Annotated in this window: 100 protein-coding genes, 1 rRNA gene and 1 pseudogene; 46 read left to right on the forward strand and 56 right to left on the reverse strand. The window is 55.4% G+C overall.

Translation table 11 applies throughout. The annotated features are described in order from the left end of the window. Both Q0O33_RS04605 and Q0O33_RS04610 read right to left on the reverse strand, forming a co-directional pair. A 16S ribosomal RNA gene (locus tag Q0O33_RS04605) occupies positions 1 to 403 on the reverse strand; the annotation flags it as partial. A gap of 637 nt (positions 404 to 1040) precedes the next feature. Continuing rightward, positions 1041 to 1973: a 2OG-Fe(II) oxygenase family protein gene (locus Q0O33_RS04610; RefSeq protein ID WP_295496682.1), complete on the reverse strand. Its 933-nt coding sequence runs from the start codon at positions 1971 to 1973 to the stop codon at positions 1041 to 1043. 53 nt (positions 1974 to 2026) lie between these two features. On the opposite strand from Q0O33_RS04610, the gene Q0O33_RS04615 reads away from it, so the two are divergent. The 3 genes from Q0O33_RS04615 (at position 2027) to Q0O33_RS04625 (ending at position 3579) form a co-directional block, all read left to right on the forward strand. Beyond that, positions 2027 to 2440 (forward strand): EVE domain-containing protein, encoded by a 414-nt coding sequence (locus Q0O33_RS04615; protein WP_295496684.1) that lies wholly within the window; start codon positions 2027 to 2029, stop codon positions 2438 to 2440. Continuing rightward, positions 2437 to 3297 (forward strand): hypothetical protein, encoded by an 861-nt coding sequence (locus Q0O33_RS04620; protein ID WP_295496687.1) that lies wholly within the window; start codon positions 2437 to 2439, stop codon positions 3295 to 3297. The genes Q0O33_RS04615 and Q0O33_RS04620 overlap by 4 nt, the downstream gene beginning before the upstream one ends. 99 nt (positions 3298 to 3396) lie before the next feature. Then, positions 3397 to 3579: a CsbD family protein gene (locus Q0O33_RS04625; protein WP_295496688.1), complete on the forward strand. Its 183-nt coding sequence runs from the start codon at positions 3397 to 3399 to the stop codon at positions 3577 to 3579. 61 nt (positions 3580 to 3640) lie between these two features. Here Q0O33_RS04625 and Q0O33_RS04630 read toward each other — a convergent pair whose 3' ends face one another. Genes Q0O33_RS04630 through Q0O33_RS04670 form a run of 9 tightly spaced genes read right to left on the reverse strand, consistent with a single transcriptional unit; the run spans position 3641 to position 10244 of the window. Continuing rightward, a complete protein-coding gene (locus Q0O33_RS04630; RefSeq protein ID WP_295496690.1) occupies positions 3641 to 4327 on the reverse strand; it encodes a glutathione S-transferase family protein in 687 nt (228 codons plus the stop codon). Positions 4328 to 4377: 50 nt separating this feature from the next. Then, positions 4378 to 5598 carry a serine hydrolase domain-containing protein gene (locus tag Q0O33_RS04635; protein ID WP_295496692.1) on the reverse strand — a complete coding sequence of 407 codons (1221 nt, stop codon included), beginning with the start codon at positions 5596 to 5598 and terminating at the stop codon, positions 4378 to 4380. An 8-nt stretch (positions 5599 to 5606) separates the two neighbouring features. Then, positions 5607 to 6248 carry a CoA transferase subunit B gene (locus Q0O33_RS04640; protein ID WP_295496694.1) on the reverse strand — a complete coding sequence of 214 codons (642 nt, stop codon included), beginning with the start codon at positions 6246 to 6248 and terminating at the stop codon, positions 5607 to 5609. Further along, a complete protein-coding gene (locus Q0O33_RS04645) occupies positions 6245 to 6571 on the reverse strand; it encodes a DUF5076 domain-containing protein (protein WP_295496696.1) in 327 nt (108 codons plus the stop codon). The genes Q0O33_RS04640 and Q0O33_RS04645 overlap by 4 nt, the downstream gene beginning before the upstream one ends. Beyond that, positions 6571 to 7281 (reverse strand): CoA transferase subunit A, encoded by a 711-nt coding sequence (locus Q0O33_RS04650; RefSeq protein WP_295496697.1) that lies wholly within the window; start codon positions 7279 to 7281, stop codon positions 6571 to 6573. The genes Q0O33_RS04645 and Q0O33_RS04650 overlap by 1 nt, the downstream gene beginning before the upstream one ends. A 41-nt stretch (positions 7282 to 7322) precedes the next feature. Further along, positions 7323 to 7982, reverse strand: a complete 660-nt coding sequence (locus Q0O33_RS04655; RefSeq protein WP_295496699.1) for an HAD-IA family hydrolase — start codon at positions 7980 to 7982, stop codon at positions 7323 to 7325. Between the two features lie 8 nt (positions 7983 to 7990). After that, complete coding sequence (locus Q0O33_RS04660; protein WP_295496701.1) at positions 7991 to 8686, reverse strand: VIT family protein; 696 nt, start codon at positions 8684 to 8686, stop codon at positions 7991 to 7993. A gap of 29 nt (positions 8687 to 8715) precedes the next feature. Further along, on the reverse strand, positions 8716 to 9636 hold the full coding sequence (locus Q0O33_RS04665; RefSeq protein ID WP_295496703.1) for an SMP-30/gluconolactonase/LRE family protein: 921 nt from the start codon (positions 9634 to 9636) through the stop codon (positions 8716 to 8718). Between the two features lie 50 nt (positions 9637 to 9686). After that, complete coding sequence (locus tag Q0O33_RS04670; RefSeq protein ID WP_295496704.1) at positions 9687 to 10244, reverse strand: GNAT family N-acetyltransferase; 558 nt, start codon at positions 10242 to 10244, stop codon at positions 9687 to 9689. Between the two features lie 142 nt (positions 10245 to 10386). Between Q0O33_RS04670 and Q0O33_RS04675 the strand changes: the two genes are divergently transcribed. The 4 genes from Q0O33_RS04675 to Q0O33_RS04690 all read left to right on the forward strand — a co-directional run bounded on the left by Q0O33_RS04675 (position 10387) and on the right by Q0O33_RS04690 (position 14405). Then, positions 10387 to 11190 (forward strand): universal stress protein, encoded by an 804-nt coding sequence (locus Q0O33_RS04675; RefSeq protein ID WP_295496705.1) that lies wholly within the window; start codon positions 10387 to 10389, stop codon positions 11188 to 11190. A 72-nt stretch (positions 11191 to 11262) separates the two neighbouring features. Next, a complete protein-coding gene (locus Q0O33_RS04680) occupies positions 11263 to 12585 on the forward strand; it encodes an amino acid permease (RefSeq protein WP_295496707.1) in 1323 nt (440 codons plus the stop codon). Positions 12586 to 12624: 39 nt separating this feature from the next. Continuing rightward, positions 12625 to 14052, forward strand: a complete 1428-nt coding sequence (locus Q0O33_RS04685; protein ID WP_295496709.1) for an NAD-dependent succinate-semialdehyde dehydrogenase — start codon at positions 12625 to 12627, stop codon at positions 14050 to 14052. After that, the gene (locus tag Q0O33_RS04690) at positions 14052 to 14405 is read left to right on the forward strand and encodes a YbaN family protein (protein WP_295496917.1); all 354 of its coding nucleotides are present in this window, start codon (positions 14052 to 14054) and stop codon (positions 14403 to 14405) included. The genes Q0O33_RS04685 and Q0O33_RS04690 overlap by 1 nt, the downstream gene beginning before the upstream one ends. Here Q0O33_RS04690 and Q0O33_RS04695 read toward each other — a convergent pair. Continuing rightward, entirely contained in the window at positions 14402 to 14917 is a 516-nt protein-coding gene (locus Q0O33_RS04695) for a sterol desaturase family protein (protein ID WP_295496711.1), read from the reverse strand. The two genes, Q0O33_RS04690 and Q0O33_RS04695, sit on opposite strands and share 4 nt — an antisense overlap. Before the next feature lie 94 nt (positions 14918 to 15011). Here Q0O33_RS04695 and leuC point away from each other — a divergent pair, with 94 nt between their 5' ends. The 7 genes from leuC to grxD all read left to right on the forward strand — a co-directional run bounded on the left by leuC (position 15012) and on the right by grxD (position 19344). Then, positions 15012 to 16442, forward strand: coding sequence for a 3-isopropylmalate dehydratase large subunit (leuC, locus tag Q0O33_RS04700; protein WP_295496713.1), 1431 nt, complete (start codon positions 15012 to 15014; stop codon positions 16440 to 16442). Positions 16443 to 16560: 118 nt separating this feature from the next. After that, positions 16561 to 16767, forward strand: coding sequence for a hypothetical protein (locus Q0O33_RS04705; protein WP_295496716.1), 207 nt, complete (start codon positions 16561 to 16563; stop codon positions 16765 to 16767). Positions 16768 to 16771: 4 nt separating this feature from the next. After that, positions 16772 to 17365 carry a 3-isopropylmalate dehydratase small subunit gene (gene leuD / locus Q0O33_RS04710; protein WP_295496718.1) on the forward strand — a complete coding sequence of 198 codons (594 nt, stop codon included), beginning with the start codon at positions 16772 to 16774 and terminating at the stop codon, positions 17363 to 17365. A gap of 9 nt (positions 17366 to 17374) precedes the next feature. Further along, positions 17375 to 18370, forward strand: coding sequence for an NADPH:quinone oxidoreductase family protein (locus Q0O33_RS04715; RefSeq protein WP_295496721.1), 996 nt, complete (start codon positions 17375 to 17377; stop codon positions 18368 to 18370). A gap of 68 nt (positions 18371 to 18438) precedes the next feature. Further along, complete coding sequence (locus Q0O33_RS04720) at positions 18439 to 18762, forward strand: DUF1476 domain-containing protein (protein ID WP_295496724.1); 324 nt, start codon at positions 18439 to 18441, stop codon at positions 18760 to 18762. Then, entirely contained in the window at positions 18762 to 18998 is a 237-nt protein-coding gene (locus tag Q0O33_RS04725) for a BolA family transcriptional regulator (RefSeq protein WP_125229451.1), read from the forward strand. The genes Q0O33_RS04720 and Q0O33_RS04725 overlap by 1 nt, the downstream gene beginning before the upstream one ends. Positions 18999 to 19017: 19 nt before the next feature. Further along, positions 19018 to 19344 (forward strand): Grx4 family monothiol glutaredoxin, encoded by a 327-nt coding sequence (gene grxD / locus Q0O33_RS04730; RefSeq protein ID WP_295496728.1) that lies wholly within the window; start codon positions 19018 to 19020, stop codon positions 19342 to 19344. Between the two features lie 67 nt (positions 19345 to 19411). Here grxD and Q0O33_RS04735 read toward each other — a convergent pair whose 3' ends face one another. After that, complete coding sequence (locus Q0O33_RS04735) at positions 19412 to 20659, reverse strand: MFS transporter (protein ID WP_295496731.1); 1248 nt, start codon at positions 20657 to 20659, stop codon at positions 19412 to 19414. 95 nt (positions 20660 to 20754) lie between these two features. On the opposite strand from Q0O33_RS04735, the gene Q0O33_RS04740 reads away from it, so the two are divergent. From Q0O33_RS04740 to Q0O33_RS04780, 9 genes are all read left to right on the forward strand, one after another. Then, positions 20755 to 21828 carry a putative sulfate exporter family transporter gene (locus tag Q0O33_RS04740; protein WP_295496734.1) on the forward strand — a complete coding sequence of 358 codons (1074 nt, stop codon included), beginning with the start codon at positions 20755 to 20757 and terminating at the stop codon, positions 21826 to 21828. Next, positions 21825 to 23360 carry a glycerol-3-phosphate dehydrogenase gene (locus tag Q0O33_RS04745; RefSeq protein WP_295496737.1) on the forward strand — a complete coding sequence of 512 codons (1536 nt, stop codon included), beginning with the start codon at positions 21825 to 21827 and terminating at the stop codon, positions 23358 to 23360. The genes Q0O33_RS04740 and Q0O33_RS04745 overlap by 4 nt, the downstream gene beginning before the upstream one ends. A 65-nt stretch (positions 23361 to 23425) precedes the next feature. Continuing rightward, a complete protein-coding gene (locus Q0O33_RS04750; RefSeq protein WP_295496740.1) occupies positions 23426 to 23839 on the forward strand; it encodes an SUF system Fe-S cluster assembly regulator in 414 nt (137 codons plus the stop codon). Beyond that, entirely contained in the window at positions 23836 to 25338 is a 1503-nt protein-coding gene (sufB, locus tag Q0O33_RS04755) for a Fe-S cluster assembly protein SufB (RefSeq protein WP_295496742.1), read from the forward strand. Before Q0O33_RS04750 ends, sufB begins: the two co-directional genes overlap by 4 nt. Before the next feature lie 52 nt (positions 25339 to 25390). Beyond that, positions 25391 to 26134, forward strand: coding sequence for a Fe-S cluster assembly ATPase SufC (gene sufC / locus Q0O33_RS04760; RefSeq protein WP_295496746.1), 744 nt, complete (start codon positions 25391 to 25393; stop codon positions 26132 to 26134). A 127-nt stretch (positions 26135 to 26261) separates the two neighbouring features. Then, positions 26262 to 26990, forward strand: a complete 729-nt coding sequence (locus Q0O33_RS04765; RefSeq protein ID WP_295496749.1) for a SufD family Fe-S cluster assembly protein — start codon at positions 26262 to 26264, stop codon at positions 26988 to 26990. A 14-nt stretch (positions 26991 to 27004) separates the two neighbouring features. Further along, on the forward strand, positions 27005 to 28213 hold the full coding sequence (locus tag Q0O33_RS04770) for a cysteine desulfurase (protein ID WP_295496920.1): 1209 nt from the start codon (positions 27005 to 27007) through the stop codon (positions 28211 to 28213). Beyond that, entirely contained in the window at positions 28210 to 28665 is a 456-nt protein-coding gene (locus Q0O33_RS04775; RefSeq protein ID WP_295496752.1) for an SUF system Fe-S cluster assembly protein, read from the forward strand. Before Q0O33_RS04770 ends, Q0O33_RS04775 begins: the two co-directional genes overlap by 4 nt. Beyond that, positions 28662 to 29018 (forward strand): iron-sulfur cluster assembly accessory protein, encoded by a 357-nt coding sequence (locus Q0O33_RS04780; RefSeq protein WP_295496755.1) that lies wholly within the window; start codon positions 28662 to 28664, stop codon positions 29016 to 29018. The genes Q0O33_RS04775 and Q0O33_RS04780 overlap by 4 nt, the downstream gene beginning before the upstream one ends. Here the strand turns inward: Q0O33_RS04780 and Q0O33_RS04785 are convergent. Then, complete coding sequence (locus Q0O33_RS04785) at positions 29015 to 31396, reverse strand: S8 family serine peptidase (protein WP_295496758.1); 2382 nt, start codon at positions 31394 to 31396, stop codon at positions 29015 to 29017. The genes Q0O33_RS04780 and Q0O33_RS04785 overlap by 4 nt on opposite strands. Positions 31397 to 31500: 104 nt before the next feature. On the opposite strand from Q0O33_RS04785, the gene Q0O33_RS04790 reads away from it, so the two are divergent. The 4 genes from Q0O33_RS04790 to Q0O33_RS04805 all read left to right on the forward strand — a co-directional run bounded on the left by Q0O33_RS04790 (position 31501) and on the right by Q0O33_RS04805 (position 34504). After that, the gene (locus Q0O33_RS04790; protein WP_295496760.1) at positions 31501 to 32175 is read left to right on the forward strand and encodes a pyrimidine 5'-nucleotidase; all 675 of its coding nucleotides are present in this window, start codon (positions 31501 to 31503) and stop codon (positions 32173 to 32175) included. Then, positions 32172 to 33011, forward strand: a complete 840-nt coding sequence (gene dapD / locus Q0O33_RS04795) for a 2,3,4,5-tetrahydropyridine-2,6-dicarboxylate N-succinyltransferase (RefSeq protein ID WP_295496763.1) — start codon at positions 32172 to 32174, stop codon at positions 33009 to 33011. The genes Q0O33_RS04790 and dapD overlap by 4 nt, the downstream gene beginning before the upstream one ends. A gap of 259 nt (positions 33012 to 33270) precedes the next feature. Further along, the gene (locus Q0O33_RS04800) at positions 33271 to 33441 is read left to right on the forward strand and encodes a DUF465 domain-containing protein (RefSeq protein ID WP_295496923.1); all 171 of its coding nucleotides are present in this window, start codon (positions 33271 to 33273) and stop codon (positions 33439 to 33441) included. 73 nt (positions 33442 to 33514) lie between these two features. After that, positions 33515 to 34504 carry a TerC family protein gene (locus Q0O33_RS04805; RefSeq protein WP_295496766.1) on the forward strand — a complete coding sequence of 330 codons (990 nt, stop codon included), beginning with the start codon at positions 33515 to 33517 and terminating at the stop codon, positions 34502 to 34504. A gap of 30 nt (positions 34505 to 34534) precedes the next feature. Here the strand turns inward: Q0O33_RS04805 and Q0O33_RS04810 are convergent, their stop codons facing one another. Genes Q0O33_RS04810 through Q0O33_RS04825 form a run of 4 tightly spaced genes read right to left on the reverse strand, consistent with a single transcriptional unit; the run spans position 34535 to position 37983 of the window. Next, positions 34535 to 34855 (reverse strand): HNH endonuclease, encoded by a 321-nt coding sequence (locus Q0O33_RS04810; protein ID WP_295496769.1) that lies wholly within the window; start codon positions 34853 to 34855, stop codon positions 34535 to 34537. A 33-nt stretch (positions 34856 to 34888) separates the two neighbouring features. Next, a complete protein-coding gene (locus Q0O33_RS04815) occupies positions 34889 to 36223 on the reverse strand; it encodes an amidohydrolase (RefSeq protein ID WP_295496772.1) in 1335 nt (444 codons plus the stop codon). 48 nt (positions 36224 to 36271) lie between these two features. Then, complete coding sequence (locus Q0O33_RS04820) at positions 36272 to 37429, reverse strand: serine hydrolase (protein WP_295496775.1); 1158 nt, start codon at positions 37427 to 37429, stop codon at positions 36272 to 36274. After that, a complete protein-coding gene (locus Q0O33_RS04825; protein WP_295496778.1) occupies positions 37426 to 37983 on the reverse strand; it encodes a DUF3617 domain-containing protein in 558 nt (185 codons plus the stop codon). The genes Q0O33_RS04820 and Q0O33_RS04825 overlap by 4 nt, the downstream gene beginning before the upstream one ends. Positions 37984 to 38148: 165 nt before the next feature. Here Q0O33_RS04825 and uvrB point away from each other — a divergent pair, with 165 nt between their 5' ends. Further along, positions 38149 to 40335 carry an excinuclease ABC subunit UvrB gene (gene uvrB / locus Q0O33_RS04830; protein ID WP_295496781.1) on the forward strand — a complete coding sequence of 729 codons (2187 nt, stop codon included), beginning with the start codon at positions 38149 to 38151 and terminating at the stop codon, positions 40333 to 40335. 3 nt (positions 40336 to 40338) lie between these two features. Here uvrB and Q0O33_RS04835 read toward each other — a convergent pair whose 3' ends face one another. From Q0O33_RS04835 to Q0O33_RS04855, 5 genes are all read right to left on the reverse strand, one after another. Then, a complete protein-coding gene (locus tag Q0O33_RS04835; RefSeq protein ID WP_295496784.1) occupies positions 40339 to 41052 on the reverse strand; it encodes a sulfite exporter TauE/SafE family protein in 714 nt (237 codons plus the stop codon). Positions 41053 to 41090: 38 nt separating this feature from the next. Further along, on the reverse strand, positions 41091 to 41507 hold the full coding sequence (locus Q0O33_RS04840) for a DUF305 domain-containing protein (RefSeq protein ID WP_295496787.1): 417 nt from the start codon (positions 41505 to 41507) through the stop codon (positions 41091 to 41093). Positions 41508 to 41529: 22 nt separating this feature from the next. After that, a complete protein-coding gene (thrS, locus tag Q0O33_RS04845) occupies positions 41530 to 43527 on the reverse strand; it encodes a threonine--tRNA ligase (RefSeq protein WP_295496790.1) in 1998 nt (665 codons plus the stop codon). Positions 43528 to 43641: 114 nt separating this feature from the next. After that, on the reverse strand, positions 43642 to 44067 hold the full coding sequence (locus tag Q0O33_RS04850) for a hypothetical protein (RefSeq protein WP_295496793.1): 426 nt from the start codon (positions 44065 to 44067) through the stop codon (positions 43642 to 43644). Positions 44068 to 44124: 57 nt separating this feature from the next. Further along, a complete protein-coding gene (locus tag Q0O33_RS04855) occupies positions 44125 to 45618 on the reverse strand; it encodes a hypothetical protein (protein WP_295496796.1) in 1494 nt (497 codons plus the stop codon). A 76-nt stretch (positions 45619 to 45694) separates the two neighbouring features. Here Q0O33_RS04855 and Q0O33_RS04860 point away from each other — a divergent pair, with 76 nt between their 5' ends. Next, positions 45695 to 46939, forward strand: a complete 1245-nt coding sequence (locus Q0O33_RS04860; protein ID WP_295496798.1) for a CoA transferase — start codon at positions 45695 to 45697, stop codon at positions 46937 to 46939. Here Q0O33_RS04860 and Q0O33_RS04865 read toward each other — a convergent pair. The 13 genes from Q0O33_RS04865 to rpmG form a co-directional block, all read right to left on the reverse strand. Then, positions 46917 to 47555, reverse strand: coding sequence for a TetR family transcriptional regulator (locus Q0O33_RS04865; RefSeq protein ID WP_295496801.1), 639 nt, complete (start codon positions 47553 to 47555; stop codon positions 46917 to 46919). The genes Q0O33_RS04860 and Q0O33_RS04865 overlap by 23 nt on opposite strands. 27 nt (positions 47556 to 47582) lie before the next feature. Next, complete coding sequence (locus tag Q0O33_RS04870) at positions 47583 to 48455, reverse strand: crotonase/enoyl-CoA hydratase family protein (RefSeq protein WP_295496803.1); 873 nt, start codon at positions 48453 to 48455, stop codon at positions 47583 to 47585. Between the two features lie 115 nt (positions 48456 to 48570). Then, positions 48571 to 49353 (reverse strand): SDR family NAD(P)-dependent oxidoreductase, encoded by a 783-nt coding sequence (locus Q0O33_RS04875; protein ID WP_295496805.1) that lies wholly within the window; start codon positions 49351 to 49353, stop codon positions 48571 to 48573. A 130-nt stretch (positions 49354 to 49483) separates the two neighbouring features. Then, a complete protein-coding gene (locus tag Q0O33_RS04880) occupies positions 49484 to 50653 on the reverse strand; it encodes an acetyl-CoA C-acetyltransferase (RefSeq protein ID WP_295496807.1) in 1170 nt (389 codons plus the stop codon). Between the two features lie 134 nt (positions 50654 to 50787). Further along, positions 50788 to 52209, reverse strand: a complete 1422-nt coding sequence (locus Q0O33_RS04885; protein WP_295496809.1) for an aldehyde dehydrogenase family protein — start codon at positions 52207 to 52209, stop codon at positions 50788 to 50790. A 35-nt stretch (positions 52210 to 52244) separates the two neighbouring features. Continuing rightward, positions 52245 to 53780 (reverse strand): acyl-CoA synthetase, encoded by a 1536-nt coding sequence (locus Q0O33_RS04890; protein ID WP_295496811.1) that lies wholly within the window; start codon positions 53778 to 53780, stop codon positions 52245 to 52247. A 1-nt stretch (position 53781) separates the two neighbouring features. Next, positions 53782 to 54540: a crotonase/enoyl-CoA hydratase family protein gene (locus Q0O33_RS04895; RefSeq protein ID WP_295496814.1), complete on the reverse strand. Its 759-nt coding sequence runs from the start codon at positions 54538 to 54540 to the stop codon at positions 53782 to 53784. Between the two features lie 121 nt (positions 54541 to 54661). Beyond that, entirely contained in the window at positions 54662 to 55873 is a 1212-nt protein-coding gene (locus Q0O33_RS04900) for an acyl-CoA dehydrogenase family protein (protein ID WP_295496817.1), read from the reverse strand. A 68-nt stretch (positions 55874 to 55941) separates the two neighbouring features. Then, on the reverse strand, positions 55942 to 57075 hold the full coding sequence (locus Q0O33_RS04905) for a GNAT family N-acetyltransferase (protein WP_295496820.1): 1134 nt from the start codon (positions 57073 to 57075) through the stop codon (positions 55942 to 55944). After that, positions 57075 to 57539 carry a RidA family protein gene (locus Q0O33_RS04910; protein ID WP_295496823.1) on the reverse strand — a complete coding sequence of 155 codons (465 nt, stop codon included), beginning with the start codon at positions 57537 to 57539 and terminating at the stop codon, positions 57075 to 57077. Before Q0O33_RS04910 ends, Q0O33_RS04905 begins: the two co-directional genes overlap by 1 nt. After that, positions 57536 to 58192, reverse strand: a complete 657-nt coding sequence (locus tag Q0O33_RS04915; RefSeq protein ID WP_295496826.1) for an HAD family hydrolase — start codon at positions 58190 to 58192, stop codon at positions 57536 to 57538. The genes Q0O33_RS04910 and Q0O33_RS04915 overlap by 4 nt, the downstream gene beginning before the upstream one ends. After that, positions 58189 to 58458, reverse strand: a complete 270-nt coding sequence (locus Q0O33_RS04920; RefSeq protein ID WP_295496829.1) for a DUF3572 family protein — start codon at positions 58456 to 58458, stop codon at positions 58189 to 58191. The genes Q0O33_RS04915 and Q0O33_RS04920 overlap by 4 nt, the downstream gene beginning before the upstream one ends. Positions 58459 to 58648: 190 nt before the next feature. Next, on the reverse strand, positions 58649 to 58816 hold the full coding sequence (gene rpmG, locus Q0O33_RS04925; protein WP_125229418.1) for a 50S ribosomal protein L33: 168 nt from the start codon (positions 58814 to 58816) through the stop codon (positions 58649 to 58651). A 373-nt stretch (positions 58817 to 59189) separates the two neighbouring features. Here rpmG and Q0O33_RS04930 point away from each other — a divergent pair, with 373 nt between their 5' ends. Continuing rightward, positions 59190 to 59654 carry a DNA starvation/stationary phase protection protein gene (locus Q0O33_RS04930; RefSeq protein WP_295496831.1) on the forward strand — a complete coding sequence of 155 codons (465 nt, stop codon included), beginning with the start codon at positions 59190 to 59192 and terminating at the stop codon, positions 59652 to 59654. 68 nt (positions 59655 to 59722) lie between these two features. On the opposite strand, the gene Q0O33_RS04935 is transcribed toward Q0O33_RS04930, so the two are convergent. Then, positions 59723 to 60517: a cold-shock protein gene (locus Q0O33_RS04935; protein ID WP_295496833.1), complete on the reverse strand. Its 795-nt coding sequence runs from the start codon at positions 60515 to 60517 to the stop codon at positions 59723 to 59725. Between the two features lie 215 nt (positions 60518 to 60732). On the opposite strand from Q0O33_RS04935, the gene Q0O33_RS04940 reads away from it, so the two are divergent. The 5 genes from Q0O33_RS04940 to rpoN all read left to right on the forward strand — a co-directional run bounded on the left by Q0O33_RS04940 (position 60733) and on the right by rpoN (position 65206). Continuing rightward, positions 60733 to 61350 (forward strand): ribonuclease D, encoded by a 618-nt coding sequence (locus Q0O33_RS04940; protein WP_295496836.1) that lies wholly within the window; start codon positions 60733 to 60735, stop codon positions 61348 to 61350. 25 nt (positions 61351 to 61375) lie between these two features. Continuing rightward, positions 61376 to 62011, forward strand: a complete 636-nt coding sequence (lptC, locus tag Q0O33_RS04945; RefSeq protein ID WP_295496838.1) for an LPS export ABC transporter periplasmic protein LptC — start codon at positions 61376 to 61378, stop codon at positions 62009 to 62011. A 55-nt stretch (positions 62012 to 62066) separates the two neighbouring features. Then, positions 62067 to 62549 (forward strand): LptA/OstA family protein, encoded by a 483-nt coding sequence (locus Q0O33_RS04950; protein ID WP_295496926.1) that lies wholly within the window; start codon positions 62067 to 62069, stop codon positions 62547 to 62549. 173 nt (positions 62550 to 62722) lie between these two features. Continuing rightward, positions 62723 to 63448, forward strand: a complete 726-nt coding sequence (lptB, locus tag Q0O33_RS04955; RefSeq protein ID WP_295496929.1) for an LPS export ABC transporter ATP-binding protein — start codon at positions 62723 to 62725, stop codon at positions 63446 to 63448. 264 nt (positions 63449 to 63712) lie between these two features. After that, positions 63713 to 65206, forward strand: coding sequence for an RNA polymerase factor sigma-54 (gene rpoN, locus Q0O33_RS04960; RefSeq protein WP_295496841.1), 1494 nt, complete (start codon positions 63713 to 63715; stop codon positions 65204 to 65206). Here rpoN and Q0O33_RS04965 read toward each other — a convergent pair whose 3' ends face one another. Beyond that, positions 65207 to 66001 (reverse strand): nucleotidyltransferase family protein, encoded by a 795-nt coding sequence (locus Q0O33_RS04965; protein WP_295496844.1) that lies wholly within the window; start codon positions 65999 to 66001, stop codon positions 65207 to 65209. It lies immediately after the preceding gene. A gap of 82 nt (positions 66002 to 66083) precedes the next feature. On the opposite strand from Q0O33_RS04965, the gene Q0O33_RS04970 reads away from it, so the two are divergent. The 4 genes from Q0O33_RS04970 to Q0O33_RS04985 are packed head-to-tail and all read left to right on the forward strand — an operon-like array spanning position 66084 to position 70055. Next, a complete protein-coding gene (locus Q0O33_RS04970; protein ID WP_295496848.1) occupies positions 66084 to 66767 on the forward strand; it encodes an HAD-IB family phosphatase in 684 nt (227 codons plus the stop codon). A 5-nt stretch (positions 66768 to 66772) separates the two neighbouring features. Then, complete coding sequence (locus Q0O33_RS04975) at positions 66773 to 67933, forward strand: hypothetical protein (RefSeq protein WP_295496850.1); 1161 nt, start codon at positions 66773 to 66775, stop codon at positions 67931 to 67933. After that, positions 67926 to 69260 (forward strand): lipopolysaccharide biosynthesis protein, encoded by a 1335-nt coding sequence (locus Q0O33_RS04980; protein WP_295496853.1) that lies wholly within the window; start codon positions 67926 to 67928, stop codon positions 69258 to 69260. Before Q0O33_RS04975 ends, Q0O33_RS04980 begins: the two co-directional genes overlap by 8 nt. A 33-nt stretch (positions 69261 to 69293) precedes the next feature. Beyond that, entirely contained in the window at positions 69294 to 70055 is a 762-nt protein-coding gene (locus tag Q0O33_RS04985) for an FkbM family methyltransferase (protein WP_295496855.1), read from the forward strand. Between the two features lie 24 nt (positions 70056 to 70079). Here Q0O33_RS04985 and Q0O33_RS04990 read toward each other — a convergent pair whose 3' ends face one another. From Q0O33_RS04990 to Q0O33_RS05005, 4 genes are all read right to left on the reverse strand, one after another. After that, positions 70080 to 70961, reverse strand: a complete 882-nt coding sequence (locus tag Q0O33_RS04990) for an alpha/beta hydrolase (RefSeq protein WP_295496858.1) — start codon at positions 70959 to 70961, stop codon at positions 70080 to 70082. 109 nt (positions 70962 to 71070) lie between these two features. Further along, entirely contained in the window at positions 71071 to 71562 is a 492-nt protein-coding gene (gene rpsI / locus Q0O33_RS04995) for a 30S ribosomal protein S9 (RefSeq protein WP_295496862.1), read from the reverse strand. Further along, positions 71562 to 72041, reverse strand: a complete 480-nt coding sequence (gene rplM / locus Q0O33_RS05000; protein WP_125229402.1) for a 50S ribosomal protein L13 — start codon at positions 72039 to 72041, stop codon at positions 71562 to 71564. Before rplM ends, rpsI begins: the two co-directional genes overlap by 1 nt. A gap of 141 nt (positions 72042 to 72182) precedes the next feature. Continuing rightward, positions 72183 to 73241 carry a COX15/CtaA family protein gene (locus Q0O33_RS05005; RefSeq protein ID WP_295496866.1) on the reverse strand — a complete coding sequence of 353 codons (1059 nt, stop codon included), beginning with the start codon at positions 73239 to 73241 and terminating at the stop codon, positions 72183 to 72185. A 124-nt stretch (positions 73242 to 73365) separates the two neighbouring features. On the opposite strand from Q0O33_RS05005, the gene Q0O33_RS05010 reads away from it, so the two are divergent. From Q0O33_RS05010 to dxs, 3 genes are read left to right on the forward strand one after another with little or no spacing between them, the layout of a single operon-like run. Further along, positions 73366 to 73749, forward strand: coding sequence for a MerC domain-containing protein (locus Q0O33_RS05010; RefSeq protein ID WP_295496869.1), 384 nt, complete (start codon positions 73366 to 73368; stop codon positions 73747 to 73749). Positions 73750 to 73784: 35 nt separating this feature from the next. Then, positions 73785 to 74243, forward strand: a complete 459-nt coding sequence (locus Q0O33_RS05015; RefSeq protein WP_295496933.1) for a transcriptional repressor — start codon at positions 73785 to 73787, stop codon at positions 74241 to 74243. Between the two features lie 54 nt (positions 74244 to 74297). Then, a complete protein-coding gene (gene dxs / locus Q0O33_RS05020; protein ID WP_295496871.1) occupies positions 74298 to 76229 on the forward strand; it encodes a 1-deoxy-D-xylulose-5-phosphate synthase in 1932 nt (643 codons plus the stop codon). 18 nt (positions 76230 to 76247) lie between these two features. Here the strand turns inward: dxs and Q0O33_RS05025 are convergent, their stop codons facing one another. From Q0O33_RS05025 to Q0O33_RS05090, 14 genes are all read right to left on the reverse strand, one after another. Beyond that, positions 76248 to 76664, reverse strand: coding sequence for a DUF3035 domain-containing protein (locus Q0O33_RS05025; protein ID WP_295496874.1), 417 nt, complete (start codon positions 76662 to 76664; stop codon positions 76248 to 76250). A gap of 23 nt (positions 76665 to 76687) precedes the next feature. Continuing rightward, the gene (locus tag Q0O33_RS05030; protein ID WP_295496876.1) at positions 76688 to 76945 is read right to left on the reverse strand and encodes a DUF3035 domain-containing protein; all 258 of its coding nucleotides are present in this window, start codon (positions 76943 to 76945) and stop codon (positions 76688 to 76690) included. Next, positions 76942 to 77490, reverse strand: coding sequence for a signal peptidase II (lspA, locus tag Q0O33_RS05035; protein WP_295496879.1), 549 nt, complete (start codon positions 77488 to 77490; stop codon positions 76942 to 76944). The genes Q0O33_RS05030 and lspA overlap by 4 nt, the downstream gene beginning before the upstream one ends. Positions 77491 to 77652: 162 nt before the next feature. After that, a complete protein-coding gene (gene ileS, locus Q0O33_RS05040) occupies positions 77653 to 80418 on the reverse strand; it encodes an isoleucine--tRNA ligase (protein WP_295496882.1) in 2766 nt (921 codons plus the stop codon). Positions 80419 to 80509: 91 nt separating this feature from the next. Beyond that, entirely contained in the window at positions 80510 to 81439 is a 930-nt protein-coding gene (locus tag Q0O33_RS05045) for a bifunctional riboflavin kinase/FAD synthetase (RefSeq protein WP_295496884.1), read from the reverse strand. Next, the gene (locus Q0O33_RS05050) at positions 81436 to 82614 is read right to left on the reverse strand and encodes a dipeptidase (RefSeq protein WP_295496887.1); all 1179 of its coding nucleotides are present in this window, start codon (positions 82612 to 82614) and stop codon (positions 81436 to 81438) included. Before Q0O33_RS05050 ends, Q0O33_RS05045 begins: the two co-directional genes overlap by 4 nt. A gap of 23 nt (positions 82615 to 82637) precedes the next feature. Beyond that, on the reverse strand, positions 82638 to 83135 hold the full coding sequence (locus tag Q0O33_RS05055) for a dihydrofolate reductase (RefSeq protein WP_295496890.1): 498 nt from the start codon (positions 83133 to 83135) through the stop codon (positions 82638 to 82640). 24 nt (positions 83136 to 83159) lie between these two features. Then, complete coding sequence (locus Q0O33_RS05060) at positions 83160 to 84230, reverse strand: 5-(carboxyamino)imidazole ribonucleotide synthase (protein ID WP_295496893.1); 1071 nt, start codon at positions 84228 to 84230, stop codon at positions 83160 to 83162. Between the two features lie 9 nt (positions 84231 to 84239). Beyond that, positions 84240 to 84728, reverse strand: a complete 489-nt coding sequence (gene purE, locus Q0O33_RS05065) for a 5-(carboxyamino)imidazole ribonucleotide mutase (RefSeq protein WP_295496895.1) — start codon at positions 84726 to 84728, stop codon at positions 84240 to 84242. A gap of 103 nt (positions 84729 to 84831) precedes the next feature. Continuing rightward, positions 84832 to 85515, reverse strand: coding sequence for a 2,3-diphosphoglycerate-dependent phosphoglycerate mutase (gene gpmA / locus Q0O33_RS05070; protein WP_295496898.1), 684 nt, complete (start codon positions 85513 to 85515; stop codon positions 84832 to 84834). Positions 85516 to 85557: 42 nt separating this feature from the next. After that, entirely contained in the window at positions 85558 to 86013 is a 456-nt protein-coding gene (locus Q0O33_RS05075) for a GNAT family N-acetyltransferase (protein WP_295496901.1), read from the reverse strand. 9 nt (positions 86014 to 86022) lie between these two features. Further along, a complete protein-coding gene (locus Q0O33_RS05080; RefSeq protein WP_295496904.1) occupies positions 86023 to 87159 on the reverse strand; it encodes a M14-type cytosolic carboxypeptidase in 1137 nt (378 codons plus the stop codon). A gap of 25 nt (positions 87160 to 87184) precedes the next feature. Continuing rightward, positions 87185 to 87433: a hypothetical protein gene (locus tag Q0O33_RS05085; protein WP_295496907.1), complete on the reverse strand. Its 249-nt coding sequence runs from the start codon at positions 87431 to 87433 to the stop codon at positions 87185 to 87187. Beyond that, positions 87411 to 87779 carry a hypothetical protein gene (locus tag Q0O33_RS05090; RefSeq protein WP_295496910.1) on the reverse strand — a complete coding sequence of 123 codons (369 nt, stop codon included), beginning with the start codon at positions 87777 to 87779 and terminating at the stop codon, positions 87411 to 87413. Before Q0O33_RS05090 ends, Q0O33_RS05085 begins: the two co-directional genes overlap by 23 nt. A 154-nt stretch (positions 87780 to 87933) precedes the next feature. On the opposite strand from Q0O33_RS05090, the gene ykgO reads away from it, so the two are divergent. From ykgO to Q0O33_RS05110, 4 genes and pseudogenes are all read left to right on the forward strand, one after another. Next, a complete protein-coding gene (gene ykgO / locus Q0O33_RS05095) occupies positions 87934 to 88059 on the forward strand; it encodes a type B 50S ribosomal protein L36 (RefSeq protein WP_125229386.1) in 126 nt (41 codons plus the stop codon). Positions 88060 to 88182: 123 nt separating this feature from the next. Then, on the forward strand, positions 88183 to 88794 hold the full coding sequence (locus Q0O33_RS05100) for an HAD family phosphatase (RefSeq protein WP_295496912.1): 612 nt from the start codon (positions 88183 to 88185) through the stop codon (positions 88792 to 88794). 166 nt (positions 88795 to 88960) lie between these two features. Beyond that, positions 88961 to 90169, forward strand: coding sequence for an ADP-forming succinate--CoA ligase subunit beta (gene sucC / locus Q0O33_RS05105; RefSeq protein ID WP_125229384.1), 1209 nt, complete (start codon positions 88961 to 88963; stop codon positions 90167 to 90169). Between the two features lie 167 nt (positions 90170 to 90336). Continuing rightward, a pseudogene (locus Q0O33_RS05110) lies at positions 90337 to 90572 on the forward strand (electron transfer flavoprotein subunit beta/FixA family protein); the annotation flags it as partial.

The following is a 90572-nucleotide window of genomic DNA, read 5'->3' on the forward strand; positions in this document are numbered from 1 at the left end:
AGCTTTACAACCCTAAGGCCTTCATCACTCACGCGGCATTGCTGGATCAGGCTTTCGCCCATTGTCCAATATTCCCCACTGCTGCCTCCCGTAGGAGTCTGGGCCGTGTCTCAGTCCCAGTGTGGCTGATCATCCTCTCAGACCAGCTAAAGATCGTCGCCTTGGTGAGCTTTTACCTCACCAACAAGCTAATCTTACGCGGGCTCATCCTTAGGCGATAAATCTTTGGTCTTTCGACATCATACGGTATTAGCACAAATTTCTCTGAGTTATTCCGTACCTAAGGGCAGATTCCCACGCGTTACGCACCCGTGCGCCACTAGACCCGAAGGTCTCGTTCGACTTGCATGTGTTAAGCATGCCGCCAGCGTTCGTTCTGAGCCAGGATCAAACTCTCAAGTTTGATTCAAAAACCAGACTGGCACGGATAAATCCGCAAACCAGCAAGGCTCGAACTTTCAGGCGTTGTTCCTGCACAAATTACTATACATGGTGTATAGGACATATGTGCTGAACGACGTAATTTTTTAACCAAGCACCCGGGGCCTAAAAACCCCCGGACCTGGCGCCGTCGCCCACATGTCCCTTCATCTAAATATCACAATGTCAAAGAGCCGAACCGGTTTGACCCGATTACCACCGACAAAAAAGCGGACACCTAGCAATCCCTGATATTACTACCAGAGGAGTAGGTGACCTGATTGTTAGCGACCGAACCGCAGAAACGCTTGCTTCCCGTCCGGTGAGAGGCCCTCTAAAGTGACTTCAGGATTCGGTCAACCGCCATTTGCAATTTTATTACAAAAAAAATGCACTTCTGTCGTAAATCGACGGTTTTCTGGGGTTTTCAGTCAATTGGCCCCCCATGGTTTTAACGGTATGAGACAACGACTCTCACGGGCGGAAGTTCCATATTCGGGAAGAATTGGCCGTTTTTGACTGTTTCGGGGCTCTGATTCTGACTTCTCACGACATTTGGGGTGCGATTCTCCCGGCTGTCCCAAATCTGTGATGCCAATGAACCGCGCTTGGTTCGAATATCATGCCTTTAACAAACCAATCTCGATCAACCGTTCGCGCAGATAATCGTCCGCGAGAATTGGCTCGGGGTACAGATTGGGATGGTCCACGTTCACACATTGCGGCAAAGTCGCAATTGGAAAGTCGGACCGCAAATGCAGAAAATAGGGCATGGAGTAACGACTAAACTGCGACCGTTCGCCTGTCGGGTTCACCACGCGGTGCGTGGTCGATGGCAGCCTATGGTTGGTTAACCGCTGCAACATGTCGCCTACATTGACCGCCAGGCCGCCCTGTGGCGGAGAGACGTCCATCCAGCTACCATCGGGACGCAATATCTGCAGGCCTGCCTCCTCTGCCCCCAGCAGCAAGGTGATGAGGTTAATGTCCTCATGTGCGCCTGCCCGGATGCAGCCATCGGCATTCCCTGCGATGGGGGGATAATGCAAAAGGCGCAAAATAGAGTTCCCGTCCGCAATCGCCGGATCGAACCAGTGCGCGGGCAAATCCAGATAACGGGCGATGGAAGACAATATCCGTGCGCCAACCTTGTCCATCTCTGTAAAGAGCAACTGGAACGTCTCTTTAAACTCCGGAACATCCGGCCAGATGTTAGCCAGCATCGATCCCGCAAGCGGGCTATCGGGCGCCACGTCACGACCGACATGCCAAAATTCCTTCAGGTCATGAAAGTCCGCGCCCTTGGCAATTTCGGTTTTGAAGGGCGTATACCCACGCTGGCCAGCGATAGCGGCGTCAAAGCCCGCACGCTTTTGCGATTCAGATTGTTCGAAAAGTATCTTTGTCAGCGTCCATGCCTTTGCCACCAAGGCGGGATCAAGGCCATGATCAATGACGGTCGCAAAGCCATAGGTCTGAAATGAATTGCCAAGCTGCTGACCAAGAGCATCGGCATCGCCGCTGTTCAGTGAGATTATGGGCATAACTGTCATGGACAGCGCAATATAGCCTGCCTTAAAGGCTTGCTAGCGAAAAGGAGTGACAGGTGGCAAAACAATTTTGGCTAATGAAGTCGGAACCGGACGTTTATAGCTATGACGATCTGGTGGCTGAGGGCGAGGGCACATGGGACGGCGTGCGTAACTACAGCGCCGCGAATAACTTGCGGACGATGAAGGTCGGCGATGAAGCCTTTTTCTATCACAGCAATATCGGGCTGGAGATTGTGGCCATCATCACAATCAGCCAAGAACATTTCATTGACCCCACCGATGAAAAAGCCCGCTTCGTTGCAGTGAAGGTCAAACCTTCGCACAGATTACAGCAGCCCGTCACGTTGAAGGCGATTAAAGCGAACCCGAAGCTGGCGGAGATGGAAATGCTGCGGCAGTCCCGCCTGTCCGTCGCCCCAGTCCGCCCAGCCGAGTGGAAAGAAATATTGAAGATGGCGGGCGAATGAGCGGTCTTCGAATCGCGATATTATGCCCGACGCCGGAATATGAAGAAGATTGGTCGCATATACAGGCCGATTATACGCAATTGTTAGGCGCCAACGCTGTTTTCATCGATTGGACCAAGGCAGACGACTTTAGCAGCTTTGACCTTGTCACTCCCTTATTGGCCTGGGGCTATCCGCGCGATTGCCAGCGCTGGTTTGGCTTGCTCGACCAATTAGAGGCCGAAAATGTGCCGGTGCGGAACCCGGTCAGCATATTGAGATGGAACAGCGACAAAGCCTATCTGGCTGAATTAGACGCCGCCGGCATTCCTTCCGTGCCGACAATATTGTGTCCGCTACTCGACAGGGTCGCACTTGAAGACGCGCGGAAAACCTTCAATGTCGAAACGCTAATCGTCAAGCCACCGATTTCGGGCGGAGCAGACGGGACGTTTCGCTTGAACCCCAGCGATATTGTGCCGGAGTCCGTCGCTGGCCAGCGCATGATGATCCAGCCCTATCTGCCCAATATTGCCGAAGAGGGCGAATATTCGCTCTTCTATTTCGCAGGGGTCTTCAGCCATTCCATCCTCAAACGCCCCGCCAAAGGCGACTTTCGCGTTCAAGAACAATATGGCGGTCGGGAGGAGGGCATCATTGCCCCCCAAGGCGCGCTGATGCTCGCCCAACGCGCCTTGGCCGCGACAGCCGAGATTACCAAGACCGGCACGCTGCCTTATGCGCGGGTCGACATATTGCGCGATGGTGATGGCGTTTTCCGGCTGATGGAACTGGAACTGATAGAGCCGTCTTTGTTCTTACGCTTTGCGCCCGATGCAGGCGCGGCATTTGCCCAAGCGTTGGTTTCAAGCGTTTAACCGCCGGACACGCTGGAACCAACGGCCACCCGCGGGGTTCCCTTCTCGTACCGTCCCGCAATTCACGCGCGGCCGGATGACACAGAAAGGACGTGCATTATGGGCGAACTTAAGGACAAGGCCAAAGGCATCGGCAATGAAATCGTAGGAAACCTGAAGCAAGCTGCAGGTAAGATCTCTGGGGATCATCGCCTACAAGCCGAAGGCATTGCGCAAGAACGCAAAGGCGAGGGCCAGAATCTTAAGGGCAAAGTAAAGGGCGCGATCGGCGACAAAGTCTAGGTACCGTTCGTTCCCAAGAAAAGGCCGCCTATAAGGCGGCCTTTTTCATGTCCGGCCTGCTTCAGCCCTGACGATAATCGGCGGTTATCACGCCACAGTCCCGCAGTTCCGCCTCATGGCCTGCTTCGCGCCAGCTCTCCGTCAAAGCGTCTTTTTCCCAAGCCAGCATCGGTGCAAGCCCAAGCATATGCTGCACCCATTCTTTGCCCGCATGGCCCACATCCAATCCATAAGTGCGTACCCGAAACGCCACCGGCGCGAAAAAGGCATCCACCGCGGTAAATTGGGGCCCGGCTAGAAATGGACCGCCAAAACTATCTAACCCTCGCGCCCACAATTCGGTTAAACGCGCGACGTCGCGCACCAACGCCGCAGACATCGGCTTAGGCTGAACTCTGACCCCGACATTCATTGTGCAGTCGTTTCGCAAAGCGGCAAAACCGCCATGCATTTCCGTAACCGCACATTGCGCCCACGTCCGTGCAGCGGGATCCGACGGCCAGACGCCTTCGTGCCGGTCTGCCAGATATAAAGTGATACCCAGCGAATCCCATATCGTCCGCGCGCCGTCCAACAGCACGGGCACTTGGCCAGTCGGTGAAAATGCCCGAAATGCATCATAGTTGCTAGCCGCAGCAAAGGGCTCCAAGCGATCCTCAAACGGGATACCGAGCATCGTCATCAGCACCCAAGGCCGCAAGCTCCAGCTCGAATAATTGCGATTCGCGGTAATCAGCGTGTAGCCCATGTCAGTCTTCCTTTTGGATTCTGAAGCAAAACAGATGCTTAGCAGATCTGTCAGTCCAATTCCAACCAGCGCGAGTCCGTCCGTTTATGGTAACTGTCAAACACGGCAAATGGAATGCGGAAGGGTGTGCCCCAGTTGCTGTTCCACATCGCGACAACACCGACACGACTGGCTGGATCAAAAATCATAGTTGCACGGTAGCCGTCAACCGCGCCGGAGTGCCCCAATAACAAATGGCCGTCATATTTAAAGCTGCGCCAACCAAGGCCATAATGTGCCTCCGAATTCGCCTGCCGCAATTCGCCGCCATAAATCGGCGCCGTATTCACGCGCGGCGATTGCGCAATCCGCAGCGTCGATTGGGCTAACACATCGGGACGATCGCCCATTGTCGCCTGCATCCAACGGGCAAAATCAACGATATTGCTTTCAACACCCGCAGCCGCCGGGACCCGCCAATAGGTTTCTTTCACGGTGCGGACCATGCGGCCATTATGCGGCCGCGCCCAATCTTTCGCATTGGTAAGGCCAGCCATGCCAAAATTGGCGCTGTTCATACCCAAGGGCAAAAAGAAGCGCTCGCTCACGGCATCGGGATATGACCGCTGCGCTACCTGCTCCAATATCTCAGTCGCGGCGTCAAAGGCGATATTCTGATAAGTGTGGCACGAACCCGGCGGACACTGCAACGGCGCGCTGGCCAGACTGGTGCGCAGCACACGCGGATCTTGGCCATCCTCCAACCGTTCGTCAAAAGCGTTTTTGGTGAGGCCGGTTTGCTGGGAAAGCAATTGTTGGAAACTCACCCGCGTCTCGGCACCTTCGGGCAAGCGCAGCGTTGTATCATAACGCGCGACTGGGCTGTCCAAATCCACCAGCCCCTCGTTGGCCAAAGTTGCTGCCAATGTCCCAGCAACGGTCTTAGACACAGAAGCCCAGCGAAAAACCGTATTCAGCGTCACTGGCGCATTCGTATCCCTATCAATCACGCCATATGTGCGGACAAAACGCAGTTCGCCATCTTCAACAATAGCAATGGCAAGCCCTGCCATTTCAGACCTTTGCGCCATGGCCGCAAATTGTTGATCCAGTTGGGCATAATGGATCCGACCGCGCCATTCGTCCGGCTGGTCCGGCAAATTCGTATGGGGCTTGGTAAATTTACGCAATATTACAGCAACCTGATTATTTTCAGGCGCGGCACGCATGGTATAGATGCCAGTCAGTCCCAACACAGAAGCCGCAATCAAGGTCAACAATATCCGCCGCATGTTCCTGCTCAGATCGCAACCTCAAAATACGCCGTCGTCTTTGCCCGCACATCGTCAACGCCGACGCCGGGGGCGACCTCAATCAGCTTAAACGCCGATGCTTTGTCCGCCCGCTGAAACACCGCAAGATCGGTTATGATCATGTCGACGACGTTTTTGCCCGTCAGCGGTAGCGTGCAAGCCGGAATGAATTTGGGCGATCCATCCTTGGCAACATGCTCCATCACTACGATGATTTTTTTGACGCCCGCGACAAGGTCCATTGCGCCGCCCATGCCCTTGATCATCTTGCCGGGGATCATCCAATTAGCGATATCGCCATTCTCCGCCACTTCCATCGCGCCTAAGACAGTCAGGTCGATATGACCACCACGGATCATGGCAAAGCTGGCGGCGCTATCGAAATAGGCTGTCTGCGGAAGCTCGCTAATCGTCTGCTTGCCCGCGTTGATTAAGTCGGCGTCTTCTTCGCCCGCAAAGGGAAATGGCCCGATACCCAAAATGCCGTTTTCCGATTGCAGGGTTACTTCGACGCCTTGCGGAATGTGGTTCGCAACCAAAGTCGGAATGCCGATGCCAAGGTTCACATAATATCCGTCGCGCAGTTCCTTCGCTGCGCGGGCGGCCATGTCATCACGGGTCCAGCTCAATGTATCAATCCATCTTCATCGGTGATTGGGTGCTCGGTTGGCAAATCGGTCGGGTTGGCACGCTCCGCATCCACCCCTTCCCAAATGCGCTTTAGGGCGTCGGTTTCGGACGCCCCTGTCGCGCGCGCCCATGTCCTGGCACCATGGCGAATACAATCGACCAAGGCGATGCCATAGCCCATCGGATCGCCACCAACCGGAACAGGGTTGATGAAGCAAGTCACAGGTCCACCTTCCTTCGCCCAAACGCGCAGAAACTCGCGAGAGTCACCCAGCATGTCGGCATAAGGGACAAGGTCGATAGGAACGGGTTTGTCAGCCATTACGCATCCTCCCGTTCGCGCACAGTGCGGAACTCAATCTTTTTGTCATAAGGCGCGCCGACTATCATGCGCTGGACATAAACGCCGGGCAAATGGATGCAGTCGGGGTCAAGGCTGCCGACGGGCACCAATTCTTCAACCTCAACCACACAAATTTTGCCGCACGTCGCTGCGGGCAAATTGAAATTGCGCGCAGTCTTGCGGAAAACCAGATTACCGCTTTCATCGGCCTTCCAAGCTTTAATGATGGAAAGGTCAGCGAATATCCCATGCTCGAGGATATATTCCTCACCGCCAAAGTCTTTCACTTCCTTGCCCTCGGCGACCAAGGTGCCAACGCCGGTTTTGGTGTAAAAACCCGGAATGCCAGCGCCGCCAGCGCGCATGCGTTCGGCCAAAGTGCCTTGCGGGCAGAATTCAACTTCCAATTCACCCGCCAAATATTGGCGTTCAAATTCTTTATTTTCGCCCACATAAGACGAAATCATTTTTTTGACTTGCTTCGTCCGCAGCAGCTTGCCGATGCCTTCATTGTCGATGCCAGCATTATTCGACACAAAGGTCAAACCCGTGACCCCGCTGTCGCGCACGGCATCCAACAAACGTTCGGGAAGGCCGCAAAGACCAAAGCCGCCGCTCGCAATCAACATATCGTTTTTCAGTACGCCTTCGAGCGCCGATTTTGCATCGGGGAAGAATTTCTTCGCCATGAAATGCTCCAGTTAATGGGAGAGACGGAACAGCCTTCCGCCTAGACCCCCAGGGGCGTGAAGGTCAACGCCAATAGCACGCCTAAATCGTGCAAAGCTTGATCACCGCTTGTAACTTTTATGGCGGCCATCCCCATCGCGGCAGCCGGTTTGCAGTTGATGCCAAGGTCGTCCAGATAGATGCATTGCGAAGGTGCCACTGCCAAAGCGGCGCACATCATCGCATAAATACGTGGATCGGGCTTGCGTACCCCGACTTTGCTCGATTCAATGATATGGTCGAACCGTTCCATGACCGCAGCAATCGCCGCCGCTTTCTCATCACTGCCTGCCATACCAGCACCTTTGCCAGTCGGCACATTGTTGGTGATGCACCCGAGCGCAAAGCCCTTGGACTTTAACACATCCAATGCCGCCGCCATAGCAGGGCGGATGTCACCCGATAAGCAGGCAATCACCGAAGCGCCGTCAAGTTCCTGCCCCAATGCCCGCGCTTCGGCAGCAAATAACGCGTCAAATTCCGCTGCATCGCACTCCGCTCGTTCAAACTTCGCCCATGCATTATCATCAGGGTTGCGCGCATTCACGCTACGCACGAAATCCTTAGGCAGACCGCGTGTCGCCTCCATGCGGTTGAAGGCCTCAAAAGGCGAAGTCGTAACGACCCCGCCAAAATCGAAGATAACAGTATTGAACGTCATGTTTTTCCTTAGGCAACCGTCGTGCCGAACAACCCGCCAATAGCAGCCGTTGCGGCCATAGCAATCGCCCCCCAAAAGGTAACGCGCATCACAGCCCTACCCATTGGTGCCCCGCCAGCTTTCGCCCCAATAGCACCCAAGACAGCGAGGAATAGCAATGCTGCTATGGATACGGTCCAAGTGAGATACAGCGCTGGGGAAAGCGGCACCATAGCCAAGGGCAATGATGCGCCAACTGCGAAAGATGCTGCCGATGCCAATGCCGCCTGCACCGGTCGTGCGGCAGTGTGTGTGGCCATCCCCAATTCGTCGCGCAAATGCGTCGCCAGCGCGTCGTGCGCCGTAAGCTTATCCGCCACTATCTCTGCGAGCGCGCGATCGAGGCCCCGCGCTTCGTAAATGCCTACCAACTCCTCGCGTTCCTTATCGGGAATGGTCGCCAGCTCATTCTTTTCCCGCATGCGGTCCGCATTTTCCGTATCCGCTTGCGAACTGACCGACACATATTCACCCGCCGCCATCGACATGGCGCCCGCCACCAGTCCCGCAATCCCCGTCAGCAATATGGTCGCAGGCGTTGCTTGCGCCGCAGCAACGCCGACAATCAAGCTTGCAGTCGACACAATGCCATCATTCGCCCCAAGGACCGATGCCCGCAACCAGCCAATGCGGTCGATAAGATGTGCTTCCTTGTGCCGAGGCATATCCTTGTTTCCAGTTCTAGGGTCAGGACCTAATATTGCAGCTTCAGTCCCGGCCGCGCCCATCGGGTTTTAACTAGACGCCCGCTGCCCGAGAGGCAGATATAAGCGTCCATCATATCATCGCCGCCAAAGGCAATGTTGGTTGTAAAAATATCATCGGTTGCAACAAATTCCACCAGCTCGCCCGTCGGTGAAATGACGCTGATCCCGCATTCGCCGATGGTCGCGACACAGATATTGCCATTAGCCTCCATGCCAAGGCTATCAAAGAATTTATATCCCGCCGGGCGGTAAAGCGGAATGCCCGGCCCGCCGGGACCCGCATCGCCAGCAACCTTGCCGGGCGCGGTGATGTTGAACTGCATCAAACGACATGTGTAGGTTTCGGCGGCGTACAGCGTGCTCCCATCGGGGGACAAGCCAACGCCATTGGGGTTGTTTGACGGGAAGATGACTTCTTCCAAATGGCTACCATCGGCCTTTGCATAAAAAATGCCAACGATATCATGACTGCGTTTTGCATAGTCGATCTTGCCATGATCGGTGAACCAAAACCCGCCATTTGCGTCGAACACAATGTCGTTTGGCCCGCGCAGACTGCATCCAAAGTCATCTGATTTATATAATATTTCGACTTCGCCGGTTTCGATATCGATGCGTTCAATCCGGCCACCTGAATAATCCTTGGCAATGCCATGCGGCGCGAGAAAGCCATTGGCTTCCATATAATCAAACCCGCCATTGTTGCAGCAGTACAGCTTGCCATCCGGCCCCAGCGCCAGACCGTTCGGTCCACCGCCGGGCTTGGCGATGACGGATTTGCTGCCATCGGGGCGTACGCGCGTGATTTGGCCTTGCGCGATCTCCACCAATATGACGCTTCCATCGGGCATGACGACGGGGCCTTCAGGGAAGCGAAGTCCATCGGCGACCAATTCAAACTCAGCCATATTTGCTCTCTCCTTTACGTGCGACTCTCGCGCATTCATCCTTTAATCGATTAGGCAGGCTCTCGCGCTGGCGCTGAACGGTCTCCCTCGCCAAGCTCGGCTTGCATGTAGACGGTGTCAAGCCAGCGTCCGAATTTACGGCCAACTTTGCGCATACGTCCGGCATGGGTGAACCCCATTTTACTGTGTAAAGCAACCGAGCCGGGTTCGCCGCCGCCAATGACGGCTATCATCTGACGAAAGCCGCAATCACGTGCTTGTTCCATTAACGCGCGCATCAATTGCACGCCCACGCCCTGTCCCACAAAAGCGGGATCGACATAGATCGAATCTTCGCAGGTATAACCATAAGCTGGCCGGTCGCGAAAAGCGGTCACATAGGCATAGCCGATGATCGTTTCGGCACGCTCCGCCACGATGAACGGCCACCCTTTGGACAATATGTCGCGGATTTTCTCTTCGGTTTGCACCGGTGTGCGCGCAACAGCATCAAAGCTGGCGGTGCCATGCTGCACATGATGCGCATAAATGCGGGCAATGGCTTCCGCATCCGCGGCGTGCGCAGACCGCACCACCAAATTCGTTAATGCCGGACTTCCATCATTCATACGTCATGGCTGACATAATATCCCAGGCTTTGAAAGTTTTTTGCTGTGTTTGATGTCCATCAATGACTTTGCAGCGTTTAGGTTCAGAATGGCTCCTGTGAGACCGGCGCATCACTACCGGCCGTTAGGTAAGGAAATGACGATGAAATCTATCATGGTTCATGCAGGCGGAGATAACGCCTTTGAAAGCAGGCTACAGGCGGGGCTCGACCTTGCACGGCGTTTTCACGGGCATATGTCGCTCATATTGCCGAGACCGACGCAGGATTATGTCGCGTTCGACATGTTCGGCGGCGCGCATTTCGTCGCCGAGGCCTTTGAAGCAGCGGAAAAAGAGCGCGAGAAGCTGTGCACGCGGATCGATGCGCGGTTGCAGGCAGAGGATGTGCCTTGGGACTGGCAAATATTTGATGGCACAACATCAGATGCGCTGATCAACGCTGGGCGATTGGCGGATGTCTTGGTCATGTCACTGAATCCGGCGGGTACGGCGGGCACTGCCCGCGCTTGGATTAGCGATGTTGTGACGGCATCGCGCACCCCTGTTCTGGCCATCCCTGCAAAAGCCGCGCCTCTTTCCTTCGAGCGGGCCATGGTCGCATATGATGGCGGCTTTGAAGCGGCCAATGCATTGCGGGCAGCATTGCCTTTACTTCAAGCCGCATCATTTGTCCGCATTTCGGAAATCGAGATGGTGCCGGAGCAATTCCCGGTCACCGACGCGGCCACTTACTTGTCGCGTCACGGCATCAATGCCGAAATCGCCGTTGCCGCAAAAGGCGATCAGAGCGTCGAGGAGAGGCTTTTGGCAGAGGCGAAGGCGTGGACACCCGACTTCCTTGTTATGGGCGCCTACGGCCATGGGAGATGGCGTGAGACGTTGTTTGGCGGCGTGACGCGGTTCATGCTTGGCGAGCTTGGTATCCCGGTATTGCTCGCGCATTAAGCAGCAACCTAAACAAAGCTTGGCTTTTGCCCCCGTTCCATGCCAGCTTGGCAGATAACGAGGGGAAATGTCGTGAAGCAAGATACAGCCGCAACAGCCCGGCCCATGGGGTTCTGGATGGCGCTCGCTTTGGTCATGGGTAGCATGATCGGGTCGGGCGTGTTCCTGTTGCCCGCAAGCCTTGCGCCCTTGGGTTGGAACTCGGTCATTGGCTGGGTGATTACGGTGTCCGGCGCGCTTTGCGTGGCGGCGGTATTTGGCGCGCTGAGCAAAGCATTGCCAAAGGCCGGCGGGCCTTATGCTTATACAAGGGCTGCATTCGGCGATGGTGCAGGCTTTGCGATTGCTTGGGCCTATTGGATTTCGATGTGGGTGGGCAATGCCGCAATAGCAACAGCAGCGGTTAGCTATCTTAGCCAATTATTCCCTGTCGTCGGCACCCACGGCGTGTCCGCCGCCGTGACCATAGCCATCGTATGGGCTTTCACGCTGATCAACATTCGCGGCACAAAGCTTGCGGGGCAAGTGCAGATCATATGGACGATCGCCAAATTGCTGCCGCTCATCGCGGTTATTGGCCTTGCCGCTTATGTGTTGACGATTCAGGGGACAGGTGTGGTCCGCAGCTTCGAACTGGCCGACATTTCGACAGCAAGCATTTCGACGGCCACCATTTTGACGCTTTGGGCGATGCTTGGCCTTGAACTGGCTACGGTTCCAGCGGACAAGGTGCAAGATCCTGAACGCACCATCAATCGCGCGACATTGTTCGGAACCGCTGGCGCGGGCGGCATTTACATATTGGTCTGCTCAGCCGTGGTCTTAATGTTGCCTGTGGCGATCACCAGCGCCTCTGCTGCGCCATTTGCCGATTTCGTCAGTATTTACGCTGGCACCAATGCTGGCACCGCTATTGCTGCTATTGGCGCAATCAGCGCGCTTGGTGCATTGAACGGGTGGATCATGTGTCAGGCCGAATTACCCGCCGCTTTGGCACGCGATGGCTTGTTCCCGGCATTCATGGGCAAGGCCGCCGCCAATGGTACGCCGCGCAACGCGCATCTGTTTAGTACAAGCCTGTTGATGCTTGTTATCCTGATGAACAGCAGCCGGACGATGGCATCCATGTTTGAATTTTTGATATTGCTCACCACGGCCATCGTTCTGGTCATGTATTTCGGTTGCGCAGCGGCGGCATTCCGGCTCGTCCAGGCGGGTACATTGAAGGTAGGCGCAGGGTTTAAAGTCATCTTAATGCTGGCCGCGCTCTATTCCTGCTGGACGATATATGGCGCAGGCGCCGAAGCCTTGGTCTGGGGCATTGCGTTATTGCTCGCGGGCTTTCCGGTTTTCTGGCTCTTGCGACTTGCAAGGGGTTCCAAAGCCGTCACCTGACGCCTACAAGCAAGGCACATTAGATTTGCAGGAAAACCGATGAGCTATACCACTGATTTTGGTCTATATATTGACGGCAGTTGGCGCACAGGTGAAGGCCGCGACACGCATTCTGTGATCAATCCGGCCACGGGTGAGACGCTAGCAGAATTACCGTTGGCGACGACTGCTGACCTTGATGAAGCACTGGCCGCAACGGCCAAGGGTTTTGCCCAATGGCGCGCGGTAGACGTTAATGCCCGTGCGGCGATATTGCATAAGGTCGCTGACCATATTCGCGAACGCGCCGAAACAATCGCTGTCCTGCTCACCACCGAACAAGGCAAACCAATCGCCGAGGCACGCACCGAAGTGCTGTCCTGCGCCGCACAGTTCGATTATTTCGCAGAGGAAGCCAAACGCAGCTATGGCCGTGTGCTGGTAAGGCCAAAGGGTCAGCGGGCGGTGGTACTGAAGCAACCAGTTGGACCAGTGGCCGCATTTTCACCATGGAACTTCCCGGTCAATCTGATGTGCAAGAAAATGGCGGCTGCGTTGGCGGCAGGATGCTCGATCATCGCAAAGCCGCCGGAAGAAACACCCGCAAGCACGAGCGCAATCATGCAATGCGTTATCGACGGCGGCGTGCCCGGTAATGTGGCGCAATTGGTCTACGGCGTGCCCGATATGGTCAGCCGCCATTTGATCGCGTCTCCCATCATCCGCAAGGTGAGCTTCACAGGCTCCGTGCCCGTTGGCAAACATCTGCTTAAGCTAGCCGCTGACGGCGTGAAACGGACCACTATGGAGCTGGGCGGTCATGCACCGGTGCTGATTTTCGACGATTGCGATCTGGAAAAAGCGATCAGCTTGTCGGCCACAACCAAGTTCCGCAACGCAGGCCAAGTGTGCATTTCACCTACCCGTTTCTATGTGCAAGAGGGCGTATATGACCGCTTCGTCGCTGGCTTTGCTGCGCGAACGAAACAGATTCAGGTCGGCAATGGCCTCGACGCTGGAACGGTCATGGGGCCATTGGCCAACGCGCGGCGACCATCGGCCATCGCGGCCTTGGTCGAAGATGCGACGTCAAAGGGCGCCAATTTGCTCACTGGTGGGTCGCGTGGAAATCATGGCTTTTTCTTTACGCCAACGGTGCTGTCCGATGTGCCGCTTTCGGCCAAGGTCATGGACGACGAACCCTTTGGTCCGGTTGCATTGATGCGGCCTTTCAAGACCCTTGACGAAGCCATTGAACAGGCAAACCGCCTGCCCTTCGGCCTTGCCGCTTATGCCTTCACCGAGAACGCGCGGCAGGCAAATCTGGTCGCCGACGCGCTCGATACAGGGATGGTTGGCCTCAACAGCTTTGTCATCTCGATGCCTGATGCGCCCTTTGGCGGGGTCAAGGAATCGGGATTTGGCAGCGAGGGCGGTCCCGAAGGGCTTGATAGCTATTATGTAACCAAGGCAGTGCATCAATATTGATAAAGCGGCAGCTTTATCTGTGGGCTGGCTTGCTGGCTCTGGCCTTGGGCACAGCGGGCGTTGCCCTGCCCTTACTGCCGACGGTGCCGTTCATGATATTGGCCGCCTTCTGTTTCGCGCGCAGCAGCCCGGCGCTTGAAGCACGGCTGTTGAACCACCCTAAATTTGGGGCGCATCTGATAGCATGGCGGGAAAAGGGCGCGATTAGCAGGCGCGGAAAATGGTCGGCAACGATCGCATTTGGTGTCAGCATCGCCATCGGCTTTACAGCTTTGGGCTTGCCATGGTCGCTTGTGCCCGTGGGTGTTGCGGGGGTTTGCCTGAGCTGGATCTGGCTTAAACCCGAAGGTTAAATGGCGGCATCGCGGACAATCGCGGTGCCAGCCTCGCGTTGCTTTTTAAGATCAGCCTTTAACTTGGCCGGGTCACGCGCGAATACAAAGCCAAAGCTTACGCCGCCTTCCTTGCCAATGGTCGCATGGTGCAATTTATGCGCCTGCACCAGCCGCTTTGCATAGCCACTGCGCGGCACATATTTGAAATAGCGCTGATGCACGAGACCATCATGCACTACAGTGTAAATGATCCCGTAACACATGACGCCAAGACCAATCCATGTCGCGGGCTCCCACGCGTCGTTGCCAAGCACTAAAGGGCTGCCGATGGCGAAAAGCAATATGCTGGTGAATGCGCCGACGATGCCGTACAGATCATTCCTCTCCAACGCATTATCATGCGGCTCATGATGGTCGCGGTGCCAGCCCCAACCCCAGCCATGCATGATATATTTATGGCTGGACCAGGCCACCCATTCCATGACGAAGACTGTCGCAAGCACGATAAGAATGATGCTAATAATGCTCATACTCCACCCTATAGACGCAAAGTTTGTAACTTTGAAGTGCAAGCAGCGCTGCCTCACTTGATTTCGCTGCAATCGCTTCTATGGCATTTTTATTATGTCAGCACCGCAAACACTGTATGAAAAAATCTGGAATGCCCATGTTGTGGAGCAACGCGAGGACGGGACATGCCTGATTTTCATCGATCGCCATTTGGTTCACGAGGTCACTAGCCCGCAGGCTTTCGAAGGCCTGCGCGTCGCCGGACGTCGTGTGCGCAGACCCGACCTGACTTTGGCCGTGCCTGACCACAACCTGCCGACTACGGCGCGTTTGGACGCCAACGGTAACAATATCCCGATTGCCGACCCCGAAAGCGCGCAGCAATTGGAAGCACTGGAGCGTAACGCGCCAGAGTTTGGTATTGCCTATATCGATGCCACCGATGTTAAGCAGGGCATCGTCCATGTCGTCGGACCGGAACAAGGTTTTTCCTTGCCCGGCACGACAATTGTCTGCGGGGATAGCCATACCGCCTGTCATGGCGGGTTGGGCGCTCTGGCCTTTGGCATTGGTACGTCAGAGGTTGAACATGTTTTGGCCACTCAAACACTGCAGCTCAGCCAGTCCAAGTCGATGGAAGTCCGTGTTGAGGGCGAACTTGGCCCTGGCGTTTCTGCCAAAGACGTTGTGCTGCATATCACCGGCGTGCTGGGCGCGTCTGGTGGGACGGGCCATGTCATCGAATATACAGGCTCGGTCATTCGCGCGCTGAGCATTGAGGGCCGCTTGACCATTTCGAATATGGCCATCGAACATGGCGCGCGCGCTGGCTTGGTCGCGCCTGATGATGTGACTTTTGCCTATCTCAAGGGCCGCCCAATGGCTCCCAAGGGCAACCAATGGGACGCAGCTGTCGCTTATTGGCGATCACTCGCAACCGATGCGGGCGCAGTCTATGACAAGGTCGTTCACATAAATGCTGCCGATATCGCGCCAAGCGTCACTTGGGGCACGAGCCCAGAGGACGTGTTGCCGATTACAGGCGTCGTGCCTGATCCGTCGTCCTTTGCCGATCCATCCAAGCAAACAGCCGCCCAAAAATCATTGGACTATATGGGACTTACCCCGGGCACGCTGATGACCGACATATCGGTTGAGAATATCTTCATCGGGAGTTGCACCAACAGCCGGATTGAAGATCTGCGCGCTGCTGCCGCCGTCCTCAAGGGCCGCAAAAAGGCGGATAACGTCAAATGGGCAATCGTTGTACCCGGCAGCGGCCTTGTGAAGCAAATGGCAGAAGCCGAAGGGCTTGACCGCATCTTCATGGAGGCAGGCCTTGAATGGCGTGAACCGGGTTGTTCGGCTTGCTTGGGCATGAACCCGGACAAGGTGCCAGCTGGCGAGCGTTGTGCATCGACGAGCAATCGCAACTTTGTTGGACGGCAAGGGCCCGGCGCGCGCACGCATTTGGTCAGCCCGGCTATGGCGGCGGCCGCAGCGGTCACTGGAAGGCTGACCGATGTCCGCGCATTGATGGACTGATAAATAACGCCGCGATTTGCCATTGCTGTTGCAGGTTAAACCTTGCGCAAAAATAAGCTATTCTCTTTACTTGCAACAGCAGCCGAAGCTAAGGTTGAGTCCATCAAGGAAGAGATACATGACCGATAAAAAATCCGATGGGGCCGACAAATGGTCGACCACAGCAAAAGTTGGCGCAGCTTTAGGATCAGCGGCGTTAGTGGCCGCATTATTATATGCCGGTCGGCGCAGCATGACCCAGAAAAAGGGTAAGCTAGAACCCATGTCCCCGGAACTCGAAGCTCAGCCAATAAGCCAGAATCATCCAAAAACGGAAACGGACTAAACGCATGCAGCCTATAAGCAGCGTTAAAGGCAAAGCCTATCCGCTTGGGCTGAAAAATGTCGACACCGACATTATTATTCCTGCGGCATGGCTGAAAACCATAAGCCGGTCTGGGCTTGGCAAAGGCGCCTTTCAAACCTTACGAAGCTTGCCGGGAAATGTGTTTGATGATCCCGCATATGCAGGCGCGCCAATATTGATTGCCGGTGACAATTTCGGTTGTGGGTCAAGCCGTGAACATGCTGCTTGGGCTATGGCCGATTTGGGCATTTCGGCGGTCATTGCGCCCAGTTTCTCCGACATATTTTCAGGCAATGCCTTCAAAAACGGACTTCTGGCCATCGTGCTGCCGCAAGATGCCATCGACCGCCTGATGGAAGTCGCGAAGACCGATGATATTCATATCGATCTGGAAACGCAGACGGTCACCACGCCGTTTCAGGATCGCTTTGCATTTGAAATTGACCCGTTCCGCAAGCATTGCCTAATCAACGGTGTCGATGAAATCGGCCTGACGCTCAAAAGCAGCGATGCCATTTCTGCCTATGAAAACAAGTTATCGGCGAGCCAGCCCTGGCTGTCGCCCAACCAAGCCTAGGAGAGAGACATGCGCGCCTTGTTATCAACCGCCAGCGGCGGCCCCGAAACGCTCGTTATAGGCGAATTGCCTGAGCCCGTTGCTGGCCCGGGTCAAGTCGTGGTCGCGGTAAAGGCGTGCTCGATCAACTTTCCCGACACGTTGATGATTGTCGACCTGTATCAGTTCAAACCAGAACGCCCCTTTGCGCCAGGCGGCGAAATCGCCGGTGTCGTCGAAGCGATTGGCGATGGCGTCAGCGGATTTGCCATTGGCGACCGCGTGATTGGCCTGTGCGGCAATGGTGGGCTTACCGAAAAGGTCGCCGTCGCAGCATTCAACTGCTTTAAAATGCCAGACGGCATGTCTTTTGACGATGGTGCATCATTGCTCATGACTTATGGTACGTCGATTCATGCGCTGAAGGATCGTGGTCATATGAAGGCTGGGGACAATATCCTTGTCCTTGGTGGTGCTGGCGGTATCGGCATTTCGGCGATTGAGTTGGCAAAGGCCTATGGCGGACGCGTTGTTGCAGGTGTTTCGAGTGAAGCGAAGGCGGACATCGCGCGCGAAGCTGGCGCCGATGAAGTTTTGGTTTACCCGCATCAGCCCTTCGATAAGGACCAATCCAAAGCCGTGGCCGAGATGTTTAAGACCGCCGCTGGCCGCGATGGTTATAACATCATCTATGACACGGTCGGCGGGGACTATAGCGAGCCTGCGGTCCGCGCTATTGCATGGGAAGGCAAGTTTTTGGTCGTTGGCTTCCCCGCTGGTATCGCCAAGCTACCATTGAACCTGACATTGCTTAAAAGCTGCGACGTTTGCGGCGTCTTCTGGGGTGCCTTTGCCGCGCGCACACCGCAAAAGAACCATGCCAATGTTTCCGAACTGTTTGATCTCTATGCCGCGGGCAAGATCAAGCCGCGCATTTCCGAGACGTTCTCGCTGGCCGATGCCGGGACTGCGATTGCACGGCTTGGTGACCGCGCGGCTGTAGGGAAACTAGTGGTACACATTTGACATGCATCAGCCTTGTTGATTGGACGCAAAGCCATTATCTTGGGCAGGCAACAGATAGGAACTGCAACATGACAAGTTTCGACAACCGCGAAACCGCTTTTGAAAACAAGTTTGCGCATGACGCAGAAACGCAGTTCAAGATAACCGCCCGCCGGAACAAGCTGCTGGGGCAGTGGGCCGCCGAAAAAATGGGCCTTACGCCAGAAGAAACCACCGCTTATGCCACTTCTGTGGTGCAAGCAGACTTTGAAGAAGCTGGCGACGAAGACGTGGTGCGCAAGCTGCTAGGTGATTTGACGTCGGCAGGCGTTGAAATTGATGACGCCATGATCCGTAGCGCGCTTGAAGACAAGATGGTCGAAGCGCGCCGCCAGTTTATCGAGCCAGCATAATGGCAATGCAGGCAGATGAAATTGAAGGCATGATTAAGGCCGCCTTGCCCGACGCGTTGGTGGAGATTACCGACCTTGCAGGTGACGGCAACCATTATGCCGCACGCGTAGTGAGCGAGAGCTTTCGCGGACTACCCCGTGTAAAGCAGCATAAGGCAGTTTATGACGCGTTGGGGGGCCGGATGGGCGGCGTTTTGCATGCCTTGCAGCTTACGACAGCCATTCCTCAGAATTAGAATTTTTGGAGTATAAAAGATGAGCGTTCACGAACGGATCGAAGAGATCGTCAAAGGCAATGATGTTGTTCTGTTTATGAAGGGCAGCCCATTATTTCCGCAATGTGGTTTTTCGAGCAAGGCGATAGCCATTCTTGACCATCTCAACGTCGCTTATGAAAGCGTCGATGTGCTGCAAGACATGGAAATCCGTGCTGGCATTAAGGACTATAGCGATTGGCCTACAATCCCGCAGCTTTACGTTAAGGGCGAGTTTTTGGGCGGTTCCGACATTATGATGGAAATGTACGAAGCTGGCGAATTGCAAGAACTCGTCGAAACCGAGGGCCTCGCAAAGCCCGCATAAGCATTAAGATGCATTACATCTTCATGTGGCGCGCTGACGCGTCACATGAAGATTTCATATCTAGCTATCATGCGGCAATTGCTCCGCCTTTCTCAACGCGCCGAATATTTGGCAAAAGCCAATGCAACCAGCCCAAGGCGAGTAAATAAGACGCCGCCGCAAAGATAAACAGCGGTGTGAAACCCAATCCGGCGGCCAAGACAGCGCCCGTCACCAGCTGAATCAAGGCACCCCCCATATTGCCCATAAATGCGCCAAAGGCGGTAACGCGCCCAACCTTGCCGCGCGGCACGACGTCGGTGATAATCGAGAATATCGATAACGAAAAACCCTGATGCCCGGCCATCACAAAACCCATCATGATCGCCACAGGCCAGAACGAGTCCAGCGTGAGAACAAAAGGCAATGGCACCACAATCGCCGCCGACCCGAACATGATCGTCTTACGCACGCGGTTGACGCTCCACCCGGCCTCTAAAAGCCGCGTTGACAACCAGCCTGCAAACAATGCGCCAGCCCCCGACCCGAAAAACGCAATCGCAAGCGGGATCGCAAGCTCGCTTGTCGTCAGACCGAATTCCTTGCGGTAAAAATCTGGCAGCCAGAAATTGATGAGCCACCAAGTCGCGTCGGACAACATTTTGGCGATCACGATTGCCCACGTACGCCGTTCCATCAATATCGGGCCATAAGGCGCACCATCATCGGCAAAGTCTCGACTGGCGTCTTCGGCTTTATCGTCAAACTTCACTCCCCGCGCGCACCACAGCCACAGTGCCAGCGTGATAAAACCGCCGACCCCGCCAAAGATGAGCGCCCCGCGCCATCCCCAAATAGCGGCAATGACGGGGATGAAAAACGGCATGGTGATGGTACCAATACCGGCAATCGCCGTGCCGACACCAAAGGCGAACGAACGCTTGTCCGGGGGGAAAAGGGTTGCAACGGTCTTGATGGTCAGCGGCGTTTGCACGGCTTCGGTCGCGCCAAGGCCAATACGCGCAGCCACAACATGCCAGCCTGCGATTGCCCAGCCATGCGCCATGGCGGCAAGACTCCATGTCGTTACGCCAGCTATCATCGAACGCAGCACGCCGATTCTATCAACAAGCCAACCAGTGAACAGGAAAGACAGCGCTGCTGCAACCTGCGTTACAAAAGCGAGATTGGCAAAATCGGTATCAGTCCAGCCGAGGTCAGTCGAAATATCGGGCTTCAGGATCGCGATAACCGGCCGATCCATGGCATTGAAGATTCCGGCGACACATAGCAGCCCAAATAGCACCCAGCGCAGCGTCGGCGTGATTGGCTTCATATCGCTTGACCCCACTGCATCATTGCCCCCGCTCGGCCGAGAGCGCATCCCGCTTTATGCTGGAACTCCTCGCGCACTCGCCTATAGAAGGCGATATGACACCGCAAGACATAAACGCGAATTACATCGCTGACCTGTACGGCGAAACCTACCTCGCGGAGGATAATCCTGCGCGCGCCAAACGGTTAACAATCAGCGCCTTGTTTCCGGGACTTGCGGTCGTCGGCATTGCCTCCGTCGCCGCAACTTGGTTTTCTGAACATTATGGCATGCCCGTCATCTTGGCGGGTTTGCTGCTTGGCCTGGCACTCAATTTTGTGTCGGCTGAACAAAAGGTGCATCCCGGGCTTGATTTCTGCGGCACGTCCTGCTTGCGCTGGGGCATTGTGTTGTTGGGCACACAAGTCACTGCGATGCAAATTGGCGGGCTCGGTGCGCTCGCATTTTTGGGACTGCTCGGCATCATGTCTTTGGTCATGGGTGCTGGGCTTTTAGGTGCGCGTCTCGGCGGACAAAGCCGCTACGTAGGCTGGTTAGCCGGCGGCGCGACCGCCATTTGCGGCGCATCCGCAGCCTTGGCGATTTACGCCGTTATAGGCCGCGAGCGCCTGAACCAGTCGCAGTTTACGCTCATTCTCGTTGGCGTGGCTTTGGCAAGCGCGGTCGCCATGTCCTTCTACCCGCTCATTGCGGTACAGCTCGATTTCACTGACACACAAGCGGGCTTCTTAATGGGCGCTGCGGTGCATGACGTCGCGCAATCTTTAGGTGGCGGCTATAGCTTCTCACAATCGGCAGGTGAGACGGCGACGATCGTGAAACTGTCCCGCGTCGCGCTCCTTGCACCAGCGGTTGCGCTTGTCGGGCTTGCTATTGGTTCAACCGATGGCCGCTCCACAAGTTTCGTGTCCAAACTGAAGCTGCCATGGTTCATCATCGCCTTCTTTGTTACCGTTGCCTTAAATTCCATCGTTGACGCGCCCGACTGGGTGGCGGAATATGGCCTGGTCGCTTCCAAGGCGATGCTGTTGTTTGCGGTGACGGCCACCGCTATGCGGTCACGGCTTGATCTGTTACTCACCCAAGGGTGGAGAGCACTGCTTCCGGTGATACTGGCGACCTTGACCGCCTTTATAGCGGCAGCGGCATTTGCATGGGCATTTTTATGAATCAGATAATTTATGATTTGGCCGTAATTGGCGGCGGCATAAACGGCGCAGGTATTGCACGGGACGCCGCTGGTCGGGGCGCTAAAGTCATCCTGCTTGAACGCGGGGATTTGGCGCGTGGCACATCGTCCGCCTCGACGAAGCTCATCCATGGGGGGCTTCGCTATCTTGAGCATTATGAATTCGCATTAGTGCGCGAATCCTTGATCGAACGCGAGCGGCTTTGGGCCATCGCCCCGCATATCATCTGGCCGCTACGTTTCATTTTGCCGCATCAAAAAGGGATTCGTCCTGCGTGGCTCGTGCGGCTTGGTTTGTTTCTGTACGACCATATTGGTGGCAGGAAATTGCTGCCCGCGACTCGGACGGTCAATTTAAAAACCGAGCCTGCGGGCAAACCGCTTCGGCCCGAATTTGTGAAGGCATTTGAATATTCGGACTGCTGGGTCGATGACGCGCGCTTGGTCGTTTTGAACGCGATGGACGCCGCGGAACATAAGGCAGATATTCGTACCCGGTCCGAAGTGACGCACCTCGAGCGTCGCGACGGATTGTGGCATATACAAATTGTCGGACAAGAACCCGTCCGTGCCCGCGCGGTTGCCAATGCGGCGGGACCAGCGGTACTCGACTTGCTCGCACGGACAAGTGGGCATGACCGGCCATCAGGCGGTACAATCCGCTTGGTAAGAGGATCGCATATCGTGGTCCGCAAGATGTTCGACACACCGCAAGCTTATTTCTGCCAAAACCCCGACGGCCGCATATTCTTTGCGATACCGTATGAGGATGACTTTACCCTCATCGGGACGACTGATGCCGACCATAAAGGTTCGTTGGAAGACATTCACGCGACGGCAGAAGAGATTGATTACATTTGCGCGTCGGCCGCGGCCTATTTCAAACAAACCATCACAGCTGCGGACGTGCTGTACAGCTTTGCCGGTGTCCGGCCCTTGGTCGATGACGGCTCAGGCAAACCGGAAACAGCATCGCGTGGATATCATTTCGAACTGGATGTAGGTGCAGACGAAACGGCACCTATCCTCTCGGTCTTTGGCGGCAAAATAACCACCTATCGGCACTTAGCCGAGAGTGCGGTCGAACGGCTTTCAAAGCATTTGGCTATACTTAAAGGCGAAAGCTGGACATTGCGTCAGCCATTACCAGGTGGGGATTTCCCAATTGATGGCGCCAATCGCCTCGCCCAAGATATTCAGGGGGAGCATGTTTATTTGCCTGCATCACTTGTTCACCGTTGGGTGCGGAGCTACGGAACAAAGGCGCGTTCCTTCTTATCAAACGCCAGCGCACTTGCCGATTTGGGTACGGATTTCGGGCATGGTCTATATGCGGTTGAGGTCAATTATCTCATCAGCCGCGAATGGGCGCGTTCCGCTGAAGATATATTGTGGCGGCGCAGCAAGCTTGGCCTTCGGTTTGCAGAGGTGGAAACGCGAAAGCTGGAAGATTATGTCAACGCTGTGCTGCACAAAAATAATTTCAGCGACACGGAGTCCTTTCCGGCTTGATTTCCATGTATAAAGGGACCATCTGCCCCCAATCGGAGTAAATTTATCTGATTAGGGGACGCAATATGCGTTTGTCGAATATGGCCGATTATGCAGTGGTGATCATGAGCGCAGCGTCGCGCCACTGCGGTTTTGCGCGCGTGTCGGCCACTGATCTTGCCGCCGAAACTGGCCTGGCCCTGCCGACGACGCAAAAGCTGGTGAGCATATTGACAAAGGCGGGCCTGTTGCGTTCGGCCCGTGGTACAGGCGGCGGCATCATGCTGGCCCGCCCCGCAGCCGCGATCACCATTGCCGATATTATCGAAGCTGTCGAAGGTCCGATTGCGCTGACCATATGTTGCGATTCACACAAACAAGCGATGGGGCAACATTGTGTGAAGGAAGGCAGCTGCCACGTCCAGGCGCACTGGCCAGTGGTCAACAATGCGGTGCGCGGTGCCTTAGCACAAATCAATTTGGCGGGATTAACGCGATGAGCGATGACATGGACATTAAGGACAAGGCCGCTTGGGATGCCGCAGAACGCGTCGCGGATTATGAGCATGGCTGGTCATCAGACATCGAAACCGACTTCGCGCCCAAGGGCCTGACCGAGGATACCGTCCGCTTTATCTCCGCCAAAAAGAATGAGCCCGAATGGATGCTCGAATGGCGGTTGAAGGCGTTCGCAAGTTGGAAAACGATGACGCCGCCCGATTGGGCCAAGCTCAACGTGCCACCCATCGATTATCAGGACGCCTATTATTATGCCGAGCCAAAGGCGAAACCAAAGCTTGGTTCGCTGGACGAGGTTGATCCTGAAATCCTGCGCATTTATGAAAAGCTTGGTATTCCAATTGCCGAGCAGAAGTTGCTCGCGGGTGTAGAAGGCGGCGAAGATGGCGGCTTGCCGCAACCCCGCGTCGCGGTTGATGCCGTGTTTGACAGTGTCTCGGTCGCCACCACTTTTCGCGCCGAACTGGAGCGCGCCGGCGTTATCTTCCGCAGCATATCAGAAGCGATTAAAGAATATCCGGAGCTGGTGAAAAAATGGCTCGGCAAGATTGTGCCGATGCACGACAATTATTTCGCGACATTAAACTGCGCAGTCTTTTCCGACGGGACGTTCGTGTACATCCCCGAAGGTGTGCGTTGCCCGATGGAGCTTAGTACCTATTTCCGGATTAATGCCGAAAACACCGGCCAGTTTGAACGCACGTTGATTATCGCCGACAAGGGCAGTTACGTGTCCTATCTCGAAGGCTGCACCGCGCCGATGCGCGACGAAAACCAATTGCACGCCGCTGTCGTTGAACTCGTCGCGCTCGACGATGCCGAAATCAAATATTCGACGGTGCAAAATTGGTATCCCGGCGACGCCGAGGGTAAAGGCGGCATCTACAATTTCGTAACCAAGCGGGCGCTTTGTCAGGGCCGAAACAGCAAGGTAAGCTGGACTCAGGTCGAAACCGGCAGCGCCGTGACATGGAAATATCCAAGCTGCGTATTGAATGGGGAAAATTCGGTGGGCGAATTTTACTCGGTCGCTGTGACGAACAATTATCAGCAAGCCGACACCGGCACCAAGATGATCCACAATGGCAAAGGCAGCCGCTCGACCATCGTCAGCAAGGGCATCAGCGCCGGACACAGCAACAACACCTATCGCGGCTTGGTCCGCGTTGCGCCGAATGCCGAAGGCGTGCGCAACTTCACCCAGTGCGATTCGCTGCTGCTCGGGTCCTTAAGCGGCGCACACACCGTTCCCTATATCGAAGTCCGCAACCCAAGCGCACAGATTGAACATGAAGCAACGACAAGCAAGATCAGCGATGACCAGATGTTCTACGCAATGGCCCGCGGCTTAAACACGGAAGAAGCGGTGACGTTGATTGTGAATGGCTTTGCCAAGGAAGTATTGCAGCAACTGCCGATGGAATTTGCGGTGGAGGCACAGAAACTGCTGGGAATTAGCTTAGAGGGATCGGTTGGATAAACCAAACAGCGCCCAATGATCGAACCAAGCTTTGATGGATAAAAGAAGTAACATGCTCCAAATTACAAATCTCCACGCCAATGTTGGCGACAAGCCTATTCTTAAAGGCCTCACACTTTCCCTGAACGCAGGCGAAATCCACGCGATCATGGGACCGAATGGTGCGGGCAAATCAACGCTTGGTTATGTGCTGTCCGGCCGACCAGGTTATGAGGTGACGGAGGGTGAGGTGACATTTAACGGCCAAAACCTCCTCGACCTCGAACCGCATGAACGCGCGGCGGCTGGGTGTTTTTTAGGTTTCCAATATCCCGTCGAAATTCCCGGCGTATCAAATGTCCAGTTTTTGCGTGAAGCATTGAATGCGCAGCGCAAGAACCGAAACGAAGCTCCACTATCGGGCGCGGAATTTCTTAAAGTTGCGCGTGAACAAGCGACAGCGCTGGGCATGGATATGGACATGCTCAAGCGCCCTGTAAATGTCGGCTTTTCCGGCGGTGAAAAGAAGCGCAATGAAATGGTCCAAATGGGCATCATTAACCCCGCGCTCGCGATCCTCGATGAAACCGACAGCGGCCTCGACATCGACGCATTGCGCATCGTCGGCGACGGCATCAACCGGATCATGCGGCGCCCCGATAAGGCCGTGTTGCTTATCACCCATTACCAACGCTTACTCGATTATGTGAAGCCGGACTTTGTCCACGTCCTCGCCGATGGGCGCATCACGCGGAGTGGCGGACCTGAGCTCGCGCTGGAACTCGAGCGTGACGGATATAAGGAACTAGCGGCGTGAGTATCTACATTGCCTTTATCCAACACCGTCATGCTGAACTTGTTTCAGCATCTATCGTGACGATCAAGCCAAAGAGTATAGAAGCGAAATGGACCCTGAAACAAGTTCAGGGTGACGGAGTGTGGGAGTGACTGCCTTGCTCCCCACCCGCCACGACGAAGCTTGGCACTACAGCGATATTGCCGCGGTTGCTGCGGCGTGGCCTCTTCCTGCGCCTGAAAACATCATTGTGCCCGCAGGCGGTCATTATGCGCGCACGATTGTTCAAGACACGGGATCCATCCACCAAATTGATGTCGCCATTGGCAAAGATGCGACAGCGGCGGTCCATGTGCTCAATATCGGCGGCGAATATGGCCGCGTTGAATTGAATGTGACCTTGCATGAGGGCGCGGATTTCAAACTCGGCGGCGTGCAAATTGGTGGGAACGCGCAGACGCTCGAAATCATTACGACCGTCACCCATGCCGAACCCAAAGCGACGTCATCACAGATCGTGCGCTCGGTCCTCGCGGATACTGCAACCGGAACTTATTTGGGCAAGATCGCGGTTGCGCGCGATGCGCAGCTGACCGACAGTGAGCAATCGGTGAAGGCCATGCTGCTTGACCGCAGCGCGACAGCCAATGCGAAGCCCGAACTCGAAATCTACGCCGACGACGTCAAATGTGCGCATGGTTGTGCGATTGGTGAATTGGACCCGATGGGGCTATTCTATCTGCAAGCCCGCGGCCTATCGCCAGCGGACGCAAAAAAATTGATGCTGCAGGCCTTTGTCGCGGGTGTGTTTGAAGGCGCGGGGGATGAAGAGATGCTGACCGAAGCGGCGTTGAAGAAATTGGGCGAATTGGTGTGAGCACTGCTACCGCCATGTCTCCCCTTTTGCAGGCAGAGAACATTCGCGACCAATTCCCGGGCCTCGCTAACAACTGGCATTATCTCGACACCGCCGCGACAGCGCAAAAACCCCAGGTCGTGCTCGACGCGATGATGCGGGCTGGTGGCGTAGATTACGCAACGGTGCATCGCGGTGTGTATGCGCGGTCGGCGAATATGACGGTGGCGTTCGAAGCTGCGCGGACCCGTGTGGCGCGGTTTATGGGTGCGGCTTCGGCCGATGAAATTGTGTTTGTTCGGGGTGCAACGGAGGGCATTAATCTTGTCGCGCATAGCTGGGGCACAGCGAACTTGATGGCGGGCGACCGCATCATGCTGAGCCAGCTGGAGCATCACAGCAACATCGTGCCATGGCAAATGGTTGCCGAAAAGGTTGGCGCGTTTATTGATGTGTGTCCGTTGACCGAGGACGGTCAGATCGACCTTGATTGGTTAGAGGCCCATCTAACACCAGCGCACAAGATGGTCGCACTCGTACATGTGTCCAATGTGCTTGGTTCGGTGCTCGACGCAAAACGTGCCGCGCATGCGGCACATGCGGTTGGCGCAAAGTTGCTGCTCGACGGCTGTCAGGCTGCACCCCGAATGCATTTGGACATGGCGGCGTTAGACTGCGACTTTTACGTGATGTCCGGGCATAAATTATACGGTCCGACCGGTGTTGGCGTGTTGTGGGCAAAGGCCGAAACGCTGGATACGATGCCCCCTTATCAAGGCGGCGGCGCGATGATTGACCGGGTGACGTTCGAGAAAACGAGTTATGCGCCCGCGCCATCGCGATTTGAGGCGGGGACACCGATGATCATTGAGGTCATCGGGTTGCATGCCGCCATCGACTTCATCGACAGCTTTGGTCCTGACAAAATTTTCGCACATGAAAGCGCACTTGCCGCACAGACGCGTGATGCGCTGCAGTCGATCAATTCCATCACTTTATACGGCCCTGAACAATCCGCGGGGATTGTCTCCTTCTCCATGGAAGGTGTGCATCCGCATGACATCGGCACGATATTGGACGAAGAAAATGTCGCCATTCGCGCTGGCCACCATTGTGCGCAGCCGTTGATGGACAATTTGGGCGTGTCTGCCACAGCGCGGGCAAGCTTTGGGATTTATAATGACGAAGATGACGTCGCGGCTTTGGTGCGCGGCCTCGAACGGGTGAAGAGGATTTTTGGATGAGCGAGAACATCCGCATAGAAGAAGTCGATAGCGTAGAAAAACCGCCAAAGGCGCGGGTTGATAGCGCAACCGAGAATGTCGAACGCGAAAAGGATTATCTTGAGGGTTTCCTTGCACAAAAACCATCTATGCCCGCGCCAAGCGAACCTGACAGTGATTTGTACGAGGCGGTGATTGCTGCGCTCAAGGAAATATATGACCCCGAAATTCCGGTGAACATTTATGACCTTGGCCTCATTTACAATGTCGAGATTAATGATGGCCATGCGGTCGTTTCCATGACGCTCACGACGCCGCACTGCCCGGTAGCGGAATCGATGCCCGGAGAGGTTGAGCTGCGCGTGGGTGCGGTACCCGGCATTGGCGATGCCGAAGTGAATTTGGTGTGGGAGCCGGCATGGAGCCCAGCCAATATGACCGATGAAGCCCGTTTGGAGCTGGGAATGTTATGACTGATCTTAAAACACGCGCGCGCCCTGCGGCAGTTATGCTTACCGCAGCATCCGAGGCGAGGATTGCCGAACTGATGTCCAAGGCCCCCGAAGGCGCGATTGGCGTCAAGCTGTCCACCCCGCGTCGCGGCTGCTCGGGCCTTGCTTATTCAGTCGATTATGTAACTGAGGCCGTCGCGTTCGATGAAAAGATCGAAACACCGGGTGGTGTTTTGTATATTGATGGCGGCTCTGTGCTATATCTCGTCGGGTCAATCATGGACTGGGTCGAGGATGAATTTGCCGCCGGCTTTGTGTTCACCAACCCCAATGCAACTGGAAGTTGCGGCTGTGGCGAAAGCTTTACCGTTTAAAAGTCAAAGTGCAGGCGGAAGGCAACGCCCACATCATCGGGCGCGTTTTCAAAATGCCCTGGCTCCTGCCGCCAAAACAGGTTCGACGAGAAATGGCCGCCATATATCGGCACGCCCCATGCAAGCTCGCTAGCAATTTCCCGCCCCTTTGGTGCAAGCGAAATCTGGCGGACAGCAAATGTCGTTCCAAGCGTTGCATAATCATAAGCCACCGGCAGATTGAGGGCGAGTCCGCCGTGTGTGACGCGCAAGGGCTGCGCAATCCGGAAGGCAATGCGGTCACCGCGCGTCAACACATGAGCGCCCGACAGGTCCAGCGAAAAGGCGTTGCTGTGCAACAGGCTTTGGCCGGCCAGCGACACGCCAGCATTGGGGGTGGTCCAACCCTGCCGCCAGCTTGCGCCAAGCGTCCACGGCCCAATCAATGTCACATCGCCCCGGCCGTCAACAAATAGACTGCGTGCGCCATTTTGGCCAATGAAGTTGGCGAACCGAGCACCAAGAACGGTTTCGTCTTCACGCATCCAATGTGCGCCAACAGCGAGTCTGGCAGGGCCAATCTGGCGGTCTAGCGACAGGCCGAGGGAGGAATAAGAATAAAGCTTGTTTGCGCTACGCAAATACGCCGCGCCACCGCGCTCGAAGACACGTGCCTGGCCTGCCTCAACGCTTCCTGTCAGACCGACGCGCCCAAGTTGACGGCGCAACGCCAATGACTGTCCCGGTGCGCGATCAAAACCGCCGTCCATTTGCGCATCGGTCGCGGTTAGAAACGCAGCCCGCGACATAGCCTGCAATGCCACGACTTGGCCCGCTGCCGCTTGACGGATGCCAAAACTAAACCGTGTGTTGCGTGCTATCGCGGCACTCACGCGGCCTGCCAAAATACGCGCTTGGCTCTGTTGCCCATAGGACAGAGGCAATGGAAAAAAGCGCGGACCTCCGGCGTCACCGTCGCTGATGGAAAAGGCGAGTTCGGTTGCTCCGCGCGATATGCTGACGGATCGTCCCTGATCCACCAAAGCAGGCGTCAGCCGAAGACGTGGCGCGCTTGGGCTTAGCCCTTCGGCCACATTGATATCATACGCACGGCCATAGCTGTCCAACACCACTGCGTTTATTGACATAGGAGCTGAAGCAGCGTCCCCCATGGACATCGATGTTGTCCCGCCATTGCCGTTCAGCGCAACAGCTGTGTTTGTACCGGCCAGCGATGTTGTTCCCGCAGGTGCAAAGGCGCGCCCAATATCCAATATGCCACGCCCGTAAATCGCATCGGTGTCTGGGGCCCCAGCATCACGCGCCGATGTCAGCAGCAAGTTCACAATCTGTGCGCCGGTCAAATTCGGAAAGGCCTGCGCCAGCAAAGCTGCGGCACCAGCGATCTGTGGCGCAGCATAGGACGTGCCATTATACACCCGAACAGACGTCCCATCATTGGCATTTAAACGGTAAATCGTGTCGTTGCGATATTCGCAGCAAATGTTTTGACCTAGGGCAGATAGCACCGCATTCTGCAGAACCCCTGCCTTGTTGCTGAATTTTGCTATGATGCCATCGTCATCAACGGCAGTGGCAATGATGACAAGCCCGTTGCCATTGGCCAATAATGCTTGCGCAAAGGGGCTTGGACTATTCGGATCAAATGCGGGATCTAATTCATTCCCCTCATTTCCTGCTGACACAACCACCACAACGCCAGCCGATGTCGCACGGTTTATTGCGGTGCGCAGCGCGCTGCTTGCGCCGCCTGCACCACCCAGCGAAATATTAATCACGCGTGCTTTATTGTCCACGGCGCGATCAACGCCAGCGGCAATTGCAGAATCGAAGAACGAACACCCCGCCTCATCCACACCCTGAGCCGTTGGGGCGCAGCTTCCCACTTGATCGGCGCGCAATGCTAATATTGTGGCGTTAAACGCTATACCGTGGACATCGCGATCATTCTTGGCGGCAGCCAAAACGCGCGAAACGCTCGTGCCGTGTCCATCATCATCGCCAAGCAGTCGACCCGCGCCCGTCACATCCGCCGACTGCGCATGGATTCGGCCCGAAAACTCGTGGCTATTTGGGTCAATCCCGGAATCAATTACGCCAACAGTGACCCCGTGCCCGCTGGCGCCCGCTTGATAGGCAGTGATCGCCCGATGAAAACTTGGTCCATCCGAGCGGAGATATTCCGGAGTTGCGAAACTGGTCGTTGGCGGCGGCGGGGGTACAGGGGGCGTTGCGGCAGGCGCCGGCGGCAAGTCTGCTGTAGGAGGAGGCGGCACCGGTGTAGAACGCACCTCACCTCCGCCGCAAGCAGACAGCGCGAGTGCAAAAATGAGCGAACTGCCGATCGCAATTTTACGACCAAAGCGAGGTTCATGCATACAGACACCACTTTCAGCGATTAAATATGCAATTAAGCATGGTTCGTTTTTGCTAATCTTAACGTCCCCGTTGAGTAAAGCTGCTTTTCTGGCTAGGCAGTTGGATGCATTCGCGTTTCGAACATATCGACAGTTGGATTTTTGATCTAGACCTTACCCTTTACGGGCCAGAGGCGAATATAATGGCGCAAGTTCGGGACCGAATTGCGTTATATGTTGAACGGTTTTTCAACATCGATTCCGACGCCGCGCACCAAATTCGGCACGCTTATTGGAAGAAATATGGAACCACGCTGGGCGGATTGATGGCCGAACATGCCGTTGACCCACATGGGTATCTTGATTTCGTCCATGATGTGGACATGACCCTGTTGCAGCCCGCCGCCGATCTGCGTAGCCATATCGAAGCTTTACCGGGACGCAAATTGATTTTTACGAACGCAGATGCGCCTTATGCCCATCGGGTTTTAGCGGCGCGCGGCCTTGATGGCGTGTTTGAGGATATATTCGATATTCACCGGATGCAGCATCTGCCAAAACCTGCATCCGCGAGTTATGACAGACTGTGCATTGAGCTACATATCGATCCGGCCCGCGCACTTTTTGTCGAGGATTCGGCCCATAATCTTGGCCCAGCGAAGGCCTTGGGCATGACAACTATTTGGGTGAATCATGACGTCGAAGCTGATAGCAGCGACGCAGAACCATTCATTGATCATGAGATTGCCGATGTAAGCGCATGGCTTTCCTCACTGCACGCCATTGAAAGAACTATATGACTGACCAACTTGCCACAATCATTGATGCAGCATGGGACGCACGCGACAGCATTTCCAGCTTTACCCAAGGCGAAGTGCGTGACGCGGTGCAGACGGCCTTGGCTGGCCTAGATGACGGGTCGTATCGCGTGGCTGAAAAGCTGACTGGCAGTTGGCAGGTCCACCAGTGGTTGAAAAAAGCTGTGCTTTTGTCGTTCCGCCTGAATGACAATATTCTGGTCGATGGTGGGGCGTCCGGCGCGCCTGCTTATGATAAGGTTCCGTCGAAATTCAGCGGTTGGGATGCCGACCGTTTCCGCGACGCAGGTTTCCGCGTCGTGCCCGGGGCCGTTGCCAGACATGGCAGCTATGTCGGCAAAAACGTCATCCTGATGCCCAGCTTTGTCAACATTGGCGCGCGCGTGGATGATGGGACGATGGTCGATACATGGGCTACCGTCGGCAGTTGCGCCCAAATTGGTAAGAATGTACATTTGTCCGGCGGCGTTGGCATTGGCGGCGTTTTGGAACCACTTCAGGCTGGGCCAGTAATCATTGAAGACAATTGCTTCATTGGTGCGCGGTCGGAGGTTGTCGAAGGCGTAATTGTCGAAGAAGGCGCCGTGCTGTCCATGGGCGTGTTCATCAGTTCCACCAGCAAGATTATCGACCGCACGACAGGCGAAATATTCGTTGGCCGCGTCCCAGCTTACTCGGTCGTCGTGCCAGGCTCGATCCCCGGCAAGGCCTTGCCCGATGGTAGCCCCGGCCCAAATTTGTCCTGTGCCGTCATCGTCAAACGTGTCGATGCGCAGACCCGCGCAAAGACAGCAATCAACGACCTGTTGAGGGATTAACTCGACGAGCCGAGTTTCTTGTGTCGCAATCGCCTTGCAATTCGGACTGAATCGCTCCATAAAAATGAAGCGGATCGGGCCCCTCTGACGCTCGCTTCTTCGGAAGGAACGTGATGTCGGCCGCATCGGATGTTTCCGGTGCAGTGGTCAGGTGGTCTTCAAATACCCCCGAAATACGCTTGGCCATGCCCGGAACATCCGATTGAACTTAAACTATGTTCAAAGAGGATGAGCTATGACATTATCGTCATTTCGATTGATGCAATATCACCAGAAGATTGACCGCGAATTGCGCGCCGAAATCACCCGGCGTTGGCCAGACATTTTTCGCGTTCAAAGGCTGAAGCGGCTTAAACTGGCAATCAAGGATAGGCTCGAGAGTCACACAAAAGCGCCGCTGCGGCGGCCTTTGCGTCTTAACAAAATCTAAATTTTGAAACTTAGCCACCACGCGGATTTTCGTCCGCGTGGTGCACGACATCCGGTAAAACAGGGAATATTTCATGGAATTTTTGACAATGGATTGGTTGGGGACACCAGTCTGGTTTTGGCTCGCTTTTCTGAGCATTGTTGTCGCGCTGACAGCCTTTGATCTTGGTATCCTGCACAAGGAGGACAAGGAAATGGGCATCGCCGAAAGTCTGAAGCTGTCGGCTTTCTATATCAGCATTGCACTGCTGTTTGGCCTATGGGTCTGGTTCCAAAAAGGCGCCGACATGGGCATGAAATATTATACAGGCTTTTTCATCGAAAAGGCACTGTCGATCGACAATGTCTTTGTCATCAGCCTGATTTTCACCTTCTTCGCGATACCACGAAAATATCAATATCGCGCGCTTTTGTGGGGCATTATCGCGGTTATCGTGTTGCGCGGCCTCATGATCGCTGCAGGTGCGGCCATCGTGCAGGAATATGGTTGGACCCTGTATATTTTCGCAGGCTTCCTCATCGCCACTGGCATCAAAATGCTGTTCAGTGGTGACCAGGAAATGGACGTCGCGAAGAATCCGGTCGTCAAATATATCTCAACACATATGCGCGTCACCAAGGAGCTTCATGCCGAGAAGTTCTTCGTCATGGTGCCCGACGAGAAATCTGGCAAGATGGTACGTGCGGCAACGCCCTTGTTCCTTGCGCTGGTGGTCATCAACCTGGCTGATTTGGTGTTTGCAGTAGACTCGGTGCCAGCGATCTTTGCGATCACCACAGACACCTTCATTGTCTACACGTCCAACATCATGGCGGTATTGGGCCTGCGCGCTTTGTATTTTGCGTTGGCTGCGATGGTCCATCGCTTCCATTATTTAAAATATGCGCTCGCGCTGGTCCTTGTCTTCATTGGTTCGAAGATCTTCGTGTCCCACTTCCTCATGGACGGCGACAAGTTCCCGCCGGTGTTAAGCCTTGGCGTGACCTTCGGCCTTATCTTGGGCGGCATCCTGTTTTCCCTCTGGAAGACGAAGGATGATGCGCACGCACAAGCATCCCATTAAGGCGCGCAACTCGCGCCTGCGCCGAACATGCTAACGCCGGTCTTTGGTCGGCGCGTTAAAGTCGGGCGGTTTGTTGGCTATCCAGTCGACAAACCGCCCGATTTCGTCATGCGCCAATAAAGCGTCGACAGTGGCGAAGCGCTTTTCGAGATCGCTGTTGGTGAAATTAGCGTGGATGGTCCGGTGGCAGATTTGGTGCACAGGTTGCCGCTCTTTCCCGCCCCGGCTTTTGGGCACGGGATGATGCCACTCGGTCACATTACCCATCGGGCGGGAGCAGAGCCAGCAGCTTAACTCTGGTTCCGCCGACGCATCATCCGGTTCGTAATGATCGCGAATTTTGCGCGCCATAATGGGCTATCCTATACTCTGCTTGGCCAGCGATCAGTTTTTGCTTGGCCCAAGCAAATCGAGCACCGCAGCGGTCGTTGCCTCAATCCCCAGCCGTACGGATGATTCCGGATCAATTTTGAACAAAGGCGAATGGTGGCCAGCCACTGGCGGCCCGCCATTCTTGGCCGCAGCTATCCATTCAGGTTTCGTCCCGCCAACGGCGAAATAATAACCCGGAATGCCATGTTTCTGATCCACGAAGAAGGCGAAGTCTTCCGCGCCCATTGTCGTCTGACGGAATGGTGTCACCACATCATTACCCAAGGCATCGGCAATAGCCCCGTTCAAGCGGCGGGCAAGCGCGCCGTCATTGACCGTGACAGGTGCGCTTTCGATAACGGTTACCACTGGTAACTTATCTGCGGGCAAGCCATGTGCCGCGCCAATGCCCTTGGCAACGCGCTCGATGGAGGCAATCAGCTGGTCGCGCACGGCCTGATTGTTGGAACGCACTGTGACCTGCAAGTCAGCATATTCGGATATGATATTATGCTTTGTTCCGGCGTGGAAAGCGCCAATGGTAATCACGCCGGGGTCCAATGGACCCTTTTCACGGCTGATGATCGATTGAAGACCGACAACGATCTGCGAGGCAATATAGACTGGATCGCGGCCCAATTGCGGCGCTGCGCCATGGGTGGCGATGCCGGGAACACGGATATCAACGCTGTCCGCTGACGAATATTGAATGCCTTCTGAGGCCGAGATTTTACCGGTCTCAAGCTCTGCTGCGACATGGAAGGCCAATGCATAATCGGGCTTTGGAAAACGGGTGTAAAGTCCATCTGCAATCATCGCTTTTGCGCCGCCAACGCGTTCTTCGGCAGGCTGGACGATGAACAATACCGTCCCTTTCCAGCGATCTTTCATCCGCGCCAACTGACGGGCTGTACCCACCAATGAGGTGATATGCACATCATGGCCGCACGCGTGCATAACAGGCATTTCAAAGCCATCGACCCCGACCTGTTTCACTATGGACGCATTGGCAAGACCGGAGCGTTCTTGCACTGGCAAGCCATCCATATCCGCACGGACAAGAACGACTGGGCCATTACCGTTTTTCAGCATGCCCTCGACGCCGGTGCCGCCAACTTTCTCGGTCACCACCATGCCGGGGACGGCGCGTAGCTCCTGCGCCATACGCGCGGCGGTCTTAAATTCGCGGAATGACAATTCGGGGTTGCGATGGAAATGGTCCCACAGGCTTGCCAGCGACTTATCATAGTCGGCCTTAATCGCGTCTGCGTAATCTGGCTGCGCAGCTGCCGGAGTTACGACCAACGCGCTGGCCAATAAGGCGCCCAAAATAGACCGTTTCATCATCTAAATTCCCCCGTTGCCACAATTTTCCGTTATCTATCGCCCACGCTATCATGGGCAGCGGTCAAAGCAATGCCCGACCGTGGAAAATTCATCAACCATCGTCACATAGCGGTAAAAACCCTTACGTTCGACAGGGTTGATCCAAAAGCCTGCGCGCAGCGAATAGGCCTCCCCCACATGGCCGAACCAGCGATTGCCCTGCGTGTCGGTCAACCAATGCACGCCAAGTCCATAGCCGGTAAAATAGCCTTTATCATCATCTCCATTTTTACCGTCAAAGGTCCAGACAGGGCCAATCATCTGCGCGAAACTTTTGGGCGACAACAAAGGTGCGCCATCGCGCAAAAGCAATTGGCCAATTTTTGCCAGATCGCGCGCCGAAATGCGCAAGCCACCTTGCGGGCTAAAAGCAGACCCGTTGCGACCAAGCACATAAAGCTTATCGACGTCACAACTACCGTCGCTGGCTGGATAAACCGCGCATGGATCAGGCCCGTTCATCGGCGCATCGCGCGCAAGGTCTCCATTGGGTCGCAACAATGTAACCGCCTGCGCGCGCCGCCCGTCGCTGCACCCAGCACCCCAATTATAGCAGGCATCCAACCCAAGCGGCGTCAACACCAGCCGCGCCATAAGTCGGTCAAACCGTTCGCCCGTTGCACCCTCCACCACTGCCGCGATCAAGGGCGAATTGATATTGGCATAAGAAAAATAAGTGCTCGGCGCATGGTTCAGTTCCCATGCCTTTGGGTTGGCAAGGACCGTCTCAAGGATGCCATCCAGCGGCACGATATAATCCACAGAGTCACGCAAGCCACTTTGATGCGATAACAAGGCGCGCAAGGTAATCGGCGCATCGGGAAAGGCTGGATTGCGCACCCGCCAACCCAGATATTCATTCACGTCACGGTCGAGATCAAGCTTGCCTTGCTCCGATAGGCGCATGACGCCGATGGCAACGACCAATTTCGAAATAGAGGCAACCCGCGCCGGATCGTCTATGGTCACGGCCCGCCCAGCAACGCCGGCATCGCCCTCCACTATCGCGGAGGTGATGCTATCCGATGTGAAATCGATTTTGACCATTGCAGGTTGGATATTGGTCTGGTCAGAGAGCGTTTCTGCATGAGCGCTTGTTGCACATCCGGCGGCCATTACCGCCGCCAGCGTTGCGCGGACCAATTTTAAGCGGCGGAGGTTCATCATGACGCGGGACAGGCACCAATATATTTGCCCATCGCATTGCCCTGCATGGCGACCTTACCGACCATCGGCAGGCGGATATCTACCCTGCTGTCATAATTAAAATCCGTTGCGCCCATGACGCCGGTAAGTTCCATATCAACGCTGCCCATGCTTTCCATGCCGCAAGACAGTTTCATACGCACATTTTGTCCAGAAACATCGAACGCCTTGTAAACGCATTTCTCAGCACCATTCCCGCCAAAGAAATCCGCATCTGGTGTAGTCGCCTCCGCTTCGGTCAAGCAGCTCCGGCTGGAGGTGCTTTTCGTTACTTCGTTCATGATCTGCTGCTTTTCGGCTTTACCCAATGTCGGAACATTGATGTCCGTAAAGACGAAATTGGTTTCCCAAAGTCCGGCCTTCATTGGAATAAACGCATCATAATCCATTTCAGCGGTACGCTCTTGGCTATCGATGATGCCATTAGCGCGCTTATCTGCGCCTCCGTCAGCTCCCTTGTCCGAACATGCGGATAATGTGAGCGCGGCGGCACCCAGAAGGAAAAATTTAAGCATCGATACACCACCTCATTTCTCTCGAATATATTTGTGTCGCCGCCGCCGCCAAAAGGCAACAGCGATAAAAAATATCAGCCATGCAGCGAGGTAAATTTGGTGCATCGGCTCGCATTCCCACGTAGCCCTCTTGCCCTTGCAGCGTACAAGGCACATAGAGCGAACATGGCAGAGCTCATCATCCGCCGTGGGCTGGAAGAACCGGACACGGTTGGCACCTTCACCCCGCACCGACCGGAACGCCCGTCCAAGTTGGAGGGCGGCAGGCCGTTTAAGATCGTGTCGGACTACGAACCAGCCGGGGACCAGCCGACCGCGATTCGGGAGCTTGTAGACACCGCTTTAACGGGCGAAAAGAACCAAGTACTGTTGGGCGTCACGGGGTCGGGCAAGACCTTCACCGTTGCCAAGGTCATTGAAGCCTTGCAGCGTCCGGCACTTATCCTTGCGCCAAACAAAATATTGGCGGCGCAGCTTTATGGCGAGTTTAAAAGCTTCTTCCCCGACAATGCCGTCGAATATTTCGTGTCATATTATGATTATTACCAGCCCGAGGCCTATGTCCCGCGCAGCGACACCTACATCGAAAAAGAATCGAGCGTGAACGAGGCCATTGACCGGATGCGCCATTCGGCGACCCGGTCTTTGTTAGAACGCGATGATGTCATCATCGTCGCTTCGGTGTCCTGTATTTACGGTATCGGCTCCGTCGAAACATATTCTGCGATGATCTTCGACCTGAAAAAAGGCGAAAACGTTGATCAGCGGGAATTGATCCGCAAGCTGGTGGCGCTTCAATATAAGCGCAACGACATGGCCTTTGGCCGTGGCAATTTCCGCGTGCGCGGTGATAATCTCGAGATCTTCCCATCGCATTATGAAGATACCGCATGGCGCGTCAGTTTCTTTGGTGACGAGATTGAAGAGATTGCCGAATTCGACCCGTTAACCGGCCATACCGGCGCGAAGCTCAACAGCGTGCGCGTTTATGCCAACAGCCATTATGTGACCCCCGGCCCGACGATGAAACAAGCGAGCGAGGCCATCCGTTTTGAGCTGACCGAGCGATTGAAGGAACTGGTCGCCGAAGGCAAATTGCTGGAGGCGCAACGCCTAGAAGAGCGGACCAATTTCGATCTCGAGATGATTGCCGCAACGGGTTCGTGTGCTGGCATCGAAAATTACTCGCGCTTTCTCACGGGGCGCTTGCCCGGGGAACCGCCGCCGACCTTGTTTGAATATTTGCCAGACAATGCGCTTCTGTTCGTTGACGAAAGCCATCAGACGGTGCCGCAAATCGGCGCAATGGCCAAGGGCGACCACCGGCGTAAGTTGACCTTGGCCGAATATGGTTTCCGCTTGCCCTCTTGCATCGACAACCGGCCACTGCGCTTTAACGAATGGGATATCATGCGCCCACAGACGGTGTGCGTTTCGGCAACGCCCGGCGGGTGGGAGATGGAGCAATCGGGCGGCGTCTTTGCCGAACAGGTCATTCGTCCAACGGGACTGATCGATCCGCCGGTTGAGATAAAACCGGTCGAAGACCAAGTGCAGGATTGCATCAACGAATGCCGGAAAACGGCAGAGGCCGGCTTCCGCACATTGGTCACCACGCTGACGAAACGAATGGCAGAGGACCTGACCGAGTTCATGCATGAAGCTGGGCTGCGCGTGCGTTATATGCACAGCGATGTCGAGACGTTGGAACGCATTGAACTGATCCGCGATTTGCGGCGCGGCGTGTATGATGTGCTGGTGGGTATCAACTTGCTGCGGGAAGGTCTCGATATCCCCGAATGCGGGCTGGTTGCAATATTGGATGCCGACAAGGAAGGCTTCCTACGCAGCGAAACATCCTTAATCCAAACCATTGGTCGCGCGGCGCGTAACGTTGAGGGCAGGGTGATTCTCTATGCCGACCGTATGACTGGAAGCATGGAACGCGCGATCCGCGAAACAGACCGCCGCCGTGAAAAGCAGCATGCTTACAATGTTGAACATGGGATAACCCCCGCCACAATCAAGCGCGATATCCATGACATCGTCGCCGACACGGCAAGCCGCGATTCTGTGCTTGTCGAAATTGACGCCGATGGTGCCAACAACCTCGTCGGGCATAATCTGCGCGCCTATATTGACGAACTGGAAAAGAAGATGCGCGCTGCTGCAGCCGATCTAGAGTTCGAAGAGGCAGGCCGCCTTCGTGACGAAATTCGGTCACTGGAGGCAACCGAGCTTGGCCTACCGCACCAGCAACATGTCGCTGCACCCAAGGGCCGCGCGACGGAGGGCCAACCCGGCACGCGCAAAATGCGTTATGGCAAAACGCAGCGTAAATTCGGGAAATAAGGTTTAATTTAGCAACCGCAAAACGGCAGAAAGCCCAGCAAGGCCAAGAACGCCCGCGACAAAACTGCGCCATAAAGTCGGCGGCACCCTGCCAAAGGATTTCGCGCCAAGCCAGTTGCCCAGCAGCACCGACGGGAACAGCAACAACGACAGCCACAACAGGCGCGCATCTGCCAGCCCCAGCGCATATGCGGATATCGTACCCGCAATCGCGGTGGCGAAAAACACCAGCATCATTGATGCCCGCGCCTCCTTAGGCGGGATGGGCTGGCGCAGGTAAAAAGGCACGACGGGTGGCCCCGGCATCGCAGCAAAACCGGTCAATATGCCCGAGGCGATACCCGTAAGCGCGGTTTCCTTAGGGCCAGGACGTAGCTCCCCACGTTGCGGCAGCAACACGAGCACAAACGCCGCGATAGCGATAAAGGCAATCATCAAACGCGCTACATCTGGGTTGGTCTTCATCAACAGCCAGATACCAAGGGGCGTTGCCAACATGGCAAAGGCCGCAATCATCAACGCGCTTTGCCGGTGCGCGTCGGCGTAAATGACCTTGATCCCCACAGGCCCAATCAAAACCTGAAGTAATATCGCAATAACCACCGCCTCACCCGGCTTCACAATTAACCCGAACAAAGGCACAAGAATGATCGCCATGCCAAATCCGGTCAGCCCGCGAATATAGGCCGCGCCAAAGGTCATGGCCGCCAATAGCAACAGTTGCGCTGTGGTAATTCCAATCAGGTCTTGAATGTTCAGTGCCCCATGGCGGCGTGATCAGCGGCGGTCAGCGGCTTTTCTGCAACCACGCCTTTTTTGTCGAGCCACGCCTGCATCTCCTTTATCTCGGCTTCTTGCGCGGCAATGACCTTTTGCGCAAGCGCGCGCACTTCGGGGTCCTTGCCATGCTCCAGCGCGACCTTCGCCATCTCAACCGCGCCTATGTGGTGCGGGATCATGCCCTGCATGAACGCAATATCGGCGTCGGCATTGATATTACCCATGCCCGAATGCATCTTGTCATTGGCCGCTGCATAGGCCTTTTGTGCGGCGTTGTAGCTGGCGGTCGCATTTGCCGTTGTCTCTGGTGTAGAGGCGCTCTCATCCGCTGCGGGTTGCTGGCACGCGGCCAAGAAAAATACGGCTGCAAGCGTCAATGATAGTGTCTTCATCATTATCTCCTTAAAAATCGTCTCAACGCAAATCGGGCGGCGTTGCTTCATGTTTGAGCAAAGCAATTGCCTCTTCCAGCTTCATAATGCGTTGGCCATCGGAGCCAAGGCTGCGGATTGCGACCTTGCCTTCTTCTGCCTCACGCATGCCGACCACCAACAAATGCGGCACCTTGGCGACGCTATGTTCGCGCACCTTATAGTTGATTTTTTCGTTGCGCGTATCAGCCTCAACGCGAATGCCCGCCGCCTTCAACTTCGCCGTGACATCATGCGCATAGCCATCAGCCTCCGATGTGATCGTCGCGACCACGGCTTGCACAGGCGCAAGCCAAACGGGAAAGCGGCCCGTATAATGTTCAATCAAGATACCGATAAAGCGTTCATAGCTGCCAAAGATCGCACGGTGCAGCATGACGGGGCGATGACGTGCGCCATCCTCTCCAACATAGCTTGCATCCAGCCGTTCGGGTAGCACGCGGTCCGACTGAATGGTGCCAACCTGCCATGTGCGGCCAATCGCATCGGTTAAATGCCATTCCAGCTTTGGCGCGTAGAAGGCACCTTCGCCGCGCAGTTCTTCCCAACCAAATTCGGACGTAGCAAGGCCAGCACGAACCACAGCATCGCGCAGTTCGTTTTCCGCCTTATCCCAATCCGCATCGGACCCGAACCGTTGTTCAGGGCGTAAAGCGAGCTTGATCGAATAGGTAAAACCAAATTCCTTGTAGACCCGATCCGCCAGCGCGCAGAACGCCTGCACCTCTTCGACAATCTGGTCTTCGCGGCAAAATATATGCGCATCATCCTGCGTAAACTGACGCACGCGCATCAGGCCATGCAACGCACCATGCGGTTCATTACGGTGGCAGCAGCCATTTTCGTAAATGCGCAACGGTAGGTCGCGATAGGATTTAATCCCCTGGCGGAAAATCAGAACATGCGCTGGGCAGTTCATGGGCTTCAGCGCCATCCAATCAGCATCGCCCGAAATCACAGGGCCGTCGTCGTCGACATTAGGGACTTCGTCCGGGATCACGAACATATTGGCGCGATATTTGCCCCAATGCCCCGATTGCTCCCATTGACGTGCGTCCATGACTTGCGGCGTTTTGACTTCCTTATAACCAGCGCCGTCAATCGCGCGGCGCATATAGCCCTCAAGTTCGCGCCAGATCAGATAGCCATTGGGATGCCAGAATACCGAACCATGCGCCTCTTGCTGCAGATGGAAAAGGTCCATATCTTGGCCCAAACGGCGATGGTCGCGCTTGGCAGCCTCTTCCAACCGGAGAAGATGTGCGTCCAATTGCTTTTTGTTCAACCAGCCAGTTCCGTAAATCCGGCTTAATTGCGGATTATTCTGGTCGCCGCGCCAATAGGCGCCCGCCACCCGCGTCAGCTTGAACGCCGCAGGATCCAACTTACCCGTCGACGCCAAATGCGGCCCACGGCACATGTCCATCCAGTCATCGCCAGACCAATATACCGACAACTCTTCGCCCTCAGGCAGCTCCGCCGCCCATTCGGCCTTGAAGCTTTCGCCAGCATTTTGCCAACTCGCAATCAAGGCGTCACGCGCCATGACTTCGCGGCGCAGCGGCTTGTCGGCGCGGATGATCGTGCGCATTTGTTCTTCAATCGCGGGCAGATCATCTATTGTGAACGGCCCACGCGCGGCAGGTGCCATCACGTCATAATAAAAACCGTCATCGGTCGATGGGCCAAAAGTGATTTGCGTGCCAGGAAACAGCTTCTGTACCGCTTCTGCCAATATATGCGCAAAATCGTGGCGGGCGAGCTCCAGCGCATCGGCCTCATCACGGGTCGTCACCAACGCGAGCTGCGAATCGGCCTCAATCGGTCGCATGATGTCGCGCAATTCGCCATCCACACGCGCCGCAATCGCCGCCTTGGCTAAACCCGGGCCAATCGCGGCGGCAATGTCCGCAGGGGTAGTGCCACGCGCAACTTCACGGGCAGAGCCATCGGGAAGGGTGACACGGATCATCTCGGACATGGAGTATCTTGCTTTCAACTGCGGTTAGAAGCGCCCCTTTGCCAGCCCAGAGGCGAAGTCGCAAGTGGGCAGCCATTGTCCCTGAACAAGAACCACTGATCGCAGGCAGTCCAACTAGCCTGCTGTCTTTTTCGAACGATAAGGCACAAACTCGCCTAGGCTGCACACGCCGCCAGTCATACCGGTGGTCCGGTCTACCAAGCGGATGATGTCGCCTCGGCATTTTTGGCTGCCAAATTGTTCGGACACAATGATGTCATCGTCGCGCGCCAGTCCGCTGCAAGCAGATCGTAAGTTGTTCTTATACACCAACCGACCCGATACGCGGTAGAGCAGGATATTGTCGCTTACGCGGATGGTATTGGCGCCGTTAAAGTCGCTGATGCAATTGACTGTCTTGCCCGCGACCTTGCCGTTCAGTTCTTTCATCAAGACCGCGCTCTGTTTTTCGGTCAGCGGCTTTGGCGTGCTATCCACCTGGCCGCACGCAGCGAGCAATGTCAAAGGAATGGCCAAGGCGACCAGTTTAAACATATGCATCGATTATCTCCGGTTCCAACGGCTGCATATCATAAGCTTCGAATAATGAACCCTAGATTATCCAACAAGTGTCGCATTATGGCGTTTTTCGCCCGCGGTGACCTGAACGACCGCGTTGCCAAGGTCGGCATCCACCGGACCATCCATCACCGCCATGGCGCGCGCGCCGCCTTCGGTTTCCAGCAATAATGTCGCCGAACCAAAACCGTCTTTGGCCGCTGATCGCACAAAGCTGAGCACCCGCGCCTTGCCTTGGGGCGCATCGTCGAGCGCCACCGGCGTTGGCGCATAGCCCTTCACCGCATCGCCGGACCACGCGACCCGCGGCTGGGTTGCCGAGTAAATCCCGACCGCCTGCTTCGACATCACGCCGCCATTGGCTGTGACCAAAGCGGGCTTAGCGCCATCACGGCGCAGCGCGTCAACCATTGCGGCGATGTTATACACGCCATAGCCATTCCCAGGACCGCCAAAGAAGCTGAGCCCGCCGGTGAGCGTATAGTCGCCAAGCGCTCGGCCTGCATCTTGCATGCTCTCCACCGCCGCAAAGACCGCGCAGGGAAAGCAGCTATAAATGTCCACTGGACCAAGGTCAGCGGCCGCGAGACCGGCTTGATTAAGTGCGGCAGGTATAGCAAAATCCAACGCAGCAGAACGGTGAATGACCGCGCGTTCGGACAAGGGTGGCTCTGCCGCTTCGGCAGCGCCGGCCAACCATACCCATTTATCTTGCGGTACGCCCAATGCGCGAGCCTTGCCTGCACTGGTCAGGATGACCGCGCCGCCCAAGTCGACCGCGTCCTGCGCAACATGCCAGCGACGGTAGATGTCGGTCAGCGGATAATTGGCGTTGTCGCCGCTTTGCAGCGCTTCCGGGGATCGAAAACCGGTGAATTGTGCATGCTCGCGGGTTTCGGCTTTTGCCGAAAAGGCAGACCATAACGCCGCCATCGCGCGAGCATAAGCCGCACCGTCAAGGCCGAGCGTCATCCGCCGAGCATTTTCGATCAGGCTATAGGCCAGCGGCATGGAAATGATGCCGTGGCGGATTTCGGTGCGGCTTAGAATCGGGAAACTGGACAGCCGATTGTCGAACGGGGTGTCAGAAGCCAGACCCCAGTCCAATGATATGCCCGCCTTGCGGGCACGCTTGGCAGTACCCGTGGCCTCTGCTGCAACGAGCACCGCCATATCGCACGTACCGCGCCTTATGTCCTCGGCCAGCTCGTTCAATATCGCCTGCGGGCTTTGCCCGCCGACATCGGCGTAGATCAAGCGCCGGGCGCTGACACCGCCCGCTGCGCCAAAAGCCTCCGGCGTGTTATCGGGCGACCCTGTGCCAAGACTCACCCCGCTATCCTCGAACGTCCGAATAGCAGCGATGGTGTCGATTGCTGCAGAAACGGCCTGAGCTTGCCCTGTGTCGGCAAGCGCAATCTTAATTGCGGCTCCCGCCAGATCACGCGGGGCGGGCCATTCGCCGGCAACGGTCTTACGGCTTGCCTCGCCTACACCAATGATTACTGGCGCGGTCGCGTCAAAATTGCCCATGCTGCTCTCCCGATTATCTCTTAACTGCACGCTTAAATATGCTAGCTATCGATGCAAGGCTTTTGGGAGAGTGGAAATGGCAAAATGGCCGAAATTGACATGGGACACAGAACCAACCGGACCGCTGAAAGGCATTAAGGTCATTGATATGTCTACGGTGGTACTTGGGCCTTATGCCACTTTGCAATTTGCAGACTTGGGCGCCGAAGTTATCAAGATCGAGAATAGCGAAGGTAATACGCCCGGCGATCTGATGCGTCACGGCGGCGATTCACCCACCAAGCAGCATGGGCCGATATTCACTGCGCTCAACCGCAACAAAAAAGCGATCAACCTCAACATCAAAAAGCCTAAGGACAAAGCCGTGCTTGAGGCATTGTTGGAAGATGCCGATGTGTTCATCCACAATGTCCGCATGGCCGGCGTCGAGCGACTTGGCTTTGGCTATGAGGGGGTGAAGGCGATCAACCCTGATATCATTTATGTCCACTGCGCCGGCTTTGGCGCGGGTGGCGCTTATGGTGAACGACAAGCGTATGATGACATCATTCAAGCCGCTTCTGGCTTCGCCGCGTTAAGTGAACAACGTGACGGCAAGCGACCCAATTATGCGCCCAGCCTCGTCGCCGACAAGGTAAGCGGCTTGTTCGCGGCCAACGCCACCATGGCGGCGCTGCTTGCACGCGCGGGCGGACAAGGCGGGCAATTTGTCCAAGTGCCAATGTTCGAATGCTTCACTTGGTTCAACATGGTGGAAAATCTGTGGGGCGAAACCTTCGTCCCCGGCAATGGCCGCATGGGCTACACGCGCTCCGTCAACCCGCGCCGACGGCCATATCCCACGAAGGACAGCTTCATCGCCATTGTGCCCTATAACGACCGGCAATGGGCAAAGTTTTTCGAACTGGGCGGGCGGCCCAATGTCTTCGATGATCCCCGCTTTGCAACATATCAGGATCGCACCAAGCACACAGGCGAGCTTTATGCGTTGATTGAGGAAGTTAGCGGGCTGTACACGACTGCTGAATGGCTTGAGCTGTTGGCACAACATGACATTCCGGCGATGAAATATAACCGCTTGGCAGATGTGCTAGCCGATCCGCATTTGGCCGATGTCGGGTTTTTTGAAGAGTTGGAATCGCCAGATATCGGCAAATATCGTTCGATGAAGCATCCCGTGCATTATGCCGGAACGCCTATAACAAACTATGCACATCCGCCGATGCTGGATGCCGATGGGGATAAGATTAAGGCGGCGTTGGGTATGGAATTCCCTCCGTCATTGGGAGAGGATAAACCTAAACCAACAACCCGCGCATGATCAGGTCAATGGTGTGCTCGCGATAGGCATCGCGCATATTCTCGTCGAAATCGTCCTGATTGTAACAGTGGCGCAGCACCAACCGCGATGAATAGAAACGGTCGGCTGCGCCGGTCACGGTGAAGTAGAAAAATTGCGGGTCGGTTTTACGGAACTTACCGGCCTTTACGCCTTGCGCAATAAGCACTTCGTAGACGTTGGAAATGGGCTTGAGATAAAGTTCCGCAATGCGCGCAGCTTCGGCAGGGGCGCTATCGCGGACCATGCGCATCAGCAGGCGGTTGAGATAGGGGAAGGCATGATAGGTGTCGATAACAGCGCCGATATGGATGCGCAATTTTTCGGCAGGCTGCATGTCTTTGGCCACCAAAGCGCCTAGGCTTTGCACGATATTGCCCATGTCGCGATCAAGCAACGCCAGCATCAGACCGTTTTTATTACCGAAATAATATTTGACCAGAGCACTGTTGAGGCCAGCGCGCAACGACAATTCGGACAGTGACAGGTCAATCGTATCGCCATCGCGCATGATCTGGCTGGCAGCTTCAATCAATTGATCGCGCGCGTTATTGCCATCGGCTGAATCGCTCCCCAGTCTTGGTCCTGTTGTCGCCATTGGTGCTCGTTCCCGCTTTACCTAAGGTTACTTATAAACAGGTTCATCCCACCATGGAAAGAAGTCAGGCAAGTCTGTGGACACTTTGTCGGGGTAAACCGGACTGCGCTTCTCCAGAAAGCTGGTGATGCCCTCTTCTGCATCACCGGACCGCGAACGGCGGTAAATTGCCCGGCTGTCAATGGCATGCGCCGCCATGGGATGATCCGCCGCAGAAAGCCGCCACAGCATGGCGCGGGTAAGGGCAATAGATACTGGCGCCGTATTATCGGCTATCTCACGCGCTAAATTCCGCGCCGCTTCCATCAATTCGGTCGGCGCGTGGACAGAGCGAACAAGGCCGCCGTTTAAGGCCTCACCGGCATCAAACACCCGACCCGTCATGCACCATTCCAACGCCTGTTGCATGCCAACCAAGCGGGGCAGGAACCAGCTAGAGGCCGCCTCTGGTACAATCCCGCGCCGCGCAAAGACAAAACCAAAGCGCGCGGTGTCGCTCGCCAAACGGAAATCCATCGGCAATTGCATCGTTGCACCAATGCCCACCGAGGCGCCATTGATTGCGCCGATAACCGCTTTTTTGCATTGAAAAATTCGTAGCGTCAGCCGACCGCCAGAGTCGCGCACGCGCTCGTCCGAAAGCGATTCTACCTCCGATTGGTTAGCAAACACATCGCCGCCCGCCTCCGGCGTAAGATCCGCGCCCGCACAAAAGGCGCGTTCACCGGACCCAGTAACGATGACCGCTCGCACAGCATCATCAACATCCACCAGATCAAATGCCGCGCACATCTCGCGCATCATAATATTGGTAAATGCATTCATCTTTTCGGGACGATGCATCGTGATTGTGGCGATACCGTCAGCGACGGCATATTGTATCTGAGTGAATTCGGTCATAGCAATTGGCCTCGCAATGAAACCGAAGCCCTAAGCCGCAGTTGCATAGCGGCTGTGGCCTTCGAAGGGCGTCGCGTGAACGCCTCAGGGCTTGGGTTGTTGTTCATAGCTTCTATTACCGGGGGGCCATCCGGATCGCACCATCAACGCGCACATCTTCGCCGTTGAAATACCCACATTCGATCATCGTTATCGCAACTTGCGCAAATTCGTGCGGATGGCCAAGACGCTTCGGGAAGGGCACAGATGCCGCAAGCGCGTCTTTGACGGCTTGCGGTGCACCATTCATCAACGGCGTGTTGAAAATGCCCGGCAATATGGTGTTGATGCGGATGCCTTCGCTCATCAAATCGCGGGCTATAGGCAAGGTCATGCCAACAATGCCGCCCTTGGATGCGGAATAAGCCGCTTGGCCCATCTGACCGTCTTCAGCCGCAACCGACGCGGTGTTGACCATCGCACCACGTTCACCATCTTCCATCGGCTCCAGTGTCAACATGCCCGCGGCCGACTTGGCGATGCAACGGAACGTGCCAACCAGGTTAATCTGAATGATGCGGTCAAAGGCATCGAGCGGGAAATGCTTAATCGAACCGTCTTCCTTCGAACGGCTGGCGGTCTTGGCAGCGTTGCCCGTTCCAGCGCAGTTCACCAAGATACGTTCCTGGCCATGCGCCGCGCGTGCCTTGGCAAAACCGGCGTCAACGCTTTCGTCGCTAGTAACGTTGACATTGCAAAACACGCCGCCAATCTCAGCGGCAACGGCTTCACCCTTATCGGCTTGCAAGTCGAAAATCGCGACCTTCACGCCCTTTGCAGCGAGCGCCCGTGCAGTCACTTCGCCAAGGCCCGATGCGCCGCCAGTAACGACGGCTGCGACTGTTGAGTCCAATTTCATTATTTGCGCTCCGTTTCTAGTTCCGTCATGCTGAACTTGTTTCAGCATCCATCTCTCCACCGAGATTCTCGTTTGTGTGGTACGATGGACCCTGAAACAAGTTCAGGGTGACGGTGGTTGTGGTTGCTGTTTACACCCGCTCAATAATCGTGACGTTGGCCTGACCGCCGCCTTCGCACATCGTCTGCAGGCCATAGCGCCCGCCACGAGCCTCCAGCGCATTCAGTAATGTTGCCATCAACTTCGTCCCCGATGCACCCAATGGATGGCCAAGAGCAATCGCGCCGCCGTTGACATTGATCTTTGACCGGTCACCGCCTGTGTGCTTGAGCCAAGCCAAAGGCACAGGGGCAAAGGCTTCATTTACCTCGTACAAATCGATATCGGACATTTTCATGCCCGAACGCTGGAACGCGCGATCGGTTGCAAACAATGGTTCTTCCAACATGATCACTGGGTCACCCGCCGTCACCGTCAAGTTGACGATCCGTGCGCGCGGGGTCAGACCATGTTCTTTCAACGCCTTTTCCGATACAATCAGAACCGCCGATGCGCCGTCGCAAATCTGGCTGGCGTTGGCGGCGGTAATACTCCCACCTTCCTGAAGCAATTTGACGCCCGACAGGCTTTCAAAGGTCGCGTCAAAGCGGATACCTTCATCGCTGCTATGGACAATCTTGCCTTCTGGCGTATCGACTTCCATGCCGACAATTTCATTTGCAAATGCACCGCTTTGCGTGGCCGCAATTGCCTTTTGGTGTGATTCCAGCGCGAAGCGGTCAAGGTCTTCGCGTGTGAAACCATATTTCTTCACCAGCATTTCAGCACCCATGAACTGGCTGAATGTGATGCCCGGATAAGCTTCTTCCAAACGCGGGCTTTTATTTGTCCCCATGCCTTCTTTTTTGAACAGCATCGATGTCGCGCCCATTGGCACACGTGTCATGCTTTCGATGCCAGCGGCCAGCACGATGTCCTGCGTGCCTGACATGACACCTTGGGCGGCAAACATCATTGACTGCTGTGACGATCCACACTGGCGGTCAATGCTGACCGAGGGGATGGAATTGGGCAAGCGCGAGGCAAGCACAATGTTACGGCCGACGTCGCCAGCTTGTTCGCCACCTTGCGACACGCAGCCCATGATGACATCCTCAATCGCGGCAGGATCAAAATCATTGCGGTCGGCAATCGCGTCCAGCACGGCAGCACCCAAATCCACCGGATGCACGCCAGCAAGCTTACCGCCACGACGGCCACCAGCGGTACGAACCGCATCCACAATATAGGCGTGTGCCATACTCAATCTCCTGTTGTTCAAAATTTAATCAGACGATTAAACCTTGGAAGGGGAGAGTCAAGGGAGAGATTGGTTGTCTATAGTGACGCAGCAGTAAGACCCTCCCCATCTTTAGCGATGGGGAGAGTTTAAATTTAAGCCGCTTCGCGCGCGATCGTAATCACTTGCGGATAGGTAAACTCAAGCAAGCCCTCCTCGCCCAATTCCGTGCCGAAACCAGACTGCTTATGTCCGGCAAATGGCGCGTTGGGGGCGAGGTGCATGGATTCGTTAATCCAGACTGTGCCGGTTTCCAACTGCTCGGCGACTTCGACCGCAGCCTCTGGATTGCTGGTCCAGATGGAGCCGGCAAGTCCATAATCCGACGCGTTGGCGCGGCTAATGACTTCATTGATCGTTGAAAATTTCATCAACGGCATGACTGGGCCAAATTGTTCCTCTGCCACAATCCGCGCGTCTTCAGGCGGGTTATCAAGCACGGTGACAGGCACGAAATAGCCGGGAATCGATGGGTCATGGTCGCCACCAGTGAGGAATTTATAGCCTTTGTCCTTCGCGTCCTGAATAAGCTCCAAAACGCGCTTATATTGTGGTTTGTTCTGAATGGGGCCAATTGCAGTACCCTGCTCAGCGCCATCGCCGACCTTCACCGCCTTGGCATAAGCCGCAATCGCAGCGGACAGTTCGTCATAAATATCTTCATGAATATAGATACGCTTGGCCGCAATGCAGACTTGGCCTGCATTGTAAAAGCTTGCCCAAAACAGCTTTTCCGCGACCTTGCCCACATCGGCATCGGGCAGAACAATCGCGGCGTCATTACCGCCCAATTCAAGCGTAATGCGCTTCAAATCCTTAGACGCGGACTCCATCACGCGCTTGCCGGTGGCAGTCGAACCCGTGAAAGTGATCTTGTTGATGTCGGGGTGCGACGTCAGCAATGGTCCCAGCGCATCGCCACCCGTGATGATGTTGAGCACGCCTGGCGGGAATACGCCCGCCATGAGCTCGGCCAAACGCAAGGTCGCCAGCGGCGTAAACGGCGATGGCTTGAGCACCATTGTGCAGCCGGACAACAACGCAGGCACAATCTTCTGGATTGCCATCAACACCGGGAAATTCCACGGCACGATGCCACCAACGACGCCAACGGGCACGCGGCGTGTGCGGCTCAAACGCTTGTCGCTATCCTCGGTGATTTTCTCTTCCAAATTCAGCATCGGCAAAGCGCGCGTCATGCCCACGCAGCCCGCTATTTCACTGCCCGCCTGCATATGCGGCTTACCCTGTTCAGCGGTCAATAAACGCATCAGCTCGTCGCTGTTCGTCTTGATCACGTCTGCCATTTTGGCGAACAGAGCGCGGCGTTCTTCAACGCTCGTCTTCTTCCATGTCTGGAACGCAGCGCGCGCAGCGGCAACTGCCTTGTCGAGTTCGGCCTGACCGCAATCGGGGACCTGGCCAATGACCTGCTCGGTCGCTGGATTCACAACATCAATCCACTGGCCGTTATCCACCAGCTCGCCGTTGATTAGATTTTTATACTGGATGGTCATTGTCTATCTCCTGATGAGTCTGCGGCATTATAGCCTCAACTTGTCGGCTTGTCCTGCTTTGCCCAATATTCATCGCGCAGCAGGCGCTTATATAATTTTCCGGTATCATGGCGGGGAAGCTCCTCGTGAAAATCGATACGGCGCGGGATTTTGATACCCGATAGCTTCTCACGTGCGTAAGCGATTAGTGCGTCACGCAAATCATCGCCCGCGTCGGCCATATCGAGTGGCTGCACCACGGCGATAACCTCTTCGCCCATTTCGTCATGCGGGCCGCCGATGACCGCAACGTCGCGCACGCGGGGATGGGTTATCAAATGGTTCTCGATCTCTTGCGGATATATGTTCACGCCACCCGAAATGATCATGAAACTTTTACGGTCCGTGAGGTAGAGATAGCCCTCTTCATCCAGCCGCCCGACATCGCCCAATGTGGTCCAGCCATGCTTGTTCGTCGCGCCTTTGGTTTTTTCGGGATCATTATGGTAGCTGAAAGACGCGGCACTTTCGAAGAACACGGTTCCTTCTTGGCCCACGGGCACATCCTCGCCTTCTTCATCGCAAATATGCATCGTCGCATTCAACGCCCGGCCAACAGACCCCTTATGCGTCAGCCATTCCTCGCTGGAGATGAAGGTTATCCCCTGCCCCTCGGTCCCGGCATAATATTCCCGCAATACAGGGCCCCACCAGTCAATCATCGCCTCCTTGATCGGCACAGGACATGGCGCGGCGGCGTGGACGGCGCTCTGCAAGCTAGATACGTCGTAGTTGGAACGCATATCTTCAGGCAGCTTCAGCATGCGCGCAAAATGCGTTGGCACCCATTGGCTGGCGGTAATCTTGTATGTCTCGATAGCCGCAAGCGCCGCTTCAGGATCGAACTTCTCCATCACCACGACCGTGCCGCCAAGGCGGTGCACCGCTGTACACCAGCGTAACGGAGCGGCATGATAAAGCGGGGCGGGGGACAAATAAATACTATCGCCCGAAAATTTGAACGCCATCATAGCAAGGCCAGCAAGCACGTTGGGGGCGGCAATATTGGCGTCTTCGGGCAGCGGGAAGCGAATACCCTTCGGCTGCCCAGTCGTGCCCGAACTATACAACATGTCGGTGCCCGCGCGCTCATCGGCCACCGGCGTGATGGGCATATCGGCGACCGCATCGGCGTAATTTTCCCATCCGGCATGTGCGCCGCCAAGGCTGAAACGCGTAACCGAGCATTCAATCTGGTCCAGCACCGCACCAAGATAAGGCGACGCAAAAAGCGCCTTCGACCCGCTGTCCTTCAAGATATAATCGATTTCGGACGCCGTGAGACGGCAACTGATGGCGACATAGATCAGCCCCGCCCGTTGTGCGCCCCAGGCAAGATCAAAAAATTCGGCACGGTTTTCGAGGCAAATTGCCACCGTATCGCCATGCTGAAGCCCAAGCGCCCGAAACAAATGGGCGCACTGGTTGGAACGTTCATCAAGTTGCTTGTATGATATGGTCTCGCCCGACCCCGCCATGATGACGGCGGGCTTATCAGGATGTGCGGCGGCGTGGACGACGGGATGGCCCATGTTACTCCCCCCGCCAATTTGGTTTGCGCTTTTCGGCAAAGGCCAAAGCGCCTTCACGCGAGTCCTTCGACGCAAAAACAGGCCCGCTAATTTCGCTCTGCTTCTGCCACATTTCGTTGGAATTCCAGTCGGGGCGTTCATTAATGATACGCTTCGTTGCAATCAATGCTAGGGGTCCATTGGCGGCGACCTTGGCAGCAAGCTCAAGCGCAGCATCAATGGCAGCGCCCTCCGTCACGCGGTTCACAAAGCCTATTTCATACGCCCGCTGCGCAGAGATAAAATCACCCGTCAGCGCGAGCTCCATCGCCATGCGTTTACCAATAATCGATGGTAAGGTCAGCAAACCACCAGCGGCCGCGACAAGGCTGCGCTTGACCTCGGGAATACCGAATTGCGCCTTATCATTTGCTACCAAAAGGTCGCAAGCAATAGCAATTTCCATGCCGCCTGCGAGCGCATAGCCTTCGACTGCGCCAATGACCGGCTTAGCTGGCGGCGACTCAATAAAGCCTGCAAAACCCTTGCCCTTGATGCTGGGTAGCTCTCCGCGCAGAAACGCCTTCAGATCCATGCCCGAGCAGAAAGTCCCGCCTGCGCCCGTGACGATCCCCGCATTCAAGCTTTTGTCGTTATCCAACTGCTCCATGGCCGCAGCGATGCCTTGCGCAACAGCCTGGTTGACTGAATTCTTAGCCTCGGGCCGGTTGATGGTGATGATCAGGACACCGTCCTGGGCTTGAGTTAGGACTTCGGACATTCACACTCTCCTAAACAGTAACCATAGCCCTGCGCTCAGTCGAAGGGGCTTGTTAAACAATGACTGCGCCCAGCGGTGATGCGCCCTTAGACACGCTGAGGGCTATCCTTTTAAATATCGCTCACCGCCCCTTGGGAAGGCCAAGCACATGTTCGCCTATGATATTCTTCTGAATCTGGCTCGTGCCGCCGCCAATCGTGGCGGAAAAGCTATTGAGGTAAGACCGATGCCAATAGCCATCATCGACGGCATTTTCGTCACCAACATAATAGCCCGCGCGCGTGCCCTGAAACTGCAATGAAAATTCCGTTAGTTCGCGCACCAATTCGGTGCGCGCCAACTTGTTCATTAACGCCAGCCCCATCGGGCGGTCACTGGTGAGCGGGGCCATGCGGCGGCGTTGGTTGTTGAGGTTCAGCGCCTGAATCTCGATCATATAATCGACCAGCCTATCGCGCATGACGGGATCATCCAACACTGGCTTACCGCCCCGCTTTGCCGAACGCGCCATATCGACAACACCCATCACATCCATTTCCTTGACGAAATAGCCGCCAACCGGGTTTACCTTCGCGCCGCGTTCATATTCTAACGTCTTCATCGCGACCATCCAGCCTTGCCCTTCTTCGCCGACAAGGCCCGATGCCGGGATGCGCGCATCAGTGAAAAAGCATTGGGTGAAGCCATATTCGCCGGTAAGTTTCTTCAACCGACGCGTTTCAACACCGGGAATTTTCATGGGCGCTAAGAAGAACGAAAGCCCAGCATATTTGCTTGGTCCGTCATTCGAAGTGCGCGCGAGCAGGATCATATAATCTGCACGATCACCCAGAGATGTCCAGATTTTGGAGCCATTGATGACATATTCGTCGCCATCACGCACCGCTTTGGTCTGCGCGCTCCCAAGGTCCGAACCATGCTCCGGTTCCGAGAAGCCCTGACACCAAATTTCTTCGGCAGACAGCATAGGCTTGATGAAGCGGCGCTTATCCGCCTCACGGCCAATGTCGAGCAACAAGGGCCCTGTCCAGCCATTGGCAATGGCGTTGAGCATGATCGGCGCATCATGGCTTTTCATTATCCGCGTCGCGATACGCTGATATTCGGGATGCATGCCATAGCCGCCATATTCAGTGGGCCACGACATGCCAAAATAGCCTGCTTCGTAAACTTTGCGTTGCCAATCCCGCAGAAAATCAAACTGCTGATCGGTCGACACTTCCATGAAGGTCAAAGGCAGCATGAAGCCGGGATCGCGCACCGTATTTTCGGAGAACCACGCGTCGCATTGCTTTTCAAAGGCGGCGAGTTCCTGCGGGCTTGGTGTGCTCATGGGCTGATTCCTCTCTACGCATTTAATTGCGCGATTAAATTAAGGATTGCAAGAGCCGTTTGACTAGTTCAGCCCTTCTTGAACGGTGCCATTTCGCCGAGAAATTCGATCTCGCGCTCCATCGCCTGAGTTTCCCGCTTCAGAAAATCGGCCACGGCTGCTCGAAAGCCTTCATTGGCAATATAATGCGCTGAATAGGTAGGCACCGCTTCATAACCGCGCGCCAATTTATGCGCGCCTTGCGCGCCTGCTTCCACGCGGGCGAGGCCGTGGGCGATGGCGTAATCAATCGCCTGATAATAACAGAGTTCAAAATGCAAAAAGGGTACGTCTATTGTGCAGCCCCAATAGCGGCCATATAGGCAATCGGGTCCGACAAAATTGAGCGCACCTGCAATCGGACGGTCATCATCAAAGGCGAGGAAAAGGACGATGCTGTCGCGCATTTTTGTGCCGATAATGTCGAAAAAAGAACGGGTCAGATAAGGCGTGCCCCATTTGCGCGCGCCGGTATCCTGATAGAATATCCAGAACGCATCCCAATGTTCGGGTGTGATATCCGCGCCAGAAATTTGTTCTATGCGGACGGCCTCTTGCGCACCTTTACGTTCCTTGCGGATGGCCTTGCGCTTACGTGACGATAAGGCACCCAGAAAGCCTTCAAAATCGGCATAATCGCGGTTTTGCCAATGAAATTGCGTTCCAACGCGTGTGAGCCAACCTGCCGCGCGAAATAACTCCAGTTCCGCCTCTTCAACAAAAGTGGCATGCGCGGACGACAGGCCATTTTGGTCCACAACCGCTTCGGCGGCGGCCAATATCACTGGCGCAAGAGTGGGGTCGCGCAATAACAATCGCGGCCCCGGAACGGGCGAAAATGGCGCAGCAATCTGCAGCTTGGGATAATATTGCCCGCCCGCTCGGTGAAATGCGTCGGCCCAATGATGGTCGAACACATATTCGCCTTGGCTGTGGGTTTTAAGATAGGTTGGAAGCGCAGCAGCGGGAATGCCGCCTTCATCGCGGATCATGATCGGCGCAGGCGACCAGCCCGTCCCGGGGCCAACGCTACCAGACTCCTCCAACGCAACCAAAAACGCGTGACCGACAAACGGGTTGCCCCGCAGGTTCAGCGCATCCCACTGGTCGGCGGGAATATCGCTAACTTTGTTTAAGAGTTCGGCGGTGACGCCGTCGGTCATTAAACCGCGCGCACCTTTACAACGCAGTCAATCTCGACGGTTGCGTCGCGTGGCAATACAGGAACCGAGACCGCCGCGCGGGCATGCTTGCCTGCGTCGCCGAACACAGCTTCCATCAAATCCGAAGCGCCATTGGCGGCTTCGGGTTGATCCGTGAAATCAGCGGTCGAGGCGACAAATACACCAAGCTTGACGATCCGTTCCACACGGTCGAGGTCGCCACCGAGGGCCGCCTTCATCTGGGCGATGAGCATGACTGCGCACGCTTTAGCCGCAGCCTTTCCGTCTTCAAGACTGCGCGTGTCGCCGACTTTGCCGGTGACAACCTTGCCATCGACAAAGGGCAACTGCCCCGAAATGAACAGCATCCCGTTCGCTTCGACAGCGGGCACATAGGATGCGACCGGCGCAGCAGGTGCCGGAAGAATAACACCCAGTTCGGCCAATTTTGCTTCGATCATCATATTACCTTTTCCAATGCGGGCGCGGGCACATTTGCCACCAGCTTTTCCCTAATCCAACTCTCCGCATCCGCCCAACGATCCAGCCGTGCATGCGCCGATTTTGAGGGCTTTACGCGGTCCCACAGCAACGGCTCACCGACAAAATGCAGACGCCACACATCGGGATGTTGTTCGCCGACCGATTCATGCTGATGCCCCAGATCGTCAACAAAAACCGCTACGCTCGGGCGATATTCTTCGAGAATCCGTCCAAGCGCCTCACCCTTGCCGCCTTGATTACAATAAACAGGTGCGTCGATGCCAACGGCCCGCAATTGCTCTGTCCGCGGCCCTGCGCGATGGTCGAGCAGGTTGGTCAGGATGACGACATCGGCATGTTCACGTAGGCGATTAAGGCCTTCTACGGCACCATCAATTGCCTGTTGCCGGTGCATTTCGGTATCGAAAAATCCGTTGAGCAAATCCCAAACCTGACCGCGTTCGACAATGGTGCCATCATGCTTGTGGCGCAATGCCTCACCCCAGTCGCCATGGACAAGGTCGAAATGGATATGGTGGACGCCATCGAGCCAATCGCGAAAGGGCACGATCATATGCAACAACACTTCGTCGCAATCAGAAATCAGCAATGGCCGGGAACTTGTGACACTCATGATTCTAACTCCTGCCGTGCATTTACCAGCACAACTGGCGACACCCCAATGACCTCTGCGCAAGCAACAAGGTCAGGCTCATACGCCTCCAAAAACGATAATATCGCCGCCTGAGTACTACGCTCCATCACGCTGTCGCGCAGGCCCTCTGGCGTGAGGCCCGTGAGCGACAATAATCGCTCCGCCCGTGATTCTTCCATCAATGCCCAAGCCAATGCCTGGAACGCCATAGCCGATGCGTCTAACGTGTCGTTTCTCTCATGCATGACTTTCGCTTAAGCCAAGGCATAGCCGAACGCAAAGCGGGAAAAGATCCGTATGGATAAAAAGGTGATGGCGTTCTGGGAGGCGGTGCGGGCTATTGTAAAAAAGCAAGCGGCACGGCACTCATGTGGCAGCAATCAAAAAGGGCGCCCGAAGCGCCCTTATCGATTAGCATTCCAAGCAGCGCTAGGCTTACTTGATTTTGGCTTCCTTGAACTCGACATGCTTGCGCACGACGGGGTCATATTTGCGGAACGTCATCTTTTCGGTGATGTTGCGCGGATTTTTCTTGGTCACGTAGAAGAAGCCAGTGTCAGCGGTGCTGAGCAGCTTGATCTTGATCGTGGCTGGCTTCGCCATGGCCCATTCCTTTTGTTCAAAAATTTCGCAAAAAACTGCACACCAAAAAGGCCGCGCCGTTTACAGACGGGGGCTAATGCGGATTCGCGGGGCTAAAGTCAAGCCAATAAGCTGGCACCTGGATTGGAGACCTGCCAAATTCTTGCCGAACTGACATGCTGAACGCATTTCGAGAGCTTACTTTTTCTCCACCCCGGCACACAAGGTCCTGAACCCGGTTCGATATGATGCGTAGGCTGCGCGCGCAAATGTAGCGATTCGTTCATCCTACCAATGTCAAAATATCTGTATCGTGCACTGCCCTGCGGTGCGACAGCTTGGAAATCGGTCCCTTCATACCCATATTAAGGGTCCCCCCTACAGGAGAAATGCAATGGCAGCTGGCGACAATAGCAAAAAGGCATTGGCCGACGCGTTAAATGGCATTCTGGCCGATTATTATGCGTTATATTTGAAAACCAAAAATTTTCACTGGCATGTCACTGGCCCGCATTTCCGCGAATATCATTTGCTGTTTGACGAACAAGCGACAGAGCTGATCGCCACGACTGACCTTGTGGCCGAACGGGTGCGCAAATTGGGTCAGGATACGCTGACCTCAATCGGATCTATCGCGGCAAAGCAGAGGATTATGGATCATGATTCGACGGCAACCGATGCCGCCCAGATGCTGAACGAGCTACACGCAGATAATGAGACGCTGATCAAAGCGTTAAAGGACGCCAAAGACCTGGCCGACGAAGCAGGGGACAATGCGACCGATGGTTTGCTTGACGATTGGACCGACCAAGCCGAGCAACGCGCTTGGTTCTTGGCAGCGACCATCGGCAAGGCGTAAGGTCCAGATACAAAAAAGGCGGGTAAAGCCTATTGCTGCACCCGCCTTTTTGAATGTCAGAAAAGCGCTTATTCGGAAAGCGTGCTCAGGTTTGTTGCCGAATATTTGCCGCGACGATCGATTTCGATGTCGAAGGACAAACGGTCGCCCTGTGTCACTTGACCCATGCCCGAGCGTTCAAGCGCCGAAATGTGCACAAACACATCTTCGCCGCCATCATCACGTTGCACAAAACCAAAACCCTTCATGTCATTGAAGAATTTCACAGTGCCGTTGGCGCGTTCGCCTGTCGATTCGCGCTGTGGACCACGAGGGGCCGAATCGCGATCGCCGCCACGGAAGCCGCCACGATCATCGCCGCGCGGTGCACGGTCACGATCGAAAGCTGGACGGTCAGGACGCGGGGCGCGTTCACTAACGGGCATTGGTTCACCGTCGATGACGAGATCGGTCGCCGACACCTTGCCGCCACGCTCCACAAGTTGAAACTCAAGCGGTTGGCCTTCAGCAAGACCAGCGAGGCCAGCTTGTTCGACAGCGCTGATGTGCACGAATACGTCGTCTGGACGACCATCTACCTGAATGAAGCCAAAACCCTTTTGACCATTGAAAAACTTGACGATTCCCTTGCCTGAGCCAATGACCTGCGCAGGCATTGGTGGGCCACCGGGGCCACGGCGTGGGGCACCAAAGCCACCTCCGCCGCCACTATTGCCGCCGCCGCCATATCCGCTGCCGCCTGTACGGCCGCCACCAAAATCACTTTGATAGGGGGATGGCGCGCGATAGCCATCGTAGCTTTCATCACCAAAACCGTCTCTCTTGTCCCGGCCCTTGCCAGCACGCTTGCGATCAAAACCCATAACTTCTTGCTTGCCTTCTCATCGCCCTAAACCACTATGTTATGCAGTCGAGGGCGACTGTACTGCACGCCACAAGCGCAACCGTCGGTGATCACGCAATTGCCAGCTATATCGTAATAAAATGTGACGCGATAGCAAATATTGTTGCGGAAAATCACTGTGCCTAGGCTGTACTTTCATTTGCCTTGGGCAGCACTGTCGGGCAAAGGGCAAGCATGAGCGTATATTTACATGAAGAAGACCTTCCCGTTGGCGTATTGGCGGAAGGTCCTGTCGCCGTTGACACTGAAACCATGGGGTTGATTACCCCGCGCGACCGACTTTGCCTGTTGCAGATTTCGGATGGCCGCGGCGACGAACATTTGGTCCATTTTGGCCGTGACAGCGACTATAAAGCACCTAATTTGCGGGCGGTTCTTGCCGATCCTGCACGCCTGAAGCTGTTTCATTATGCCCGATTCGATCTGGCCGCGATTTCGCATTATTTGAATGTCGTCGCGACACCATTATTCTGCACGAAAATCGCCTCGCGCCTGACTCGGACCTATACGGATCGCCACGGCTTGAAAGAATTGGTGAAGGAGATGCTCGCAACTGACATTTCCAAACAGCAACAATCCAGCGATTGGGGTGGCCCCGTGCTGTCCGAAGCTCAAAAGGATTATGCCGCAAGCGATGTGCGCTATCTTCACCGCCTGCATGACGAATTTGTCATCCGCCTCGAACGAGAAGGCCGCACGGCAATGGCGCAAGCATGTTTTGACTTTCTACCACACCGCGCGGACCTTGATCTTGCCGGTTGGCCAGAAATAGACATATTCGGGCACAGTTAAGGTTCGATCTGGTTAGACATCTATCATGTCAGCACAAGCCGATCTTGAACGCACACAAAGACAACGCTGGGCCATGCCCGGCGGGCAGCATGACCGCCTAATCCGCGCGCTGCGTTTTGTGTTGCCCATCATCATTGGCCTGTTGGTGGCGCTGCTAGCATTCAGCCCCTTTACCGGCAAACAGGAACTGAGTTTCGTACTGAATAAGGATGAAGTAGACCTGTCACGCGAGCGGCTGCGCGTCGTTGAGGCATTATATCGCGGCGATGACAGTAAAGGCCGTCCTTTTTCCTTACGCGCTGGCAGCGCAGTGCAGAAAACATCTGCCAATCCTGTCTTGGACATGACATCCTTGTCGGGCCGGATAATGTTAAATGACGGACCTGCTTCAATCATCGCGCAGCGCGGGGTTTATGACCTGAATAAAGAAACGATGCGCGTGAACGGTCCCTTGGCTGTTGAATCGACGGGCTATGACATGGTCGCCAGCAATGTAGAACTATCGCTGAAAAATCGTTCGATGCAAAGCTTTGGTCCTGTTAGCGGTCGGACGAAAGTGGGCACATTCCATGCGGGGCGGCTGCGCGCGGATCTCGACACGCGTATTGTGCGTCTGGATGGCGGTGTTCGTTTGCGTATCGACCAGAATGCGATTAAGTGAACGCGCAATGACTATCCGTTCTCTCTACTTTGGCCTGTGCGCAGCTATTGCTGGCATGAGCATGCTGTCCACGGCTTCGACGGCGCAAAGCATTCGCAATCATGATAGCAACGCCCCTGTCGATTTTTCGGCCGCGTCTATGGAGTTGCAGGACCGCGCAGACCGAGTGGTGCTGTCTGGGGGAGTAACAGCGATACAAGCCGGGCTTACGCTGAAGGCAAATCGTGTGACCGCAGCATATTCCAGCAATAACGGCGTTGATGTGAACCGCTTGGATGCCACAGGCGGCGTGATGATAACCAAGGATAACCTGCGCGCAACCAGCAATTCCGCTATATATGATCTCGACTCTAGCCTGATCACGCTGATCGGCAATGTGAACCTCTTGCAAGGCAGTAATCGTCTCACCGGTGGCCGATTGGTCATTGACCTGAACGCTGGCCGCTCGACAATCAACGGTGGCGGCGGGGCGGCCGGCTCAACAAATCTGGGCGGCAGGGTCACTGGCACCTTCAGCGTTCCGCAACGCAAAAATTAGGCTTGAGCCAAAGTTGTAAATTATTCAGTGCAGCATGAACCATGCCAATTGCAAAATGCTTCGCTATTCACTAGCTATCATACAGAAAACAAAAGCATCATTGCAGGCGGATATTGAATATGGAAAGCATAACGGCCACCCCACCTGCTGCTGATGCGACCACTGATGCGGGTATGCAATCGGGGTTGGGCGTTTTGTCAATCGCCAAAAGCTATGACAAGCGCGCCGTTCTGACGGATGTCTCGCTGTCCGTGGCAAAGGGCGAAGTGGTCGGCCTGCTTGGTCCCAATGGCGCGGGCAAGACAACTTGTTTTTACTCGATCATGGGGCTGGTTAAACCCGATAGCGGCCGTATCACGCTCGATGGCGCTGATATTACCAAGCTGCCAATGTATCGCCGCGCCATTTTGGGGCTTGGCTATCTGCCGCAGGAAACGTCTATATTTCGCGGGATGACGGTTGAACAGAATATCAGCGCGGTTCTCGAAATGTCGGAACCCGACGCCGAATCGCGCGATGAGCGGCTGGAAAAACTGCTGGACGAATTTGGCCTGACCCGTTTGCGTAGCGCGCCTGCCATGGCCTTGTCTGGCGGAGAGCGTCGGCGGTGCGAGATCGCCCGCGCACTGGCCGCGAACCCGTCGATCATGCTACTTGACGAACCCTTTGCCGGCATTGATCCAATTTCGATCTCTGACATTCGTGATCTTGTTAAGGAATTGAAGACCCGAGGCATTGGCGTGCTCATCACGGACCATAATGTGCGGGAAACATTGGATATCGTTGACCGTGCCTGCATCATTTACGGCGGTCAGGTTCTATTTGCCGGATCACCAGAGGCGCTGGTCGCCGATCCCAATGTCCGCCGCCTATATCTGGGCGAAAGCTTTTCAATGTGATTTGGAGGATATGACTACACTCTAGGCCGTGGACCCACAAATATCACCTTCGAGGCACCAAAATGGCAAAGATATCGCAGCAAAATGTCCGCCGCAGGCAGTTATTCTGCCTGCAAGGGCATTTTGCTGTGAGATCGAAGCCATTTTGGCGTCCTTCGGATTTAACCCATTTTGTCCATAACTGCGTTGGCAAAGCGCGCCTTGCACTGAACAAAATGGCCTCAAACCTCGAAGGCTATATTTGTGAGTCCACGGCCTAACTTCATGGCATTAGCTCCGCGCCTCGACCTTCGCCAAAGCCAGTCGCTGGTCATGACGCCGCAGTTACAGCAAGCGATTAAGTTATTGGCGCTTTCGTCTCTCGAAATCGAAGCTTTCATCACCGAAGAGATCGAACGCAACCCAGTGCTTGATGCGGGCGGCGGCGATTCCATATCAGACACGCCGCTTGATGAATTGGTGCAAGCTACAATAACAGAGAGCAACGAACGCGGCAGTGACGAGATATTGGGCAATGACAGCCATGCCGCCTCTGACGCGCTTGACGTCGATTTTGGTGCGGAGACCTTCCATCATGATGCGCCATCCGACAGTGTGGGCGGCGCAGACGGGATGCTTGGCCTGTCGGGCAGCGCGATGTCCAGCGGCGGTTTTGAGGGCGACGGCCCAGATTTCGAGAGCTTTGCTGCACGCGATGTAAATTTGCGTGAGCATTTAATGGCGCAGGCGGGTGCAAGCCTTTCGGGGCATCCGCTTTTTCTGGTTCAACAGATTATCGAGCATATTGAACCCACAGGTTATGTGGGTGAAGATTTGCTGGCTATGGCGCAGCGCCTTGGCATACCCCTATCCGAAGCAGAAGCTGCGCTGACCGCGCTTCAGCGCTTTGACCCGACGGGGGTTGGCGCGCGCAATCTTGCCGAGTGCCTTGCGCTTCAGGCCAAAGAAGCGGACCGCTATGACCCATGTATGGCAAGGCTCATCGACAATCTCGATCTGGTGGCCAAGGGCGCTTTTGACCAATTGAAACGCATGTGCCGCGTCGATGACGAAGATTTGCGCGATATGCTGATTGAACTGCGCGGCTATGATCCAAAGCCGGGGTGCCATTTCGAGAGCGAAGACAGCATGGCTGTAACCCCGGATATCTATGTGACACAACGTGGTGATGGCTGGTCGATTGAATTGAACAGCGCTAACTTACCCCGCTTGCTGATCAACCGAAGCTATGTGGCGGAGCTTGGGCAGGACAAGGCTACCAAGGCGTGGCTCAGCGATTGCATGGCCGATGCCAATTGGTTGATCAAGGCCATGGACCAACGGCAACGCACGATCGTCAAAGTCGCGACCGAAATCGTAAAGCAGCAAGATGGCTTTTTCCGGCGCGGTGTTGCGTATTTGCGGCCCTTGACGCTGCGCCAGGTCGCCGATGCTATTGAAATGCATGAATCTACCGTCAGCCGGGTAACGAGTAACAAATATCTGCACTGTGGACGCGGGCTATTTGACCTCAAATATTTCTTTTCGTCCGGTGTTCAGTCGGCCGATGGCGAAGGCGCGTCCGCCGAAGCCGTCAAAAGCCACATCAAATCGCTGATTGAGGCCGAGGGCGATAAAATTCTTTCGGACGATACGTTGGTCGAGCTGCTGACGGCAAAGGGCTTTGACATTGCCCGCCGGACGGTTGCCAAATATCGTGAGGCTATGGGCATTGGTTCTTCGGTGCAGCGGCGTCGGCAAAAGAAAATGGGCCGTTAGTCAAGCTGCGGCGGTATGACCGCCCAGTGCTTCGCGTTCGGTCATGATTTTTTCTGCTTGAATATGATCGCTCAGCTTGTCGACATCGATGGCGGCAACGGGGTCGGACATGGGAACCAGCTTTGCGTCTAAACCAAGCCGCTTCCCGGCCTGCTCCATCGCCTGATGCAAGCCAATGGTGCGGGTCAGCGCACGCACCGCCAAAAGCAGACCAAAATGCAGAAATAGCCGCCACGCCTTTTTTCGATCCTGCTCGGCATCGGCCCATAATTCGAGCGCAAACGATGACTTCTGGGTCATCAGCGCAAACAGATTGGCACCGGACCACGCGCCGTCGGAAAAGCGCAGCCAGGTTCGCTGCGCATCCGGAAACCGCTTTAGCATATTTTGGCGTTCCACCATCCCGACCGCAACATCACCATCCGCATGGCGCACAAATTCGTCGATCATCTCTACGGTCAACATGGGGTGGTCGGCCGTGGTCACCAATAAGGGCGAAGAAAAACCCAAGGTCTCGGCCTGCGCTTTGACACTCAATGAAATGCTGTTCTGGCTTTCTACCAAAATGGCGCCGCCGGCCGCGTCAACGGCGAGGCGCAGATGCTCTATGTCTTGCGACAATATGACAACTTTATCGATGTGCGGTGACAAATGCAGCGTGCGGACGACATGGCCAATCATCGGTTCGCCACAGACCGGAACTAAGGCCTTGTGTTCAAGGCCAAAATGCTGGGCAAGCCTATCAGGGCCGGGCCGCTGTCCGGCAAGGATGATGCAGGTCCATTGCGCTTGCAAGTCGCTTCTCCTAAACGCGAAAAATCAGAAAGGTTCGTCGATTAGTCTGACTGCACCTTGAGGCGGGACTTGGCCATCAAATATGAATATTGCAATATATGATCTCGACAAAACCATCACGCGCAGCCCGACCTTCACCCGCTTTCTGCTGTATTACGCACGGCGGACGGCGCCTCTTCGGCTCGTCGGGCTTCCCATATGGATCATGGCCTTAATCGGATACCGCATGGGCTTTTATGGTCGCAAGCCATTGAAGCAATTTGGTATAAGCATGTTCATGGGACGTAATTTGGATACTGCTAACCTCTCTGAAGTGGTGACAAATTTCGTGTCCGAAGCCGTTTTGACCGACATTCAAGCCGGCGCAGCCAAATCTATTGATAATGACCGAAGCCAAAGCCAGAAACTATTGATAGCAACAGCTGCACCCGCATTTTATGCCAATAAAATTGGTGAGCTGATGGGGTTTGATGCTGTTGTGGCAACACGGCATAGATTGCTTCCCAACGGCAGAACCTGCCACTTCATTGATGGCGAAAATTGCTATGGCCCGGAAAAGTTGAAAATGGTCAGAACATGGTTTGATGCACAGGGTCTAAAACGCGAAGACTGTCATGTTTCAGTGTATTCAGACCATGCCAGTGACGCACCTTTGCTGGATTGGGCAGATGCGGCCTATCTCGTCAACCCATCGGCAAAGATGCGCCAGTTGGCAGCACAAAAAAATTGGCAAGTGCGTGACTTTTCAAGCGCTAAAGGGCATTAAAGCACGTGCAAAAAATCTGTTTCCTGTTCAACCATGATCAAACGCATCAGATTGCGCATAGTCTGCCAATTGCATTGCAGATGGCCAAAAGCGGTGTTGCCGATGTAACGCTGGCCGTTACCAGCATGTTGGTGGAGACCGAAATCCGCAGATTGAGCGGCGCCTCACTAGAGGGCATGAAAATTGTGCCGCTGCAGACCAAATCGACTGTGTCGCAACTGCTTGTCCGGGCATTCGACCATCTGGTGCCGGCGCGGAAACTTCTCGTCTACCGCGACAATCTCGACTTTTTTAGGCAGTTTGACGCGCTGGTGGTGTCGGAAAAATCCAGCCTCATTCTGAAAACGCGTTATGGCTTGAAGGATGTAAAGTTCATCCACACACGCCATGGTGCCGGCGACCGGGCGATTGGGTTCAATGCGGAAAGCGCACAGTTCGACCTCATTTTGGTGTCTGGCGAAAAAATCCGCGACCGCCTTGTCTGTGATGCAGCGGTCCCGCCGGAAAAAATCCGCATCACGGGATATGCGAAATTCGATATCATATTGCCCGAACAAAAACCGCTATTCCCAGCATCTGATCGCCGGACCATTTTATACAACCCCCACCCTTCGCCGCATCTTTCAAGCTGGTTCAAATTCGGTGCAGAGGTGTTGGAGCAGTTCTACCAAAGTGACCGCTACAATCTTATTTTTGCGCCGCATGTCATGCTGTTTGCGCGGCCATGGACAGTCACAATTGATAGGCTGTCGATCGCGTCCGCCAAAAAGCCTGATCCCCGATATAATGATGCACCGCATATGTTAATGGATTTGGGCAGCCCGGCCTGCACAGACATGACCTATACCAACGCCGCTGACCTGTATCTGGGCGATGTGAGCAGTCAGGTCTATGAGTTTCTGAATCGCCCGCGGCCATGCCTTTTTTTAGATGCCCATGATACTCAATGGCAGGGGAATCCTAATTACCGTCACTGGACAACCGGACCTGTGAAGACGGACGCAAGAGACATTATCGGTGCTGTGGATACGGCCTTTGCATCGCAGGCTTCGTACTGCGATGCACAGCGTGCCGTATTGGAGGACAGTTTTTCGGTCACCGACGCGCCTGCATCGGTGCGCGCAGCGGCAGCAATCATCGATTATCTGAATCAAGCGATTGGCTGAAGAAGCGCCCCAATCGCCCGTATCTGCCCATGCGCCACTGCGCCGCATCGCCGGGAATATGGGCCGACTGCTTTCGGGCAAGGCGGCGGCTGGCATCATCAGCCTTGGTTCGATTGCTATCGCCGCCCGAATCCTTGGGGTCGAACAATATGGTGTGCTCAATTTGGTGCACGGTTTTGCGACGCTGATGGGTGGGACCATCGCATTTTCAGGCTTCCACGGCATGGTGCGCTATGGCGCAGAGGCGCTCAACCGGGGCGCACCTACACAGTTTCGTAATCTTGTGTTGTTACTTGCCCTTATTGAACTCGGCATGGCCGTTGTGGCCATTGGCGTGGCGATGTTGCTGGTCCCATGGGTCGGGGCATCATTAGGGTGGAGCCCGCAAGCCATTCAGTTTGGCGGGCTGTATTGCCTGGCCATTCTCGCCACGGTTCGGGCCACGCCACAGGGTTTGCTTCAATTGGCCGAACGCTTTGACCTCATCGGTCTGCATCCTGTCGTCATGCCATTGGTTCGTTTGGTGGGGGCGCTGGCCATTTTGTTTACAGGCGGCGGGCTGGTTGCATTTTTATGGGTATGGCTAGCCGCAGCGATTGCCGAGGGCCTTTCGATGTGGGTCTTATGCTGGGTTGGCACGCGTCATCTGGCCATCGGCGCAGATGGGCGGCCGACATTAAAGGGCACACGGCGCGACAATCCGGGTATCGTGCGCTTCATTGCGACAACGAACCTCGACCTCACCTTGCGGGATATTGCCCCCAAGGCGACCCCCTTAATCATTGGCTGGATGCTCGGACCAGCCGCAGCGGGGCTATATGCCCTTGTACAAAGAGCAAGCGCCATTCTGATTCAACCCGCACAAATGTTGGGGGAGGCAGCCTATCCGGTTGTAACCCGCCTGTTGATTAGCGGCGATGACAAGGCTGCTGGAAAAGCTGTCCGGCGTTCGGCGATGTTCGCAACGGGCATGGCATTGCTGGCTGCAGCCATCATGTGCCTGTTCGCCGGAGAAGTTCTGGTGCTGCTTGGCGGTGCAAGCTTTGCTGGCGGCGCGTCGCTGCTTATCCTAGTCCTACTTGGTCGGGCGATGATTGCAGGCATGCCGACTTTATCGGCGGCGCTCACCGCGCAAGGACGACCCTGGATCAGTGCCCGCGCCAATTTAGCTAGCAATGTAGGCATGTTGCCGGTGCTGCCGTTGATGATTTGGTGGTTCGGCCTTAATGGTGCTGGCGTGCATGGTGTATTGCAAAGCCTGGTTCTTCTAAGCCTGTTGATTTGGAGCTATAACCAATCCCGCCTTGCGCCAGGCAGCGGGATGTGATTACGCGCCCATGTTCGGGCCGGGGGAATAGAAATGACAAGCGCAGATTTCCTTATAAAGCAGCTGAAAAAAGCTGTGTTTCTGCCATATGCCAAATTGCGGGCAAGGCTTGGCGGCGAAGGCACTGGTTTTAGCCGCTCCAGCTATGGCGTGCTGATGAAAACAAACTGGCGCGACCGCACATTCATTTACTGCCGCTTCGCCGTCTATGGGCACGGCCTGTCCGATTATCTGAAAGGCCTTTCGCGGCCGTTCGTCTTCTTAGACATTGGTGCGAACCAAGGCCTGTACAGTCTAATTGCCGGACAGAACCCCCATTGCACACGCGCGATTGCGCTTGAGCCAGTGCCGGACACTTTTGAGCGGCTGAGCCAGAATATCAACGCCAATAAGCTGCAAGATAAAGTCCAAGCAGTGCAAGCCGCCCTGTCAAACCAAGCGGGAACGGCAAAAATCGTCTTTGATGCCGCGCATAGCGGGCTTGCCTCGCTACGTAATGACGGCGCAGATGGTTTGGACATCACTACCATCAATATGGCAGCTTTCGATGATCTGCTTGGCGATCCCGAAATGTTGGTGATCAAAGTCGATGTCGAAGGGCATGAAGCCGCAGTCATGGTAGAGTTGGTCAAGTCGCGTTTTCTATCGCGCATCGAATCGGTGTTTTACGAAGTCGATGCGAAATGGAGCGATGCCGAAAGCTTGCGTGCAATTTTGGAAAGCGGTGGCTTTACCCATTTCGAGACTTTGGGTCGCGGGAAGCATTATGACGTATTGGCTACGCGCCAACCATAAGCCACCCAAAGGGGGGTTTAGATGTCAGCGGGCGTTTATGAAGTTCACAACATCAGCGACAACGGGTGCCTTTTGACGGAACGGACGCGCGACGGCCATGATGATATCCGCGTGGTCCACATCAGGATAGATCTGCAGTTGCTGCTGTCCACCGAGCGCTTGAATTTTTGCCGATAGAATTTTGCTGTTACGCGGCTTTACGACAGTGTCTTTGTCGCCTGTCAGCAGCAACAGGGGCGGGGCATCCGCGCGCGCAAAAGTGATCGGTTGCGTTTCCGTCAGGTCGGGCCACTGCCCCAAGGCAATTTGTGACGATTTGGTCGTCAGCGGCAGGAAATCATAGGGTCCGGCTAGGCCAATGACCCCTTTGATCACATCTGGCGTGAGATTTTTCGCTGCCAGCCATTGCGGATCAAGCGCTGTCATCATGGCGATGTGGGCGCCCGCACTATGCCCCATGACGAAGATGCGTTCTGCATCACCATTATGCTTGGCGATATTTGCATGTACCCAAGCAATAGCCGCTGCCGTATCCTCGACAAAGGCGGGAAAGCGGACGCGCGGTGCTTTGCGATAATCGGCAATGACCGTGACAAAACCCCGCGCGGCAAAAGCGCGGCCCAAAAAGCCGTAGCCTTCGCGTTCGCCATCACGCCAAGAGCCGCCATGGAAAAAGATCAGCACCGCAGAACCGCCAACGGCATTTGGCTTCGGCAGGTAGATATCAAGCTTTTGCCGCGCGTCATCGCCATATGCGACATTCGTCAGGGGGGCTTTGTGATACTCGGCAGGCCCAGGTGCCATCCGGTCTGCGAAATCCAGCTTTTGCGGATCCGTCTTGCTCCAGAACCATAGACCTGAACCAACCAGCGCGAGTAGCAGTGCAATAAAATTATATTTGATCATCCGCTGTATTTGCCTGTGAAAGTGCTGGCCCACAACGAAAAAGGCGACCCCAATGGAGCCGCCTTTTTTGTGTAGGCCATAAAATTGACCCACGCATTCCTGAGTATGATTAACGCTTCGAGAATTGGAAGCTCTTACGCGCCTTGGCCTTGCCGTATTTCTTACGCTCGACCACGCGGCTGTCGCGAGTCAGGAAACCTTCCGACTTCACGGCGCTGCGCAGCATTGGCTCATATTTCGACAGTGCTTGCGCGATGCCGTGCTTTACTGCGCCGGCTTGGCCCGAAAGACCACCGCCCTTGACGGTTGCGATAACATCATACTGACCGGTACGCTCGGTAACGCCGAACGGTTGGTTGATAACGAGACGCAGCGAAGGACGTGCAAAATAGATTTCTTGGTCGCGGCCATTGACGACAATCTTGCCAGTGCCAGGCTTCAACCATACGCGGGCAACCGCGTCCTTGCGACGGCCAGTTGCATAAGCGCGGCCTTGCGCGTCAATTTCCTGTTCACGAATGACAGCAGCGATCTGTGCGGGTGCTTGAACGTCAGCGCCCAAGGTTTCGAGATCAGCGAGCGAAGTTGCAGTATCAGACATTATGCACCCACCTTATTCTTGCGGTTCATGGAAGCGACGTCGAGCGTCTTTGGTTGTTGGCCGGCATGTGGATGCTCAGTGCCATTGTACAAATGCAGCGCGCGCATTTGCGCACGACCCAAAGGACCGCGGGGAACCATCCGCTCAACAGCCTTTTCAAGGACGCGCTCGGGGAATTTGCTATCCAGCACCTTGCCAGCAGTGATACCCTTGATACCGCCGATGTAACCAGTGTGGCGATAATAGACCTTGTCGGTCAATTTCTTGCCGGTGAACTTCACCTTGTCCGCATTGATGACAACAACATGGTCGCCGCAATCCACATGTGGGGTGTAGCTTGGCTTGGTCTTACCACGCAGGATGTTGGCGATAAGGCTGGCCACACGACCAACAACCAAACCTTCTGCGTCAATGAGGATCCACGATTTCTCGACGTCCTGTGGACGGATCGATTTCGTAACTCTGGATAGCGTTTTCATCGCTAATCGCACCTTTCGAAATTTTGTAGATATGTAGAATCATTACTGACCCACATGCGAAGCGGAGCCAATGGCGACGAAAGCCCCGTCAGTCAAGCAAAAGCAGGGGTTTTATGGCGGGTATAATAATACCTCTTCGAATTATACTGCTTCGCGTCCTAATATATGCGCGCCCCACACGGTGGATGCGACCAGCAAAGCGCCGACCGCCTGATGCGATACCGCCAGCACGATGTTTACGCCGGTCATAACGGTCGCAATGCCCAAGATGATTTGAGCACCAAAAGTGATGTGGATGGCAATGGATGCGCTGCGAGCGCCAGTTTTCTTGACGCGGCGCGACAGCAAGATCAAGGCAATCACCGCGACCCAAGCCCACCACCGATGAACGAAATGCGTAAGATAGGGGTCGTTCACCAAAGCATAGAAAACGCCTTTGGCGGTATCTACACCCTCTGGATACAACCGGTCGTTCATCAAGGGCCAAGTGTTAGAAACATAACCCGCGTTCAACCCTGCGACCCACGCACCAAACAGCATCTGGACAAATAGGATCGCAAAAACCGATGCCGTAAAGAGGGTGATTTTCGCGGGCTTCGCGGATGTGTTTTTGACCAGTGCCTTTAAGTCGAGCGCGGTCCAAACCAGTCCACCAAGAATGACAAAAGCGGTGAGCAAATGGACGGCTAGGCGATAATGGCTGACGTCGGTGCGCGCCGAAAGGCCGGAAGACACCATCCACCAACCAATCGTACCCTGAAGCCCGCCCAAGGCCAGCAACGCAAGCAAACGCGGCTTATACCCAGCTGGAATGGCTTGCTTTACCCAAAACCATGCCAGTGGAAGTGCAAAGGCCAGGCCAATGACGCGTCCAAGCAAGCGGTGCACCCATTCCCAGAAATAGATGAATTTGAATTCGGCCATGGTCATGCCGGCGGGGCCGTTAATCTCGGTATATTCGGGGATCTGCTTATATTTATCAAATTCCGATATCCAAGCGGCCTCACTCATCGGAGGAAGCGTACCGGTAATGGGTTTCCATTCGGTGATCGATAATCCCGATTCGGTTAGACGCGTAATCCCGCCGACAACGACCATTGCAAAGACCAAGGCAGCGACACACATGAGCCAGTTGATCAAGGCAGCAGGTCGTGCGGATTGGGTTTCGGACGCGGGATGTGGGTTGAGCGCAGTATCCATGCGGACTGATATGCCGCTTAATGCCGATTGTCGCAAGCAAAGGAGGTTGCAAAAATTGTTAACCCAGCTGCAATTTAACGATGTAATGTTGTAACGTGCATCGAATCAGTGTAGTGATCGAGTCATGGCACAAGTATGGCAAAAATGGTGTTGGGACGGGCTTGGCCTGAGCATCGCCGGACTGTGCCTGTTGCATTGCCTTATCACCATGGCTTTGCTGACCATTCTTGCGTCAGCGGGCGGCGCTTTATTGAACCCCATGATTCATGAGGCCGGGCTTGTGCTCGCTATCCTCCTAGGTGTTTTAGCATTGGGCCAGGGGTTCCGTGCACATGGCTTGTTCTTGCCCGCCTTTGTCGGCGCGCTGGGTATCGGCATGATGGGCGGCGCACTGACGCTGCCACATGGTGCTATGGAAATCGCTTGGACGGTAATTGGCGTTGTCCTTCTGGGACTTGGCCATTTGCTTAACCATCGGGCCAGAGGCGGAACTACAATCGCGCGGTGATTGACCCGCCGCATGCCAGCGCCTACATCGGTATCATGGCAGCACATCACCATCATGAGCATGCAGGCGCATCGCTTGCGCAAGCCGCGGAAGCCGCGCTTGTCGAAGCTGGCGAACAATGGACCGATATGCGGTCAGATATTTTCGCAGTGCTAGCAACCTTTGAAAAGCCTGCGTCGGCTTATGATATTGCTGACCTCGTGTCGCAAAGGCGCGGCAAACGCGTTGCCCCCAACAGCGTCTATCGTATCTTGGACCTGTTTGTGACGACGAACCTCGCGCGCCGCGTGGAAAGTGCCAATGCCTATATCGCTAACTCGCACCCGGGATGCTTGCATGACTGCATCTTCCTGATCTGCGACAGCTGCGGCACGGCAACGCATATTGACGATGATGCACTGACCATGAGCGTGCGTGCAGCGGCTGAGCATGCTGGCTTTGCGCAAGTGCGTCCCGTCATCGAAGTGCGTGGAAAATGTGCTGATTGTGATTGATGTAACCGCAATTACCCGTTCGACAGCCCGATAAAACACCGCTAAGCTTAAAGCATGACACATTCGCCTGACACGCCGTTACTTGATACGGTTAAAGTGCCCTCGGACCTTCGCAAACTTGCAGCATCGCAGCTTCGCCAGCTTGCCGAAGAATTGCGCGCCGAAACCATTTCTGCCGTTTCGGTGACAGGCGGCCATTTGGGCGCGGGGCTCGGCGTTGTGGAATTGACCACCGCCATCCATTATGTTTTCAACACGCCCGATGACCGGTTGGTCTGGGATGTAGGCCATCAATGCTATCCGCATAAAATCCTCACCGGGCGCCGCGATCGCATCCGCACGATCCGCACTGGCGGGGGGCTCTCGGGCTTCACGAAGCGCAGCGAGAGCGAATATGATCCGTTCGGCGCGGCACATAGCTCAACATCGATTTCCGCAGCTTTGGGCTTCGCTGTCGCCAACAAGATTGCTGGCAAGTCCGGCAAAGCTATTGCCGTTATTGGCGATGGGTCCATGTCTGCTGGCATGGCGTATGAGGCGATGAACAATGCGCAAGCCGCAGGAAACCGATTAGTCGTTATCCTGAACGACAATGACATGTCGATCGCGCCGCCCGTCGGAGGCCTGTCGGCTTATTTGTCACGGCTCGTGTCATCGAGCGAGTATCTGGGCCTGCGTAGCCTTGCGAGCAAGGTCGCCAAGCGCCTATCGCGCCGCATTTATTCGGCCGCATCAAAGGCCGAAGAATTCGCACGTGGTATGGCGATGGGCGGAACCTTGTTCGAAGAGCTTGGCTTTTATTATGTCGGCCCCATTGACGGCCATAATCTGGACCAGCTGATCCCAGTCCTCGAAAATGTCCGCGACAATGCCGAAGGTCCGGTGCTGATCCATGTCGTCACGCAAAAGGGCAAGGGTTATGCCCCTGCTGAAGCCGCTGCCGACAAATATCATGGCGTCGTGAAATTCGATGTCATCACCGGCAAGCAAGACAAGGGTCCCGGTGGCGGCCCGCCTGCTTATCAAAATGTGTTTGGTGAAACGCTCGCAAAGCTTGCGGAAACTGATCCCAAAATCTGTGCCATAACCGCCGCCATGCCCGGTGGGACTGGCGTCGACAAATTCTCCGCCGCGCACCCCGAACGCTCGTTCGATGTGGGCATCGCGGAACAGCATGCCGTGACCTTCGCAGCTGGCCTCGCCGCGCAAGGCATGCGTCCCTTCTGCGCGATTTATTCGACTTTTTTGCAACGCGCTTATGACCAAGTTGTGCACGATGTCGCGATCCAGAACCTGCCCGTTCGCTTCGCTATTGACCGCGCTGGTTTGGTAGGCGCCGACGGCAGCACCCATGCTGGATCGTTCGACATTACCTATCTTGCGACGCTACCAAATATGGTCGTTATGTCGCCCGCGGATGAGGCGGAATTGATCCATATGACCTACACCGCCGTTTTGCACGACAGCGGTCCAATCGCCTTCCGCTACCCGCGTGGAAATGGCACCGGCGTTGCCTTGCCCCAAGTGCCGCAGCAGCTCGAAATCGGCAAAGGTCGTATCGTTCGCGAAGGCAAGAAGGTCGCGATCCTGTCGCTAGGCACCCGTCTGGCCGAAGCGATGAAGGCAGCGGACACGCTGGACGCAAAGGGTCTGAGCACCACCGTTGCTGACTTGCGCTTTGCCAAGCCCCTGGACGAAAAAATGGTTCGCCACCTCATTGCCACGCATGAAGTTGTCGTAACGGTTGAAGAAGCGGCCGTTGGCGGCCTTGGCGCGCATGTGTTAACGCTGGCCAGCGACGCCGGCCTCATGGACACAGGCCTGAAAATCCGCACGATGCGCCTACCTGATATCTTCCAAGAGCATGATAGCCCGCAGAAACAATATGACGAAGCCGGCCTCAATGCGCCACAGATCGTCGAAACTGTGTTGAAGGCGCTGCGCCACAATAGCGCCGGCGTTGAAGAAGCGAGCGTGCGCGCTTAAAGGCGCGCTGCTCTTAGTTTATAAACCCGGAATAACCGCCTGCGCGGTTTGGCCATCGCCTTCGGGCGCGGCAATGATATCGCGTGTGATGCTGCCTTTATTGACGGTAGTGGTCTGCGGATCACCAACCGATGAGCGGATGCCCAATTCGGACGTGCCCGACGTCGTCGAAATCGCACGTTCAGCGGCGGAGCGCGTGGCGGTGCCGCCGAATAAAGTCTCCAGCATCTGTTCCTGACCGGATTCGGCGGGGCGAATGGCGGAGGCCACCGTCGGCTCAAGCGCAAAATCGGGCGGAACTACCAATGGCGCAGCGCGGCCAACCGAGGGGGCAGCGGCCTGATCGCCACCTAATATGCTCCCCATCGACCCACAACCCGACAGCATAGGAAGCGTCATCATCGCAACGGCAAAAAGGACAGGTTTGGTGTTCATATTTATATCCATTTCAGGCCGAGTTATGGGCGGGGAGCAGTCGCAGGCGCAGCACCGCCAAACATGGCTTCCAAAACCTGCTGCTTAGTATCGCCATCCTGCGGACGCGGCGCGTTAGGGGTCGGCGCTGGCAAAGTGAAGGTCTTGGGAACTTCGATTGGTTTTGACCGGCTCACCGCGAATTCATCGGGCCGCTCACGGTCATAGATGCTGGTCGTACCGCATCCAGCAAGCACAAGTAAAGCAACTGACGCCGCCGCTAAGATAGATATCCGCTTCATGACTTCTCCACTATGTCGGCATTACTTGCAGATTCCTGAACATCAGGGCCGCGACCGGTTTCCTTGTCACCTATCAGGAACGCGCGGGCAAGCAATATCAATACGCCCATACTGATGCAGGCGTCGGCCAGATTGAATATGTAAAAGGGTCGGAATGCCCCAAAATGCAGATCGGCATAATCCACAACATAGCCATAACGCGCCCGATCAACGATGTTTCCAAGTGCACCACCGAAGACCAATGACAAAGCCAGCACATCGCCGCGCAATTTCTCACGCCACATCCACACCCCTACGCCCGCTGCAATTACTGAAGTCAGCGCAACCAGCGCCCAACGTTCGCCGTCACTATCCGCGGTTAGGAAACTCATCGAGACGCCCCGATTTTCGGCGTAGCGTAGGTCAAAAAACGACACGATGTGAATGACGCCGCGCTCTTTCAACTGCAACGGCCCGAGCATCGCGAATTTCACCATCTGATCGGCGATAAACACAAGACTCGCGAGCATGAGGCCCTGAAGGCGGAATTTGGGATTTGGGATCATGAGCGCGTCCTAACGCACCAAAGCTGCATCGTCACTACCAAACCCCCCAAATCGTCACCCTGAACTTGTTTCAGGGTCCATTTATCAGCCGCAAGCGGCGGTTTGTTGGGCACGATGGATCCTGAAACAAGTTCAGGATGACGGGCGTGTGTAGAGGCAGTTTTACCCACCAACAACATTCGCACACCGACCACAAAGCGCGCCGTCGTCAACCACTTCCGGCAAATGTCGCCAGCAACGACCGCATTTGTGGTTTGCGGTCTTAACTGCGCCTTCTTCTCCGCCAGGATGCACTGCCGACACGATAAATATTTCGGCTAGGTCGATTTCGCCGGGATCACCGGGATAGTTGTATTCGACTTCCAGACTTGAGCCAATTTCCTTGTTACGTCGCATAGGTTCGATAAGCTCGTTTGCCACCATACGCTCCGCTCTGATGCGATCCCAATTTTCGGCCAAATTTGTATCAATCCAACCAGCATGAACATCGGGCCATTCCGAAAAATGCACGCTGTCCGCATCAGGAGAACGCGTCTGCCAAACTTCTTCGCTAGTGAATACAAGCACGGGCGCCGCATAGCGCACGAGCGCGTGGAACAGCGTGTCGAGTACCGTGCGATAGGCCATCCGCTTCGGATCAGTCGCGGCATCGCAATAGAGGCAATCCTTGCGGATATCGAAGAAGAAGGCCGACAGGTCTTCATTGCAAAACTCGGTCAGCGAGCGGACATAAGTGTTAAAGTCAAAGTCATTGACCGCCGTCTTCAACTTCGCGTCCATATCAGCGAGCAGATGATGCATATAACGCTCCAGCTCTGGCATAGCGGCCACGGCAACCTTTTCCGCATCCGAGAAACCGTCGAGCGCGCCAAGCAAATAGCGGAAGGTGTTGCGCAATTTGCGATATTGGTCGGACACGCCAGCAAGGATTTCCTTGCCAATGCGATGATCCTCGGTGAAGTCCACGGTCAACGCCCATAGGCGCAAAATATCTGCGCCATTATCACGCATCAGGTCCAACGGGTTGATGGTGTTGCCCAGCGACTTGGACATTTTCATGCCCTTTTGGTCCATGGTAAAACCATGCGTTAGCACGGCATTATAGGGCGCACGGCCTCGCGTGCCGCAACTTTGCAGCAAGGACGATTGGAACCAACCACGATGTTGGTCGCTGCCTTCCAGATAGAGATCCGCAGGCCATTGCAGGTCAGGCCAACGTCCACTTTCAAGCACAAATGCATGGGTGCAACCCGAATCGAACCATACGTCCAAAATATCGGTGACGCGCTCATAATCGGCCAAGGCATAATCGCTACCTAAATATGCCTGCGCGCGTTCATCGGACCAGGCATCGACGCCCATTTCACGTACGCCCGCGATGATGCGTGCGTTAACACCCGCGTCGCAGAGATATTGGCCGGACTTGCGATCCACAAAAAGCGTGATCGGCACGCCCCATGCGCGCTGGCGACTGAGCACCCAATCGGGGCGGCCTTCGACCATGGCGGTGATGCGATTCTGGCCCTTTTCCGGAACCCAACGGGTTTTGGAAATCGCCGTCATTGCCTTTTCGCGCAACGTGCCATCGGCCGACGCCTTGTCCATCGGCACAAACCATTGCGGGGTGCAGCGATAAATGACCTTCGCTTTTGACCGCCAGCTATGCGGATAGCTATGCTTATAATCCGCAGACGCGGCGAGCAGTCCACCAGCTTCGTGCAAAGCCGCGCAGATGGAGCCGTCAGGTGCGTTGAACTTGGGGTTGATGACGCTGCCCTCACCGCCGAGCCAGAGCCAGTCGGCGCGATATTTGCCATCGCCCTCAACCGCGAACACCGGTTCAATGCCATTAGCCTTACACAGGTCAAAGTCATCCTCGCCATGGTCAGGCGCCATATGGACGAGGCCGGTGCCGCTGTCGGTCGTGACGAAATCGCCCGCGAGCATTGGCCGTGGCTTCGCAAAGAAACCGCCGAGCGCGTGCATCGGATGACGAACCATGGTTCCGGCTAGGTCCGAGCCTTTGATGGCCTTAAGTGGAACCAACTCATCACCCAGACGTGCTCCGAATGCTCCCAAGAGCTCCAACCCAACAATATACTGGCGACCTTCATCTTGGCGTTTACGGCAAAGCCGATACTCAACATCCGGCCCATAAGCGATCGCCTGATTGACTGGAATCGTCCAAGGCGTCGTTGTCCAAATCACCGCATGCGCGCCAACCAACTCCGCAATCGGGCTCTCAACAATCTCAAACGCCACATCGATCTGCGTCGATGTGATATCCTCATACTCAATCTCAGCTTCGGCCAACGCCGTCTTCTCAACGGGCGACCACATAACGGGCTTCGCGCCGCGATAGAGTTGACCGCTTTCGGCAAATTTCAACAGCTCCGAAACAATCGTTGCTTCGGCCTGAAAATCCATCGTCAGATAGGGATGATCCCAATCGGCATTGATGCCCAAACGCTTCAATTGCTCGCGCTGTGTATCGACCCAATTTTGCGCATAGGCCCGGCATTCGGCACGGAATTCGACAGCGGGGACTTCGTCCTTGTTAAGCTTTTTCTTGCGATATTGCTCCTCAACCTTCCATTCAATGGGCAGGCCATGGCAATCCCAACCGGGCACATAAGGCGCGTCTTTGCCCAACAATGTCTGTGTGCGGACAACCATGTCTTTCAGGATATGGTTCAGCGCATGACCGATATGCATGTCACCATTGGCATAAGGCGGGCCATCATGCAGGATGAACTTCTCCCGCCCACGGCGGCGATTGCGCAATTCTGCGTAGAAATCCTGCTCTTGCCAGCGCGCGAGTATTCCGGGCTCCTTCTGCGGAAGGCCAGCCTTCATCGGAAAGTCGGTTTTGGGCAAGAAGACGCTATCGCGATAGTCTTGTTTCGGTGTGTCAGGAGTTTCGGTCATATCGTGCGGGTGCTTAGGGGAGGTTGGCGCTTTAGACAACTATTTGAGCGCAAGGCTGCCGAACGAGTGGGTCACTCTGTTCCATTAAATCTCACGCCAAAATATCGCGCGCCTGATCACAATCCTTTGCCATCTGCGCCGTGAGCGCATCGAGGCTGTCAAATTTGGCCTCACCACGAATGAAGGCATGGAATTCAATTTCAATATTTTGGCCATAAAGATCTTCGGCAAAGTCAAAGAAATGCGGCTCCAGCAATTCTTTGGGTGGGTCAAAGGTTGGACGGATGCCAAGATTTGCCGCGCCGTTCAAAACGCGTCCATCGGGCAAGCGGCCCTTCACCGCATAAATGCCGTACCGCGGACGCAGATAATAGCCCATGTCGATATTGGCAGTGGGAAAACCCAGAAGTCGGCCGTTTTTGTCACCATGCTGGACAATGCCTGCTACCGTAAAGGGCCGCGTCAGCAGAGCTGTGGCAGTTACGCAGTCGCCGTCTTGTAATGCCGTGCGGATACGGCTTGAAGAGATAACACCTGCATCATCGACCACTGGGCCCATTGCTGTGGAGGATAAACTATGCGCGCCGCCAATATCGCGCAGCACATCGATATTGCCGCCACGCGCTTTGCCAAAGGTGAAGTCTTCGCCCGTGACAACAGCGGAAAAACCAAGTCGCTCAATGAGCAATTTGACGATGAAATCTTCGGCGCTGGTCGCCGCCAGTTCAGCATCAAAATCAAACACCAGCATTGCATCGGCGCCCGCATCTTCAAAAAGCCGCTGCCGTTGATCCAATGTGGTCAGCCGGAACCAAGGTGACTGCGGCGCGAAAAAACGCACAGGGTGCGGGTCAAAGGTCGCGATGATAGCTGGGCGGCCTGCCGCCTTCGCCTGCGCGATTGCTTCGCCTGCGACTGCCTGATGCCCTAGATGGAAGCCATCAAAATTGCCCAAGGCAACGACGCCTCCACGCAAGGCGTCAGGCATCCGGTCCTTGGCGGAAAGGCGAGGAATCATCATTGGGCACTTGCCCTTGGCACCAAGCCAGCGCGGATAACACGCAGGGCATTTTCACCCATAACGGCCCGGATTTCGGCTGGCGTGAAACCTTCGTCCATCAAGGCTTGCGTGACCTGAACCAATTGCGAGGTGTCGAACCGCACGGTGGTCGCGCCGTCATAATCCGATCCCAAGGCGACATGTTCTATGCCCACCAGATCGCGGACATGCTTCATCGCCTTTGCGGCCGCGCGCGGGCTGGTGTCGCACAAGGCGCCATCCCAATAGCCAATGCCAATGACGCCGCCCGTTTTGGCGACTCCGCGCACTTCATCATCGGTTAGGTTGCGATTGACCTTACAGGTCGCCTGCACGCCGCCATGGCTGGAAACGACTGGGCGCGTGGCCATCGCCAGCACTTCTGCGACGCCCGTGTGCGACAAATGGGCGATGTCGATGATCATGCCCTTCGCTTCCATCCGCTTAACAATATCGCGGCCAAAGGGGGTCAATCCGCCTTTTTTCAGGCCATGCATCGAACCAGCCAGTTCATTGTCAAAGAAATGGGTCAAGCCAGCCATGCGGAAACCAGCGTCATACAACCGGTCCAGATTGGCCGCCTTCCCTTCTAGATTCTGGAGGCCTTCAATGGTCAGCATAGCGCCCACAGCGGGCTTATCTTTCTGCCGCGCGGATAGTAACGCGTCCAGCTGGACTGCCGTATCAACTGCCTTGATCGCGCCGTTCGATCCCGCAACCGCCGCATCACGCTTTTGTGCATGGTATAGCGAGCGCTCGGCCAATGAGCTCCACGTCTTCAAGGGTTGCAGCTGCGCGATGGTCAATAAAGTGATATTGTCGGTATCGGCTCCATTACCATCATAATTCTGGTTCTTAGGTGTCTTTGTCACCGACGAAAACAATTGCAGCGCGACATTGCCTGTTTGCAAGCGCGGCAAATCCATGTGGCCGCGCGAGACACTGTCGTTTAGGTCGCGGTTCCACATCAAGGTATCACTATGCAGGTCAACAATTTGCAGCGTCTTATGCAAAGCCTTGGCTTCGTCGCTGACGGCGATCAGCGGCTTGCCTTCAATCTGGTTCATCGACCCTTCGACATAACCCGGAGCAAAGCCGAAAAAGCCAAGAGCAGCAGCGGCAATCAACGTCGCCGGTATCCAGATTCTCTTTCGCATAATCCCCCCTATGACGCGGACTTTTAGGTCGCGACCCGCCGCAACAACGTTACAAAATCATAGGCCGGAGCGCCGCCTTGCGCTGCATGGCTCTCCCGTGCAATTTCTTGCCAGACCGACATGTCAAACGCAGGGACGGTCGCATCACCATCGGGACTGGCCGTGATTTCGGTGAGCTCAACGCGGTCCGCCAGCGGCAGGAACAGGCTGTAGATTTCGGCCCCACCGATGACGCAGACATGCGGTCCATTGGCGCGCTTCAATGCTTCCTCGACCGAATGCACAACTTCAGCGCCCTCTTCTTCCCAATCATGGTCGCGGGTCAGAACGATATGGCGACGGCCCTCCAGCAAGCCCGGCAGGCTATCAAAGGTCTTGCGTCCCATGATCATAGGGCGCCCCTTGGTCACTTGCTTGAAATGACGCAAGTCGGCGGGAATATGCCATGGCATGCCGCCATCCTTCCCGATTGTTCCATTGGCAGCGCGGGCGAGGACAAGAACGATTTCGGGATGATTCATACGCTTCGTCTTGCCGACTTTTTCTCACCTATACAAGCGGGTGACATGTCCTATTTTTCGGCCAGGTCGTGCTTCGGCCTTGCCATAAAGATGCAGATGCGCCGCAGGGTCGACCAAAATCTGTTCAAAGCGATCGCCATCGGCGCCAATCAGATTTTCCATTTCCACGCGCGCAGCAATCTTTTCGGTGGCTCCAAGCGGGAGCCCGCAAATGGCCCGAATATGGTTCTCAAACTGGCTAGTGGCCGCGCCTTCGATGGTCCAATGTCCGCTATTGTGCACGCGGGGCGCGATTTCGTTGAACAAGGGACCCGTCGTACTGGCAAAAAATTCGGCGGTAAAGACGCCGACATAATCCAGCGCCGATGCGACCGCCGCAGCCATATCACGCGCCGCTTGCTGCTGGCTTTCAACCAATGGCCCAGACGGCAGTGTCGATTTCGCAAGGATACCGCCGATATGCAGATTTTGCGAACTATCCCAAAAACGAATTTCACCATCTTGGCCGCGCGTTAAAATGACCGAAAATTCCGCATCAAACGACACCATGGCTTCGGCGATGAGCGGCTGTCCGCCGGTACGTTCCCACGCGCCTGCTATGTCACCATCGTGGGTGATCCGCGACTGCCCCTTGCCGTCATAGCCCATCCGGATTGTTTTGAGGATACATGGAATACCAACGGCCGCAATGGCCGCGGGTACAGCGCTTTCGTCCTGCGCCACCGCAAACTCCCCGGTTTTCCCACCAAGGGCGCGTACGAACTGTTTTTCGGCGGCGCGATCCTGCGCCACTTCCAGGGCCTTAAGCGGCGGGTAGACCGGAACAAGGCCCGTGATCGATTGGAGCGGCGTAACGGGCACATTTTCAAATTCGAAGGTGACAACATCGCACGCGTCCGCAAACGCCTTCAGCGCCGCCAGATCATCATATTCAGCAACTGTATGAGCGGCTGCGACGTCGAAGGCCACATTGTCCCCCGGCGGCGAATAGATATGGCAACGATAACCCAATTGCGCAGCGGCAGTCGCCAGCATGCGGCCAAGCTGACCACCGCCCAATATGCCAATCGTCGATCCGGGGGGTAATGCCGCCATAAATACGCCTTATTCGGGCGTTTCGGCGACCGAAGCCGTCTGTGCCGCGCGCCAGGCGTCCAACCGTTCGGCGAGCGCGGCGTCTTCATTCGCCAGCATTGCCGCCGCCAAAAGCGCCGCGTTTGTTGCGCCCGCTTTGCCGATTGCCAATGTGCCAACCGGAATGCCAGCGGGCATTTGCACGATGGATAAAAGGCTATCCATGCCGTCCAGCGCCTTGGACTGCACGGGTACGCCCAGCACGGGCAGACGCGTCATTGACGCTGCCATGCCCGGCAAATGCGCCGCGCCGCCTGCGCCAGCGATAATACATTTCAGGCCCCGGCCAGCTGCACCTTTGGCATAATCATAAAGACGTTCGGGCGTGCGGTGCGCGGACACCACTTTGCATTCATGGGGAATGTGCAGCGCGGCAAGTGTCGCCGAGGCCTCTCGCATCGTTTCCCAATCCGAACGGCTTCCCATGATGATGCCAATGATCGGCGCTGCGTCGGTCATATGTCACTCCCCTGACAAGTTCGATGGCAATGGCCTTAGCCTTGTGGTGCAAAAGGCGCAATCCAGCAACACGACGTTAAACGCCCGCGTTCGTGAAGAGAGCTTACCGCTCCGAAAGATAATAATATTCGCCGTTCAGATGGTCGTCCAATTCATATATGATTGGCTGACCCGTGGGGATTTCCAAGCCGTTAATATCGGCATCGGAAATACCCGACAGATGCTTAACGAGCGCGCGCAGGCTATTGCCGTGCGCCGAAATTAAAACGGTTTTTCCGGCCTGTAACTCAGGCACAATCGCGCTTTCCCAATAAGGCAGCACACGGTTGATGGTGTCTTTCAGGCTTTCAGACGCCGGAATAGTGATACCGGCATAACGCGGATCAGACGACAGGTCATATGGCGACCCTATCGCAAGCGGCGGCGGCGGAATGTCGAAGCTGCGGCGCCAGATCTTCACCTGATCTTCGCCATGCTTTGCCGCTGTCTCTGCCTTATCCAAGCCCGTTAGCCCGCCATAATGCCTTTCGTTCAACTGCCAATTTTTGGTTACCGGAACCCACAAACGCCCCATCGCCTCAAGCGACAGATTGAGCGTCTTGATGGCCCGCGTCTGCACGCTGGTAAAGGCGGTATCAGGCGCGATGCCCTTTTCCTTCATCAACACGCCCGCTGCCCACGCCTCAGCCGCACCTTTTTCAGTGACATCCACATCCCACCAGCCGGTAAAGCGGTTTTCAAGGTTCCACTGGGATTGTCCGTGGCGAATGAGGATGAGTTTTGGCATGGGAGTTCCTTCGTTGTTTGCCCGCGCACTAACGCAAGTTGGTCAAATCGCCAAGGTCATGAAACGGCTAAACGGGTCTTCGACATAATTGGCAAAGGGTGGACAAATTTGAAAGCCGTGCGCTTCATAGAGCGCCAGCGCCGGAACGAAGGCCTCCGAAGAACCGGTCTCCAGACACAGTCGTCGATATTCCCGCTCGCGCGCCTCAGATATGATATGTGTCAGCATCATCGCGCCCGCGCCTTTGCGCAGATGGTCTGCGTGGGTCCGCATCGACTTAATCTCGCCATGATCGGCCTCAAGTTCCTTGAGCGCGCCACAGCCGGCAAGGCTATCGCCGTCCCAGATCGACCAGAAGGTGACATCCGGCGCATTCAGCCCCTCGAAATCTAGAAAATGGCAGCTCCCGGGCGGCGAGCTCGCCAACATCCCGGCAAAATGCGTTTCGAGAAGTGCCCTGATTTCAGGGCCAGTGAGGTTGTCTTTTATGATGTGCATTGAGACTGCTCAAACCATCTCCGCAAGGGTCGCGAGACATTCGCGGGCCAGCAAGCGGCAGCGCTCAGGTGACCAGCCTTGGTCGGGGTCATTACCTTGGGCGGTGTCTTTATATGGCATTTCCAACGTCATGGAAACGCATTGGTGCGAGGGGCCAAATCGTTCCGCCAATTGGTTCGTCGACATCGACAGATTGGCTTTGCCAGGACCAGCCTTGGTATAGCCCAGCGCCGTCTGGAAATCGGGTGTGCGCGCCGAAAGACGGTTGATGAAGGCGTTATACCGATCACCCTGATCATCAGTCCATGAAGGAATGCCTTCAAAACCAGCCATAAACGCTGCGGGAATCGCTTCGTCGCCATGCACATCAATGGCCCAATGCACGCCGGATTCATCCATAGCGTTGCGAATGGCCAACACTTCGGGGCTGCGTTCTGCCGACGGTTCTGCCCATTCGCGGTTCAGGTTGACCCCCAGATAATTGGTCCGCAAATGCCCCCGGCAGCTTCCATCTGGATTGCAATTGGGCACAATATAAAAGTGGCATTTTTCAAGCAGCACGCGGGTGTGCGGATCACTCAGGTCGGTGAGCATGTCGATGGCACCTTCCATCCAATATTCCGCCTGAGTCTCGCCGGGATGCTGCCGCCCATATAGCCAGATCTGCGTGTCTCCATTGCCCATTTCGAGGCAATCAATCGGCTGGCCTTCAATGCTGTGGCCGAGGCAGCGATAACTTACGCCTTCCAGCGATGCTGTCTCCGCAATCAGGTCATGGTGCCGTTCCATGCTATAAGGCGCGAAATAGGCAAACCATGCAAGATCGCTTGCAGGGTTGTAACGGATGGTCAACGTGCCGCCGTCCTTGCCTTTGTCATAGGTCGTATCGGCGCGTCCCCAATAATCGCGGTCTTCAGATACGCACGCGCGATAATCGGGCCAGCCACCGGGATAGGCGCTGCCTTCAAGTCCTGTAATCCGCAACTCCAGTTCTTCGCCTGCGGTACATACCACGCGGAAGTGGAACCATTGCGCGAATTCAGAATCCTTGTCCTTACGGATGCCTAGTGTCGCAACATGGCCATCGACGGCATGGACGATGATGTTGCCGCTATCGAACGCAGCGTTGATGTCAGTAATGGGCATTTTAGGTTCGCTTTCGCAATGAAGTTTATGGCACGCGGATAGTCTCACCCGACACGCCGGGGAAGTCCTTAAACAAAGCTTCTGCCAATTTTGATGCAGCGATGCCCGGCTGCGCCGCGGGTGATCCCGCTTTTGCGGATTGCACTGCCGTGCCTTCCCAAATCACCATCTGGTCGATGCGTCGGACAATGCGAACAGCCAAGCTGGATTGTAGCAGCGCCGCAGAACTGCTGCCCAGATTGAAACCAAGGCTAACGCCCACCCCCCGATCCATAGCTACCCGTCGACCCGCCGACGCCGACAGACACAGGCGCGCGGTTATCGTGGCGAATCACGGTTGCGCCAAAACGCACTTCGGCGATCACGTCCGAATTTCCGCTATGATCACCATATCCGATACGCTGCATTTCGCGCGCGACAGCCGCCAAATAAGGCGACCCCGCAAGAGACCGGTCCGAAACTGATTCGCCCACAAGTGCGGCAACAAAGCTTCCCGTGCCATAGGACACCCCTTCGGCAGCGCGGCTGAAGCGCGTAACCTCGACAGGTCCGGTTGGCATAATGCACGCGGTCAACACAGAGAGTGAGATAAGCGGCAAAATTCGGGTAATAATCATCATGCAGTTATCCTTAGGCCTACCATATTGCATATAAAGCGATCTATGGGGGCTTAATCCGCAAAGACGGCCAATCACGCTTGACTTTCCACAGCCCGACCCATAGGAGCGCGCCTTCAATTCAAGCTTCTTGCATTTATTTAGACGGGTAAATCCGATGAAAGTCGTTAATTCTCTGAAGTCGCTCAAAGGCCGCCATCGCGATAACCGCGTGATTCGTCGCCGTGGCCGCACTTATGTCATCAACAAGACCCAGCCACGCTTCAAGGCGCGCCAGGGCTAATTTGGCCCTGCCTGCGGAAAGCGGGCAGATGGTTCAGGCAAAACGCCGCTCCGAATCTGATTCGCGGGCGGTTTTTTTGCGCCTAAACCCCGGCTACATCCTTCCTGCAAAGAGGTGCAATGCATGACGAAAATAACCACCGTGGTCTTTGATGTCGGCAAAGTGTTGTTCGAATGGGATCTCCGATATCTTTTTGCGAAGCTGATCACAGACAAAGACGAACTGGAATATTTCGTTTCAGTCATTGTGACGCCCGAATGGCATTTTCAACATGATGCGGGTCGCGCCTTGGACGATATGGTTACTGAGCGGATGGCTGAATTTCCAGAATATGCCGCGTTGATTGCGGCATATTCCAACCGTTTCAATGAGACCATTCCAGGGCCTGTGTCAGGGTCACTGGAGGTCGTGCAGGAACTCGCCGAACGCGATGTGCCGTTATTTGCGATAACCAATTTCGGCGCTGAGTTTTGGGATATGTTTCGTCCCACCCAGCCGATATTTGACCATTTCCAGGACATAATCGTGTCGGGCGTCGAAAAATTGGTGAAGCCTGATCCAGCCATTTACGCACTGGCGTTACAGCGTTTCGGACTACAGCCGGGCGAGGCAATATTCATCGATGATAATCATGACAATGTCGTCAGCGCCCGCGCAAACGGTTTTGTTGCGCATCATTTTACGGATGCAGCGTCGCTCCGCCGCGATTTGGTGACGCTTGATTTACTGCTTTGAATTTTTTCACGCAGAGGCGGAGAGGACTAAGAGATTCGGACATGTTCCTCCCCGCGCTCTGCGCCTCTGCATGCACCAAAAAACATGAGCGCAAGCCCTTCCATTCAGTGCCCGTCTGTGCTTAAGCAACCAGCGAAACTCTTTATTGTCGAGGACGTAATCTCCCATGAATATCCATGAATATCAGGCCAAAGAACTGCTCGCAAAATTCGGTGTGGCTGTGCCCGCTGGGATTGCGGCATTAAGCGTGGAAGAGGCGGTTGCCGCCGCGAAGCAACTTCCCGGCCCGCTTTACGTGGTTAAATCGCAGATCCATGCTGGTGGACGCGGCAAGGGCAAGTTCAAGGAATTGGGACCCGATGCAAAAGGCGGCGTGCGTTTGGCCTTCAATCTGGATGAGGTTGAGGCCCATGCCAAAGATATGTTGGGCAACACGCTGGTGACGATCCAGACTGGCCCCGAAGGTAAGCAGGTCAACCGTCTCTACATCACCGATGGCGCCGACATTAAGCAAGAATTCTACCTCGCTTTGCTCGTCGACCGGGCAACCAGCCGTATCGCGGTTGTAGCGTCGACCGAAGGCGGCATGAACATCGAAGACGTGGCGCATGACAGCCCCGAGAAAATCCATACTATCGTCATCGATCCGGCTGCTGGTCTGCAGCCCCATCATGGACGCAGCGTTGCCAAGGCGCTTGGCCTGACTGGTGATTTGGCCAAGCAAGCGCAGACTGTGCTTGCCGGTCTTTACAACGCATTCATCGGCACCGATGCCGAACAGATCGAAATCAATCCGCTCGCGGTTTGCGAAGGTAAGAATGGCGACGAGCTTCTGGTGCTTGATGCCAAGGTCGGTTTTGATGGCAACGCCATGTTCCGCCATAAGGACCTCGCCGAACTGCGCGATTTGACCGAGGAAGACCCGGCAGAGGTTGAAGCTTCGGAATATGATTTGGCCTATATTAAACTCGACGGCAACATTGGGTGCATGGTCAATGGCGCCGGCCTTGCCATGGCAACGATGGACATCATCAAGCTAAACGGTGAATTCCCTGCCAACTTCTTGGACGTCGGCGGCGGCGCATCGAAGGAAAAGGTTACAGCAGCTTTCAAAATCATTTTGAAGGACCCTGCCGTAAAGGGAATTCTGGTTAACATCTTCGGTGGCATCATGAAATGCGACATCATCGCCGATGGTATTGTTGCCGCAGCCAAGGAAGTGAACCTGTCGGTGCCGCTCGTTGTGCGCCTTGAAGGCACCAATGTGCAGCAGGGCAAGGACATTTTGGCCAATAGCGGCTTGCCCATCGTATCGGCCAACGATCTTGGTGATGCAGCGGAGAAGATTGTCGCGGAAGTGCGTAAAGCGGCATAAAACTTATTTCTGACGATTCCTGCAAGATGCAAGAACCGTCAGCATGTTAAATGCTTGGCAGGATACGTAGATCAAGCACTTGACGTTCACGTAAGCGTTAAGCATAGGCGCAGCAGATTAAGCAGGCATCCAATTGCCTTATTGAGTCGGTATGGAAGGATGAGCACATGAAGATCATCGTCCCCGTTAAGCGGGTCATCGATTATAATGTTAAGCCGCGGGTTAAGCCTGATGGTTCGGGTGTTGATTTGGCAAATGTCAAAATGAGCATGAACCCGTTTGACGAGATTGCGGTGGAAGAAGCGCTGCGTTTGCGTGAAAAGGGCGTTGCGACCGAGGTTATCGCGGTGTCGATTGGGCCGGACAAGGCGCAAGAAACGCTGCGTACGGCCTTGGCTATGGG

It is taken from the genome of Sphingorhabdus sp. EL138, from assembly GCF_945862485.1.
In the GTDB taxonomy this organism is placed as follows: Bacteria; Pseudomonadota; Alphaproteobacteria; order Sphingomonadales; family Sphingomonadaceae; genus Sphingorhabdus_B.

Excerpts from the sequence above, each read along its gene's own strand:
- Q0O33_RS04610 (WP_295496682.1), bottom strand. The coding sequence starts at position 1,973 with ATGACAGTTATGCCCATAATCTCACTGAACAGCGGCGATGCCGATGCT.
- Q0O33_RS04620 (WP_295496687.1), top strand. The coding sequence starts at position 2,437 with ATGAGCGGTCTTCGAATCGCGATATTATGCCCGACGCCGGAATATGAA.
- Q0O33_RS04625 (WP_295496688.1), top strand. The coding sequence starts at position 3,397 with ATGGGCGAACTTAAGGACAAGGCCAAAGGCATCGGCAATGAAATCGTA.
- Q0O33_RS04630 (WP_295496690.1), bottom strand. The coding sequence starts at position 4,327 with ATGGGCTACACGCTGATTACCGCGAATCGCAATTATTCGAGCTGGAGC.
- Q0O33_RS04635 (WP_295496692.1), bottom strand. The coding sequence starts at position 5,598 with ATGCGGCGGATATTGTTGACCTTGATTGCGGCTTCTGTGTTGGGACTG.
- Q0O33_RS04645 (WP_295496696.1), bottom strand. The coding sequence starts at position 6,571 with ATGGCTGACAAACCCGTTCCTATCGACCTTGTCCCTTATGCCGACATG.
- Q0O33_RS04650 (WP_295496697.1), bottom strand. The coding sequence starts at position 7,281 with ATGGCGAAGAAATTCTTCCCCGATGCAAAATCGGCGCTCGAAGGCGTA.
- Q0O33_RS04655 (WP_295496699.1), bottom strand. The coding sequence starts at position 7,982 with ATGACGTTCAATACTGTTATCTTCGATTTTGGCGGGGTCGTTACGACT.
- Q0O33_RS04660 (WP_295496701.1), bottom strand. The coding sequence starts at position 8,686 with ATGCCTCGGCACAAGGAAGCACATCTTATCGACCGCATTGGCTGGTTG.
- Q0O33_RS04665 (WP_295496703.1), bottom strand. The coding sequence starts at position 9,636 with ATGGCTGAGTTTGAATTGGTCGCCGATGGACTTCGCTTCCCTGAAGGC.
- Q0O33_RS04670 (WP_295496704.1), bottom strand. The coding sequence starts at position 10,244 with ATGAATGATGGAAGTCCGGCATTAACGAATTTGGTGGTGCGGTCTGCG.
- Q0O33_RS04675 (WP_295496705.1), top strand. The coding sequence starts at position 10,387 with ATGAAATCTATCATGGTTCATGCAGGCGGAGATAACGCCTTTGAAAGC.
- Q0O33_RS04685 (WP_295496709.1), top strand. The coding sequence starts at position 12,625 with ATGAGCTATACCACTGATTTTGGTCTATATATTGACGGCAGTTGGCGC.
- Q0O33_RS04695 (WP_295496711.1), bottom strand. The coding sequence starts at position 14,917 with ATGAGCATTATTAGCATCATTCTTATCGTGCTTGCGACAGTCTTCGTC.
- leuC (WP_295496713.1), top strand. The coding sequence starts at position 15,012 with ATGTCAGCACCGCAAACACTGTATGAAAAAATCTGGAATGCCCATGTT.
- Q0O33_RS04705 (WP_295496716.1), top strand. The coding sequence starts at position 16,561 with ATGACCGATAAAAAATCCGATGGGGCCGACAAATGGTCGACCACAGCA.
- leuD (WP_295496718.1), top strand. The coding sequence starts at position 16,772 with ATGCAGCCTATAAGCAGCGTTAAAGGCAAAGCCTATCCGCTTGGGCTG.
- Q0O33_RS04715 (WP_295496721.1), top strand. The coding sequence starts at position 17,375 with ATGCGCGCCTTGTTATCAACCGCCAGCGGCGGCCCCGAAACGCTCGTT.
- Q0O33_RS04720 (WP_295496724.1), top strand. The coding sequence starts at position 18,439 with ATGACAAGTTTCGACAACCGCGAAACCGCTTTTGAAAACAAGTTTGCG.
- Q0O33_RS04725 (WP_125229451.1), top strand. The coding sequence starts at position 18,762 with ATGGCAATGCAGGCAGATGAAATTGAAGGCATGATTAAGGCCGCCTTG.
- grxD (WP_295496728.1), top strand. The coding sequence starts at position 19,018 with ATGAGCGTTCACGAACGGATCGAAGAGATCGTCAAAGGCAATGATGTT.
- Q0O33_RS04735 (WP_295496731.1), bottom strand. The coding sequence starts at position 20,659 with ATGAAGCCAATCACGCCGACGCTGCGCTGGGTGCTATTTGGGCTGCTA.
- Q0O33_RS04740 (WP_295496734.1), top strand. The coding sequence starts at position 20,755 with ATGACACCGCAAGACATAAACGCGAATTACATCGCTGACCTGTACGGC.
- Q0O33_RS04745 (WP_295496737.1), top strand. The coding sequence starts at position 21,825 with ATGAATCAGATAATTTATGATTTGGCCGTAATTGGCGGCGGCATAAAC.
- Q0O33_RS04750 (WP_295496740.1), top strand. The coding sequence starts at position 23,426 with ATGCGTTTGTCGAATATGGCCGATTATGCAGTGGTGATCATGAGCGCA.
- sufB (WP_295496742.1), top strand. The coding sequence starts at position 23,836 with ATGAGCGATGACATGGACATTAAGGACAAGGCCGCTTGGGATGCCGCA.
- sufC (WP_295496746.1), top strand. The coding sequence starts at position 25,391 with ATGCTCCAAATTACAAATCTCCACGCCAATGTTGGCGACAAGCCTATT.
- Q0O33_RS04770 (WP_295496920.1), top strand. The coding sequence starts at position 27,005 with ATGTCTCCCCTTTTGCAGGCAGAGAACATTCGCGACCAATTCCCGGGC.
- Q0O33_RS04775 (WP_295496752.1), top strand. The coding sequence starts at position 28,210 with ATGAGCGAGAACATCCGCATAGAAGAAGTCGATAGCGTAGAAAAACCG.
- Q0O33_RS04780 (WP_295496755.1), top strand. The coding sequence starts at position 28,662 with ATGACTGATCTTAAAACACGCGCGCGCCCTGCGGCAGTTATGCTTACC.
- Q0O33_RS04785 (WP_295496758.1), bottom strand. The coding sequence starts at position 31,396 with ATGCATGAACCTCGCTTTGGTCGTAAAATTGCGATCGGCAGTTCGCTC.
- Q0O33_RS04790 (WP_295496760.1), top strand. The coding sequence starts at position 31,501 with ATGCATTCGCGTTTCGAACATATCGACAGTTGGATTTTTGATCTAGAC.
- dapD (WP_295496763.1), top strand. The coding sequence starts at position 32,172 with ATGACTGACCAACTTGCCACAATCATTGATGCAGCATGGGACGCACGC.
- Q0O33_RS04800 (WP_295496923.1), top strand. The coding sequence starts at position 33,271 with ATGCAATATCACCAGAAGATTGACCGCGAATTGCGCGCCGAAATCACC.
- Q0O33_RS04805 (WP_295496766.1), top strand. The coding sequence starts at position 33,515 with ATGGAATTTTTGACAATGGATTGGTTGGGGACACCAGTCTGGTTTTGG.
- Q0O33_RS04810 (WP_295496769.1), bottom strand. The coding sequence starts at position 34,855 with ATGGCGCGCAAAATTCGCGATCATTACGAACCGGATGATGCGTCGGCG.
- Q0O33_RS04815 (WP_295496772.1), bottom strand. The coding sequence starts at position 36,223 with ATGATGAAACGGTCTATTTTGGGCGCCTTATTGGCCAGCGCGTTGGTC.
- Q0O33_RS04820 (WP_295496775.1), bottom strand. The coding sequence starts at position 37,429 with ATGATGAACCTCCGCCGCTTAAAATTGGTCCGCGCAACGCTGGCGGCG.
- Q0O33_RS04825 (WP_295496778.1), bottom strand. The coding sequence starts at position 37,983 with ATGCTTAAATTTTTCCTTCTGGGTGCCGCCGCGCTCACATTATCCGCA.
- uvrB (WP_295496781.1), top strand. The coding sequence starts at position 38,149 with ATGGCAGAGCTCATCATCCGCCGTGGGCTGGAAGAACCGGACACGGTT.
- Q0O33_RS04840 (WP_295496787.1), bottom strand. The coding sequence starts at position 41,507 with ATGAAGACACTATCATTGACGCTTGCAGCCGTATTTTTCTTGGCCGCG.
- thrS (WP_295496790.1), bottom strand. The coding sequence starts at position 43,527 with ATGTCCGAGATGATCCGTGTCACCCTTCCCGATGGCTCTGCCCGTGAA.
- Q0O33_RS04850 (WP_295496793.1), bottom strand. The coding sequence starts at position 44,067 with ATGCATATGTTTAAACTGGTCGCCTTGGCCATTCCTTTGACATTGCTC.
- Q0O33_RS04855 (WP_295496796.1), bottom strand. The coding sequence starts at position 45,618 with ATGGGCAATTTTGACGCGACCGCGCCAGTAATCATTGGTGTAGGCGAG.
- Q0O33_RS04860 (WP_295496798.1), top strand. The coding sequence starts at position 45,695 with ATGGCAAAATGGCCGAAATTGACATGGGACACAGAACCAACCGGACCG.
- Q0O33_RS04865 (WP_295496801.1), bottom strand. The coding sequence starts at position 47,555 with ATGGCGACAACAGGACCAAGACTGGGGAGCGATTCAGCCGATGGCAAT.
- Q0O33_RS04870 (WP_295496803.1), bottom strand. The coding sequence starts at position 48,455 with ATGACCGAATTCACTCAGATACAATATGCCGTCGCTGACGGTATCGCC.
- Q0O33_RS04875 (WP_295496805.1), bottom strand. The coding sequence starts at position 49,353 with ATGAAATTGGACTCAACAGTCGCAGCCGTCGTTACTGGCGGCGCATCG.
- Q0O33_RS04880 (WP_295496807.1), bottom strand. The coding sequence starts at position 50,653 with ATGGCACACGCCTATATTGTGGATGCGGTTCGTACCGCTGGTGGCCGT.
- Q0O33_RS04885 (WP_295496809.1), bottom strand. The coding sequence starts at position 52,209 with ATGACCATCCAGTATAAAAATCTAATCAACGGCGAGCTGGTGGATAAC.
- Q0O33_RS04890 (WP_295496811.1), bottom strand. The coding sequence starts at position 53,780 with ATGGGCCATCCCGTCGTCCACGCCGCCGCACATCCTGATAAGCCCGCC.
- Q0O33_RS04895 (WP_295496814.1), bottom strand. The coding sequence starts at position 54,540 with ATGTCCGAAGTCCTAACTCAAGCCCAGGACGGTGTCCTGATCATCACC.
- Q0O33_RS04900 (WP_295496817.1), bottom strand. The coding sequence starts at position 55,873 with ATGAGCACACCAAGCCCGCAGGAACTCGCCGCCTTTGAAAAGCAATGC.
- Q0O33_RS04905 (WP_295496820.1), bottom strand. The coding sequence starts at position 57,075 with ATGACCGACGGCGTCACCGCCGAACTCTTAAACAAAGTTAGCGATATT.
- Q0O33_RS04910 (WP_295496823.1), bottom strand. The coding sequence starts at position 57,539 with ATGATGATCGAAGCAAAATTGGCCGAACTGGGTGTTATTCTTCCGGCA.
- Q0O33_RS04915 (WP_295496826.1), bottom strand. The coding sequence starts at position 58,192 with ATGAGTGTCACAAGTTCCCGGCCATTGCTGATTTCTGATTGCGACGAA.
- Q0O33_RS04920 (WP_295496829.1), bottom strand. The coding sequence starts at position 58,458 with ATGCATGAGAGAAACGACACGTTAGACGCATCGGCTATGGCGTTCCAG.
- rpmG (WP_125229418.1), bottom strand. The coding sequence starts at position 58,816 with ATGGCGAAGCCAGCCACGATCAAGATCAAGCTGCTCAGCACCGCTGAC.
- Q0O33_RS04930 (WP_295496831.1), top strand. The coding sequence starts at position 59,190 with ATGGCAGCTGGCGACAATAGCAAAAAGGCATTGGCCGACGCGTTAAAT.
- Q0O33_RS04935 (WP_295496833.1), bottom strand. The coding sequence starts at position 60,517 with ATGGGTTTTGATCGCAAGCGTGCTGGCAAGGGCCGGGACAAGAGAGAC.
- Q0O33_RS04940 (WP_295496836.1), top strand. The coding sequence starts at position 60,733 with ATGAGCGTATATTTACATGAAGAAGACCTTCCCGTTGGCGTATTGGCG.
- lptC (WP_295496838.1), top strand. The coding sequence starts at position 61,376 with ATGTCAGCACAAGCCGATCTTGAACGCACACAAAGACAACGCTGGGCC.
- Q0O33_RS04950 (WP_295496926.1), top strand. The coding sequence starts at position 62,067 with ATGAGCATGCTGTCCACGGCTTCGACGGCGCAAAGCATTCGCAATCAT.
- lptB (WP_295496929.1), top strand. The coding sequence starts at position 62,723 with ATGCAATCGGGGTTGGGCGTTTTGTCAATCGCCAAAAGCTATGACAAG.
- rpoN (WP_295496841.1), top strand. The coding sequence starts at position 63,713 with ATGGCATTAGCTCCGCGCCTCGACCTTCGCCAAAGCCAGTCGCTGGTC.
- Q0O33_RS04970 (WP_295496848.1), top strand. The coding sequence starts at position 66,084 with ATGAATATTGCAATATATGATCTCGACAAAACCATCACGCGCAGCCCG.
- Q0O33_RS04985 (WP_295496855.1), top strand. The coding sequence starts at position 69,294 with ATGACAAGCGCAGATTTCCTTATAAAGCAGCTGAAAAAAGCTGTGTTT.
- Q0O33_RS04990 (WP_295496858.1), bottom strand. The coding sequence starts at position 70,961 with ATGATCAAATATAATTTTATTGCACTGCTACTCGCGCTGGTTGGTTCA.
- rpsI (WP_295496862.1), bottom strand. The coding sequence starts at position 71,562 with ATGTCTGATACTGCAACTTCGCTCGCTGATCTCGAAACCTTGGGCGCT.
- rplM (WP_125229402.1), bottom strand. The coding sequence starts at position 72,041 with ATGAAAACGCTATCCAGAGTTACGAAATCGATCCGTCCACAGGACGTC.
- Q0O33_RS05005 (WP_295496866.1), bottom strand. The coding sequence starts at position 73,241 with ATGGATACTGCGCTCAACCCACATCCCGCGTCCGAAACCCAATCCGCA.
- Q0O33_RS05010 (WP_295496869.1), top strand. The coding sequence starts at position 73,366 with ATGGCACAAGTATGGCAAAAATGGTGTTGGGACGGGCTTGGCCTGAGC.
- Q0O33_RS05015 (WP_295496933.1), top strand. The coding sequence starts at position 73,785 with ATGGCAGCACATCACCATCATGAGCATGCAGGCGCATCGCTTGCGCAA.
- dxs (WP_295496871.1), top strand. The coding sequence starts at position 74,298 with ATGACACATTCGCCTGACACGCCGTTACTTGATACGGTTAAAGTGCCC.
- Q0O33_RS05025 (WP_295496874.1), bottom strand. The coding sequence starts at position 76,664 with ATGAACACCAAACCTGTCCTTTTTGCCGTTGCGATGATGACGCTTCCT.
- Q0O33_RS05030 (WP_295496876.1), bottom strand. The coding sequence starts at position 76,945 with ATGAAGCGGATATCTATCTTAGCGGCGGCGTCAGTTGCTTTACTTGTG.
- lspA (WP_295496879.1), bottom strand. The coding sequence starts at position 77,490 with ATGATCCCAAATCCCAAATTCCGCCTTCAGGGCCTCATGCTCGCGAGT.
- ileS (WP_295496882.1), bottom strand. The coding sequence starts at position 80,418 with ATGACCGAAACTCCTGACACACCGAAACAAGACTATCGCGATAGCGTC.
- Q0O33_RS05045 (WP_295496884.1), bottom strand. The coding sequence starts at position 81,439 with ATGATGATTCCTCGCCTTTCCGCCAAGGACCGGATGCCTGACGCCTTG.
- Q0O33_RS05050 (WP_295496887.1), bottom strand. The coding sequence starts at position 82,614 with ATGCGAAAGAGAATCTGGATACCGGCGACGTTGATTGCCGCTGCTGCT.
- Q0O33_RS05055 (WP_295496890.1), bottom strand. The coding sequence starts at position 83,135 with ATGAATCATCCCGAAATCGTTCTTGTCCTCGCCCGCGCTGCCAATGGA.
- Q0O33_RS05060 (WP_295496893.1), bottom strand. The coding sequence starts at position 84,230 with ATGGCGGCATTACCCCCCGGATCGACGATTGGCATATTGGGCGGTGGT.
- purE (WP_295496895.1), bottom strand. The coding sequence starts at position 84,728 with ATGACCGACGCAGCGCCGATCATTGGCATCATCATGGGAAGCCGTTCG.
- gpmA (WP_295496898.1), bottom strand. The coding sequence starts at position 85,515 with ATGCCAAAACTCATCCTCATTCGCCACGGACAATCCCAGTGGAACCTT.
- Q0O33_RS05075 (WP_295496901.1), bottom strand. The coding sequence starts at position 86,013 with ATGCACATCATAAAAGACAACCTCACTGGCCCTGAAATCAGGGCACTT.
- Q0O33_RS05080 (WP_295496904.1), bottom strand. The coding sequence starts at position 87,159 with ATGCCCATTACTGACATCAACGCTGCGTTCGATAGCGGCAACATCATC.
- Q0O33_RS05085 (WP_295496907.1), bottom strand. The coding sequence starts at position 87,433 with ATGGATCGGGGGGTGGGCGTTAGCCTTGGTTTCAATCTGGGCAGCAGT.
- Q0O33_RS05090 (WP_295496910.1), bottom strand. The coding sequence starts at position 87,779 with ATGATGATTATTACCCGAATTTTGCCGCTTATCTCACTCTCTGTGTTG.
- ykgO (WP_125229386.1), top strand. The coding sequence starts at position 87,934 with ATGAAAGTCGTTAATTCTCTGAAGTCGCTCAAAGGCCGCCATCGCGAT.
- Q0O33_RS05100 (WP_295496912.1), top strand. The coding sequence starts at position 88,183 with ATGACGAAAATAACCACCGTGGTCTTTGATGTCGGCAAAGTGTTGTTC.
- sucC (WP_125229384.1), top strand. The coding sequence starts at position 88,961 with ATGAATATCCATGAATATCAGGCCAAAGAACTGCTCGCAAAATTCGGT.